Here is a 115,343-nt window from a genome sequence, read left to right on the forward strand (position 1 = left end):
AGCGCAGAGTTGGTTCGCAGGCTCCTGGACCAGGGCGCCGAAGTGCGCGTGGTCATGACCCGTGGTGGCAGTGAGTTCATCACCCCGCTGACCATGCAAGCGTTGTCCGGCCACCCGGTTCACCTCGACCTGCTGGACCCGGCCGCAGAAGCCGCCATGGGCCATATCGAACTGGCCAAATGGGCCGACCTGGTGCTGATAGCCCCGGCCACTGCCGACCTGATCGCCCGCCTGGCCCAGGGCATTGCCGATGACCTGCTCACCACCCTGGTATTGGCCACCGACGCCACCGTCGCTATCGCACCGGCCATGAACCAGGCCATGTGGCGCGATCCGGCCACCCAGGCCAATACCCAACTCCTGCAAACCCGCGGCCTCAAGGTGTTCGGCCCGGCTTCCGGCAGCCAGGCCTGCGGCGACGTCGGCCTGGGCCGCATGCTCGAAGCCACCGACCTGGCGCAGTGCGCAGCCGAGTGCTTCCAGCATCTGGCCCTGACCGGCAAGCACGTGCTGATCACCGCCGGCCCGACCCAGGAAAACATCGACCCGGTGCGCTACATCACCAACCATAGCTCAGGAAAAATGGGCTTCGCGTTGGCAGAAGCTGCGGTCGAGGCAGGCGCACGGGTCACACTGATAACCGGCCCGGTACATTTGCCGACCCCTGATCGCGTTACGCGTATCGACGTAGTCAGCGCCCGGGACATGTTGGCGGCCTGCGAAGCCGCCATTCCCTGCGACCTGTTTATCGCCTCGGCAGCGGTTGCGGATTACCGACCCGAGGTCGTGGCCCCGCAGAAGCTCAAGAAAGACCCTACGAGCGGCGACGGCCTGCTCCTGCAAATGGTGCGTAACCCGGACATCCTGGCCACCATCGCTACCCGTCCGGACCGTCCGTTCAGCGTCGGCTTCGCAGCCGAGACCGAGCACCTGCTGGACTACGCCGCACGCAAACTGAAAGACAAAAACCTCGACCTGATCGTTGCCAATGATGTCGCCAACCCGAGCATCGGCTTCAACAGCGAGGAAAATGCGTGCAGCGTGATCGACCGTGAATTGCACGCCACCCTTTTCGCCCAGACCAGCAAGGGCAAGATTGCCCGCCAACTGATCTCTTTTATCGCCCAACGGCTGAACCAGGTTTAATGTCCATGCATGCTTTACAAGCCAAGATCCTCGACCCACGCCTCGGCAACGACTTTCCCCTGCCGGCCTACGCCACGCCGGGCTCCGCCGGCCTGGACCTGCGCGCCATGCTCAAGCAAGACACCGTCCTTGAGCCGGGCCAGACCATCCTGATTCCCACGGGCTTGTCGATCTATGTCGGCGATCCTGGCCTGGCGGCGCTGATCCTGCCGCGCTCCGGCTTGGGCCATAAACATGGCATCGTGCTAGGCAACCTGGTCGGCCTGATCGATTCCGACTACCAGGGCGAGTTGATGGTGTCGTGCTGGAACCGTGGCCAGACTGCTTTCAACATCGCCGTCGGCGAGCGCATCGCCCAACTGGTACTGGTGCCGGTGGTGCAGGCGCATTTCGAATTGGTGCAGGAATTCGACGAAACCCAACGTGGTGCAGGCGGTTTTGGGCATTCCGGCAGTCACTGACTAAGCTGAACGTGGCCGGGCGCAATCGACCGGCCACACACCGCCGCCCGGCCTTTCAGGATAAAGAATGCGCGGAAATGATCATCGAGATTTCTATAATGAAATCAAAGGATTAGGTAAAAATAATGCCGAGGCCGAAGCGCCGATGGCATTTTTACACCACGAACTCTCTGCCGAAAACGCCGTCATACCCTTCAGTTTGAGCCTGCCGGCCAGCCACATCAGGCCCGCCTTGCCCCCTTTCAGATGGAGTTTCCCCCGCGATGAGTACCGCAGCCCGCGTAGCCCCGACCTTTCCCGACAGCATTTTTCGCGCCTATGACATCCGTGGTGTGGTCCCCAAGACCCTGACCGCCGAAACCGCCTACTGGATCGGCCGCGCCATCGGCTCCCAGAGCCTGGCCCAAGGCGAACCCAACGTCTCGGTAGGCCGTGACGGCCGCTTGTCCGGCCCGGAGTTGGTCGAGCAACTCATCCAGGGCCTGGCTGACAGCGGCTGCCATGTCAGCGACGTCGGCCTGGTGCCAACCCCCGCGCTGTACTACGCCGCCAACGTACTGGCGGGCAAATCCGGGGTCATGCTCACCGGCAGCCACAATCCGTCGGATTACAACGGCTTCAAGATCGTCATCGCTGGCGACACCCTCGCCAATGAACAGATCCAGGCTCTGCACACCCGCCTGAAGACCAACGACTTGACCAGCGGCACCGGCAGCATCACCAAGGTCGATATCCTCCAGCGCTACTCCGATGAAATCACTCGCGACGTCAAGCTCGCCCGCCGCTTGAAAGTCGTGGTGGACTGCGGCAACGGCGCAGCGGGTGTGATTGCCCCGCAATTGCTCGAAGCCCTGAACTGCGAAGTGATCCCACTGTTCTGCGAAGTAGACGGCAACTTCCCCAACCATCACCCGGACCCAGGCAAGCCGGAAAACCTGGTAGACCTGATTGCCAAGGTCAAGGAAGTGGGCGCCGACGTCGGCTTGGCCTTCGATGGCGACGGCGACCGTGTGGGCGTGGTGACCGAAACCGGCGAGATCGTGTTCCCGGACCGCCTGTTGATGCTGTTTGCTAGAGACGTGGTTGCGCGCAATGCCAACGCCGAGATCATCTTCGATGTGAAATGCACTCGTCGCCTGACGCCATTGATCAAGGAATACGGTGGTCGCCCGCTAATGTGGAAGACCGGTCACTCGTTGATCAAAAAGAAAATGAAGGAAACCGGCGCGCTGTTGGCCGGTGAAATGAGCGGCCACGTCTTCTTCAAGGAGCGCTGGTTCGGGTTTGACGACGGTATTTACAGCGCCGCTCGTCTGCTGGAGATCCTCAGCAAGGAGAAATCCACGGCGCAAGAGCTGTTTCAGACCTTCCCGAATGATATTTCTACGCCTGAGATCAATATCCATGTGACCGAGGAGAGCAAATTCAGCATCATTGACGCATTGCACGATGCGCAATGGGGTGAAGGCGCCAACCTGACCACCATTGATGGTGTGCGAGTCGATTACGCCAAAGGCTGGGGCCTGGTTCGCGCGTCCAACACCACACCGGTGCTGGTCCTGCGTTTCGAGGCGGATACCGAAGCGGAGTTGCAGCGCATCAAGGACGTGTTCCACGCCCAGTTGAAACGTGTTGCCCCTGATCTCCAATTACCGTTCTGATTTTTGCCCGGAGCCCTGAATGACCCTCGAACGCGAAGCCGCTGCCAACACCGCCAAGGTCCTGTCCGAAGCGTTGCCTTATATTCGACGCTACGTCGGCAAGACGCTGGTGATCAAGTACGGCGGCAATGCCATGGAAAGCGATGAGCTGAAAACCGGCTTTGCCCGCGACATCGTGCTGATGAAGGCTGTGGGGATCAACCCCGTGGTCGTCCACGGCGGCGGCCCGCAAATTGGCGACCTGCTCAAGCGTTTGTCGATCGAGAGTCACTTCATCGATGGCATGCGTGTCACTGACGCGCAAACCATGGACGTGGTGGAAATGGTCCTCGGCGGCCAGGTCAACAAAGACATCGTCAACCTGATCAACCGCCACGGCGGCAGCGCCATCGGACTGACCGGCAAGGATGCGGAACTGATCCGCGCCAAGAAACTGACCGTGACCCGCAAGACGCCGGAGATGACCCAGCCGGAAATCATCGACATCGGCCAGGTGGGCGAAGTCATCGGCATCAACACCGATTTGCTCAACCTGCTGGTCAAGGGCGACTTCATCCCGGTAATTGCGCCGATCGGCGTGGGTGCTAATGGCGAGTCCTATAACATCAACGCCGATCTGGTAGCCGGTAAGGTGGCGGAAGCACTGAAGGCTGAAAAACTGATGCTGCTGACCAACATCGCCGGCTTGATGGACAAGGAAGGCAAGGTACTGACCGGCTTGACTACCCAGCAGGTAGACGACCTGATCGCCGACGGCACCATCTACGGCGGCATGTTGCCGAAGATCCGTTGCGCACTGGAAGCCGTGCAGGGCGGCGTCGGCAGCTCGCTGATCCTGGATGGCCGCGTGCCAAATGCAATACTGTTGGAAATCTTCACCGATACCGGTGTCGGTACGTTGATCAGTAACCGCAAGCGCCCTTGATCGCTGCAAAGCAAAAGGCCCCGCTCAATTGAATTGAGCGGGGCCTTTGTTTGTACACAGTTCAAATGTGGGAGCTGGCTTGCCTGCGATGACGACAGTACATGCAAAAATGCACCGCCTGACACACCGCTATCGCGGGCAAGCCCGCTCCCACAGGATTCAGTGTCAGACGCCGAACTGCTCGCGGTATGCACGCACAGCCGGCAAATGTTGCTTGAGCTGCGGGTCGTCTTCCAGGAACTGCAATACCTGGTTCAACGACACGATGCTCACCACCGGAATGCCGAAGTCACGCTCCACTTCCTGGATCGCCGACAATTCACCGTTGCCACGCTCCTGGCGGTTCAAGGCGATCAGCACACCGGCAGCCTTGGCGCCGTCCTGGGAAGCGATGATCTGCATCACTTCACGGATAGCAGTACCCGCGGTGATCACGTCATCGATGATCAGCACATCGCCGGTCAATGGCGCGCCTACCAGGCTGCCACCTTCACCATGGGCCTTGGCTTCCTTACGGTTGAAACACCACGGCAAGTCCTGCCCGTGATGCTCCGCCAGGGCTATCGCCGTCGCCGCTGCCAGGGGAATACCCTTGTAGGCCGGGCCAAAGAGTACGTCGAAGGAAATACCGCTCTCAACGATGGCTGCCGCATAGAAACGGCCCAGCTGAGCCAGGGCCGAACCTGAGTTGAACAGGCCCGCATTGAAGAAGTACGGGCTGGTGCGCCCGGACTTGAGGGTGAACTCACCGAAGCGTAAAACGCCGCGATCGATGGCAAAACGAATGAAATCGCGCTGATACGCCTGCATGAAAAAAGCCTCAGATACCACGGATTTAGCTAATTGGGTGGACGGCGTGTATCATACACGCACGCGATTTTTGGGGCCATTTATGCGGATCATCAGTGTGAACGTTAATGGTATTCAGGCTGCAGTCGAGCGTGGTTTGCTCAGTTGGCTGCAAGCACAGAATGCCGACGTCATCTGCCTGCAGGACACCCGTGCCTCCGCCTTTGAACTGGACGACCCAGCCTTCCAACTGGATGGCTACTTCCTTTATGCCTGCGATGCCGAAGTGCCCACCCAAGGTGGCGTGGCTTTGTACTCGCGGTTGCAACCCAAGGCGGTCATCAGCGGCCTCGGCTTCGAGACAGCCGACCGCTACGGGCGTTACCTGCAAGCCGATTTCGACAAGGTCAGCATCGCGACCTTGCTGCTACCTTCCGGGCAGAACGGCGATGAAGACTTGAACCAGAAATTCAAGCTAATGGACGATTTCGCCCGTTACCTGGATAAGCAGCGACGCAAACGTCGCGAGTACATTTATTGTGGCTCGCTGTACGTGGCGCAACAGAAACTGGATATCAAGAACTGGCGCGACAGCCAGCAATCCCCGGGCTTCCTGGCGCCAGAACGCGCCTGGATGGACGAGATTGTCGGCAACATGGGCTATGTCGATGCCCTGCGTGAAGTCAGCCGCGAAGGCGACCAGTACAGCTGGTGGCCAGATAACGAACAGGCTGAGATGCTCAACCTGGGCTGGCGTTTCGACTACCAGCTGCTGACCCCAGGTCTGCGCCGGTTCGTACGCAGTGCACGCCTGCCGCGCCAGCCGCGCTTCTCGCAGCACGCGCCGCTGATCGTGGACTACGACTGGACATTGACCATCTGAGGTCTTTTTTCAGGCACAAAAAAACCGACAGTGATGTCGGTTTTTTTGTGGCCGCCCGGTTACTTGACCAGGCGCCAGGTCCACGGATAGCGATAGGCAATGCCTTTGTTGGCCTTGATACCGGCGATGATCGTCAGTATCAACGCACCAATCACCAGCACGGTCATCAGCAAGAAGCCAACGACCACGAAGCCCAGCAACAGGCACACCAGCCAGGCGATCGCCACGGTGATCTGGAAATTCAGCGCCTCCTTGCCCTGGTCATCGATGAGCGGGTCCATGTCCTTCTTGAACTGCCACAGGATCAACGGCCCCAGCAAGCTGCCGAAGGGGAATACCAACCCCAGGAATGCCGCAAAATGACACAACATTGCCCACTGGCGTACTTCCTTGGACGGTGCCGGAACCGGCAACTGGCTGTCATTCATGGCGTTTCTCCTTGGGCCGGCTCAGTCAGCCAGCGCGGCGTTCTGCAATTCAAAGATTTCGGTCATGCCTTTCTGGGCCAAGGCCAGCATGGCGTTCAGCTCAGCCGGCTGGAATGGCGCGCCTTCGGCAGTGCCCTGCACTTCGATGAAACCACCGGTGCTGGTCATGACCACGTTGAGGTCGGTCTCGGCGGCCGAGTCTTCCAGGTAGTCCAGGTCCAGCACAGGCTCGCCCTGGTACATGCCAACAGACACAGCGGCGATCATCTGCTTGAGCGGGTCACCCGCTTTCAGGCCGCCACGCTTCTTGATGACTTTCAAAGCGTCGACCAGGGCCACCATGGCGCCGGTGATGGACGCCGTGCGGGTACCGCCGTCAGCCTGGATCACGTCGCAGTCGACGTAGAGGGTGACGTCACCCAGCTTGGACATATCCAGGGCGGCACGCAGGGAGCGGCCGATCAGGCGCTGGATTTCCAGGGTACGCCCGCCTTGCTTGCCACGGCTGGCTTCACGCTGGTTACGCTCGCCAGTGGCGCGCGGCAGCATGCCGTATTCAGCGGTCAACCAACCCTGGCCCTGGCCCTTGAGGAAGCGCGGCACGCCGTTTTCGACGCTGACAGTGCAGATGACCTTGGTATCGCCAAACTCGACCAGTACGGATCCCTCGGCGTGTTTGGTGTAGTTGCGGGTGATGCGGATCGAGCGGAGCTGATCGGCAGCGCGACCACTTGGACGTTTCATAGGGGATACCTGTACTGAGGACGAAAAACTGCCGAGCATTATAGAGCCGCAAGCCGGTTCGAGGCACTTCTAAAAAATTCGGTTACGAATGGTCAGGCGATCGGCCATTGTTTTGGCGCACCCGCCCCACTGCGCTACACTCCTGCGCCTTCGCAGCCTGTCGGCTTCAATTTACCCATCAGCCCGTATTTGCGGGACTGCATCGCGAGGTACCTCCATGGTGCACAGCATGACCGCCTTCGCCCGTGTCGAAAAAGCCGGGGCCCAAGGCACCCTCAGCTGGGAACTGCGCTCGGTCAACAGCCGTTACCTGGAGCCGCACCTGCGCCTGCCGGAGTCGTTCCGCGACCTTGAAGGCGCGGTTCGTGAAGCGCTGCGCCAGGGCATCTCCCGCGGCAAGCTGGAATGCACTCTGCGCTTTACCGAAGAAACCACCGGCAAGCCGCTGCAGGTCGACCGAGACCGCGCCGCCCAACTGGTGGCCGCGGCCGAAACCATCGCCGGCCTGATCAAACAGCCAGCCGCATTGAACCCTCTGGAAGTATTGGCCTGGCCCGGCGTGCTGGTGGCCGACGCGGCAGACCCACAGGCCTTGAATGCCGAAGCCCTCGCCCTGTTCAACCAGGGCCTGAAGGAGCTCAAGGCCGGCCGTGAACGCGAAGGCGCCGAACTGGCGCGCCTGATCAACGAGCGGCTGACATCGATCGAAGCCGACGTAGTGACCCTGCGCGAATTGGTACCGCAGATGCTCGCCACCCAGCGCCAGAAGGTCCTCGACCGCTTCACCGACATGAAGGCCGACCTCGATCCGACGCGCCTGGAACAGGAAATGGTCCTGCTCGCGCAGAAGAGCGACGTGGCCGAAGAACTCGACCGCCTGAGCACCCATATCCTTGAAGTGCGCCGCGTACTCAAGTCCGGCGGTGCCGCCGGTCGGCGCCTGGACTTCCTGATGCAGGAACTCAACCGCGAAGCCAATACACTGGGCTCCAAAGCGTTCGACCCGCGCAGCACCACGGCGGCGGTCAACCTCAAAGTGTTGATCGAGCAAATGCGCGAACAAGTACAGAATATTGAGTAAGGCACCCTCCATGACCCACAGCACCGGCACCCTTTACATCATTTCCGCCCCTTCGGGCGCGGGCAAGAGCAGCCTGGTCAAGGCCTTGACCGACGCTGACGAGCAGATCCGCATTTCGGTCTCGCACACCACCCGCGCCATGCGCCCGGGCGAAGTGGACGGCGTGCACTATCACTTCGTCGAGCGTACCGAGTTCGTCAAGATGATCGAACACGGTGACTTCCTGGAGCGCGCCGAAGTGTTCGGCAACCTCTACGGCACCTCGCAGAGCCACCTGCAACAGACCCTGGACGAAGGCCACGACCTGATTCTGGAGATCGACTGGCAGGGCGCCGAACAAGTGCGCCAACTGATGCCCAAGGCGCGCTCCATCTTCATCCTGCCGCCCTCGCTCCAAGCCCTGCACCAACGCCTGACTAACCGCGGCCAGGACAGCGATGAAATTATCGAAGGTCGCATGCGTGAGGCCGTCAGCGAAATGAGCCACTACGTCGACTACGACTACCTGATCATCAATGACGACTTTACCCACGCATTGGATGATTTGAAGGCGATTTTCCGCGCCAACCAACTGCAGCAAAAGCGCCAACAGCAGCGTTTCGGCAAATTACTCGCCGAATTGCTCGGTTGATTGGCGCTTCCCAAAACAGCTGCAAGGGCCTTACATTGGCACTTGTAGCGGTTTTGCGAAGGCCTGCGAAAAATCAGCGCTTCCCTAAACGCTGGTGATTTTTTAAACTGCTCAGTCCGCTCGCCCAACCGGGCAGCGCGCATCTTGCATTCGCTCCGAGGAATACCATGGCCCGCGTAACCGTTGAAGACTGCCTAGAACACGTGGATAACCGCTTTGAGCTGGTCATGCTCTCTACCAAGCGTGCCCGTCAACTGGCCACTGGCGGCAAAGAGCCTCTGGTCCAGTGGGAAAACGACAAGCCTACCGTTGTAGCCCTGCGTGAAATCGCTGAAGGCCTGATGAGCTACGAGTTCATCGCCAACGCCGAAATCGTTGAAGACGAACCGCTGTTTGCAGCGTTCGAAGGCGAGTCCAACGAGGACGTCTAAGCCTATGCCTGGTCGACGTAGCACGGCGCGGGGTCACAGCCATCGGCAGGAGTTCACACTTTGCCGAGCATAGACGCCCTCGCCGATCGCTTATCGGCCTACCTCGGCGCAGACCAGGTCAACCTGGTTCGCCGAGCGTATTTCTACGCCGAACAAGCCCACGACGGCCAACGCCGACGTAGCGGCGAGGCGTATGTCACCCATCCTCTTGCGGTGGCCAATATTCTTGCCGACATGCACATGGACCATCAGAGCCTGATGGCCGCGATGCTGCATGACGTGATCGAAGACACCGGCATTGCCAAGGAAGCGCTCAGTGCGCAATTTGGCGAAACCGTGGCCGAACTGGTCGACGGGGTCAGCAAGCTGACCCAGATGAACTTCGAGACCAAGGCCGAAGCCCAGGCGGAAAACTTCCAGAAGATGGCCATGGCCATGGCCCGAGACATTCGGGTGATCCTGGTCAAGCTGGCCGACCGGCTGCACAACATGCGCACGCTGGAAGTGCTGTCTGGCGAAAAGCGCCGGCGCATCGCCAAGGAAACCCTGGAAATCTATGCGCCCATCGCCAACCGGCTGGGCATGCACGCCATTCGTATCGAATTCGAAGACCTGGGCTTTAAAGCCATGCACCCCATGCGTTCGGCGCGCATCTACCAGGCGGTCAAGCGCGCACGGGGCAACCGCAAGGAAATCGTCAACAAGATCGAAGAGTCCCTGAGCCATTGCCTGGCGATTGACGAAATCGAGGGCGAGGTCAGCGGCCGGCAGAAGCACATCTACGGCATCTACAAAAAGATGCGCGGCAAGCGTCGGGCCTTCAACGAGATCATGGACGTCTATGCGTTCCGGATCATCGTCGACAAGGTCGATACCTGCTACCGCGTACTGGGAGCTGTACATAATTTGTACAAGCCCCTGCCGGGCCGCTTCAAGGACTACATCGCAATTCCCAAGGCCAACGGCTACCAGTCGCTGCATACCACCCTGTTTGGCATGCACGGCGTGCCGATCGAGATCCAGATCCGCACCCGCGAAATGGAAGAAATGGCCAACAACGGCATTGCCGCCCACTGGCTGTACAAGTCCAGCGGCGACGAGCAGCCCAAAGGCACCCATGCCCGTGCGCGCCAATGGGTCAAGGGCGTGCTGGAAATGCAGCAACGTGCCGGCAACTCCCTGGAATTTATCGAAAGCGTGAAGATCGACCTGTTCCCGGACGAGGTCTACGTGTTCACGCCCAAAGGCCGGATCATGGAGCTGCCCAAAGGCTCCACGGCGGTCGACTTTGCCTACGCGGTGCACACCGATGTCGGCAACAGCTGCATCGCCTGTCGCATCAACCGGCGCCTTGCCCCGTTGTCCGAACCGCTGCAAAGCGGTTCCACGGTGGAGATCGTCAGCGCACCGGGCGCTCGCCCGAACCCGGCCTGGCTCAACTTTGTGGTCACCGGCAAGGCCCGTACGCATATTCGCCACGCGCTGAAATTGCAGCGCCGCTCCGAATCCATCAGCCTGGGCGAACGCCTGCTGAACAAGGTGCTCAACGGCTTCGACAGCGCCCTGGACAAGATTCCGCAAGAGCGCGTGCAAGCGATGCTCCACGAGTACCGACAGGAAACCATCGAAGACCTGCTGGAAGACATCGGCCTGGGCAACCGCATGGCCTACGTGGTTGCGCGCCGCCTGCTGGGCGAAGGCGAACAGTTGCCGAGCCCTGAAGGCCCACTGGCGATTCGCGGCACCGAGGGCCTGGTGCTCAGCTACGCCAAATGTTGCACGCCGATCCCGGGCGACCCGATTGTCGGCCACTTGTCCGCCGGCAAAGGCATGGTGGTGCACCTGGACAACTGCCGCAACATCACCGAAATCCGCCACAACCCGGAAAAATGCATCCAGCTCTCGTGGGCCAAAGATGTCACCGGCGAATTCAACGTCGAACTGCGAGTTGAGCTGGAACACCAGCGCGGCCTCATCGCCCTGCTGGCCAGCAGTGTCAACGCAGCCGACGGCAATATCGAGAAAATCAGCATGGACGAACGCGATGGTCGCATCAGCGTGGTCCAACTGGTGGTCAGCGTGCACGACCGCGTGCACCTGGCCCGCGTGATCAAAAAGTTGCGCGCCTTGACCGGTGTGATCCGCATCACCCGCATGCGTGCATAACCGATCCATTACAAGGAGTCATTCATGACCAAGACAGTTATCACCAGCGATAAAGCTCCAGCCGCCATCGGCACTTATTCCCAGGCGATCAAGGCGGGCAACACCGTCTACATGTCCGGCCAGATCCCGCTGGACCCAAAGACCATGGAACTGGTTGAAGGCTTCGAAGCCCAGACCGTGCAGGTCTTTGAAAACCTCAAGTCCGTGGCTGAAGCTGCCGGTGGTTCGTTCAAGGACATCGTCAAGCTGAACATCTTCCTCACCGACCTCAGCCACTTTGCCAAGGTCAACGAGATCATGGGCAAGTACTTCGAACAACCTTACCCAGCCCGCGCCGCCATCGGCGTTGCCGCCCTGCCAAAGGGTGCACAGGTTGAGATGGACGCCATTCTGGTCATCGAGTAAAACACCCGGCGCAGCCCAAACAGGCTGCGCCGACTTCGTTTCAGAAGGATTTCGTAATGCGCAAAGCGCTTGTAGCCTCCTCGTTGCTCGCCCTGTTGCTCGGCGGCTGTGCCAGCAACCCCGCCGACCTGGATGTAAGCGGTACCTGGATCAACCAGGCCGCCATCGACGCGGCAGCCAAGGGCGGCCCTTTGCGTGAAGCCCTGCAGTCCTATGGCCCCAACCTCGAGTGGGAGGTCAACACCAAGGCTTTGCAGGCGCGCTACTACAACGGTTTTGAAGTGGCGGAAGGCAAGTTGTCGGGTGAAAAGCCCGGCGCATGGAACGTGGATTTCTATGGCAGCTCTGCCACCGAACTCAAACGCAAAGGCAAACAACTGCTGCAAGTGGCCAACGACAACGAGCCCGAGCAGCTGTTTGCCCGCGCCAAAGACCCGGCCCCAGAAGGCGCGCCACTGGGCGCCAACTTCGAACGCACGCTGTACGCGGCCTATATGGGCGGCGACTGGAAGATCAGCGACGGCACCGGCAGCGGCGCCACGGTGCAGTTCCAGGCAGACGGCAAGGTCGCCGGCCTGCCGGGGGTTGATCGTTATTCACTCTGCCTGGCAGGCGATTGCGCCTCCATGAGCGGCGGCTATGACAGCATCTGGCTGCAACTGAACGGCCAGGGCAACCCATGGATCTTCACGCGCAAGGGTAAGCAACTGGAGATCTTCCAGGCGATCAATACCGCGCAGGCCGATGAAGTGCCTTCGTTTACGCCAGGCCCTCGCCAATGGTTGCTTGAAAAGTAATAAAAGCCTCGCCCAAATCCAAATGTGGGAGCTGGCTTGCCTGCGATGACGGTATTACATCCAACAAAGATGTGATTGATATACCGCTATCGCAGGCAAGCCAGCTCCCACATTTTTTGCCGCGCTTCAGCCTTTCAGAATCGCCGCATAGCCTTCCCGGTAAGTCGGGTATGTCGGCGTCCAGCCGAGCGCCTTCATACGTGCATTACTGCACTGCTTGCTCCCCGCACGCCGCACACTGGCGTCCTCGGCCCATTCGGTCACACCCAGGTACTCGCGCAACCACGCCACCACCTCGGCCAGTGGTGCCGGCGCATCGTCAACGCCGATATAGAACTTGTCCAGCGAACCGCCTTTTTCCACATGCCGCAGCAAAAACGCGAGCAGGCCCGCGGCATCATCAGCATGAATTCGGTTGCCATATAAAGGCGGGTCAACCGCTACACGATAGCCTTGGCGAACCTGAGTCAGCAGCCATTCCCGACCCGGACCGTAAATTCCGGTCAGCCGCACAACGGTGGCCGGGATGCCGCTATTGAGCGCCAATTGCTCAGCTTCCAGCATCACCTGCCCGGAATAGCCCTTCGCTTGCGTCTCGGACGTTTCGTCGACCCACTCGCCGTTCTGCTGTCCGTAAACACTGCTGCTGGAGACAAACAGCAGATGTTTCGGCTCCTGGCCGTAATCGCCCAGCCACTCCAACACATGCTGCAACCCTTGCACGTAGGCGGCGCGATAGCCGGCTTCGTCGTGGTCAGTGGCAGCGGCGCAATACACCAGATAATCCACCCCGCCGATCGGCCAGGTGTCCGGGCAGTCCTTTTTGAACAGATCGCCGGCAATGCCGATCACACCGTCGGGCAAGCGTGAAATATCGCGGCGCAGGCCGTGGACCTCCCATTCCGAGGCCAGCAATTGGCTAGCCAGCCGACTACCCACATCACCGCAACCGGCAATCACAACAGAAGGCGCAGACATCATAAAACTCCATTCTCAAAGGCGCAGATTAGCCGCGCGAGTGGATCAACGGCCAGTAAAAAGCGAAATAAAGTAACAGTGCCACTTTAGTTAACAAGAATTACTTGCAATAATAACCGCCCATTTGTCCTCGACCCTAAATGGTCTGGAAGGACGATCACCCATTTTTTCTCTCAGGTCCGGCCAGCATGACACGTCATACAACCCCCGCTTCGCCAACCAAGCTTCACAGCCCCTCCCGCGCCTGGCGTGCGATTGCTGCGATGCTGTTCAGCGTACTGCTGGCACCGACCGCCGCATTCGCTGACGCCACTGCCCCAGCCGCTCCGGCAGCTGCCGAGCAAAATGCCGCTACTGCGGCAACGCCTGCCGTCGCGCCAGTGGCCACCGACCCGGCCCAGGCCGCCGGCGCCGCCGCACCTGCCGACGAAACCGGCGTGGTGCTGGAAGAAGACAACACCCTGGGCATGGCCCACGACTTGTCGCCATGGGGCATGTACCAGAATGCTGACGTGGTGGTGAAAGCCGTAATGATCGGCCTGGCCATTGCCTCGATCATCACCTGGACCATCTGGATTGCCAAAGGCTTCGAGCTGTTGGGCGCCAAGCGTCGTCTGCGCGCTGAAATCGTCCACCTGAAAAAAGCCACCACCCTCAAGGAAGCGAGCGAAACCGCGACCAAGAAGGGCACCCTGGCCAACCTGCTGGTGCACGACGCACTCGAAGAAATGCGCCTGTCGGCCAACACCCGCGAAAAAGAAGGCATCAAGGAGCGCGTCAGCTTCCGCCTGGAGCGCCTGGTTGCCGCCTGCGGCCGTAACATGAGCAGCGGCACCGGCGTACTCGCTACCATCGGCTCCACCGCACCCTTCGTCGGCCTGTTCGGTACCGTGTGGGGCATCATGAACAGCTTCATCGGTATCGCCAAAACCCAGACCACCAACCTCGCCGTCGTTGCCCCCGGCATCGCCGAAGCCCTGCTGGCTACCGCCCTGGGCCTGGTTGCCGCGATTCCTGCGGTGGTGATCTACAACGTCTTCGCCCGTTCGATTGCCGGCTACAAGGCTCAGGTATCGGATGCATCGGCTGAAGTCCTGTTGCTGGTCAGCCGTGACCTCGATCACCTGCCTACCGAGCGCAGCTCGCAACCGCACATGGTGAAAGTGGGGTAATCGGCCATGGGCCTGCATTTGAATCAAGGCGACGACGAACTCGTCGAGAACCACGAAATCAACGTCACGCCGTTTATCGACGTGATGCTGGTACTGCTGATCATCTTCATGGTGGCGGCACCGCTGGCGACCGTGGACATCAAGGTGGACCTGCCCGCGTCCAGCGCCAAGCCGGCGCCGCGGCCAGAGAAACCGATCTTCCTCAGCGTCAAGGCGGACCAACGCCTGTTCCTGGGCGAAGAAGAGGTCAAAGCCGAAACCCTGGGCCCGGTGCTGGATGCCAAGACCCAAGGCAAGAAAGACACGACCATCTTCTTCCAGGCCGACAAAGGCGTGGACTATGGCGACCTGATGAGCGTGATGGATGCCCTGCGGGCAGCCGGCTACCTCAAGGTAGGCCTGGTCGGACTTGAGACGGCAGCCAAGAAATGATCACGACGCGCCACAAACTGACGCGTTATGGCACCAGCCTCGCCGTCGTGCTGGGCGTGCATGCCGTCGCGATCATCATCGCGCTCCAATGGTCCGCGCCGCAGGCGATCCAGCTGCCACCCGCCGCCATGGTCATCGACCTGGCGCCGCTGCCAGCACCGCCGCCGCCTCCAGCACCGCCCAAGGTCGTTGCGCCGCCGCCGCCACCGGTCGAAGAGCTGCCCCTGCCGAAGCTGGCCGAGGCGCCCAAGCCAACGATCCAGGTGCCCAAGCCGGTCAAGCCCAAGCCCAAGCCACAACCGCCAAAACCGGTGGAGAAGAAGCCCGAGCCGCCCAAGGAGAAACCTTCCGAGGAGCCGCCGAGCGAAACGCCGCCGAGCAACGCACCTGCGCAGAAGTCCGCCCAGCCTACACCGGGCCCGTCGGCACAGCAGCTGGCCGCCCAGGCATCCTGGCAAAGCACGTTGCTGGCGCATCTGCAGAAGTACAAGAAGTACCCGCCCGGCGCCCAACGCAGTGGCAAGGAAGGTATGAACCGCTTGCGCTTCGTGGTCGATGGCGAAGGCAATGTGCTGTCCTACGAACTGGAAGGCCGCTCCGGCAACGCCGACCTGGACCGTGCAACCCTTGAGATGATCCGCAAGGCTCAGCCGCTACCCAAGCCACCGGCAGACCTGTTGAAAAACGGCAGCGTCGAACTGGTCGCGCCGTTCGTCTACAACATCGACAAGCGTCGCCGCTGAGAGAGCACTGTGGGAGGGGCTTGCTCCCTCCCACATTCGCTTTAATACCTCAGTAAAATTCCGATATTCCCCACTCAATCCCCAGCAAAGTTCTGATAACGTGCGTCTATCGATTGCAGCCGGTATGCTTGGCCCGCAACCTCATGGACGCCCGCTATGACTCTCACAGAATTACGCTACATCGTGACCCTCGCCCAAGAACAGCACTTCGGCCATGCCGCCGAGCGTTGCCACGTCAGCCAGCCGACGCTGTCGGTGGGTGTGAAAAAGCTTGAAGACGAACTCGGTGTGCTGATTTTCGAGCGCAGCAAGAGCGCCGTGCGCCTCACCCCGGTGGGCGAAGGCATCGTTGCCCAGGCGCAGAAGGTCCTGGAGCAGGCGCAAAGCATTCGCGAACTGGCCCAGGCCGGCAAGAACCAGCTGACCGCGCCGCTCAAGGTCGGCGCGATCTACACGGTCGGCCCCTACCTGTTCCCGCACCTGATCCCGCAACTGCATCGCGTCGCACCGCAGATGCCGCTGTATATCGAAGAAAACTTCACCCACGTGCTGCGCGACAAACTGCGCAACGGCGAGCTGGACGCGATCATCATCGCCCTGCCCTTCAACGAAGCGGACGTGCTGACCCTGCCGCTCTACGACGAGCCGTTCTACGTGCTGATGCCGGCCTCCCACCCGTGGACCAAGAAGGACACCATCGACGCCGGCCTGCTCAACGACAAGAGCCTGCTGCTGCTCGGTGAAGGCCACTGCTTCCGCGATCAGGTGCTGGAAGCCTGCCCGACCCTGACCAAGGGCAACGACGGCGCCAAGCACACCACGGTGGAATCCAGCTCCCTGGAAACCATTCGCCATATGGTCGCTTCCGGCCTGGGTATCTCGATCCTGCCGCTGTCTGCGGTAGACAGCCATCACTACGCCCAGGGCGTGATCGAAGTGCGCCCACTCACGCCGCCGGTGCCGTTCCGTACCGTAGCGATTGCCTGGCGCGCCAGCTTCCCGCGCCCCAAAGCGATTGAGATCCTCGCGGACTCGATCCGTCTGTGTTCGGTGGCCAAGCCGCCCGTTGCGAGCTAAGCCACGGTATGACTGAGCTGTCGCAGGTGTCGGTGACGGCACTCAAGGGTGTCGGTGAGGCCATGGCCGAGAAGCTGGCCAAGGTCGGCCTGGAGAACCTTCAGGACGTGCTGTTCCACCTGCCCCTGCGCTACCAGGACCGCACCCGCGTGGTGCCCATCGGCCATTTGCGCCCTGGGCAAGACGCGGTGATCGAAGGCACCGTCAGTGGCGCCGACGTGGTGATGGGCAAGCGCCGCAGCCTGGTGGTGCGCCTGCAGGACGGTACCGGCGGCTTGAGCCTGCGCTTCTACCACTTCAGCAACGCGCAGAAGGAAGGCCTCAAGCGTGGCACCCGCGTGCGCTGCTACGGCGAGGCACGCCCTGGCGCATCGGGCCTGGAAATCTACCACCCGGAATACCGCGCCATTACCGGCGACGAGCCGCCACCGGTGGACACCACGCTCACGCCGATCTACCCGCTGACCGAGGGCCTGACCCAGCAACGCCTGCGCCAGTTGTGCATGCAAACCCTGACGATGCTTGGCCCGCAAAGTCTGCCCGATTGGCTGCCCCTGGAGCTGGCCCGCGATTATCAGTTGGCGCCCCTGGCCGATGCGATTCGGTATTTGCATCACCCGCCCGCCGATGCCGATGTGGACGAACTCGCCCTCGGTCATCATTGGGCCCAACATCGCCTGGCCTTTGAAGAACTGCTCACGCACCAGCTGTCCCAGCAACGCCTGCGCGAAAGCATGCGTTCCCTGCGCGCCCCGGCGATGCCCAGAGCCACGCGGCTGCCTGCGCAATACCTGGCCAACCTCGGCTTTGCGCCCACCGGCGCGCAACAGCGCGTGGGCAATGAAATCGCCTACGACCTCAGCCAGCAAGAACCGATGCTGCGGTTGATCCAGGGTGACGTAGGGGCAGGCAAAACCGTGGTCGCTGCCCTGGCCGCCCTGCAAGCCCTGGAAGCTGGCTATCAAGTGGCGCTGATGGCACCGACGGAAATTCTCGCCGAACAACACTTCATCACCTTCAAGCGCTGGCTCGAACCGCTGGGCCTGGAGGTGGCGTGGCTGGCTGGCAAGCTCAAAGGCAAGAACCGCGTGGCCGCCCTGGAGCAGATCGCCGCCGGCGCACCGATGGTGGTGGGCACCCATGCGCTGTTCCAGGACGAAGTGCAGTTCAAGAACCTTGCGCTAGTGATCATCGACGAACAGCACCGATTTGGCGTGCAACAGCGCCTGGCCCTGCGCCAGAAAGGCGTGGGCGGGCGCATGAACCCGCACCAGTTGATCATGACCGCCACGCCGATCCCACGCACCCTGGCCATGAGCGCCTACGCCGACCTCGACACCTCGATCCTCGACGAGCTGCCGCCGGGGCGTACGCCGGTCAACACCGTGCTGGTCACCGACACCCGGCGCGTCGAAGTGATCGAGCGCGTGCGCGGTGCCTGCGCCGAAGGCCGCCAGGCGTACTGGGTATGCACCCTGATCGAAGAGTCCGAAGAACTGACCTGCCAGGCCGCCGAAACCACTTATGAAGACCTCACCAGTGCCTTGGGTGAGCTCAAGGTGGGGTTGATCCATGGCCGTATGAAACCGGCGGAAAAAGCCGCGGTAATGGCCGAGTTCAAGGCCGGCAACCTGCAATTACTGGTGGCTACCACCGTGATTGAAGTGGGCGTGGACGTCCCCAACGCCAGTCTGATGATCATCGAAAACCCCGAACGCCTGGGCCTGGCGCAACTGCACCAATTGCGCGGGCGGGTTGGCCGGGGCAGTGCCGCCAGCCACTGCGTGCTGCTCTATCATCCGCCACTGTCGCAGATCGGTCGCCAGCGCTTGGGCATCATGCGCGAAACCAACGACGGTTTTGTCATTGCCGAAAAAGACCTCGAACTGCGCGGCCCCGGTGAAATGCTCGGCACGCGCCAGACCGGCCTGCTGCAATTCAAGGTCGCCGACCTGATGCGCGATGCCGACCTGCTGCCCGCCGTGCGCGATGCTGCGCAAGCATTGCTCGAGCGTTGGCCCGATCACGTCAGCCCCTTGCTCAACCGCTGGCTGCGCCACGGCCAGCAATACGGCCAGGTTTGACCTCTTCCCTGTAGGAGCGAGCTTGCTCGCGAAAAACGCCAACGATGACGGCGCCGCCAGGAAGGTCTTCGCGAGCAAGCTCGCTCCTACAGGGTAATCAGCACACCGCCAACCTCATCACAAACGCCACTTATCCGACCAACACCCGTATCAAGCTGGTTATACTCCAATGAATGTAAGAAATTGGATCAGGCCATGTCAGAAGTTGCCCTCGCCACAGCCCCACTGACCGCCCCGCCGGTCATTCGGGCGCTGCTCGCAAAGCTCGCCATCCCCTACACGGAAGTCATCGAACAGCCTGGCCTGAACCCTGCCCGAAAGGTCCAGGCGGTGTTGCTTGAAGATGCGGTTGGCGCGCTCATGGTGCTGTTCCCCCAAAGCCAGTTGCTGGACCTCAACCGCCTCGCCGAACTCACCGGTCGCCGCCTCACGGCTGTCGCCCCCGAGCGGGTCGAGCGCATGCTGGGCAAGCATGACCTGAGCCTGCTGCCGGGCTTGCCGCCACTGACCAGTTCGCCGTGCCTGTACGAAGGCCGCTTGCTCAATGAGCCGAGCCTGCTGGTGCATTCGGGCGAAGCCGGGCTGTTGCTGGAAATCCCCACCGACGCTTTCAAGAGCCTGCTCACCAAGGCCAGCGCCGCGCAGTTCGGTGAGCCCTTGAGCAACATCCGTCCGAACCTCGACCGCCCCAATGATGACCGCGAGGAAATCACCCAGGCGATGCAAGCCTTCACCGCTCGCCGTATCCAGCAACGCCTGGAAGCGACCATCGAAATTCCGCCGCTGGCCGACACGGCGCAGAAGATCATCAAGCTGCGCGTGGATCCCAACGCCACCATCGACGACATTACTGGCGTGGTGGAAACCGACCCGGCCCTTGCCGCCCAGGTCGTAAGCTGGGCCGCGTCGCCCTACTACGCCTCGCCGGGCAAGATCCGCTCAGTCGAAGACGCCATCGTGCGCGTGCTGGGCTTTGATCTTGTGATCAACCTGGCGCTGGGCCTGGCCCTGGGCAAAACCCTGAGCCTGCCCAAGGACCGCCCGCACCTGTCCACGCCGTACTGGCACCAGTCGATCTACACCGCCGCCGTGATCGAGGGCCTGACCCGCGCCATGCCCCGCGCCCAACGCCCGGAAGCCGGCCTGACCTACCTGGCAGGTTTGCTGCACAACTTCGGCTACCTGCTGCTGGCCCACGTGTTTCCGCCGCACTTCTCGCTGATCTGCCGCCACCTGGAGGTCAACCCGCACCTGTGCCACAGCTACGTCGAGCAACATTTGCTGGGCATCAGCCGCGAACAGATCGGCGCCTGGCTGATGCGCTACTGGGACATGCCGGACGAACTGTGCACCGCCCTGCGCTTCCAGCACGATCCCACGTATGACGGGCAATACGCCGAGTATCCGAACCTGGTGTGCCTGGCGGTGCGCCTGTTGCGCAGCCGGGGGATTGGCTCCGGGCCGGATGAATCCATTCCCGACGCGTTGCTTGAGCGCCTGGGCCTGAGCCGCGAGAAGGCCGAGGACGTGGTGGGTAAAGTGCTGGATGCCGAAGTGCTGTTGCGCGAATTGGCTTCGCAGTTCAGCCAGGGGTAAGCCCACCGCCTGTTAAACCGCTATCGCAGGCAAGCCAGCTCCCACAGTTGACCGTATTTCCAAGTTGGAACGCGGTCACTGTGGGAGCTGGCTTGCCTGCGATGAATTCAACTCGGACTACCTGACCACCTACTTCTTTTTCTTCGGCTTCAAATACTTGGTCAGACCCTGGAACCAGATCACCAGTGCCGGGTTGCCCTTGATCTGGATCGACTTGTCCTGAATCCCCGTCATGAACGCCAGTTGCTTGTTCTTCGCCTGCATCGTGGCGAAGCCGTAGGCGGCATCCTTGAAGGCAATCGCGAAGGCCGGCGCCGGGTGGACACCTGAGCGGCTGGTGATGCGCTGGTCTTTGACGATGAAGTGACGGGCAACCTTGCCGTCGAGGGTCTGCAGCTGGAAGGCCAGGTCTTTGTCACCCAGTTGCTGCTGGAAGGCGGGGTTGGTGCGGCTGGCTTTGCCCATCATCAGGCCCAGCACCCACAGGAGAAGACGAAATTTCATGCACACGGCCTCGGTGTATTTATTGGAGTGGCCGCAGCAGTGTAACGATTTGCAAAAGGAACGCCACCGATCTCGCGCTTTAGGCGCAGATCGGTTGGCGTTTAACGCTTATAGCAACAAGTACTTAAACGTTAGGGCAAGGCACTGGCGCCCAGTCGGCCAGGTTTGGATTGCGGCAGGTTGCTTCGATCTGGGTCTTGCCCGCACTGGCGACCTGCTTGCTTTCAGCTTGCTTGGCCTGCACGGTCTGGATGCTACGTTCGGTGGTGACCGCTTCTTTCGGCACTGTCGGCAGAACCGGCTTCTTGGCTGGCTTGACGGCTTTCTTGCCCTTGGCCGGAGCGACCACTGGCGTGGTATCGGCGGTGGCCACGGTCACCACATCGCTGCGCTGTACGCCGACCTGTTGCAGGTCTTTCTCGTAGGCCTGGGTGTAGTTGTTCAGGTCTTCGCTGGCTTTGCCGTTGACCGTCACGATCAGGTCATTGGACTCCTTCAGGCCCGCGACGATTTCCGCCAGGCGCTTGCGGCCTTCGGTGTCGTTGACGGTCTTGGCCTTGCGATCAGCCACCAGCTTGGTGAATGCGCTCTGGTAGCACTGCTGCGACGCCTTGGCATAGGCGGTGCTGCGGTCGATGTCCGAGGCGCTTTTGTTGAAGTCGGTGGAGTAGGACGCGATGCGCTGGTTGTCATCGGTGATCTGTTTCTGGCGCTCGGTGTAGTAACCCGCCGCACCGCCAGCCAGGGCGCCGCCTGCGGCACCGATCGCGGCATTGCGGCCACGGCTGTCCTTGTCGCCGGTCAGCGCGCCCAGCAGGGCACCGCCGGCCGCGCCGATCGCGGCACCGGTGACGACCGACTTGGTCATGTCCGAATCGGTGGCGCGCAGGTGCTGCACCGGCTCGTAGCAGTTGGGGTAGTACTCGACCTTGGTGCTCGACGCCACCTTGGACGCAGGCGACGTAGCGCAACCAGTCAACACGGTGCTGAAACCAGCTGCGATCAGCAGCAGGTGACGCTTGGAAACCGCCTTACGGGAAAAAAGCATAGATGTGATCTCTGTTAAGTTTGACTTGCCCAGCACGGCCCACCGCCGCCTGAGTCCCTTCCAAGCTCGCTAGACAGCCAACGATCAAGACCGCTGACCGCTCGCTGCGAGCAATTCCTTCAAGATCGTTGCCGGGTCGGCCCGCTGTTGCTTGCGGTAGTTGCCAACATGGCGAACGAACAGTGTCGCGCGCGTCACCAGGCTCTTGCCGAGCACTGGCTTGCGATCCAACTCTTCCTTGATCCGTTGAAACTGCGCCTGGATCACCGCATCGGTGTAGCGCGTGCCGGTGGCCAGGTTGTCGATGTAAATCGCCACCGCGCCGTCCAACGCGCTGCGTCCATTGGTGATGGCCATGTCGAACAGCTGCGTGCTGGCCTCGTCCTTGCTGTCCACCGCCTGCTGGCGACTCTTCTGCAGGTTGGCCAGGCGGATGTTGTAGTTGCTGATGGTCTCGGCCACCAACGCCGCCGACTGGATCAAATTGCCCGCCGCTTCTTCGCGTTGCTGGGCGATCAGCGACACGTTGCGCTTGAGCTCTTCGTTGACCAGGCCCAGTTCGGCTTGCAGCTTGGGATCGACACTGGCGGCGATGATGCTGTCCAGGCGTTTGGTCGGGTCCTGGGCGTCGTCGATGGCATCGGTCAGCGCGGCCAGGCGGCCTTCCTTCTGCCACTGGGCGAACAGCTCCTTGTAGCGCGAGCGCGGCGCCGACAACGCGCCAATCGCCACGCGAAAACCGGTGGTCTCGTTGCTTTGCTCGGTGCCATCAGCGGCAAACAGCGGGTATTCGCGGCGCATGCCGGTGAACAACGTGCCCTCGCCTTCCAGGTAGTTGCCGCCCTTGACCACAAAGCCGCCGTAGGTGCCCTGGCGGCGGCCAGCGTGTACCAGTTGGAAGGATTCCTGGACCATTTCCGCGGCGTTGCCGATCACGTCGAACATGCCGATGGGGTTAGGCAATTTGGTGCCGATGGGCATCAACCGCGCCGCCTGGCCGGTGCCGCCAGCCACTTGGTTGAACACCGCGTAATCGGCCAGCGGGCCATCGCTTTCACTGCCCTCGGCGCGCCGTGGATACAGCCGGCCTTCCAGGTCCTGGCGGCTCACCGCCTGGCCGCCGCGTGCGGCGTACTCCCACTCCACTTCGGTGGGCAGGCGCACAAAACCCAGGCCACCGTCTTCGGCCGACGCACCGCGCCCGCTCACCGGCAGCAGTTCGCGGTGGTATTTCATCAGCCAGGCGCTGTACACCGCCGAAAAACGCTCGGCTTCAAAGCGCGACAGTTTCACCTTGGGCAAACGTCCGGCCATACCGGTGGGCGCCTCACACGCCGGCGCCGGTTCGCCGCTGGCCAGGGACTGCGCCTGGGCCATCACCTGGGCGTATTGGCGAGCAGTCACTTCGTATTTGCCAATGAAGTACAGCATGGGCTTGAGCGGGGTCTTGGCGTCGGTCTTCGGCATCTGCGGCGCGATGACCTTGCTCCAGTCCTTGGGCAAGTCCTTGAGGGTGAACTGGCCGTTGATGAAGTCGCGGCGGTAACCGGAAATAAACGACTGCTGATAACCCGCCTCGCCTTCGGCAAAGGGGTAGCCCAGGCTGATTTCACGGTCATCCAGGGTGCCCTGGGCCAGAATGTAGGCGTAGCGGAATACCATGTTGCCTTCGCAGGGCAGCGGCAGGCTCACGTCGTCCGGCAACGGCTTGGGGTTGTCGAGCTTGTCACTTGCTTCATCAGCCCAGGCCAGCGAGGCCAGGCTCAGCGCCACGCAGGCGCCCAGTAATTTATACATCTCTGATTCCTTCAGAAGCCTGGATACGGGCCACCCGCCAACCACCACAGGCGGCCGCCACGGCACTGACGCCGAGCACCGCCACTAGGGCCAGGCCGTAATGGCGCGCCAACAGATGGCTGGCGTACTCGCCTGGCACCTGCACAAAAAGCTTGTTCAACGCCGCCTCAGCCAGGCCATACAGCCCAACGCTGAGCACAGCGGCAAAACCCGCGCTGTATAGCGCTTGCAGCAGCACAAACAGCAACAACGCGGCGGTGGAAAACCCCAGCAGGCGCAACACCGAGAGTTCACGGTGCTTACGCGCCACCGCCGCCAGGGTGCCCGCGAAAATCGCCGCAAACGCCCCGGCCAACGCCAACCCGGCGATGATCCAGAACACAATCGACAGGTTGCGGCTCAACGATTGCACTTGAGCGATGGTGTGCGCCTGGGTTGAAACCAACAGGTTCTGCTCGGCGAAATACACCCGCAACGGTTCCACATCATTGAGGCTGCGCGCATACAGGCGAAACGCCGGGTAGATACGCTGTTCACTCACGCTCGCCGCTTCACCGGCCCAACCCAACGCCGGCACCGCACGGCCATCGCGGTAATCTTCCGCTGCCTCCAGCAACGCCAGATCGGCAAACAGGCCCTCGCGAGCGAAGGCCTCCAGCGGCAACACCGCCAGCACCTGCAACCGCGTGCGCTGGGCCTCGACGCGCCCCGCCACTTGCCGCGCAAAGCTGGTTTCCAGCCAATCACCGGGCCTTGCCGCGAGCTTTTCGGCGGCGGTATGGCTGAGCACGATCTGGTCCAGGCCGTGGGGCATCGGCAAGCCTGCCAACAACGGGTCGCCTGCGGCAGTCGGCAGCATTTCCAGGGTCAAGGTGCCCACCTGCGCCGTGGCCGCAATCTGCCGTGTGCGCGGCACAGCAAACGCGACATCGCTGCGCTCACCCAGCTGCGCGATAAACGCCGCGCTGAATCGACCACCGCCCAACGGGATGATTTCACGGCTGGCGGGGTCGGTCTCCAAGCGTTCGGTCAAACTGCTAACCAGTCCAAATTTCAGCCCGAATAACACCAGCAATGGCGCGATAACCGCCACCAATGCCAACACCGAACAGGCCGACAGCCACCCATCGTTGCGGTAGTCCTGCCACGCAAGCGAAGCAACCAGGCCGATGCGCATCAGCACGCCTCCCCGAGGGTTGCGGTGACGCCGCCGTCTGGGTCGCGCTGGCAACTGATACGCCGCACCTGCAAGCCACTGGCGCGGGCCAGCGGTTCGTCATGGGTGGCGATCACACAGGCCGTACGGTGTTCGCGGGCCTGGGCCAGCAGCGCCTGCATCACGCGCTCGGCGTTGAGCGGGTCCAGGGACGCCGTCGGCTCATCAGCCAGCACCAGTTGCGGCCCATGGGCCAGAGCCCGCGCACAGCTGACCCGCTGGCGTTGGCCCACCGACAACGCCGCCGGGCGCTTGGCCAACTGATCGCTGATCTGCAACTGCTCAGCCAGGCGCGCCACGCGGCCGTCGTCCTGCAAGCCCAGCAGTTGGCGCGACAGCGCGATATTGCCGCGCACGTCCAGAAACCCCAGCAACCCCCCGGTCTGCGGCACATAGCCCAAGTGCTGGCTGCGTAACGCGGCCAGCGCCGATTGCCGGTCGGCACGCCACAGCGCGCCGACGTCGTGTTGGTTGAATGCAAACTGCCCCACCTGATCCGGCGCCAACACCAGCGCCAGCAGGTCGAGCAAGGTGCTCTTGCCGCAACCACTGGGGCCGACAATTGCCAGTTGTTCACCCGCGCCCAGCTGCAACGCAGGGATCGCCAGGCTGTAGCGCTGGCTACCGACGCCCCGGCTCTTGTGCACCGCGCTCAGGTTCAACATTACGGCAGCGTCGACAGCGGCACGCGATACAACGCATCGCCCGGTTCGGCATCGCCGAAACGGACCCAGTTGGCCACGTCGTTATGGAAGGTTTCATACAGGCGGATTTTCGAATCCAGCTCGTCGATAAAGTCTTCCTGCTCGGCCACGCTCAATGACAACCACAGGTCCTGGGTCATGTTCAGCGACTTGCTGCGGTACGGTAGGCCCTCCAGGTATTCACCGAGCAGGCCGCCGTCAGCCAGGTTGCCGCCCTTGCGCAGGGCCTGCGGGTCGCGGCTCATATAGGCCGAGGCGCTGGCGATCTCCTGGAAGAAATCCTTGGGCGAGCTTTGTGTTTTGCGCGCTGCATCCACGATCAACTTCAACGATTGTTGCAGGTCGTTGAGTTGCAGCTTGGTCAACATCACGCACACCTGGAACGCTGGCAGCGCCGGGTTGGTTAGGTCACGATCAGCGGTCCAGGCGCTGACCAATTGCGGTGCCTGGCTCGCGGTCTTGCGCCCGAGAAAGTCCATGTGCATGGCATAGCCGACGGCGGCGGACTTGTCCGCCAGGCTCGGCGCGGCACTGAGCAACGGCACGGGCTGCGGCGTGTTGCTGCGCACCTGATGCACCAGGTTGGCGAACACCGTGCCGATCTCATCGACGCGCTCACCCAGCTTGCGCACATCGCCCCCTGGCACCGGCGTGTACAGGTCGCCGATCTGCGGGTTGGCGTCGGCGGTGAGGACGCGATACTGGCTCTCGGCGCCGGCATGGGTTTTCTTGCCGGCATCGGTGCGCAGGTGCAGCGCGTAGATCTTGATCTGCTTGCCCAGCGCCGCCTGGCGCACTTCCGCTTCGTTCATCTGGGTGGCGGCGAACGGGTCGTTCTTGCGCAGCGCGCCGGCATCGGAAACCAGCAGGATGATGCGCCCGCCGTAGCCGGACCAATCCATGCCGTCCACTGCCTGCATCACCCCGGCAAACGCATCTTCGTTGAACGAGTGGCTGGACACCGTCGACGCTTTGACCTGGCGCGCCATATCCAGGAAGCGCTGCGGGTCGCGACCTTGGTCGAGGCTGATCAGGGTCTTGGCGACATACTCAAGGCCCGGGGTTTTCTGGATGCTGCTGCGAAAGCCGACCATGCCGAAGCTGACGCTGTCCAACTCGCCGCGCTCGGCAATGCGGGTTTGTAGCTCATGCACCACGTCGCGAATCTGGTCGATGTAGGGCTGCATCGACACGGTGGTGTCCACCACCAGCACCACCGCCGTGCGGAATGCGTCGGCATTCGCGCTGAGCGTCGGGCTGGCCGGTCTGGCAGCGGCGCGGCTGCCTGGGTCGATGGAGGCCACGTTGAGCAACTGCACCGGCTGGCCGTTGTCGTCGAAGCTCTCTTTGGAATCGAAGATCGGCAACAGGTAGAACTGGTTCTGCGGCACCGCGCTGGCGGTGGGTTCCAGGGCCAGGACTTGCTGGTTGTCTTCTCGGTTGTTCTGCGCCTTGGCCAAGGCGCTTTTCGCTGCAGCAGGGTCAGCCAGTAGTTTTTCCACCTCACCGGGCTGGCGCAGGAACATCACGGGCGCCCGGCCTGAGCGCTCGGTGAACTTGAGCACCAGGCTTTGTTTCCAGTCGCTGACCTGGGAGGCCGGCAGCCAACCGTCGCTGCGACCATCGGTAGCGGCGCCGACGCGCACCCACGGGCTGCCATCGACTTCTTTGCGCTGATACACGTAGAGCACGGAAAACGCCGGCAGCGCTCTACCCGGCGGGCTCCCAGCGTCCACTGAAAGCTGGGCGCCGGGTTTGCTGAGTACACGCTGGAACAAGGTTTTCTTGCCTGCCATCAGCAACGGGCGCTGACCGCCATCCACTTCAGCGACAGCCACGGGCGGCGTCACCTTGGGCGCCACGGCGGCTGGCGGCTTGGCCGGTTCATCGCCGCCGTTCAACCACCAGTAGCTGGCGCCGCCAATGGCCAACGCGACGGCGACCGCCACAGCGGCCAAGGCCAATACCGGCCCACGGCGCTGCTCGGACGGAGCATTGTGCTGCGTCGGCGTGACCACCGGTTGACGCACTATTGGCTGCGGTTGCGGTTTATCCGTCGGAATGTCGATGGTGACAGGCGTGATGCCCGCCAGATCAACGCTCAATGGAATCGGCAGCGGCCGTACCAGCGTGGCATCCGATTCATCAGCAGGCAGTTGATCCAGCGCCAACAACAACGCTGCCGCATCCGGATAACGCTCCGCCGGGTCCTTGGCCAACAACTTGCGCAGCACACCCTGGTAGCGCCCGTGATGCACCGGCAATTCCGGCAAGGGTTCAGTCAAGTGCGCCAGAGCGGTGGAAAGCGCATCGGTGCCGTTGTAAGGCAGCTTGCCGACGAGGATTTCATACAGCACCACGCCCAGCGCGTAGAGGTCGGCGCGGCCATCGATCTCCTGACCCCGCGCCTGCTCGGGGCTCATGTAGCTCGGCGTGCCCACGGCAAACCCGGCCTGGGTGAATTGGGTGCGATCGTCCAGCGACTTGGCAATCCCGAAGTCCGACAACACCGCCGTGCCATCGGCCCGGAACAGAATGTTCGCCGGCTTGACGTCGCGGTGCACCAGCCCTTGGGCATGGGCATAGCCCAGGGCCGAGGCAATCTGGCGGATGAGCGTCACGCCCTGCTCCGGGGTCAGCCCAGCAGCAATGCGCTCCTTGAGCGTGCCATTGGGCAAGTATTCCATGGCCATGTAATACAGCTCACCGACGTTGCCGATGTCATGGATGGTCACCGTGTGCGGGTGTGACAAACGCGCCAGCGTCTTGCCCTCGCGCAGGAAGCGTTCGCAGAAACTCGGGTCGGCCGCCAGCGCTGCCGCCATCACCTTCAACGCCACCTTGCGCTCCAGCGAGCGCTGGGTCGCCAAGTACACGCTGGCCATGGCGCCTTCGCCAATCTCACCTTCGATGTCATAACCCGGGATGACGATGTTCATGACGAGACCTTCACGACGAGGGTGGTGATGTTGTCTGGTGCGCCGCGATTGAGCCCCAAGTGCACCAGGCTGCGCACGATTTCATCCGGCGCGTCATGGCTGAGCACGTCGCGGATTTCATGGTCTTCGACGGTCTTGTTGAGGCCATCACTGCACAGCAAATAGCTGTCGCCGGGAGCGATCAACAGGTCCACCGAGGCGACGTTCAACTGGGCCTCAACGCCAATGGCGCGGGTGACGATATTGGAGCGCGGGTGGGTGCGGGCGTCGGCTTCGCTGAGCAGGCCGCTGTCTTGCAGGTCTTGTACGTAGCTGTGGTCGCGGGAAATGCTTTCCAGCACGCCGTCGCGCAAGCGGTACAGGCGACTGTCGCCGGCCCACAGGCACACCCCGCGCAAGCCGCGTGCGGCGAACACCACCACGGTGCTGCCCATCATGGTCACGCCACGGTTGGCGGTTTCTTCGCGCACGGCCGCGTTGATGCGCAGCAGGTCATTGCGCAGCGCCGCCGAGTATTCGTCCAGGGAGCGGCCCAGCGGCACATGGCGCAGGCTATCGACGATCAGGCTGCTGACATAGTCCCCCGCCGCGTGCCCGCCCATACCATCGGCCACCACCCACAAGCGGTTTTCCGGCAGGTCCAGAAAGGCATCTTCGTTGACTTGGCGAACCATGCCCACATGGCTTTTGCTCGCGGATTCGTACGTCACGCCCATCTACACCACACCTTCTTGTCCGAGCAAAAACTGCGCAAAATCGCTGGCGGCAGGCAGGCCCTGGCACCGTAATAAACCGGGGGAGATACGCTGCGAACCTCGCCCCCACCACAGGCTTGCGCCCTCGCACGCCTGTTCGGCCAGTGCGGTCATACGCTGGTGCGGCACGGTGGCTGCCACCCTTTGCAGGCCGGCGAAACGGCTGTCCACCGCCCGCGGCTCGCTGGCCGGCACGCCCAACTCGTCGAGCCCGGCGTTGAAGCTTTCGAAGGTCGCGCCGCTGTCGAGGGTGCTGAGCAACAAGGTTTCAGCCTGCTCGAACCAGGCGTCCGAACCGCCCACCAGCGACGCCGGGTTGGTGTCGTGATCCAGCAAGGTCACCACCGCCAGCGGAAAATACCGCCCGACCCGGTCAATGCTCGGCATCACCACGCCCGCCGCCGCATCCGGCCCGCACACGCCCGGCGCCAGCACAAAGCGCCACAACGGGCTGACCAGGTACGCATTCAGCCAGTCAGCGCCGAGGCTGTTCTGGCTGGCGAGCAAACCCGCTGCCAGCCAGCTGTCCCACGGGCCTATAAAGCTCTGGGGCAAGGCGCGGCTGACGAAGTCCCCGCGGCTGGCCAACTTGCCGTAGAAACCCAGGGCCGTCATAGCCGCTCCGGCAGGCTGAAGCCGCTGAGCACGCGGCTCTTGAACGGGTTGAACGCACTGTTGGCGCGCAACTCGTAGGCGATGCTCGCGCCATCGACCCGCAGGCGCAGGTTGAAACGGTCCGGCGAGTTGCCTGCGGTGAGGTCTGATTGCTCCAGCAGACGGAACCAGGCCCACGGGCCGTCCAGGGTGATGCCGGAGCGACCACTGGCCGACGGCGGCATGATAGAAATACGCACCACGCCAATGCTGCCGGGGTTCGGCCATTGCATCGCTACCGGGCGGCTCGGGCCGTGGTCGTAGCTCAATTGCTGGCCGTCCAGGTCAAGCAGGAACTGAGTGATGGTAGGGTCCATCGACACCGGCTTGAGTTCGAAACGCACGATGGGTTGGGTGCCACCGGAGCGGAAGAACGCGTCCCGAATCGACGCCGCACGCTGGAAGGTTTGCAGCACGCCAGGAGCAATCCCCAGCTTCTGCGCCGCCCCAGGTTGCCAGCGCCAGGTCTGTGCCGATGTGTCCACATAGGGCTGCAGGTATTTGCGGAAGTAGTTGTCCATCACCCCGCCCACGCCGAAGAACTGGCCGAAGTCATCCAGGGTGGCGTCCCGCGCACTGCCCGGCGACATCGGGTAACGCCCGGCCAACGACTGGCGATACACGTTGACCACCTCACTGACCCAGGCCGCGTTCAGCTGGTTACGCACCCCGCCCATCATGCTGTTGGTGGTGGAATTGACCACTGACTTGACCATGCCCTGCACCAGCGGCGGCTGACGCTCGGCGTTCAGGCTAACCCGCGTGGCGGCAGCCGCCGCCTGGTTCTTGGCCTCACCGAGCAAGGCATCGCCGCTGGCACCGACCATGGCGCTGACCTGCACATACAGTGCATTCATGTCCGACAGCAGGCCGTCGATGGCCGCCGGTTCACCTTCGTTTTTGCTGACGATGCTGTTGAGTTCGGCAAAGTGCGCGGTCACCGGATCATCCGCCGGTGCCGGTGCATTCGCCGTCGGTTGCGCATCGCCCAGCAAACTGCCGAGGCGTTCCTTGAGCTTGTCCACGCCGCCTTCCACCGGCACGCCTTTGGCGGCCAGTTGGCGTTCTTCGGCTTGCAAGTCGGTTTCCCTGGCAACCGCCACCAGCAGCTTTTTCAGCGGCGAGGTGGGACCGGAAATCACCCGCAGCACATCGGCGGCCTGGGCCACGCTGGTGATCGGCACAAAGTCGATGTCGGCGAGCAACGCGTCCCACTGGCGCTGGTAATCCTGGAAGTACAAGCGGCGCACGTCGGCGGCCAGGCTCACCACGTTCTGCTGGTCGGCCTGTTCATGGCCCAGCACCCATTGCTCTTCGGCCAGGGTGCCGGTCTGGTTCAAGCTGCTGAGCAAGAACGCCTGGCGATAGCCCTTGGCGGTAAAGAAACCACTCAACGGCTCACCCAACGGCTTGCCGCTCTTGCGGCTGAACACTAGCGCGGCATCGCGACCGGCGGCTTCGTTGAGGCGAAAGTCCGGGATACCTTCGGGCAGTTTCTGGCGCTTGACGCGGTCGTACACGCGCTGGGCTACCGGCAATTGCTGCAACTGCCGACGCAAATCGTCGATCAGCCGTGGGTCCAGGCGTGCGCTCGGCGGGTGGCGTTCGAACAGCGCCTGCAAGTGCCCGGCCAGGGCCTGACGCTGGTCGGCCGGCAGGTCGCGGGGCAGGTTGCGGTCCCAGTCCAGGGCGATCCAGGCCTTGATGAAGTCGGGGTCGTAATGCTCGGTGTCGGCGAGCATCAGGTAAGCCTTGAGGCCCTCGTAGAGAAAGTCCGAGTTACCGCCGCCGTGCAGTTGCTCTTCGATACGCGTCACCAGGCGTGGCGCGAACACGGCGATCAACAGTTTGCGGTACACGCTGGCGGACTCGGCTTCGAGCATATCGCCCTGGTACAGCCCCAGCCCTTCGGACCAGCTCGGCGAATCCCCCGCCAGGTTCTTCACCGCATTGAGCAACGGCAGCACGGCGAGCACTTCCCGTTGTGCCGGACTCAGGTTCTGTACGGTCTGGCCCAGGGGCGCGACCTTCTGATCGACCTGGGCGATATACGCCTGGTTGGCGCGATAGCTCACCCACCACAGGCTGCTGACCACCACCACCAGCGCGACGGTGGCCGCCAGCACTCCACGCGCAATCCACTTGCGACGCCGTTCGACCTTCGGGTTCACACCCACCAAACCACGCTCGGCAAAGGCCACGGCGGTGAAGAGTTTTTCGATGAAGTAACTGCGCCCGGTACCGCTCTGGCGCGCCAGGTGCTGGCGGTCCAGGTTCATACTCTGGGCCATGGCACCGATCAGGCGGTCAATCGGGCTGCCTTCCTGGGTGCCGCTGGTGAAGTACACGCCACGCAGCAACACGCGCTCTTCAAAAGCGTTGGGTTTGAACACGCCTTCGAGGAAGCTTTGCAGGCAATCTTTCAGCGCGCCGAACTGCTGCGGGAAGCCGTAGATCAGGTCGCGTCGTGCCGGGTCGCGTTCCTGCTGCAAGCGCTCGACCAGGCGTTCGTTGAGACGCTGCTCCAAGCCCGCGAACTCGCTTTGCAGGTGCGCCAGCGGGCTGTCGCTGTTTTTGCCGTCGTCCAGGGCAAAGGTCATGCCCCACACCTGGGCGCGCTCTTCCTTGCTCAGGTTGTCGAAGAACTCCATGAAGCCCGGCACCAGGTCGAGCTTGGTGAGCATCAGGTAGATGGGGAAACGCACGCCCAGCTGCGTATACAACTCCTGGATGCGCAGGCGAATCGCGGCGGCATGGGCTGCGCGCTCGGCGTCGGTGCCCAGCAGCAGATCCGAGAGGCTGATGGCGATAAACGCCCCGTCGATCGGCCGGCGCGAACGCTGCTTTTTCAGCAAGTCGAGAAAGCCCAGCCAGGCGGCTTTGTCCACCGTGGAGTTGCTGTCCTGGGTGGTATAGCGGCCAGCGGTGTCGAGCAATACGGCCTGGTCGGTAAACCACCAGTCGCAGTTGCGCGTACCACCCACGCCCCGCACCGCACCGGCACCCAATTGCGCCGCCAGCGGGAAATGCAGCCCGGAATTGACCAGCGCGGTAGTCTTGCCCGAGCCCGGCGGGCCGATGATCACGTACCACGGCAACTCGTAGAGGTTGCGGCGCTCATCGCCGCCCAGCTTGGCCTTTTTCAGCAGTGCCAGGGCTTCGTCCATGCGCTGGCGCAGCGTGGACAGCTCTTCGGCGGTCGCAACGCTGTTGGGGTCGACCGGGGTTTCTGCGGCCAGGCTGCGCATCACTTCGGCGGCTTGGCGACGGGCCTGGATAATGCGGAACACGCGGTAGGCCACCCACAGCGCAAACACCAGCACGATCAGCGCCCAACGGCGCCCTTCGGGCACCAGCACGTCCAGCAGCGGGCCAACAAACCAGATGATCAGGCTCAGGGCAATCAGGCCCAGCACGGGGATCACCCAGCGAATCATGAAACTGAAAAACGCCTTCACTCGACGCCCTCCGCCAATACGGTGATTTCAACCCGACGATTGCGGGCACGGCCTTCGGCAGTACTGTTGGTGGCCAACGGCTCCGTGTCGCTGCGGCCTTCGGCACTGAAGCGCTCGGCCTGGCCGGTCTTGGCCGCGAGAATCTCCAGCACCGACTTGGCCCGGGCTTCGGACAACGCCCAGTTGGACGGGAAGCGCAACGTGGCAATCGGGCGGTTGTCGCTGTGCCCGGTGACACGCACCTGGCCCTTGACCTTGCGAATGGCGTCAGCGATGCGCAGCATCAGCGGCTGGTAGTCATCGACGATGCTGGAGCTGGCCGAGGCGAACAGCTCATCGCCACGAATGGTCACCACAGAGCGGTCAACCTTGTCTTCCACCGCCACGCGGCCGGCCTTGATGTCATCGGCCAGGAACCCGGCCAGGCGTGGGCGCTCAATCACTTTGGGCTGCGCCACCGGACGGTCGATGGCCTGCACCGGGATCTCGCCCAGGGCATGAATATTCTTGAACACCGGCTCGGCGTCCGAGGCCAGCTTCAGGCGCAGGCCGAACAGCAACGCCAACAGCAGCGCCAAGCCAATCGCCACGGCAATCCATGGCGGCATGAATTGCGCCAGGCGATCACGGGCCACGGTCACACCGCGCCAGTGCGGCGACAGCTCACGCTCGTGCTCGCCACGGGCGCTGCGTATCGCTGCGGCGGTGCGTTCGCGCAAGGCTTCCAGCTGGCTGCGCCCGTCGGTCATCACCCGGTAACGCCCTTCAAAACCCAGGCACATGCACAGGTACAACAGCTCCAGCAGGTACAGGCGTTCCCGTGGGCTTTGCAGACAGTGGTCAAGCAACTGGAAAACCTTTTCGCCCCCCCAGGCTTCGTTGTGCACGGTGATCAGCAGGCTCTGCTTACCCCAGTCACTGGTGCTGCCCCACGGCGTGCTCAGCACCGCTTCATCCAAGGCAGTGCACAGCGCGTAACGGGCCAACAGCACTTCATTGCGTGCCACACCGGCGGCTTCGGCGCGTTCTTCGAACTGGCGCAGGTACGCCAGCAACTGCGCGCGCAGGCTGGCCGGCGCGGGATGGGCGATGGTGTTGCGCAACCGCGTCAACAACGCCAGCAACGGGCCGGCGGCACTTTCCAGCGGGTTGAGGCCCTGGCTCTTGCCGGTGAGGATCGGCGCAGCCGGCATCGACAGCGGCGCAGGTTCGGCACGCGCGGGGGCAGGTTCTCGGCCACCCGGGCGCGGCATGAACTGGGTGCGGTCATCATCATTGGGATGCATCGCCAATTATCCTCGGATCGCCCAGAAGGCCAGGTTCAAGCCCGGGAACTGCCCGGCGATATGGAAGGCGAAACCGCCGGAATTATTCAGCTGCTGCCAGTGCTCGCTGCCACGGTCCAGCTCGTAGTAGGTGCTGCCGGCGTGGTAAGGCAATTGGCGCGGCGCCACCGGCAACGGCTGCAGGCCGATGCCCGGCAGTTGCAGGTTGACCATGTCGCGGATGTGCTCCACCGAGCCGACCTTGCTCTGCTGGCCGAAACGCGCACGCAGGGTTTCGCCGGGCACATCGGCGCGTACCACGAGGATGAAACTGGCGTTGTCGAGCAGGGTCTTGTCGGCCAACATCGCCACATGGATGCCGTAGGCTTTCTCCACAATCGGGATCGGCGTGGCCTTGCTGTCGATGAGCATCGACAGCGCCTCACGCAAGGCCGCCATCACCGGCATGAAGCTCAGGGCCAAGTCATCGTGCTGGTACTGCGGGTATTCCTGGGGGCGACGGCTGGAGGTTGAGAAGGTGGAAAACTCACCGGCCAGGCTGACCAGTTCGCTGAAGAAGCGCTCCGGGTGCAACGGGCTCAACTGGCTGAAGTGCTGGATCAGCGGCTGGGCGCGGTTGACCAGTTGCAGCAGCATGAAGTCGGCGATCTCCGAGGCACCACCGGCGCCCGAGGCCACCACGCGGCCGGCCAGGGCTTCGCCACGCTGGTGCAACAGGCCCAGCAGTTCACTGCGAAAGGCCGTCAGCGGTTTGCTCGCGGCCACGTCCAGCACGGGCGGGATGTAAGTGTCATCGAGCACCAACGCACGGTCGGCACGCTTTTCCTTGATGCGTACCAGGCCGATGGCCGCGTAGTCGCTGATGCCGTCCTGCGCCGTCAGCAGGCGCAACGCCCGCGACCCCACGGCCACCGGTGCACGGTTTTCGAACGGGGCGTTGTCGTCGCGCACTTCACGCACCTGGCTCACGTAGCGCGCGGCTTCCAGGGCCTCGCCCTCGTCCACCGTGTCACGGGCGCCGGCACGCTTGAGCGGCAGGGCCAGGTAAACCAGGCCGTCGCGCAGGTTGTCGTCGATATTCAACGGGCTCGGCGCCAGGTCGTCCTGGGGAATATTGAACGGCGTGCCATCGGGCAACAGGCCGCAGGCCGACACGATCGCCAGCTTGCCCTGGGCCAGCAGGCCCTGGTCGATCAGCAGCTCGGAGAATCCCCAGGCACCCGCCGACAACGGGCGGCTGCGGGCGTCGATCAGGTTTTCCAGGTAACGGTCATGCTGCTGGAAGTGCTGCGTTCCGATGAACATGCCTTCCGACCAGACCACGCGATTGTTCCAGGACATGGGGGCTCCGATTGCTTGTTATTGGGCTGGGCTGGATGGGGAAGCCACGACGTCGGCGCGCACGGCATGCACGTCGAGGCTGATCTGGTATTCGCTGTATTGGCGCGGCGGCACGTTGATGACCGTGCGCCATTGCGCACGGTCCAACTCGCGGTAGCCCACCAGCAAGCCGATCTGGCGCGTGGACGGGTCGAGATCGCGCTGCAGGCTCAGTTGTTGGCCGGGCTGCACCATCACTTCGTCCTGGTCCAGCAGGTCGAGGCCGAGGGTGGATTGCGCACGGTCAGCCAGGGCGAAGTAATCGGAGCGTGAAAAGGTCGCGGCGTTTTTCAATTCGAAAATGCGCACCCGCACCGGCGCGGCCTGGCCGTTGGCACCAGGGTTAAGCCCGGCAATCGCGTGAAAATGCAGCTCAACGGCGGCCGTGTCAGCTTCAGCCTCGGCAGCCGCCTGGGGTTTGGCAGTGTCGTTGGCACACGCCGTCAGCAGCAGCGCGGTGGCGGCTGCGAGTAAAAACCTGGGAATCATCCTGCGTCCTCAATGACGTATTTAGCTATCCGTTTTATCCATTGGTGCGAGGCGTTTTCAGCGTCGCTGTCGTGCACTGTGTTCTTCGTAGGCCCGGCTGAATTCACGACCGAACAAGTCCTGGAAATCGTCCTGGGCCTCGCGGGAAATGTTGCTGTAGAGCTCGGTGAACTGCTGCCAGTACTGGGCCTGGCGCGAACCATTAAAGAGACTGGAGAGGCCGCCGGGTTTGCCCATGCGCTCCTCCAACTGCGCCGGTTCAAAGCGCGTGAGCAGGTGCTTGATCGCCGCTTCCACGCCAGCCATCACGGCCAACTGGTGGGCGCGCAGGTCGTCGAAACTGTCACGTACGGCGAGGTCCGGCGCCATGAACGCCTGGTTGCCATGACGCAGCAACAGCAGTAACGCTTCATCGGCATTCGGGGCGAATTTCAATGGGTTGTTTTCGGCGGGGCGGATCATTGTCTGCTGCATGCGGAACTCGCCCTTGAGGCTGGCACGGGCGCGCAATACGTCGATCAGGCCCTCGACCATCAGCCGGTAGCTGCGGCCGATGCTTTCCATCTGCGCGCAGGCGTCGGCTTTGTCCAGGCGCAACTGGTCCAGGCCCGCACCGCGCAGGAAGGCTTGCAGGAGGTCCGGTGGTGGCTCGGCATTGGCCACGGGGAGCGCAACAGGCTCGACCACGGGCGGCGGCGGGAGGATCGGTGCTGGGGCGGGCGCAGCATTGACGACGGGTGCGGGCGCGTCGCTGAACAGGTCCCAGTCTTCGGGAATCACCGAGCCTTGCACCAATGGCTTTTCGGGCGCCGGTACGGCCACTGGAGCCGGGGGGCGAAAATCGTGTTGCTCGGACGGCACATGGTCCGCCACGGTGGGCGGCGGCACGGCGGTGGGGCTGAGGAAGTCGAACAGGTCTGGCAAGGTTTCCATAGCCGAGGCGCCCTGGAACTGCGGCGCGATCATCGGTGTGGGCGCAGGTTGGCTCGCCACGGCGCCCATCAGCGCTTCAAAGCTGTTGGGTGAGTCACCGGCAAATGGCTGGCTGTCGATGGCCTGCACGTTGAAGTCGATACGCGCCTGGATTTCGTAATCGCCGATGCGGATCAACTCACCATCTTGCAACGGCTCGCTGTTACCCCGACGCATACGAATACCCGCCTTGACCAACTCCACACCATTGGTGCTGTTATCGGTCAAGTAATAACGGCCATCTTTGTATTGAATAACGCAATGTTGCGAAGAGACGAGACGCTCAGGGTCGGGCAATACCCAGTCATTGTCAGAACTGCGGCCAATAGCCATCACGCCCTGATCCATGGACTTTTCGGGGCATTGCCCAGGGGTGATCTTGTGATAACTAGTGATAGTCAAACACAGCGACATCTTGCCTCCTTGCTGATACATCGCGCGCAGTCTACCCAGGAGGCAGCACCGCCCTGGAGAGTCCCGTCCTGTCGTACAAACGACCGCCAAAATCTGCTTTTACCAGCATGATCGCTGATCTTAACTGGCTTCCATGACAAAAATCCGCTCTGGGCGCGCCTTTCGACTCGCCAGTCGCGCAGGTTGTTAAACACCGCACATCTGTCACAGAGGGCGAATAGCTTACCTTGACAAGCCATAAGTACTACACCAAAAATGCACAACTTCTTGAACATCAGTGATGGCACGGTAGTGGCGCGCTGAGTGTATGACCAAGAAAACATGCAAAGTTCATTACGCAACTAGTGCATGAATTGCCCGCCATCCAGCGGGCCGATAAGGAGATCGAATTCAGTGGATGTGCCGTTGCTGCTCACCGCCGTTTCCGCGACGTCGCCTTGTGGCGAGGACATGGAATATGACGCGCAATTTCTGCAATTGGAACGTGATGCCAAGGGCCAACCCGAACGCAGCATGGGCGACTCGATCCTGCCCGCTGAGCCGCCCGAGTGGCGCAGCATCCAGCAGCAAAGCCTCGACCTGTTGCAGCGCAGCAAAGACCTGCGCATCACCCACTTTCTGCTGCAAAGCACCCTCGCCCTCCAGGGTGTGGCCGGGCTGGCCGAAGTCCTCACGCTGATCAACGCCTTGCTGCGCCAATACTGGGCCGATCTGCACCCGCGCCTGGATGCCGACGATGACAACGACCCCACCGTGCGCATCAACGCCCTTACCGGCCTGACCTGCGAAACCAATATTCGGCTGCTGCGCGAAAGCATCCTGACACGCTCGCGCACCTTCGGGCTCGTGAGCCTGCGCGCCGCGCTCAACGCCAGCGGCCTGCAGAGTTTTGCCGATGAGCAGTTGGGCAACCAGCAACTCAACGCCGCGTTCCTGGACAGCGACCCCGAACAACTGCAAGCCACCCGCGACGCCTTGAGCGCGGCGCGCACGGCGTGCGAGGCCATTGAGCAACAGGTCAATGACCAAGTCGGTTCCGCCCAGGGCGTGGACCTCAGCGCCTTGAAGCAGCCGCTCAAACAGGCCCTGCAACTTCTCAATCAAGCGGTGCCAGGCACCGACAGCAGCAGCGATCCCGAGGCCGTCAGTGAAGACAATGCCCCCTCGGTCGACGCCGCCGCGCCCGCAGCCCCTCGCCCGACGGGCGACATCGCCACCCGCGACGATGTGCTGCGCAGCCTCGACAAAATCCTTGCGTACTACACCCGCCACGAGCCTTCGAGCCCGCTGCCGGTGCTGTTGAACCGAGCCAAGAATCTGGTACATGCCGACTTTGCGGCCATCGTTCGCAATCTGATTCCCGATGGCATGTCCCAATTTGAAAACCTGCGCGGCCCCGACAGCGAGTAAGCCGCCGGACCGTGCAGTAACAACACCGTCGCTCAAGCGACCAGGAGCAGCAACGTGGCGAAGCAAAGTTCTCAGAAATTCATCGCGCGCAACCGTGCGCCTCGAGTGCAGATCGAGTACGACGTCGAGCTTTACGGCGCCGAGAAAAAGGTCCAGCTGCCCTTCGTGATGGGCGTGATGGCCGACCTCGCCGGCAAGCCTGCCGAGCCGCTGGCACCCGTGGCCGACCGCAAGTTCCTTGAGGTGGACGTCGACAACTTCGACTCACGCCTCAAGGCCATGCAGCCACGCGTCGCGTTCCACGTACCCAATGAGCTGACAGGCGAAGGCAACCTGAGCCTGGACATCACCTTCGAAAGCATGGACGACTTCAGCCCGGCCGCCGTGGCCCGCAAGGTCGACTCGCTGAACCAGCTGCTCGAAGCCCGCACCCAATTGGCCAACCTGCTGACCTACATGGACGGCAAGACTGGCGCTGAAGAAATCATCATGAAGGCGATCAAGGACCCGGCATTGCTTCAGGCACTTGCCAGCGCGCCCAAGCCTGCAGGGGAGCAGTAATCATGACGGACAATACCGCCCGCGAAGGCAGCCAGATCCTGGGTACCACCGAAGAAGCCAGCGAGTTCGCGAACCTGCTGCTGCAAGAATTCAAGCCCAAGACCGAGCGTGCCCGCGAAGCCGTTGAAACCGCGGTGCGCACCCTGGCTGAACAGGCCCTGGCGCAAACCGACCTGGTGTCCAACGACGCGATCAAGTCGATCGAATCGATCATCGCCGCCATCGACGCCAAGCTCACCGCCCAGGTCAACCAGATCATCCACCACCAGGATTTCCAACAACTGGAAAGCGCCTGGCGTGGCCTGCATTATCTGGTCAATAACACCGAGAGCGATGAGCAACTGAAGATTCGCGTGCTCAACATCTCCAAGCCAGACCTGCACAAGACCCTGAAGAAATTCAAGGGCACTGCGTGGGACCAGAGCCCGATCTTCAAGAAGATGTACGAAGAAGAATACGGCCAGTTCGGTGGCGAACCTTACGGCTGCCTGGTGGGTGACTACTACTTCGACCAGTCGCCGCCCGACGTGGAACTGCTGGGCGAGCTGTCGAAAGTCTGCGCCGCCATGCACTCGCCTTTCATCGCTGCGGCCTCGCCGACCGTGATGGGCATGGGTTCGTGGCAGGAACTGTCGAACCCACGCGACCTGACCAAGATCTTCACCACCCCGGAATACGCCGGCTGGCGCTCGCTGCGTGAATCGGAAGACTCGCGCTACATCGGCCTGACCATGCCGCGCTTCCTGGCACGCCTGCCGTACGGCGCCAAGACCGACCCGGTGGAAGCCTTCGCTTTCGAAGAAAACACCGACGGCGCCGACAGTTCCAAGTACACCTGGGCCAACGCCGCCTACGCCATGGCAGTGAACATCAACCGTTCGTTCAAGCACTACGGCTGGTGCTCGCGCATCCGCGGCATCGAGTCTGGTGGTGAAGTGGAAAACCTGCCGGCCCACACGTTCCCTACCGATGACGGTGGCGTGGACATGAAGTGCCCGACCGAAATCGCCATCAGTGACCGCCGTGAAGCGGAACTGGCGAAGAACGGTTTCATGCCGCTGCTGCACAAGAAAAACACCGACTTCGCCGCGTTCATTGGCGCCCAGTCGCTGCAGAAACCTGCCGAATACGACGACCCGGACGCCACCGCCAACGCCAACCTGGCCGCACGCCTGCCGTACCTGTTCGCCACCTGCCGTTTCGCCCACTACTTGAAGTGCATCGTGCGCGACAAGGTCGGCTCCTTCAAAGAGAAGGACGAAATGCAGCGCTGGTTGCAGGACTGGATCCTCAACTACGTCGACGGCGACCCGGCGCACTCCACCGAAACCACCAAGGCCCAGCACCCGTTGGCGGCGGCCGAAGTGATCGTGGAAGAAGTCGAAGGCAACCCGGGGTATTACAACTCCAAGTTCTACCTGCGCCCGCACTATCAGCTTGAAGGGCTGACGGTGTCGTTGCGCCTGGTATCGAAACTGCCTTCGGCAAAAAGCGCATAAGTAACGGTTGAGCTAGCTCGTTCCCACGCTCCGCGTGGGAATGCCGCCCGGGACGCTCTGCGTCCCGGTGACGCGTAGCGTCACAGGATGCGTTACCACGCAGAGCGTGGGAACGATCACCCAATCAAGTGGCATGGGCCACACAGGGAGAAAACATGGCTGTTGATATTTTCATCAAGATCGGCGACATCAAGGGCGAGTCCATGGACAAGGCCCACAAGGACGAAATCGATGTGTTGAACTGGAGCTGGGGCATGTCCCAGTCCGGCAACATGCACGTCGGCGGCGGCGGCGGCGCGGGCAAGGTGAATATCCAGGACCTGTCGTTGACCAAGTACGTCGACAAGGCTTCGCCCAACCTGATGATGCACTGCGCCAGCGGCAAGCACATCGACAAGGTCAAGCTGACCGTGCGCAAGGCCGGTGGCGAGAGCCAGGTCGAGTACATGGTGATCAACCTGGAAGAAGTGCTGGTCACCTCCTTGAGCACCGGCGGTTCGGGCAGCGATGATCGCCTGACCGAAAACGTCACCCTGAACTTTGCCCAAGTGATGGTCGACTACCAGCCGCAGAAAGCCGACGGCACCAAAGACGGCGGCGCCATCAAGTTTGGCTGGAACATCCGTTCCAACACCAAACGCTGATAGCCCTTGTGGCCGTGGCCCGGTGCCACGGCCATTGTGTCCCTCTCGCACCCGTCCGTGGAGCTGCTTTGGTGGTAACTGAAATCGCTTCCCGCGACCGTCTGCAACCGTCCCTGCTGGACCGGTTGACCGACGACGACCCGACCAACCCCAAGGAAAGCGCCGACAAACGCGTGCTGTCCCTGACCCAATTGAAGGCCTCGGTGCTGCGTGACCTGGCGTGGTTGCTTAACACCACCTCGTTACTCGATACCGATGCCACGCTGCACACCCCGGCCGGCACTTCGGTGGTCAATTACGGCCTGCCGGCACTGGCGGGCAACAGCGCTTCGGGCGTCGATATCAAAGCCCTGGAAGCCTTGATTTACCAGGCCATCGCCACTTTCGAGCCGCGTATTTTGCGCCACACATTACGAGTCAAGGCGCGCATGGGCCATGGCGAGATGAATCACAACGCCCTGAGTTTCGAAATTGAAGGCGACCTGTGGGCACAGCCGGTGCCGTTGCGTTTGCTGTTGCAGACCGACGTGGACCTGGAGTCCGGCCATGTGCGCGTGCTCAATGCCGACCAGCGGAGACGCCCATGAACCCGCGCCTGCTGGAGCTGTACAACCAGGAATTGCACCACGTGCGCGAAAGCGCCGCCGAGTTCGCCAAGGAATACCCGAAGATCGCCAGTCGGCTGACCCTGTCCGGTATGGACTGCGCCGACCCGTACGTCGAACGCTTGCTTGAAGGCTTCGCCTATCTCACGGCCCGCGTGCAGCTCAAGCTCGACGCCGAGTACCCGACCTTCACCCACAACTTGCTGGAAATCGCCTACCCGCACTACCTGGCACCGACGCCGTCGATGACCGTAGTGCAATTGCAGACCGACCCCGATGAAGGCTCCCTGGCCGGCGGTTTCCCGCTACCCCGTGACACGGTGCTGCGTGCCGCCCTGGGTCGTGAAACCCAGACCTGCTGCGAGTACCGCACCGCGCACCCGGTGACGCTGTGGCCGTTGCAGGTCAGCAACGCCGAATATTTCGGCAATCCCGCCGCCGTGCTCGGGCGCCTGGCCGCCAGCGAACCGAAAGCCAAGGCCGGCCTGCGCCTGACCCTGCGCACCGGTGCCGAGCTGCCGTTCAACAGCCTCGACCTGGATACCTTGCCGCTGTACCTGAGCGGCGCTGATGAACAACCGTTTCGCCTCTACGAACAACTGCTGGGCAATGCCTGCGCGGTGTTTGCACGCCAGCCCGGTGGCGATTGGGTCGAGCGCCTGCCCCAGGGCGCGTTGCGCTCGCGGGGGTTCGATGATGCCGATGCGGCCATGCCGGTGGTGGCGCGGGCGTTCCAGGGCTATCGCCTGTTGCAGGAATACTTTGCCCTGCCCCATCGCTTCCTGTTCGTTGAGTTCGCCGAGTTGAGCCGTGCGGTCAAACGGTGTGACGGCCAGGAGCTGGAACTGATCGTGCTGTTCGACCGCCACGAACCGAGCCTGGAAGGCAGTGTCGGCGCGGCGCAGTTCTTGCCGTTCTGCACGCCCGCCATCAACCTGTTCCCCAAGCGCGTGGACCGCATCCATTTGTCCGACCGGGTCAATGAACATCACGTGATCGCCGACCGTACGCGGCCGATGGATTTCGAGATTCACTCCTTGAGCGGCATTACTGGCCATGGCACCGGACCGGAGCAGCCGTTCTTGCCGTTCTATGCGGTGCGCGATCCGTCGCGCTATGGCCGCGACCAAGCGTATTACAGCGTGCGCCGCGAGCCGCGTGTGCTGTCCAGCGATCAGCGCCGCAATGGCCCGCGCTCCACTTATGTGGGCAGTGAAACCTTCGTCAGCCTGGTGGACAGCCGCCAGGCGCCGTATCGCCATGACCTGCGCCAGTTGGGCGTGACGGCACTGTGCACCAACCGGGACCTGCCGCTGTTCATGAGCGTGGGCAACGGCAAGACCGACTTCACCCTGGCCGACAGTGCACCGGTACTGGCCGTGCGGTGCGTCGCCGGGCCAAGCCGCCCGCGTGCCAGCCATGCGCATGACGCCAAGGCCTGGCGCCTGATCAGCCAGTTGTCGCTCAACTACCTGTCCTTGAGCGAAGAGGGCCAGGGCGCCGGCGCCTTGCGCGAACTGCTGCGCCTGTACGGCGACAGCAATGACGCCGCCCTGCAATTGCAGATCGAAGGCCTGCGCGAAGTCAGCAGCAAGGCGGTGACTCGACGCCTGCCGATGCCTGGCCCGATTGTGTTTGGCCGCGGCCTGGAAATCACCTTGGAGTTCGATGAAAACGCGTTTCGCGGCACCGGCGTGTTCCTGCTCGGTGCAGTGCTGGAGCGCTTCCTGGCACGCTACGTGTCGATCAACAGCTTTACCGAGACGGTAATCCGTACCACCGAACGCGGCGAGATCATGCGATGGAAAGCCAAGCCCGGACGGCGTCCGACCCTGTGAGAACCCTGGACGCGATGCACCAGGAGCCCTGGGAATATGACTTCTTCCAGGCATTGCGGCGCATCGAGTGCGAAACGCCCGAGCTGCCACGCCTGGGCCATTCCCTACGCCTGGCCGATGACCCGCTGCGCCTGGGGCAGCAGGCCGATTGCACCTTCGCACCCGCCACCCTCGCCTCGGTCGACCCCGGTGGCGACGGCAAGCCGGCGCGGTTGGAGCAGTTCTTTTTCGGCCTCGGCGGCCCCAACGGGCCGCTGCCGCTGCACATCACCGAGTACGTGCGCGAGCGCCAACGCAACAACGCCGACAGCACCAGCAAGCAGTTCCTGGATGTGTTCCACCATCGCTTGCTGACCCTGTTCTATCGGGCCTGGGCCGAGGCGCGGCCAACGGTCAGCCATGACCGCCCGGACGATGACTACTGGTCCGCCCGCCTCGCCGCCCTGAGTGGCCGCGGGATGCCGAGCCTGCTCAATCAAGGGCTGATCCCCGATACCGCGAAGCTGCATTACAGCGGCCATCTGTCGGCGCAAACCCGTTACCCGGATGGCTTGAAAGCGATCCTCAGCGAGTACTTCGGCCTGCCGGTAGAGATCGAGGAATACGTCGGCCAATGGCTGGAACTGCCCGAACGCAGCCGCGTGGGGGTCAGCGCCAACCAGTTGGGCGTGGACTTCTGCCTGGGTAGCCACGTGTGGGACCGCCAGCACAAATTCCGCATCCGCCTGGGCCCGCTCACGCTGGATGACTACATGGGCATGCTGCCCGGCCAACAGCCGTTCAACGAGCTGGTGGCGTGGGTGGCCGAGTACCTGGGCCATGAAATGGACTGGGACTTGAACCTGGTTTTGCAACAACCCGAAGTTCCGGCGCTGCAACTCAACGGCCAGTTCCGCCTGGGCTTCAACACCTGGCTCGGCCAACCTGCGCATGACGCCAACGACCTAATCCTGGCCCGGCATTACGCCGACCACGCCACCACCTCAAGGAATCCAGAGCATGGGTGAAATCAGTCGCGCCGCACTGTTCGGCAAACTCAACAGCGTGGCCTACAAAGCCATCGAAGCCGCCACCGTGTTCTGCAAGTTGCGGGGCAATCCGTATGTGGAACTGGCCCACTGGTTTCACCAGTTGCTGCAACTGCAGGACTCGGACCTGCACCGCATCATCCGCCAGTTCAACGTGGAGCCGGCGCGCCTGGCCCGTGACCTCACCGAAGCCCTGGATCGCCTGCCGCGTGGCTCGACGTCGATCACCGACCTGTCGTCCCACGTGGAAGAAGCCGTGGAACGCGGCTGGGTGTATGGCAGCCTGATGTTCGGTGAAAGCCAGGTTCGCACCGGTTATCTGGTGCTGGGCATCTTGAAGACACCGAGCCTGCGCCATGCGCTGCTGGGTTTGTCCGGCGAGTTCGACAAGATCAAGGCCGAGGCCCTGAGCGAGCGCTTTGATGAATACGTCGGTGACTCGCCAGAAAATGCCTTGAGCGCCAGCGATGGCTTCAATGCCGGCGTCCCTGGCGAGGCCAGCGGTGCCATGGCGCCCAGCGCGATGGGCAAGCAGGAAGCGCTCAAGCGCTTCACTGTGGACCTGACCGAACAGGCCCGCAGCGGCAAGCTCGACCCAATCGTGGGCCGTGACGAGGAGATTCGCCAACTGGTGGATATCCTCATGCGTCGGCGCCAGAACAACCCGATCCTCACTGGTGAGGCCGGGGTGGGCAAGACCGCCGTGGTCGAAGGTTTCGCCCTGCGTATCGTCGCCGGTGACGTACCGCCTGCGCTCAAGGACGTGGAACTGCGCAGCCTCGACGTGGGCCTGTTGCAAGCCGGCGCCAGCATGAAAGGCGAGTTCGAACAGCGCCTGCGCCAGGTCATCGAAGACGTGCAGGCTTCACCCAAGCCGATCATCCTGTTTATCGACGAAGCCCATACCCTGGTAGGTGCCGGTGGCGCCGCCGGCACCGGTGACGCGGCCAACCTGCTCAAGCCTGCCCTGGCCCGTGGCACCTTGCGTACCGTGGCTGCCACCACGTGGGCCGAGTACAAAAAGCACATAGAGAAAGACCCGGCCCTGACCCGCCGTTTCCAGGTGGTACAGGTTGCCGAGCCGTCGGAAGACAAGGCCCTGCTGATGATGCGCGGCGTGGCTTCCACAATGGAAAAACACCACCAGGTGCAGATCCTCGACGAAGCTCTGGAAGCCTCGGTGAAGCTCTCCCACCGCTACATTCCGGCGCGCCAGTTGCCGGACAAGTCCGTGAGCCTGCTGGACACCGCCTGCGCCCGCGTCGCCATCAGCCTGCACGCGGTCCCCGCGGAAGTGGACGACAGCCGTCGCCGTATCGAAGCCCTGGAAACCGAGCTGCAAATCATCGCCCGTGAGCATGCGATCGGCATTGCCATTGGAGCGCGTCAAACCCATAGCGAAGCGCTGCTGACCGCCGAACGTGAGCGTCTGACCACGCTGGAAAGCCGTTGGGCCGAAGAGAAAACCCTGGTGGATGAGCTGCTCGCCACCCGCGCAACCCTGCGCGAGAAGGCCGGGGTTGTGGACAGCGGCAACGATGAACTGCGTGCAAAACTGGTCGATCTGCAACAGCGCCTCACCGCCCTGCAAGGCGAGACCCCGTTGATCCTGCCGACCGTGGATTACCAGGCCGTGGCCTCGGTGGTCGCCGACTGGACCGGCATCCCGGTGGGCCGCATGGCCCGCAACGAACTGGAAACCGTGCTCAACCTCGACCAGCACCTGAAGAAACGCATCATCGGCCAGGACCATGCCCTGCAAATGATCGCCAAGCGCATCCAGACCTCCCGCGCCGGTCTCGACAACCCGAGCAAGCCGATTGGCGTGTTCATGCTGGCCGGTACCTCGGGTGTGGGCAAGACCGAAACTGCCCTGGCCCTGGCCGAAGCCATGTACGGCGGCGAGCAGAACGTCATCACCATCAACATGAGCGAGTTCCAGGAAGCCCACACCGTGTCCACACTCAAGGGCGCGCCACCGGGCTATATCGGCTACGGCGAAGGCGGTGTGCTGACCGAAGCGGTACGGCGCAAACCCTACAGCGTGGTGCTGCTCGATGAGGTGGAGAAAGCTCACCCGGACGTGCACGAGATTTTCTTCCAGGTGTTCGACAAGGGCGTGATGGAAGACGGCGAAGGCCGGGTGATCGACTTCAAGAACACCCTGATCCTGCTGACCACCAATGCCGGTACCGAACTGATTTCCCACGTCTGCAAGGACCCGGCGAACACCCCCGAGCCCGAGGAAATCGCCAAGGCCCTGCGCCAGCCGTTGCTGGAGATTTTCCCACCGGCCTTGCTCGGTCGCCTGGTGACCATCCCGTACTACCCGCTGAGCGACGAGATGCTCAAGGCGATCACACGCCTGCAACTGAACCGCATCAAGAAGCGTGTGGAGAACACCCATAAAGTCGCGTTCGAGTATGACGACGCAGTGGTCGACCTGATCGTCTCGCGCTGCACCGAAACCGAAAGTGGCGGGCGCATGATCGATACCATCCTCACCAACAGCCTGCTGCCGGACATGAGCCGCGAATTCCTCACGCGCATGTTGGAAGGCAAGGCACTGGCGGGGGTGCGGATCAGCAGTCGGGATAATGAATTGCACTACGACTTCAGCGACACCGAATAACTATTGTTGGAATACGGTCAGTGTGGGAGCTGGCTTGCCTGCGATAGCGGTCTGACATTCAGCATTGATGTTGACTGATCCACCGCTATCGCAGGCAAGCCAGCTCCCACAGTTGATCCGGTTCCGTCAGTGATGACGGTATTTACGGGACTACCGATGCTATTCAACCAAGCCTCACGCCTGGCCAAGATCAACAGCCCCCTCGGGCCGGATGTGCTGCTGCTCAACGAAATGGGCGGCGGTGAAGAGCTGGGCCGGCTGTTCAACTATGAGCTGCAACTGACGTCCCTGGACGCCAACATCGACCTCAACCAATTGCTGGGTAAACCGATGAGCGTCGGCCTGCAACTGGCGGACGGCGGCGAGCGGCATTTCCACGGGATCGTTGCGCGGTGCAGCCAGAACATCGACAAAGGCCAGTTCGCCAGTTACCAAGTCACCCTGCGCCCTTGGCTGTGGTTGCTCAGCCGGACCTCCGACTGCCGTATCTTCCAGAACCTGAGCATCCCGCAGATCATCAAGCAGGTGTTCCGTGACCTGGGTTTTTCCGACTTCGAAGACGCGCTCAGCCGGCCGTATCGCGAGTGGGAGTACTGCGTGCAGTACCGCGAGACCAGCTTCGATTTCGTCAGCCGGCTGATGGAACAGGAAGGCATCTACTACTTCTTCCGCCATGAACAGGACCGCCATGTGCTGGTGCTGGCCGACGCCTATGGCGCCCACACCAGCGTGCCCGGCTACGCGTCGATCCCCTACTACCCCAAGGACGAGCAGCAGCGCGAACGCGACCATATGCACAATTGGCACTTGGCGCAGGAGGTGCAGCCGGGCTCGCTGGAGCTCAACGACTACGACTTCCAGCGCCCCAGCGCGAGCATCGACGTGCGCTCGGCCATGCCGCGCCCGCACACCGCCGGCGACTACCCACTGTACGACTACCCCGGCACCTACGTGCAAAGCGCCGACGGCGAACACTATGCGCGCACCCGCATTGAGGCCCTGCAAACCCTGCATGAACAGATCGAGTTCAGCGGCAATGCGCGCGGCCTGGGCTCGGGCCATCTGTTCAGCCTCACCGGCTTCAGCCGCCAGGACCAGAACCGCGAGTACCTGATCGTCGGTTGCCGTTACTTCGTCGTGCAAGAAAGCCTGGAAAGCGGTGGCGGTTCAGGCTCCGCGCAGTTCGAAAGCAGCCTGACCTGCATCGACGCCCAACAGAGTTTCCGCCCGCTGGCCAACACCCACCGTCCTATCGTCAAAGGCCCGCAGACCGCGCTGGTGGTAGGCCCCAAGGGCGAGGAAATCTGGACCGACCAGTACGGCCGCGTGAAGGTGCATTTCTACTGGGACCGCCACGACCAATCCAACGAGAACAGCTCGTGCTGGATTCGTGTGTCGCAATCCTGGGCCGGCAAGAACTGGGGCTCGATGCAGATTCCACGCATCGGCCAAGAGGTGATCGTCAGCTTCCTCGAAGGCGACCCCGACCGACCGATCATCACCGGGCGGGTGTACAACGCTGAGCAGACGGTGCCCTACGACTTGCCGGAGAACGCCACCCAAAGCGGCATGAAAAGCCGCTCCAGCAAGGGCGGAACGCCGGCCAACTTCAATGAAATCCGCATGGAGGACAAGAAGGGGTTGGAGCAGTTGTATATCCATGCCGAGCGTAACCAGGACATCGTGGTGGAGGTGGATGAAAGCCACTCGGTGGGGCATGACCGGAATAAGAGCATTGGGCATAACGAGACGGTGACCATCGGCAGCAATCGCCTGCGGGTTGTGCGCAACAACGACACGGTGATCGTGGGCGGTGCCAAGTCCGACAGCGCCGCCACGCACTACACCATCGAGGCCGGCGAGAGTCTTCGCCTGGTGTGCGGCGACAGCGTGATCGAGCTCAAGGCAGGCGGGGACATCAACCTGACCTGCGGCTCGTTCAACCTGTTTTCCAGCGGCAGCAGCAAGATCCAGACAAAGGGCAAATTGGACATCAACCTGGGCAGTGACAAGGGCACATCGCCCGGTGCCCAAGGCGTGCAAAGCACGATCAAGTCCGCCGTCGAGTCAAAATTCCCCGGTAAGCCCGGTGCTGGTCAATAACGAGATTTCGCCACCATGAACTACCTGATCAACGAAGCCCAATTCACCCTGCCCGATGCCGAGGTACAGGACACCTCGATCAATATCCTCAAGTTCGCCAAGCTGAGCACTACCCTGGTGGTGAGCCGCAGCCCCTTGGCCGATGGCGAGAGCCTGCAAAGCAATTTCGAAGGCCAGTTGAAAAAACTCGAACAGCAGGTCCAGGACCTTCGCTATTCCCCGGCGCAAGCGGTCAAGGTCGGTCCAGCGCAGGACATCGACGCGTTTGAAGTGCAGAACCACTTCAGCAAAGGCAGCGACAACATTTACCAATATCAGCTGGCCATGCAGATACCGGGCACACGTCGCTTGATCGCCCTCAGTTACGTCAAGGCCCAGCCCCTGGGCCCGGCCGAGGCGGCGCACTGGGCAACGCTGAAAAGCACACTCAACTTCCTTGCCACGCCTTGAGTCGAGCCTGAGCAATGAGTGAGGACCTTTGGGCCGCCCGCGAAGGCGACGCACTGCTGCACACCTCGGTGATGGCCGACATTCTCGGCGGTGTGCTGGAAGTGGCCGCCTATGCGGCGATCACTACCGTGGGCTGCCTGGCCGTTGCCGGGGCAGTGTTCCTCGCGACCGGTGCGACCATCGCCACCGGCGGTGTGGCCCTGGTGTTGGTGGTGGGCGCGGTCGTCGGCATCACCGCTGGGCTCACGGGGGCTGACTTGAAAATATCCAGTTGGTGCGAGTCCGCCGCCAACTGGGTGTTCCCGCCAGTAATCGATGCGTTCATCACCAGCGGCTCGCACAATGTGTTTATCAATGGCAAAAAGGCCGCCCGCGCAGCCGGTAAGATGACCGCTGTACCGGTCGCGCCCAGCGAGCCGCCGGCACCAAGCTTCCTGGATATGGCCGGGGAGTTTTTCTCGCAGATGTGGCGCCCGACCGTCGCCTCGCCTACCCCCGGCACCGAGCCTTGCCCGCTGGATACCGTGGCGTGCAACAAGCACCCGCCCATGCCCCTGCAATTCATTGCCGAGGGTTCCAGCTCAGTGTTCATCAATGGGCAGCCTGCGGCACGCAGCGGGGATCGCAGTACCTGTGACGCCAAGATTGGCACGGCCAAGGGCTTGATTTCGCCGGACGTGCGCATTGGTGGCGAGACCATTGTGGTACAGGAGATTCGTAGCGGGAAAACGCCGGGGGTGGGGCTTGCCATTGCCGTGGTGATGGCGTTACGGGGCAATGTGAAGTGTTTCTGGACCAAGCTGCCGTGTCTGGTCGGTGGTTTGCTGGTGGGGGGCGCCGTCTCTTACGCAACCAGCAAGGTCACCTCCGCGCTCAAGAGCGCCATGAATGGCTCGCCCAATCCAGTGCACAGCGCGACGGGCGCCAAGATCCTGGGCGGGGATGAGGAACTGGACTTCACATTGCAGGGATTGCTCCCGATAGATTGGCAGCGCTTTTACAGCAGCCTCGACACACGCCGGGACGGCCTATTTGGCGCTGGCTGGAGCGTCGCGTATGAGGTGTCGATCGAGATAGAAGCGGACGAAAACCTAATCTACATCGACGAGCAAGGACGCCGCCTGGAGATCGGTTACATCCCGTTGTCCGGCGGAGCGTTCGATCCGGGCCAAGGCCTTGCAGTCAGGCGCAGTGGCGACGGCGCGGTATTGATCGAGAGCATCGACGGCCTGTATCGCCTGTTCGAGCCCGACCCGCTGAATAACTCGCGGATGCGCTTGCATCTGCTGGGTGATCGCAATGAGGGGCGGATTTTCCTCGACTACGACAGTCAGGGCCGACTGTATCGCCTGCGCGACACCCACGACTTGATGCATGTAGAACTGAACTACTCGGCTGAACACCCTAGGCGTGTGAGCTACATCGAGCGGCGCTACCTGCGCCAGGACCATTTCGATGCGCGCAGCGATGTACTCGTCAGTTATCGCTACGACAGCGTGGGCGATCTGGCTGAAGTGCTGGACGAGCAAGGTACAACCCTTCGACGCTTTGCCTACGACAATGACCGGCGAATGGTCGAACACCAATTGCCGAGTGGCCTGCGCTGCTTCTACCAGTGGGCTGAAGTACCTGGGCCAGGCGGCCCGGAATGGCGCGTCAGCCGCCACTGGACAGATGCGCGTGATGAATACAGCTTCCATTACGACCTGGACGCCGGCATTACCCGCGTGACCGACGGCCTGATGCGGGTCAGCACCCGGCATTGGAACCCGCAGTTCCAGATCACTCGCTACGTCGATAACCTGGGTCATGCGTGGCAGTTTGAGTGGAACGATGATCGCCAGTTGCTCGGTGCGATTGATCCGCAAAAAGGCCAGTGGCGTTTCAACTATGACGCGTCCGGCAACCTGAGCGCCGTCATCGATCCGCTGTCCAGAACCAGTAGCACGCAATGGCTGGCGCACTGGGCATTGCCCCAAGTGGAAACCGATCCGGCAGGCAACAGTTGGCATTATCGGTACGACCAGCGTGGCAATTGCGTCGAGGAAATCGACCCACTGGGAAACCGTACGCGCTATGTGTATGACGGGTTCGGGCAGCCGGTGCAAATCATCGACGCCACTGAAAAAACCAAGACACTGCATTGGGACGAATGGAACCAGTTGGTCGAGGCGGTAGATTGCTCGGGTTACCCCACCCGTTATCAATACGATGCGTTCGGCAATCTGGTGGTGCAGACCAATGCGGAAGGCGAGTCGGTGCGCTACCGGTACGGACCTCGAGGGCTATTGCTGGAATGCCAGCTTCCGGATGGTCGCGTGGAACAGTTCCAGCGCAGCGCCACTGGTTATCTGCTTGCTCACATCGATCCCGGCGGCGCCGTCACACGCTATGCCTATAATAGTCGCGGCTTGGTCAACCAACGGTGGGATGCGCATAACCGCAGCGTGATGTTCGACCATGACGACTATGGGCGACTGCGCAAACTGACCAATGAGAACGGAGAGAGCTATCACTTTGAATGGGACGCAGCGGACCGCATGGTACAGCAGCAGGATCTTGACCAGAGCCGGCGCCGCTACACCTATGATCCGCTGGCTGATGTCGTCGCCGTGGATTACCTGCCGGGGACGGAAGGCGAACCCGTAGCCCCATTGTCGCACCAGTTTCAGCGAGATCCGGTTGGACGCCTGGTCAGCAAAATAACTGCGGACGGTACTACCAGCTACGTCCACGACCTGAGCGACCAACTGATCGGTGTCACTTTCACAGCGCCTGATGGGAGTGAGCAATCACTCGGTTTCAGCTATGACGCCATGGGGCAGCTCCTAGAGGAACAAAGCTCGGCCGGTTCTGTGCAGCATCGTTACGACGAACTGGGAAACCTGATTCAAACCGGCTTGCCCGATGGTCGGTGGCTCAATCGCTTGTACTACGGCAGTGGCCACCTGCATCAGTTGAATCTCGATGGTAAGGTCATTAGCGACTTCGAGCGGGATCGTTTGCACCGCGAAGTGCAACGCACTCAGGGCCAACTCAAAACGAGTACCGCCTATGATCGAAGTGGACGGGTTCGCTCGCGACAGCGTCGTATTATTGACCAACCGTGGCAATTGCCACCGTTGGTTGAGACTGAATACTGCTACGACCCAAGCGATAACCTGATCGGGCGTCGTCGTACTGACCGTCAAGAGCTTCTGGGCTACGACAGTACGGGACGTATCCTCGTCAACCACCAAGCAGGACGCAGCGAAACCTACGCCTATGATGCTGCCGCCAATTTGCTCGACGGCCCGGCCCAAGGCGGCCTGGTAAGGCATAACCGCCTGCTCACCTATCAAGACAAACGTTACAAGTACGACACCCTTGGACGGATGATCGAGAAAAGCAGCACGTCGCGCGGGTTGCAACGGTTTACTTACAATGCCGAGCATCGCCTGATCAAAGTGCATAGCCAGAAAGGCGCGCTGAACACGATTGTGAGGATGGTGTACGACCCTCTGGGGCGGCGTGTTGGCAAAACCGAACACGATGCCAATGGGCTCTGCCTGGGAGAAACACGCTTCGACTGGGATGGCTTGCGTCTTTTACAGGAACATCGGCATAGCCAGACCAGCCTCTATCTATATGACAATTACAGCTATGACCCGCTAGCTCGAGTGGACGGTACGGGGAAACACCAGTGCGTACGGTATTACCACAATGACCTGAACGGACTGCCAGAGTACCTCACTGAGACTGATGGGCTCATAGTTTGGCAAGCGCGCTACGAAGCATGGGGCGCGCCCCTTGAAGAAGTGCGAGAAGCGTACTTCATCGAGGAGCAAAACCTGCGATTCCAGGGTCAGTATCTTGATCGAGAAACCGGGTTGCATTTCAATACCTTGCGGTATTACGACCCCGACGTTGGCCGTTTTACGACACCTGACCCTATAGGTCTGGCAGGTGGTTTGAATCTTTACGCTTATGCCTCGAACCCACTGACTTGGATCGATCCTCTTGGACTGAACCCAGCGCTCCTGGAGGCGCTTGGCTCGGATGCAAAATCAGTCGGTGTTTATCGATTTACTGACAAAAATGGCAAACTCTACGTAGGTTCCACTACTGATCAAACCTTCGGCTCAAGACTGAGTCAGCATGTCGCTTCTGGAAAACTGCCGGCTGACAAAATCAGCTCGGTACAGTTACACAGTATGAACGGGGCCACCGCCCAGGAAATCTACAAGGTCGAAGCCAGTGAAATTGTGCGAAATGGCGGCAGGAGCGTAGACGGCGGAAAAACCTCCAACCTTCGAGCGCCTGCCGGTACACGTGAGCTATTCAAAAACCCCAACTGGGTCGCAACAGAAAAATCTAAACCATCACGTTTCGGAAAATGTGGCTAAGGAGTCAAAAATGGGCGCCTGGAATTACAACCCTTGGGAAAACGATGAAGCCGCGGACTGGTTTCAGGAGTTCTGGAAGCAACAAAATTTTGCGGTCTTGATCAACGAAATCAGCCAGTTTGATCCCGCTGAAGAACGTTATGACGCCTTTAGGGCTGCCTGTTATCTATTACAAACCCTAGGCAACCCCTATATATGGCCAGCTGAATATCTGGCACAACTCAAACCCCTGATCGAGCAGGCTATTTCAATACTGACCCAACTGATTGATCCGCCCAATGACGAATGGGGGTTTCTTGATATGTGGGGCGACAGTGCCGATGTTATCAACGCAGTGGAGGAACAAATCGACGCTCTGAAAATGCGATTAGGCGAGCTGGCTTAATCTGGCATACGCATCAGCACCCAACAAAAAATGGGCACCCGACCCAGTCGGCGTGCCCATCTTCTTTACCGCCCCGCCTCCCTTCGAGACGGTACCGCTTAACTTACGGGTTGACGCTGTCTTTGAGCGACTTGCCCGGCTTGAACGCTACGGTGTTGCTCGCCTTGATTTTCACTGGCTCACCGGTTTGCGGGTTTTTGCCGGTGCGGGCGCCGCGGTGGCGTTGCAGGAAAGTGCCGAAGCCGACCAGGGTGACGCTGTCCTTGCGGTGCAGGGCGCCGGTGATTTCTTCGAGGACGGCGTTGAGGACGCGGTTGGCCTGTTCTTTGGTGAGATCGGCTTTTTCAGCGATAGCGGCTGCGAGATCTGGTTTACGCATATGTGAAGCCTCTTTGACGGTTTTTTGTTGTTATGTCCGTGCTGCTCTCTGGTGGAGCAGCGCCAAGGCGCCGCAGGCTCTACTCTGCGGCAGACGGGAGTGAGGATGGCATGCCCTCGGGCGCCGCGCCAGTCTCGCGGCGGCCTTTCTCGGGGTATGAACGTGATGTTTGCGACAGAACGGGTGGTATTTACGCCAGTAACGGCGGAAGTTCTTTGTTCAGCGCCAGTTTTTCCATGACAGCGCTGCCAGTCAGTGCGTAACCCAGCAGGCGGCCGCTGGCATCGCGGCACAGGGCCTTGATGTCGGCACCCTGCCCTTCGACACTCCAGACGCCTTCAGTGCCTCGTGGCGCAGGTGATACCACCAGCGGGCACACCGGGGTTTTCACGGTGATGGGCATCGGTCCATAGCTCACCGCCGTGGCATTGCCGGCCAGGGTTTGCGCCAGGGCACGGGCGCAGCTCATCAGCGGCATCACGTACAACAGGTTCAGGCCATCCACCTCGGCGCAGTCGCCCAGGGCATAGATATTGGCGTGGGAGGTCTTGAGGTGGCGGTCCACCATGATCCCGCGGTTGATTTGCAGGCCGGCCGCTGCGGCCAGGTCTACACGCGGGCGCAGGCCAATGGCAGACACCACCAGGTCACAGTGGATCACTTCACCGTCCGACAGGTGCGCTTCAAGGCCATCAGCCGTGCGTTGCAGGCGATTGAGCACCGGGCCCAGGTGGAAACGCGCGCCGATGCCTTCCAGCCCGGCTTGCACCGCTGCGGCTGCCGCCGGGTGCAGCAGGGTCGGCATGACTTGCTCACACGGCGCGACCAGGTCGATTTCATAGCCGCCCAGGATCAGATCATTGGCAAACTCACAGCCGATCAGGCCAGCGCCAAGCAGCAGCACGCGCCGTTTGCCGGCAGCAGCGGCACGAAAGCGCGCGTAGTCTTCCAGGTCGTTGATCGGGAAAATCAGCTCAGCCGCATCGCCTTCGACCGGTACGCGCACGGTTTCTGCGCCCCAGGCCAGGACCAGGTCGCGGTAGCTCACCGCTTCCTCGCCGATCCACAGGCGCTTGTGGCCTGGGTCGATGCCGCTGATGCGCGTATGGGTGCGCACCTGGGCCTTGAGTTGCTCGGCCATGGCGCCAGGTTCGGCCATGCTCAGGCCATCGGCTTCCTTGTTCTTGCCAAAGCCGGTGGAGAGCATGGGCTTGGAGTAGGAGCGTCCGTCATCGGCAGTGATCAGCAGCAACGGGGTCTCGCTGTCGAGCTTGCGAAACTCCCGGGCGACGTTGTAACCGGCCAATCCTGTGCCGATGATCACGACAGGTGCGTTCATTCCTTTCTCCTTGTAGTACGTTTCTTAAATTCGGGATTACGCGATTTCGATCATTTCGAAGTCCGACTTACCCACGCCGCAGTCCGGGCACAGCCAGTCTTCCGGGACGTCCTGCCACAGAGTGCCTGGTGCAATACCGTCATCCGGCCAGCCGTCCGCTTCGTTATAGATAAGGCCACAGACGATACATTGCCACTTCTTCATTACATGCTTCCTCAGGTTCAGGCGTGTTGGCCGGCGGTCGATGGATCCAGCGTTGCCGCGCGGCTCAGGGCGTTTTGTACTGATCGGGGCCGGCAGATGCAAGCACGTTCGACGCAAACGACGGGTTTGGCACGGCAAAAGCCCAGGGTGCCATGGTAAGCTCGCCGCCTCTTTTGCTGCCAATACTGACTCACCGTGCCGCACTCAATCGCCCTTCCCGATGCTTGCCAATGGCTGACCCAGAGCCTTCTGAGCCCCTTGCCCACGCCCTTGACCCTCAACTGGCTGTTTGACGAAGGCTCGCTGACGCGACGGCTGACGTGGCTGTCCAACGAGGGTTTCAGCGTGACGCCGCTGTTCGAAGGCTGGCAACCGTTGCGCGACGACGAATGCGCCGCCCTGGACCTGCCGCCGGCCAGTATCGGTTGGGTACGCGAGGTGTATTTGCGCGGGCACGGCCAGCCTTGGGTATTCGCCCGCAGCGTGGCGGCCCGCAGTGCCTTGCAGGGCGATGGGCTGCACATGGACGAGCTGGGCAGCCGCTCGCTGGGCGAGTTGCTGTTCTGCGACCGCGCCTTTACCCGCCAGGCCATCGAAGTGTGTCACTACCCTCGTGCCTGGCTGCCGACAGCGGACCAGGCCGATAATCTGTGGGCGCGCCGCTCGCGCTTCGACCGCGGGGCGCTGAGCGTGCTGGTGGCGGAAGTCTTCCTGCCCAGTTTCTGGCACGCGCTGCATGATCATCCGGAGAACTGCTGATGTACCAACGTCTGCTCAAGTCCTTGAACCGCCTGAACCCCAGGGCCTGGGATTTCATTCAGTTGACGCGCATGGACAAGCCCATCGGCATCTACCTGCTGCTGTGGCCGACACTGTGGGCCCTGTGGATCGCCGGCAAGGGTTCGCCGTCGCTGATCAATATCGTGATTTTCGTGCTGGGCGTGGTACTCACCCGGGCCGGCGGCTGCGTGATCAATGACTGGGCCGACCGCAAGGTCGATGGCCATGTGAAACGCACCGAGCAACGCCCGCTGGTGAGCGGCAAGATCAGTTCGAAAGAAGCGCTGGTGTTTTTTGCCGTGCTGATGGGCATCAGTTTCCTGCTGGTACTGCTGACCAATGCCAGCACCATCCTGCTGTCCCTGGGCGGCCTCGCACTGGCGGCAAGCTACCCGTTCATGAAGCGCTACACCTATTACCCCCAAGTGGTGCTGGGCGCAGCGTTTTCCTGGGGCATGCCGATGGCGTTTACCGCCGAGACCGGCCATTTGCCTGCCACCGCGTGGCTGCTGTACATCGCCAACCTGTTGTGGACGGTGGGCTACGACACCTATTACGCCATGACCGACCGCGATGACGATTTGAAGATCGGGGTGAAATCCACCGCCATTCTGTTCGGTGACGCTGACCGCGTGATCATCCTCACCCTGCAAGGCCTGGCGCTGGCGTGCCTGTTGCTGGCCGGCGCACGGTTCGAGCTGGGCGGGTGGTTCCACCTCGGGTTGCTGGCGGCAGCGGGCTGTTTTGTCTGGGAGTTCTGGTACACACGGGACAGGGACCGCATGAAGTGCTTCAAGGCGTTCTTGCATAATCACTGGGCGGGGTTGGCGATTTTTGTCGGGATCGTGGTGGATTACGCGGTTCGCTGAGGATTCTGTGGTGACTGTTGGGACGCCATCGCGGGCAAGCCCGCACACATTTGACTGTATTCGCAATCAAAAGTGGGAGCGGGCTTGCTCGCGAACGCCTCCAAGCCGCCGCTTAGTCAGGGCTTGATGATGTGCCAGACGCTACCTTTGCCATCACCGGTCTTGTCACCGGCTTTCTTGTCGTCCTTGTAGGTGTAGACAGGCTTGCCTTTGTAGGCCCACTGGCTGGTCTGGTCGTCGCGGGTGATCACCGTCCAATCGCCGGTCTTGGTGTCGGTGGACTCTGCCTTCAGCGGTGGCCAGTTGGTCGCGCACTGGTCCTTGCACACTGATTTGCCATCAGCGTCCTTGTCGAAGGTGTAGAGCGTCATGCCCTTGTGGTCCACCAACATCCCATCTTTAGTCATCGCCGGCTCTGCCGCAAACGCCAACCCTGGCAGCGTCAACACCGCAGATACCAGCAGGGTTTTCCAGGAAACAGTGCTGTAAGTCATCGGAACCTTCCTTTTGTGGTTGTCAGGATTCGGACCCAAAGGGTAGTTCAGAGTGCCGTTAATTGCCCAAGCGACTAAATTACTGTCACACGACTGCAATAATTCCGTTATCTAATGCGGCGCAAGACAGTTAAATGACAAGAGGATTGAGCATGGTTGGCAGGAGCATTCTGATCGTTGACGACGAAGCGCCCATTCGCGAAATGATCGCCGTCGCGTTGGAAATGGCCGGCTATGACTGCCTGGAGGCGGAGAACTCCCAGCAGGCCCACGCCATTATCGTCGACCGCAAGCCGGACCTGATCCTGCTCGACTGGATGCTGCCCGGCACCTCGGGCATCGAATTGGCCCGCCGTCTCAAGCGTGACGAGCTGACCGGGGATATCCCGATCATCATGCTCACCGCCAAGGGCGAAGAGGACAACAAGATCCAGGGCCTGGAAGTGGGCGCCGATGACTACATCACCAAGCCGTTTTCCCCACGGGAACTGGTGGCGCGCCTCAAAGCCGTGCTGCGCCGCGCCGGCCCGACCGATGGCGAAGCGCCTATCGAAGTCGACGGCTTGATCCTGGACCCGATCAGCCACCGAGTGACCATCGACGGCAAGCCTGCGGAGATGGGGCCGACCGAATACCGCTTGCTGCAATTCTTCATGACTCACCAGGAGCGCGCCTACACCCGCGGCCAACTGCTCGACCAGGTATGGGGGGGCAACGTCTATGTGGAAGAGCGCACTGTGGACGTGCATATCCGCCGCCTGCGCAAAGCCTTGGGCGACGCGTACGAGAATCTGGTACAAACCGTGCGCGGTACCGGCTATCGGTTTTCTACCAAAGGTTGAGCAATCAGCCACAAGCCGCAAGTTAAAAGCGGGACTGCTTAAGCTTGGAGCTTGCAGCTTGAAACTTGAAACTGCTCCGAAGGACGCACCTTGAACCAGAACTGGCATGGCACCCTGATCCGCCACATGCTTCTGTTGATCACTGCCTGCCTGCTGGTCGGGCTGATCAGTGGCTATTACGGCTGGAGCCTGGCCGCCGGCATCGCGTTGTACCTGGGCTGGACCCTCAAACAATTGCTGCGCCTGCATGAATGGCTGCGCCAGCACAAACCCGATGAGGCCCCCCCCGATGGCTATGGCCTGTGGGGCGAGGTGTTCGACAGCATCTACCACCTGCAGCGCCGCGACCAACGGGTACGCGGGCGCCTGCAAGCGGTGATCGACCGGGTGCAGGAGTCCACCGCCGCGCTCAAGGACGCGGTGATCATGCTCGACAGCGACGGCAACCTGGAATGGTGGAACCGTGCCGCCGAGACTCTGCTGGGCCTCAAGACGCCCCAGGACAGCGGCCAGCCGGTGACCAACCTGGTGCGTCACCCGCGCTTCAAGGAATACTTCGAACAGGACAACTACGAAGAAGCCTTGGAAATCCCCTCGCCCACCAACGACCGCGTGCGCATCCAGCTGTACCTGACTCGCTACGGCAACAACGAGCACTTGATGCTGGTACGTGATGTGACCCGTATTCACCAGCTGGAACAGATGCGCAAAGACTTCGTCGCCAACGTTTCCCATGAGCTGCGTACGCCCTTGACGGTGATTTGCGGCTACCTGGAGACGTTGCTGGACAATGTCGATGAGATCAACCCGCGCTGGAGCCGCGCCCTGCAGCAGATGCAAGTGCAAGGCTCGCGCATGCAAACCCTGCTTAACGACCTGCTGTTGCTGGCCAAGCTTGAAGCCACGGACTACCCCTCGGACAACCACCCCGTGGCGGTGCAGAGCCTGTTGCAGACGATCAAGAACGATGCCCAGGCCCTCTCGGGCGAACGCGGGCAGCAGATCACGCTGGAGGCCGACCCAACCGTATTGCTCAAGGGCAGTGAAGGCGAATTGCGCAGTGCATTCTCCAACCTGGTGTTCAACGCGGTGAAGTACACCCAGGACAAGGGCAATATCCGCATTCGCTGGTGGGCCGACGAGCACGGCGCGCACCTGAGTGTGCAGGACTCGGGTATCGGTATCGACGCCAAGCACCTGCCGCGCCTGACCGAGCGCTTCTACCGTGTCGACTCCAGCCGCAACTCCAACACCGGCGGCACCGGGCTGGGCCTGGCCATCGTCAAGCATGTGCTGCTGCGCCATCGGGCCCGCCTGGAAATAAGCAGCGTGCTGGGGCGTGGCAGTACCTTTACCTGTCATTTTCCGCCGGCGCAGGTAAACCGTTCGCGAGCGGTCGAGGCCGATGATTAAGCGGAAGTGAGCACGGCCCACTGTGGGAGCTGGCTTGCCTGCGATGACGGCGGGTCAGCCAAATTATCGGTAGCAGGCAGACCGCCATCGCAGGCAAGCCAGCTCCCACACGGGTTCTGCGACACGACTTTGCAGCCCCGCCCGGCAGCGGGCACTAGGCAAGCGCCCCGTCAGCCGCTACATTGGCCGACTTGCGCCTGCCTTTCAGGCCTACCTGTCACCCCTTATTGAACACACGGAACCTGCAAAACCCCATCATGGACCCTTCCCCTGGCATTACCCTCGCTACACTCTTCGCCGATTTCGGCATGATTCTTTTTGCACTGATCCTGGTACTGCTCAACGGTTTCTTCGTTGCGGCGGAATTTGCCATGGTCAAACTGCGCGCCACCCGCGTCGAGGCCATCGCCCATAAGAACGGCTGGCGCGGGCAGATCCTGCGTACCGTGCACAGCCAGCTCGACGCCTACCTCTCGGCTTGCCAGTTGGGTATCACCCTGGCGTCCCTGGGCCTGGGCTGGGTCGGTGAACCGGCTTTTGCGCACATTCTCGAGCCGATGCTGGGCGCGGTCGGCGTGCAGTCGCCGGAAGTGATCAAGGGCGTGTCGTTCTTTGCCGCCTTCTTCGTGATTTCCTACCTGCACATCGTGGTCGGTGAGTTGGCCCCAAAATCCTGGGCGATTCGCAAACCCGAGTTGCTGTCACTGTGGACGGCCGTGCCGCTGTACCTGTTCTACTGGGCGATGTACCCGGCCATTTACCTGCTCAACGCCAGTGCCAACGCCATCCTCCGTATCGCGGGCCAAGGCGAGCCTGGCCCGCACCATGAGCACCATTACAGCCGCGAAGAACTCAAGCTGATCCTGCACTCCAGCCGTGGCCAGGACCCCAGCGACCAAGGCATGCGCGTACTGGCCTCCGCCGTGGAAATGGGCGAGCTGGAAGTAGTGGACTGGGCCAACTCCCGGGAAGACCTGGTGACCCTGGACTTCAACGCCCCGCTCAAGGAAATTCTCGCGCTGTTCCGTCGCCATAAATTCAGCCGCTACCCAGTGTATGACGCGGTGCGCAACGAGTTTGTCGGCTTGCTGCACATCAAGGATTTGCTCCTGGAACTGGCTGCCCTGGACCATATCCCCGAATCGTTCAACCTGGCCGAATTGACCCGCCCACTGGAACGCGTATCGCGGCATATGCCGTTGTCGCAACTGCTGGAGCAGTTCCGCAAAGGCGGCGCGCACTTCGCCCTGGTGGAAGAAGCCGACGGCAAGATCATCGGCTACTTGACCATGGAAGACGTGCTGGAAGTGCTGGTGGGCGATATCCAGGACGAACACCGCAAGGCCGAGCGCGGCATCCTCGCCTACCAGCCCGGCAAACTGCTGGTGCGTGGCGACACGCCGTTGTTCAAGGTGGAACGCCTGTTGGGCGTCGACCTGGACCACATCGAAGCCGAAACCCTGGCCGGCCTGATCTACGACACGCTCAAGCGCGTGCCGGAAGAAGAAGAAGTGCTGGAAGTTGAAGGCTTGCGGATCATCATCAAGAAGATGAAAGGGCCGAAGATCGTGTTGGCCAAGGTGCTGTTGCTGGACTGACTGTAAACCAGTCGCCCTCTGTAGGAGCGAGCTTGCTCGCGAAAAACTCACAGGCGCCGCGTTTATTCAGGAAGCACGCGTTATCGTTGGCGTTTTTCGCGAGCAAGCTCGCTCCTACAGGGGATAGGCGTCGCGGTGCTTCACGCACCCGGCACGAAATGCTTCTGCGCCGTGCCACGGGCGATCAGGCGGGATATGTAGTCCAGCTTCTGCGCATCCTGGTCGATAAAGCGGAAAGTCAGTTGCAACCAGTCGCTGTCGGGCTTGGGCTCGTAGGCGACGATGGCGTGCAGGTAGCCGTTGAGCCGTGCGACTTCGGCGTTGTCGCCCTGTTCAAGGTCGAGCACGGCGCTTTCCAGTACTTGTGGCAGGACCTCGCCACGCTTTACCACCAGCAACGCTTCCTTGATGCTCAGGGCCTTGATCACGCATTGCTGGGTGCCGCTTGCGAGGCGCAACTGGCCCTGACCGCGACTGCCCGTCGGCGCCGCTGCTGCGGGGGCCTTGGCTGGCGGTGTATTGAGCAGACCTTTGCTGGGCGCCGCCACCGGGGCCGGCTTGACCGCTTCGGGTTTGCCGCCGGTCAGGGCGCTCAGGGAGTCGTTGCCAAAGGCTGAGTTCATCTTGGTCGGCGCGCTGGCAATCAGCGCATCGAGGCGACCGATCTTGTGCAGGGCCTGCTTGACCTTGTTCAGCAACTGCTCGTTGGTGAACGGCTTGCTGACGTAGCCGGAAACCCCCGCCTGAATCGCCTGCACCACGTTTTCCTTGTCGCCACGGCTGGTCACCATCACGAACGGCATGGCCTTCAGGTGCGCTTGCTCGCGGCACCAGGTCAACAACTCAATGCCAGACATTTCCGGCATTTCCCAGTCACACAGCACCAGGTCGAAGGTTTCGCGCATGAGGATGGATTGCGCCTTTTTGCCGTTCACCGCATCTTCGATCTTGATCCCGGGGAAGTAATTACGCAGGCACTTCTTCACCAGGTCGCGAATAAACGAGGCGTCATCCACCACCAACACACTGACTTTACTCATCGACCCTTCATCCTATAAAAACGTCTGCAAAACGCCTGACTGATGGCATTTTGCCAAAACTCGCGGGTCACAGAAGGACTTTATGGCGCCTGCTGTGCAAAAAATTCAGATGCCGCAAACAAAAACGCCCGGCCAGAGGCCGGGCGTTAATTTCTCGGGCAACCTTACTTATCGTCAGATTCGCCCGGAACATTAGGGATTAGATCAGCAGTGCCTTCAACTTCGGCCTTCATGCGCTTGAGGCCCATGTGCCGGACGTCGGTGCCGCGCACCAGATAAATCACCAATTCCGAGATATTGCGCGCGTGGTCGCCGATACGCTCCAGGGAGCGCAGCACCCAGATAATGTTCAAGACCCGCGAGATCGAACGCGGGTCTTCCATCATGTAGGTGGCCAACTCGCGCAGCGCGGTCTTGTATTCGCGGTCGATGATCTTGTCGTACTGAGCCACCGACAACGCCAGTTCGGCGTCAAAGCGGGCGAAAGCGTCGAGGGCATCGCGCACCATGTTGCGCACCTGATCGCCGATATGGCGCACTTCCACGTAGCCACGGGGCGCCTCACCCTCTTCGCACAGCTGGATGGCGCGGCGGGCAATCTTGGTGGCTTCATCGCCAATGCGCTCCAGGTCGATCACCGACTTGGAAATGCTGATGATCAAACGCAGGTCCGAGGCCGCTGGCTGGCGGCGGGCAAGAATGCGCAGGCACTCTTCGTCGATATTGCGTTCCATCTGGTTGATCTGCTCGTCAATCTCACGCACCTGCTGAGCCAGGCCCGAGTCGGCCTCGATCAGCGCGGTGACCGCATCATTGACTTGCTTCTCCACCAGCCCGCCCATCGCCAGGAGGTGGCTGCGCACTTCCTCAAGCTCGGCATTGAACTGCGCGGAGATGTGGTGGGTAAGGCCTTCTTTGCTAATCATGGGGTTGCTCCGCAAAAGCTGTAAGCCGCAAGCTACAAGCTGCAAGCTGATGTGTGTCGTTCCGTTGAACTGCTCTTACTTGCCGCTTGAAACTTGCGGCTTGCAGCTGCTCCAACTAGCCGTAGCGACCGGTGATGTAGTCTTCGGTCTGCTTCTTCGCCGGATTGGTGAACAGGGTGTCGGTATCGCCGAACTCCACCAGCTTGCCCATGTACATGAACGCGGTGTAGTCGGAAACCCGCGCCGCCTGTTGCATGTTGTGGGTCACGATGACGATGGTGAACTTGGACTTGAGCTCGTAGATCAGCTCTTCGACTTTCAAGGTGGAGATCGGGTCGAGCGCCGAGCACGGTTCGTCGAGCAGCAACACTTCCGGCTCTACGGCGATGGTACGGGCGATCACCAGGCGCTGCTGCTGGCCGCCGGACAAGCCGAGTGCCGATTCGTGCAGGCGGTCCTTGACCTCGTCCCACAATGCCGCGCCCTTGAGCGCCCACTCAACCGCTTCGTCGAGGATGCGTTTCTTGTTGATGCCCTGGATACGCAGGCCGTAGACCACGTTTTCGTAGATGGTCTTGGGGAACGGGTTAGGCTTCTGGAACACCATGCCCACGCGGCGACGCAGTTCGGCCACGTCTTCGCCCTTGCGGTAGATATTGGTGCCGTAGAGGTTGATTGCACCTTCTACACGGCAACCGTCCACCAGGTCATTCATGCGGTTGAAGGTACGCAACAACGTGGACTTGCCGCAGCCCGACGGGCCGATGAAGGCGGTCACGCGTTGCTTGGGGATGTTCATGCTGACATCGAACAGCGCCTGCTTGTCGCCGTAGTACAGGCTCAGGCCGGGGACTTCGATGGCCACGGTTTCCTGGGCCAGGCTCAGGCTCTGCTTGTCGCGACCCAGGGCAGACATGTTGATGCCGTGGGATTGGGTTTCGTGTTGCATGGGATGCTCCCTGTGCTACCAATTCATTTCGTTGAACCGCCGGGGCGGCTTACTCAAATTCTGTGCCTGACACCGAGCCCTGTGGGAGCTGGCTTGCCTGCGATACGGGCGGCGCGGTATTGCAGTAAAACCGCGGTGATGCTATCGCAGGCAAGCCAGCTCCCACATTGGATCGCATTAGCTGTCCAGCGCTTTGTATTTTTCGCGCAGGTGGTTACGAATCCACACTGCCGACAGGTTGAGCGTGGCGATCACCAGTACCAGCAGCAAGGCGGTGGCGTACACCAACGGCCGTGCGGCTTCGACGTTGGGGCTCTGGAAGCCGACGTCATAAATATGGAAGCCCAGGTGCATGATCTTCTGGTCCAGGTGCAAGTACGGGTAGTTGCCATCCAGCGGCAGCGACGGCGCCAGCTTCACTACACCCACCAGCATCAGCGGTGCCACCTCACCCGCGGCACGGGCCACGGCGAGGATCATGCCGGTCATCATCGCCGGGCTGGCCATTGGCAGCACGATCTTCCACAACGTTTCCGCCTTGGTCGCGCCGAGCGCCAGGGAGCCTTCACGCACGGTGCGAGGAATCCGCGCCAAGCCTTCTTCGGTGGCCACGATCACCACGGGCACCGCCAGCAGCGCCAGGGTCAGCGAAGCCCAGAGCAACCCCGGCGTACCGAAGGTCGGCGCAGGCAGCGCTTCAGCGAAGAACAGACGGTCGACCGAGCCCCCCAATACATACACGAAGAAGCCCAGGCCGAACACGCCGTAGACGATAGCCGGTACGCCGGCCAGGTTGTTCACGGCGATGCGGATGATGCGCGTCAACGTGTTCTGCTTGGCGTACTCACGCAGGTACACCGCAGCCAGTACGCCAAACGGGGTCACGATCATTGCCATGATCAGGGTCATCATCACGGTGCCGAAGATGGCCGGGAAGATCCCGCCTTCGGTGTTGGCTTCCCGTGGGTCATCGCTGAGGAATTCCCAGACCTTGCTGAAGTAGAAGCCGATCTTGGTCATCGTGCCCATGGCGTTCGGCTGATAGGCGTGCACCACTTTGCCGATGCCGATTTCCACTTCCTTGCCGTTGCCGTCACGCGCCGTCAGGGCGTCGCGGTTGAACTGGGCATGCAGGTCGGCCAGGCGCGCTTCGATGTCCTGGTAGCGGGCGTTCAGCTCGGCGCGGTCGGCGTCCATGTCGGCCTGGGCGGCAGCGTCGAGCTTGCCTTCCAGTTCCAGTTTGCGACCGTGCAGGCGGATGCGCTCCAGCCCTGCGTTGATCGCGCCAATATCGGTTTTTTCCAGGCTCTTGAGCTGAGCGGCCAGCTTGTTCACGCGGTCCACGCGGGCTTGCAGCTCAGGCCACGCGGCCTCGCCTTCGGCAATCACCTTGCCGTCCTGCTTGACGTTGACCAGGGTGCCGTAGAAGTTGCCCCACTCACGACGCTCGATGGCCATCAGGTTCGCAGGCTTGGTCTGGTCCTTCAGCCACTCACCGACAATCCAGGTGAAGTCGTTACCGTTCAGGTCGCGGTTGCCGACCTTGATCAGCTCACGGGTCATGAATTCCGGGCCTTGGTCCGGCACCGGCAGGCCCGCGCTTTTCAGGCGCTCACGCGGCACTTCTTCTTTCTGCACCACTTCGCCGATCACGATGTGGTTGGCCTGGCCTGGCACGTTGTAGTTGGCCTGGATCAGGTCGGCCGGCCAGAAATGGCCCAGGCCCCGCACCGCAATCACAGCCAGCAAACCAATGGTCATGATGACCGCGATGGACACCGCGCCACCGCTGATCCAGACGCCAGGGGCGCCGCTCTTGAACCATCCATTCAGGGAGTTCTGTTTCACAGACTTCTACCTTTCTTAAAGCGACGAGTATTTCTTGCGCAGACGCTGACGAATCAGCTCGGCGAGGGTGTTCATGATGAAGGTGAACAACAGCAGCACCAGCGCCGAGAGGAACAGCACGCGGTAATGACTGCCGCCCACTTCCGACTCGGGCATCTCCACCGCAACGTTGGCCGCCAGGGTGCGCAGGCCCTCGAACAGGTTCATCTCCATCACCGGGGTGTTACCGGTAGCCATCAGTACGATCATGGTCTCGCCCACGGCGCGACCCATGCCGATCATCAGCGCCGAGAAGATGCCTGGGCTGGCGGTGAGGATGACCACGCGGGTCATGGTCTGCCACGGCGTGGCGCCCAGGGCCAGGGAGCCCAGAGTCAGGCCGCGTGGCACGCTGAACACGGCGTCTTCGGCGATGGAGTAGATGTTCGGGATCACCGCAAAACCCATGGCCAGGCCGACCACCAGCGCGTTGCGCTGGTCGTAGGTAATGCCCAGATCGTGGGAGATCCACATGCGCATGTCACCGCCGAAGAACCAGGTTTCCAGGTACGGGCTCATGTACAGCGAGAGCCAGCCCACCAACAGGATCACCGGAATCAGGATCGCGCTTTCCCAACCATCGGGAACGCGCAGGCGGATCGACTCAGGCAAGCGGCTGAAGACAAAGCCGGCGACCAGGATGCCAATCGGCAACAGCATCAACAGGCTGAAAATGCCCGGCAGGTGCCCTTCCACATACGGCGCCAGGAACAGGCCGGCGAAGAATCCGAGGATCACCGTCGGCATGGCTTCCATCAGCTCGATCACCGGCTTGACCTTGCGGCGCAGGCTCGGCGCCATGAAGTAAGCGGTGTAGATCGCTGCAGCAACCGCCAGTGGCGCCGCCAGCAACATGGCGTAGAACGCGGCCTTCAAGGTACCGAAGGTCAGCGGGGCCAGGCTCATCTTGGGTTCGAAGTCAGTGTTGGCGGCCGTGGATTGCCAGACGTATTTAGGCTCGTCGTAGTTCTCGTACCAGACCTTGCTCCACAACGCGCTCCACGACACTTCCGGGTGCGGGTTGTCGAGCAACAACGGTTGCAGCTTGCCACCCGCCTCGACAATCACACGGTTGGCCCGTGGCGACATGCCGAACAGACCCTGGCCGTCGACCACCGGGTCCACCAGCAAGGTGCGGTGGGCAGTGCTGTGGAACACGCCGAACTGGCCAGCAGCATCCAGGGCGGTGAAGCCTTTGCGGCGCTCTTCAGCGCTGATTTCGACGATGGGCGCGGTGCCCATCTGGAAGGTGCGGATCTGCTTCAGGCGCTGTTCGCCATCGGGGTCGCGGGCCATGAACCACTGGGCCAGGCCGCCTTTGGAGTTACCCAGGATCAGCGAGATACCGCCGACCAACTGGGTGCTGGCGGTGATTTCCGTGTCGGCGTCTTCCAGCAGTTTGTAGCGACCGTTGAGGCTCTTGTCGCGCAGGCTGAACACGTCGGCCAGGGCACGACCGTTGATCACATACAACCACTGCTGGCGTGGGTCGATGAAGATCGCCTTCACCGGCTCGGTCATCTGCGGCAGCTCGACGCGCTTCTGCTCGCTGGTGACCTCACCGGTCATCATGTTTTCTTCACGGCTCAGGGTCAGCACGTTCAAGTGCGAACCGGCGGAACCTGCCACCACCAGGGAGGTATCGGTGGCGTTGAGCGCAACGTGTTCCAGGGGGCGACCGGTGTCATCCAGCACGATCGGCGTTTCGCCGTAGGGGTACTCGATAGCTGGGGTGATGGTTTTCTTGCCGTCCGGGTACGACACCTTATAGGTGTGGCGGAACACCAAAGACTGGCCATTGGACAAGCCGAGAATCACCAGCGGGCTGCCCGGCTGATCTTCACCAATGGAAGCAACGCTGGTACCGGCCGGAATCGGCAGGTCGACACGCTTGAGCTCGGCACCGGTGTCCACGGCAAAGAACAGCGCCTGGCCCTTGTCGGAAACCCGCATGGCGACCTGGTTCTGTTCTTCGAGGGAGATCATCAACGGCTTGCCGGCGTCCTGCATCCAGGCGGGCGTCAACGCGTCTTCCTTGCTCAACGAGGCGCCCTGGAACAACGGCGCAACCACATAGGCGAGGAAGAAGAAGATCAGGGTAATGGCGGCCAGCACGGCGAGGCCGCCGACCAGTACATACCAACGGGTGAAGCGATCCTTGAGCGCCCGGATGCGGCGCTTGCGTTGCAGCTCAGGCGTATTGAAATCAATGCGCTTGGGAGGGGAAGTCGTTGTCATGGTGGAATTGGCCAGATCATTCATGCGCACACCCTAGCGATCCTGTATGACAGAAAGATGACAGTGCAGTGACGCAACAAATCCGCCGCGAAGCAGGGCTGGCAGCGGATAAAAAATTAGGGATGCAGACTGCTTATGTGGGAGCGGGCTTGCCCGCGATGGCATCAACACGATTTCAACGCTAAACCGCGTCGCCAGCATCGCGGGCAAGCCCGCTCCCACAGAAAAGCATGCGTCTACATCAGGTATCGCAGGCTTAGTTGCCTTCTTTCAGACCCAGGTCGGCCAGGGCCTTGGCGGCGACTTTGGCTGGCAGTGGGATGTAGCCGTCTTTGACCACTACTTCCTGGCCCTGCTTGGACAGCACCAGTTTCACGAACTCAGCTTCCAGCGGCGCCAGCGGCTTGTTCGGGGCTTTGTTGACATACACGTAGAGGAAACGCGACAGCGGATACTTGCCGTTCAGGGCGTTTTCTTCGGAGTCTTCGATGTAGTCAGTGCTGCCTTTCTTGGCCAATGGCACGGTCTTCACGCTGGCGGTCTTGTAGCCGATGCCCGAGTAACCGATGCCGTTCAGCGAGGAGCTGATCGACTGCACCACCGAAGCCGAGCCCGGTTGTTCGTTCACGTTTGGCTTGTAGTCGCCTTTGCACAGGGCTTCTTCCTTGAAGTAGCCGTAGGTGCCAGATACCGAGTTACGCCCGAACAGTTGCACTGGCTTGTTGGCCAGGTCGCCGGTCACGCCCAGGTCACCCCAGGTTTTCACATCGGCTTTGGCGCCGCACAGACGCGTCGACGAGAAGATCGCATCGACCTGTTCCATGGTCAGGTGCTGGATCGGGTTGTCCTTGTGCACAAATACCGCCAGGGCATCCACGGCAACCGGGATTGCCGTTGGCTTGTAGCCGTACTTCTGCTCGAAGGCAGCCAGTTCGGTGTCCTTCATCTTGCGGCTCATCGGGCCCAGGTTGGAGGTGCCTTCAGTCAACGCAGGTGGCGCAGTGGCAGAGCCGGCAGCTTGAATCTGGATGTTGACGTTCGGGTATTCCTTTTTATAACCCTCGGCCCACAGGGTCATCAGGTTCGCCAGGGTATCGGAACCGACGCTGGACAGGTTGCCCGACACACCAGTGGTCTTGACGTAAGCCGGGATTGCCGGATCAACACCAGCGGCCACCGCGTTGGCGGTCGCAACGCCAGCAGCGACAAAAGTCATTGCCGCCATCAAACGTTTCAGTTTCATGCCTTGCTCCTAGCAGATAGGGATAATTGGATCGGGGCCAAGTATCGGCAGGCCGTGTGAACACTCTATGTCTGAAATATGACAATTAGATGAAAGGCCACTATCTGAATGTGCAGGCTTCAGCGGCCGCGCTTCCACAGATACCCGCCCACCAGCATCCCCATCACACACAGGACGGCCACATAGTAAGCCGGGCCCATCGGGCTCTCCTTCATCAGCAGCGACACCGCCAATGGCGTCAACCCGCCGAACACGGCATAAGCAACGTTGTAGGAGAACGACAGACCGCTGAAGCGCACCACCGGCGGGAAGGCTTTGACCATCACGTAGGGCACCACGCCGATGGTGCCGACAAACAGACCCGTCAAGGCATACAACGGGAACAGCCAGTCGGGGTGGGCCATCAGGCTGTGATACAGCGTCCAGGAAGTCGCCAGCAGCAGTGCGCAACCTGTGACCAGCACGCGACCGGCGCCAAAACGGTCGGCCAGCGCACCCGAGGCGATGCAACCCAGGCTCAGGGTCACGATGGCCAGACTATTGGCTTGCAGCGCCACCGTAGGGCTGAAGTGGTAGATGGTTTGCAGCACGGTCGGGGTCATCAGGATGACTACCACCACGCCGGCCGACAATAGCCAGGTCAGCAGCATCGACAGCACAATCGCGCCACGGTGATCGCGCAACACGGCGCGCAAGGGCAGTTCAGCGGCCAGGCTCTTGCGTTGCTGCATCTCGGCGAAGATCGGGGTTTCATGCAGCCAACGACGCAGATACACCGACAGCAGGCCGAATACGCCGCCGAGCAGGAAAGGAATCCGCCAGGCGTAATCAGAGACCTGTTCCGGTGTATAGGCGCTATTGATGGCGGTAGCCACCAACGAGCCCAGCAGAATACCGGCGGTGAGGCCGCTGGTCAGGGTGCCGCAGGCGTAGCCGATGTGGCGCGGCGGGACGTGCTCGGAGACGAACACCCAGGCGCCCGGCACTTCGCCGCCAATCGCCGCGCCCTGGATGATGCGCATCAGCAGCAACAGGACCGGCGCCCACAGGCCGATCTGCGCATAGGTGGGCAGCAGACCCATGATCAGGGTGGGTACGGCCATCATGAAGATGCTCAGGGTGAACATCTTCTTGCGCCCCAGCAGGTCACCGAAGTGCGCCATGATGATGCCGCCCAAGGGGCGCGCCAGGTAGCCGGCGGCGAAGATGCCGAAGGTCTGCATCATGCGCAGCCATTCGGGCATGTCGACAGGGAAGAACAGTTTCCCGACCACGGTGGCGAAAAACACAAAGATGATGAAGTCGTAGAACTCCAGCGCTCCACCCAGGGCAGACAGCGACAGGGTTTTGTAGTCGTTGCGGGTCAGCGGGCGCGAGGGTTGCGCACTGCTTGCGGGCACGGAGGACATGGCAAGGCTTCTCTTATAGTAATCATCGTAAAGGACTGCACGCCCGTGACTTGCGGCGGGTTTGGCAAGATAGCAAATCGCCCGAAAAAGCACAGCGCCAGGAGCACAGTTGCGCGCAAAAGCCCCGATACAGCGTCTATTTACCGACCAAATGAGCGTCGGGAGGTCGTCGTGGCGCCAGGGTCTCGATATACTCGCCGGTGCAAGCGCCAGACCCGCTGTCTTGAGGGGCTGCTGTGCCAAAACGTTGTTGGGTGCCATCCAGCCGATTTGGCAGAGTTTCCCTTTAGTTCGCCTTACGAGAAACGCATCGAGCGGTGTATGTTGGTGCTGAAACGTTTTTCTGAGAAGACGGCTATCCACTTGAAATACCCATGAAGCGTCACGGGTCAGAGGCACCCTCGGCATGATCGAACTCGAACAAGAAGATCCTATCCCGCAAGGCGATCTCGCCCTGCAAATCACCGCGCTCCCGCGTGAAACCAACGGTTTTGGCGATATCTTCGGCGGCTGGCTGGTCGCGCAGATGGACCTCGCCGGCACGGCAATGGCCAGCAAGGTCGCCGGTGGGCGCGTGGCCACCGTGGCCATTGATCGCATGGCGTTTCTGGTGCCAGTGGCCGTGGGTGCGCAGCTTTCCTTCTATACCCAGGCCCTGGAAATCGGCCGCAGTTCGATCCAGATGATGGTCGAAGTGTGGAGCGACGATCCGTTGTCCAGCGAATGGCGCAAGGTGACCGAAGCCGTATTCGTGTTCGTCGCCATCGATGGCAGCGGCCGCACGCGCTCGGTACCGTCACGGGCGCGTTAAACCTCGCCGCGTTTTAGCGGTCAATTGCCCCATTGCCTGCCACTAAGAGAGCTTTGTCATGCCTACGCCCCACGTTGAGACGGTAAAAATCGACGAGCTGGACTGCTGGCGCATCCGCCACAACGGCGCCGAGCTGATGGTGGCCCAACAGGGTGCGCATATCTTCAGTTACCAGCGCGAGGGCGAACAGCCGCTGATCTGGCCGAACCCTGAGGCAGCGTTCAAGCAGGGCAAAGGCATTCGTACTGGCGTACCGGTGTGCTGGCCGTGGTTCGGGGTGTTCGACCGCAACCCGCAAAGCGTCAAAGCCATGCGCCAGAGTGATCAGCCTGCCGGCGCCCACGGTTTTGTGCGCACCGCCCGCTGGGAACTGGCCACCACCGAACTCGACGGCCAGACGCTGCGAGTGGACCTGGTATTGCCGGTGCCGGCTGGCGGCTTTCCAGGCTGGCCCCATCAGGTAGACCTGACGCTGAGCCTGCTGTTGGATGACCAACTGCACATCCGCCTGACCAGCCACAACCGCGGCGCCGACGCCGTGACCCTCAGCCAGGCATTGCACACCTACTTCGCCGTGAGCGATGTGCGCAAAGTGCAGGTCAAGGGGCTGGATGGCGTGGCCTACATCGATACCGCCGACGGGTGGACCGAGAAACAGCAAGCCGGGCTGCTGCACTTCAGCGCCGAAACAGACCGCATTTACCTGAATACGCCGGCCCAGTTGAACATCGTCGATAGCGATTGGCAGCGCCGTATCCAGCTCACCAGCGAAGGCTCGAAATCCACCGTGGTCTGGAACCCCTGGACCGAACGCGCCAAGGCTTTCGACGATATGGCCGATGACGGCTGGCAGGGTATGTTGTGCATCGAGACGGCCAACGTGCTGGACGATGTTGTGAACCTGGCGCCCGGCGAAAGCCACACTCTAGGCGTGAGCATCACGGCACTGGCCTTGTAAACCCAATCAAATGTGGGAGCTGGCTTGCCTGCGATGCAGGCAACTGGGTGTATCAGGAACACCGAGGCGTTGCTATCGCAGGCAAGCCAGCTCCCACAGATTATGCTCTGAGCTTTAGAGATCAGACTCCTTCACCACCCGCACCTTCCCCGCCTCCAGCGCATACGCGGCATCTGCCAAGTCGTTATTGACCTTCTCCACCTTCAGCGTGCCCGTGACCCACAGCGGCGTGTAGATATCATCCAGCTTCAACCCCTTGGGATAGCGCACCAGCACCAGTTGATTAGGCGGCGGTGGCGGCACGTGTATGCAGGCGCCCGGGTAAGGCACGAGGAAGAACAATGTGCTGCGGCCCTTGGCGTCCGTTTCAAGCGGCACCGGATAGCCGCCAATGCGGATATTCTTGCCGTTCATGGCCGCTACGGTCTTGGTGGAATACATCACCGCAGGCAGGCCCTTGCTCTGCTTCAAGCCACCCTTTTCGGTGAACGTGCCTTGAGCTTCGGGGGAGTTGTGGTCGATCTCGGGCATGGCTTCGAGAGCTTTCTGATCCGACAGCGGCATCAGGTCGAGCCAGTCGGTTTCCGGCAGTTCGCCAGCGTGCGCCAGGCCAGAGCCCAGCAGAAGAAGCGTTAACAGAAGACGGCGCATGGAGAGGCTCGGCAAATACAAGTGCCGAGCATTCTAGCCCTCTGCGCCTGCGCAGCGCAGAGGACTTTGTCGGCTGATTACTTCTTTTTGATCAGGCCGTAGATCACCAGCAACACGATGGCACCCACCAGCGCGCCGATGAAACCTGCGCCCTGGCCTGCCTGGTAGATCCCCAGGGCCTGACCGCCGTAGGTCGCGGCCAGGGAACCGGCGATACCCAGCAGGATGGTCATGATCCAGCCCATGCTGTCGTCGCCAGGCTTGAGGAAGCGCGCCAGCAGGCCGACGATCAAGCCGATAAAGATGGTTCCGATGATACCCATGGCATTTCCCTCTGATTGGTATGAGTCATGCCAAAGCCTAGTCAGGCTTTGGCATCCTGCAATCAGAGAGACGCAGAACCCCAATGGTTCCCGCCGTGGCCAGGCTTATTGTTCGGCGATCAGTGCTTCAACCTTGAGGATCTGCGCCTGCAGCGTCGCACGGTCCTTGCAACGCAGGTTGGCGTGGCCGACCTTGCGCCCGGCCTTGAAGGCCTTGCCGTAGTGATGCACGTGACAATCGTCGATCGCCATCACACGCTCCACCGGCGGTACAGAGCCGATGAAGTTGAGCATGGCGCTCTCGCCGACCTTGGCCGTGGAGCCCAACGGCAAGCCCGCCACCGCCCGCAGGTGGTTTTCGAACTGGCTGCACTCGGCGCCTTCGGTGGTCCAGTGCCCGGAGTTGTGCACACGCGGGGCGATTTCGTTGGCCTTGAGGCCGCCGTCGACTTCAAAGAACTCGAACGCCATTACACCAACGTAATCCAGCTGCTTGAGCACACGGCTGGAATAGTCTTCGGCCAGGGCCTGCAACGGGTGGTCCGTACTGGCTACCGACACTTTCAGGATGCCGTTGACGTGGGTGTTGTGCACCAACGGGTAAAAGCGGGTTTCGCCATCACGGGCACGTACGGCAATCAGCGAGACTTCGCCGGTGAACGGCACGAAGCCTTCCAGCAGGCAGGCAACGCTGCCCAGCTCGGCAAAAGTGCCGACCACATCGGCCGCGGTGCGCAGGACTTTCTGGCCCTTGCCGTCGTAGCCCAGGGTGCGGGTTTTCAACACCGCCGGCAGGCCGATGCTGGCGACCGCCGCGTCCAGGTCCGCCTGGGACTGGATATCGGCGAAGGCCGGGGTCGGAATGCCCAGGTCCTTGAACATGCTCTTTTCGAACCAGCGGTCGCGAGCGATGCGCAAGGCTTCGGCGCTCGGGTACACCGGCACGAACTGCGACAGGAAGGCCACGGTTTCGGCCGGGACGCTTTCGAATTCGAAGGTCACAAGGTCAACTTCATCGGCCAGTTGGCGCAGGTGGTCCGGGTCGCTGTAGTCAGCGCGCAGGTGTTCACCCAGGGCCGCAGCGCAGGCGTCCGGCGCCGGGTCCAGGAAAGCGAAGTTCATCCCCAGCGGCGTACCCGCCAAAGCCAGCATGCGGCCCAGTTGGCCGCCACCGATTACACCGATTTTCATCGTCAACAACCTCAGGCGATGCGTGGGTCTGGATTGTCCAGCACGCTGTCTGTCTGCTCAGCACGGAATTTTTTCAGCACCGCATGAAACTGCGGGTGCTTGGCGCCCAGGATGCTGGCGGACAGCAAGGCTGCGTTGATCGCACCGGCCTTGCCGATCGCCAGGGTTGCCACCGGAATGCCAGCCGGCATCTGCACAATGGACAACAGCGAATCCACGCCCGAGAGCATCGACGACTGCACCGGCACGCCAAGCACGGGCAGGTGAGTCTTGGCCGCACACATGCCAGGCAAGTGCGCCGCGCCGCCGGCACCGGCGATGATCACCTCGATGCCACGGGATTCTGCTTCATCGGCATACTGGAACAGCAAATCCGGGGTGCGGTGGGCGGAGACCACCTTCACTTCGTACGGAATGCCGAGTTTTTCCAGCATATCGGCGGTGTGGCTAAGGGTGGACCAATCGGACTTGGAGCCCATGATCACGCCAACCAATGCACTCATCGTCGTGCCTCTTCTCTCTGGGCGCCCGCAGGCGCGTCAAAAAACAACAAGCCACGCGGGAAATCCAGCGTGGCTTGGTGTACGAATTAAGGCCGGTTTGGACCGGCCGAAGGCCGCGCAGTATACCGTAATAATCCAGATAAACAGCCCCTGGGATGACCATCTGTCTAGCGGCGCAAAGTGGCGGTTTTATTGACTTAAGAGTCAGCGAATACACCACGAAATCCTGTGGGAGCTGGCTTGCCTGCGATAGCAGTGGATCAGAGCCAAATAGGTTGGCTGACACACCGCTATCGCAGGCAAGCCAGCTCCCACATGTGTTCTGCGCTGGGCTCAAGCGCTTTGCGCTGCCCCACCTTCCAGCTTCCTCCACAACAACCGCACATTCGCCTTGCGCACCAACGCGCAGCGATACAAGCGAATCTCCAGCGGCACATGCCATTGCGGCCCGCCGCACACCACCAGTTCGCCACGTGCCAACTCTGCACGTACGCTCAACTGCGGCACCCAGGCGATCCCCAAGCCTTCGAGCGCCATGCTCTTGAGGCTGTCGGCCATGGCGGTTTCATAGATGGTGGTAAAGCGCAGAGCCCTCTGGCGCAGCAGCAAATTCACCGAGCGGCCCAGGAATGCGCCGGCGCTGTAGGCCAGCAGCGGCACGCTGCCCTCGCCCTCCAGGTCGAACAGCGGCTTGCCCTCGGCATCGGCGGCGCACACCGGGAGCATTTCGGTGTTGCCCAGATGCAGCGACGGGAAAATCTCGGCGTCCATTTGCATAGCCGCGTCGGGGTCGTAGAACGCCAGCATCAGGTCGCAACCGCCTTCGCGCAGGGCGTGCACGGCGTCGCCGACGTTGGTGGCGACCAGCCGCGTGGCGATATTCAAGCCCTCGTTGCGCAACTGCGCGATCCACCGCGGGAAGAACCCCAAGGCCAGGGAGTGGGCGGCCGCCACTTGCATGACTTCGCCCTGCCCGCCTTCCAGGTGATGCAAATGGCGCAGTACTTCACCGAGCTGTTCGACCACGGTGCGCGCCGTCACCAGAAACAACTGCCCGGCCGCCGTCAGCTCCACCGGCGTACGTGAACGGTTGACCAGCGTCAGCCCCAGCGCGGCTTCCAGGCTGCGGATACGCCGACTGAACGCCGGCTGGGTGACAAAGCGCCGCTCAGCCGCCTGGGAAAAACTACGCGTCGCCGCCAGGGCGCTGAAGTCTTCCAACCACTTGCTCTCAAGGTTCATCACTGCCTCCCACGGAATGCACCATTTTGGCACACACGCCCGCCAAGATAACCGGGTCACATCCACATTATGCCGTTTGTGCATAGGCCAGTGTTTAACAGCATTGGCCCAAAAAGTTCTACAAGCCTAGCATTCGCAGCGTTCCGGCCAGTTCCGGGTCCATATTGAGATGATTTCCGTCATGTCCTCTGCTGCATCATTCCGTACCGAAAAAGACCTGCTTGGCGTACTCGAAGTACCGGCTCAAGCGTATTACGGCATCCAGACCCTGCGAGCGGTGAATAACTTCCGCCTCTCGGGCGTTCCGATTTCGCATTACCCGAAATTGGTGGTCGGTCTGGCAATGGTCAAGCAAGCGGCCGCTGACGCCAACCGCGAGTTGGGCCAGCTCAGCGAAGCCAAGCACGCTGCCGTCAGCGAAGCCTGTGCTCGTCTGATCCGCGGCGATTTCCACGAAGAGTTCGTGGTGGACATGATTCAAGGCGGCGCCGGCACTTCAACCAACATGAATGCCAACGAAGTCATCGCCAACATCGCGCTGGAGGCCATGGGTCACCAGAAGGGCGAATACCAGTACCTGCACCCCAACAACGACGTGAACATGGCGCAGTCGACCAACGACGCCTACCCGACCGCGATCCGCCTGGGTCTGCTGTTGGGCCATGACGCGCTGCTGGCCAGCCTCGACAGCCTGATCCAGGCGTTCGCCGCCAAAGGCGCCGAGTTCAGCCATGTGCTGAAAATGGGCCGCACCCAGTTACAAGACGCCGTGCCGATGACCCTCGGCCAGGAATTCCGCGCTTTCGCCACTACCCTGGGCGAAGACCTGGCGCGCCTGAAGACCCTGGCACCGGAGCTGCTCACCGAAGTGAACCTGGGCGGCACCGCCATCGGCACCGGCATCAACGCCGACCCACGTTACCAGGCCCTGGCCGTACAACGCCTGGCCACCATCAGCGGCCAGCCGCTGGTACCGGCGGCCGACTTGATCGAAGCCACCTCCGACATGGGCGCCTTTGTACTGTTCTCCGGCATGCTCAAGCGTACCGCCGTGAAGCTGTCCAAGATCTGCAACGACTTGCGCCTGCTGTCCAGCGGCCCACGCACCGGCATCAACGAGATCAACCTGCCGGCACGCCAGCCAGGCAGCTCGATCATGCCCGGCAAGGTCAACCCGGTGATTCCGGAAGCGGTTAACCAGGTGGCATTCCAGGTGATCGGTAACGACCTGGCCCTGACCATGGCAGCCGAAGGCGGACAATTGCAGTTGAACGTGATGGAGCCGCTGATCGCCTTCAAGATCTTCGACTCGATCCGCCTGCTGCAACGCGCCATGGACATGCTGCGCGAGCACTGCATCGTCGGCATCACCGCCAACGAAGCACGCTGCCGCGAACTGGTGGAGCATTCCATCGGCCTGGTCACCGCGCTGAACCCGTACATCGGCTATGAAAACGCCACCCGCATTGCGCGTATCGCTCTTGAAAGCGGGCGCGGCGTGCTGGAACTGGTGCGTGAAGAAGGCTTGCTCGACGACGCCATGCTCGACGACATCCTGCGCCCGGAAAACATGATCGCTCCACGCTTGGTCCCGCTGAAGGCCTAAGCGTTTGTTGCACCGCTCACCAGGTTGAGGGACTAGACACCTCTCACCTTTTGAGGGCCTGAAGGCTCGTTCTTCAGGCCCTTTTTTTTGCCTTGAGGTTGCTCCATGACGCCCATAAAAAATCTAATATCGCACCGCAAACCTTCCTCCCCTTCCGCGACCGCGCTGAAACCTTTAATCGCCCCGTGCAGACGGATCACGCTCGCCTAGGTATAGTGCCGCCCCTCTTCGCGTCTGCGGCTGTCGGTAACGAGGCCCGGGAACCACGCGAAAGCGCATGAATAACAACACCCGCAAAAGGATGGGGATCGAGCGTCGTGCACTGCCTGGTGCCGAGCGATGCGTCGGACCGTCCTGCGTTTGCCATTAGAAAAATCAGCGAGGAACACTCCATGCTCGAAGTCATCAACGACTTCCTCTCAGGGAAAGTACTGATCGTGCTCATAGTCGGGCTCGGCGGTTATTTCACGATCCGCTCGCGTTTCGTGCAGTTGCGTCACTTTTTCCACATGTTCTCGGTGTTTAAAGACAGCCTCAAGAGCAGCGCCGGCCAACTCAGCTCGTTCCAGGCGCTGATGCTCAGCCTGGCCGGCCGCGTGGGTGCCGGTAACATCGCCGGTGTCGGCATTGCCGTGACGTTGGGTGGCCCGGGTGCCGTGTTCTGGATGTGGGTCACCGCGCTGGTGGGCATGTCTTCGAGCTTTATCGAGTGCTCCCTCGGCCAGTTGTACAAGCGCACCGACGCTGAAGGCACCTACCGTGGCGGCCCGGCGTATTACATCCAGCACGGCCTGCACAAGCGCTGGCTGGGGATGGTCATGGCGTTCCTGCTGCTGGTGACCTTCGGCTTTGCCTTCAACGGCCTGCAAGCACACGCTGTCACCCACTCGCTGAACAACGCCTTCGGGCTCGACACCACCTACACGGGCCTTGCGCTGGCGGTGTTGCTGGGCCTGGTGTTCATCGGCGGGATCAAGCGTATCGCCTCGATCGCCGACCTGCTGGTGCCGGTCAAGACCCTGGTCTACATCGCCGTGACCCTGTACGTGATCGTGCTGCAATTCGACCACGTACCGGCCATGCTCGCGACCATCGTCAAGAGCGCGTTCGGCCTCGACCAAGCCTTCGGTGGCCTGGTGGGCAGCGCGATCATCATGGGTGTAAAGCGCGGCGTGTTCGCCAACGAAGCAGGCTTGGGCAGTGCGCCTAACGTGGCGGCAGTGGCGTCGGTAGAACACCCTATCGCCCAAGGCGTGGTGCAAGCGTTCAGCGTGTTCCTCGACACCTTCGTGATCTGCACCTGTACTGCGTTGCTGATCCTGCTGTCGGGTTTCTACACCCCAGGCTTTGAAGGCGACGGCATTGCCCTGACCCAGAACTCCCTGGCGGCAGTAGTGGGTGACTGGGGCCGCATGTTCATCTCGGTGGCCCTGGCGTTGTTCGTGTTCACGTCGATCATGTACAACTACTACTTGGGCGAGAGCAACCTGCGCTTCCTGGTCGGCAACAACCGCAAGGTGCTGATGGGTTATCGCGCTTTGGTGCTGGTGCTGATTTTCTGGGGCTCCATCGAGAACTTGAGCACGGTGTTTGCCTTCGCCGACATCACCATGACCATGCTCGCGTTCGTCAACCTGTTCGCCCTGGCGTTCCTGTTCAAGATTGCCATGCGCATCCTCAACGACTACGACAACCAGCGCGCGGCGGGTATCAAGACCCCGGTGTTCGATTCCAGCCAGTTCCCCGACCTGGACCTGGACCGCAAGGCCTGGCCGGCCAACCCGGTGAAAACCGAAGCGGCCCCGGCAGTTGAACTGAGCGCTCAAGCGCAACGTTAATCACGGCTAGATGACACGCCGCCCGGCCTTGGGCATGCTCTGGGCCCGGCGGCGTTTTTCGTTCAGGAGATTTTCGATGCAATCAGCTAATAACGTGATGGTGCTCTATACCGGCGGCACCATTGGCATGCAGGCCAGCGCCAATGGCCTGGCACCCGCGTCTGGTTTTGAAGTACGCATGCGTGAACAGTTCGCCGACGCAGACCTGCCCGCGTGGCGCTTCCGGGAAATGTCACCACTGATCGACAGCGCCAACATGAACCCCGCTTACTGGCAGCGCCTGCGCAGCGCCGTGGTCGAGGCGGTAGACGCCGGCTGCGATGCCGTGCTGATCCTGCACGGCACCGACACCCTGGCCTACAGCGCGGCGGCCATGAGCTTCCAACTGCTGGGCCTGCCGGCACCGGTGGTGTTCACCGGTTCGATGCTGCCCGCCGGTGTGCCCGACAGCGATGCCTGGGAAAACGTCAGCGGTGCGTTGACAGCCTTGGCCGAAGGGTTGGAGCCGGGTGTGCACCTGTACTTCCACGGCGCGCTGATGGCACCGACCCGCTGCGCGAAGATTCGCAGTTTTGGGCGCAATCCGTTTGCGGCCTTGCAACGCAAGGATGACTTCGCCCGTGCCGAAACCCTGCCGGCAGCGCTGGATTACCGTCAGCCCAAAGCCTTGGCGAACGTCGGCGTACTGCCGCTGATACCCGGTTTCGACGCTGCACAGCTAGACGCAATCATCAGCAGCGGCATTCAGGGCTTGGTGCTGGAGTGCTTCGGCAGCGGCACCGGGCCGAGCGATAATCCGCAGTTCCTCGCCAGCTTGCAGCGTGCGCAAGATCAAGGTGTGGTGGTGGTCGCCATCACTCAGTGCCATGAAGGCGGTGTAGAGCTGGATGTCTACGAGGCCGGCAGCCGCTTGCGGGGCGCCGGCGTGTTGTCCGGCGCAGGCATGACCCGCGAAGCCGCGTTCGGCAAGTTGCACGCCCTGCTCGGTGCCGGCCTTGCCGTCGAGGAAGTGCGGCGCCTGGTAGAGTTGGACCTGCGTACCAACCCAGCTTGAACGCCCAAGACAGCCCTACATAAGCACTGCTATTCCCTGCTTGCTGATACCTAACATGGAAAACCCGAGCCTGCTCTCGGCTTTTTCCATTGATCGGCAAGACAGGGATGCCCGCATGACAACCTCCAGCTCCACACCCTCGCAGCAAACGCCTCCAGACACTGAAACACACAAACTGGCCACTCAACTGTCCGTCGGACCTTCGTTCCGTGAAGCCGCTCGCGAACTGCTGCGCCAGTCTTTACTGGAGAAATACCCAGACCTGGACATCGACCCGGCCATGACACTGATGGGCACTCCTACCTGGGAGCTCATCGATGACCAGATCGTGCCAGGGCCAACACGCTATGAAACCTTGAGCAGCATCCTGGCCCGGCAGGCCATCCTCAAGGTGCCGACGCTGTGCGTCGAGGGCAATCACTTCCTGAACCTGAAGCCGTTGACCACCCCCCCGCTTCATTTACCCGTGCGTATTGTCGAAATCGCCAATCTTATCAATACCCTGGCGCCGGTGGTCTACCGGGCCTTTCAGGAACAGTTGGTAACGTTCTGGAACCAGAGCAACGGCAACGGTCCTCGCTGGCAAACACTCACCCAGAGCCTGCGCGGGGCCTGGAATGTGCAACACGTCGATGCCTGGACCGACGAAGACTGCACGATGGCCCGAACGCTGTTTCATGCACCCACCCGCTCCGCTCGCCAAGACAATAACCCTTATGGCAGCCGCGCTTATCTGATTGATGCCGACCTGGTAAAAGGTTCCAAGACGCAGCACACCGACCAAGTATTCATGACCGTGCTCGAGGGCAAATCCGAAGACAAAACCCTGATCCTCTGTTACTCACCCTTCAAGGGATACGAGAAATACGACACCTACCAACAGCTAGGCGATTCGTTGAAGGATCACCTGGAGCAACCGGAGGCTTTTGATCGCCTGGAGTGGCGCCTTTATGAACCTGACGGCGATTTTTTCGAGCACGCTGCCTGCAAGCTGATCGCCCTGCAACTTGAGACTGTGGAAAACCTCAAAACCGGGGATTACAAACAGCCCAGCGCGAAACACCCGCCCCTGCAAACACTCCCGATGCCTGCCGAAAAAGCCATCGCCAAAGGGCCGGGCCCAGGCTGGTATCAAACCCAACTGCCGGACTGGCTGACCGATGCCTCTGCCAGCGATCAGTCGCTTTATTCACGCCACCTCAAGGACTTGGCCTCGCTCAATAGCCTGAATGCCGGCAAGACCTACGATGACGGTATTCCCAGCATTCATCAGTTCGCCTTGGACCAGTTGAAAATCGAGCTGCTCAAGGACCACCCGACGCTGCATTACCTGAAGCTCGACAAGCTGAAAATCCAGGTCAAGAGCCTGGTGGTATGGGGCCTTTTCACCGTGCCCGGGCAGTTCGAAACCACCACGTTCAGCCTTGCCGAACTGGCCCTGCAAAACCTGATTGCACTGCCCACCGGTAATAAAACGTTGCTGAGCGACATCCGCCAATCCATACCGGATCGGATAACCGTGGCTTACCTCGAAACACTGATCAGCCGCTGTAATATCGGTGTCACGTACCCTGCATTGATCCGCAGCAAACTGCTGGATGACCCGGCCGAGGCGTCACGTCGCAAAAAACTGTACCGCGATCACCTGCGAGTCCAATTGCCGATGCTGGCCTTACAGCACAAGATTCGCCGCATGGGCGGGATTGACGAGCGCGGCTACCGCTACGTTGTGGCTGTGATGCAGCCTGAAAGCGGCGACCATTACGTCGACGGCAAAGCCATCATGGTGCGACGCCTGAGCTTCAACCCCAAGCGCCGGCTCATCAACGGCAACGATGACGTCACCAATATGTACATCATCGGCCCAGAAAATGCTCAAGACGGCCCTTGCCTGCTATACCGCCCGTTGTTTGAACCCGCGTTGCTGCAATACCCATCACCGGCAAACTTGCTGTATGCCATCAGCCAGCCGCGCACGTTGCGCGATTCGGTGATTAGCTGGCTACCGGACGCGGTGCGTAACCACTACGCCAATTATGTCTTTACCAGTCATTGGCCGTCGCCGTGGGTCATCGCCGACTTTCTGGTAAACCCCATCGAGCTATGGACCTATAGCGGTCCCGTGAGTCTTGGTGAGGAGAGCCTCAACGGGGATATGTTCAAGACGCTGTTCGAGAGCAACGCCAAAGCGCTGATTGAACTGGCGGACCGCCAATCGGTATCGAATGCCGAAAGCCGCTGGGACACGCTGAAGCAGGCCGGTTGGGTGCTCTTCAATGCCGCACTGCCCTTTATGGGGCGCGTCGCAAGCACTAGCGCGTGGATCTGGCAAATCGTCGAACAGCTGGAAACTTTTGCCCAGGCCCATGAGGAGGGCGACAAGCCTGCACAATGGTCTGCGCTGACCGATGTGCTGCTTAACCTGGGTATGGCGATCACCTTACACAGCGCACAGCGCAGCAGACCTAAGTTCGAGCCGGCCAGGATCGAGCCCACCAAAGTCAAGACGACCGAGCTTGCGCCTGAAACGCCGGGCCCCTCCAGCACGATAAGCTTCACCGTCGAGCAACTGCCTGAGCGAACCTCGCTGGCCCCGCCTCCCGATCACGAGATCGCACTGAACACGAGCGGCGCAATCAACCGCACGCCAGCGCTGGAAACCTCGATGCTTGAAAGCTTTAAAACAGAAAAGCCCGCTGACCTCGGCGTCGTCATAGACCAGCCGGCTGCTGACCGCTACCTGTATCAGTCAGGAGAGCAGCACTACGCTCCCGTCGGCGAAAACTGGTTCATGGTGAAAGTGGACGACGATAAAAACATTGTTGTCATTGACCCCAACCAGGCCAACCGCATCGGCCCCATACTGATTCACAACGCTCAGGGCGAATGGTCCGTCGACCACCGGGTGCGCCTGCGCAAACCCAGTACCGATCGGTTGAAAAATACCGCCAAGGACCTTGCGATCACCGAAGCCGACGCATCGCGCAGTAAATTGAAAGCGTTTGAAAGCGCGAAGAAAACCCAGCAGCGCCTACTGCAAGAAACCCGCAAAGCAATGGACGAGGCCCCCAGTACCAGTGCCCAAGCCAAACGCCAGGCCTACCTGGACACGCTCGATGGCCAATCGGAAGACTACGAACAAGCACGGCAACACCTGATGACCATCGCCGTCTTCACCTCGGAGCCTGAATTCCAAGTAAAAGCCATTGGCTATCTACAGGCCCAACTGGCGCTCAATGAAGCAGGGGTAAACGAAGAACTCGTCCCCTTTACTTCAAAACTTTCGCCCGTTCTGGAACAGCTCCCAATCCATGCACCGCCACCTCATACCAGCGATATCGCGGACTACCAACAGATCGTCGAGATGAGCGACAGCATGATCAAGCGCCTGGATTACGCTCAGTCACGCTTCACCGAACTACGCAAATTCGGCCCGGCCGGATTCGACGTGATCAGGGAGAGCAAACGCAAACTGCCCCGCTATATGAGCGACGATCTCAGGGCCCTGCAGGTGACGTTGGCGCGTCACTTGTGCCTGGCCCCTGAATCCCTCGCAACCGAACCCCATGCCTGGGAGATGCTCAACGACACGCTCGACAGTGCCGACGTCGCGGTACAGACCCTGCGTGACACCCTGGATGAGCGAAGCGAATATCGCCTGGACGAGCGTATCGATGCCTTGAGCAATCTAGTGGAGCAGTTCAAGTTCATCGATGAGCGCTTGAAGGACTTTTCTCAAGAGTTCTCCGAACAGATCCAGGCCCAACCCCTGGAGCGCCTGAGTCGATCGCTGCAAGGGTTCGCCAACCGCGCCAAGGCGGCACTTGTCCCTCTGCACGAAGAACAGAAACTGACGCGAATCAGGCCCACCCCTCCCCCTGCGCTACCCAGGCCGCTGAAAAAATTTATCCAGACACGCTACAACGGCGTGTTGATTGGCGAACCCCGCTTGGACCCCATAGGGACCGTATCAAGGTTCGTTGATATCAAGACCCCGATAACCGGCCAGGTCCTGGCCACCTTTCATGAGAAGACTCCGGGTATGTGGGTCGAACACATCGAAACGCCCACGGCACAGGCCACATCCACAACGCTCACGCTCCACGACGCCACCACCGCGGGCGAGAAACTACTCGCCCAATTGCCGAAGTTTCAAGAACGCGCCAGCCAACAAGCCAACGATACCTCGCGCACGGCCATCGGCATCGAGTACATGTTTCACCAGCACGCCTGGTTGCTCGAGCGCAGCGAGCAAGATATTGACGAGGCATTGATCAAAGCCAAAGTCACGGCACAAACCAAGCAATCCAGCGCAGACCTGCGCAAACGACTCAAGGCTGCCACAAAAGCACTTTACGCACGAGCCACTGAAACCGTGGCAAAGCTGATCAAGCAACAGCCGCCGACCATTGCCCATGTCGACTGGCTCATTAACCACCGCGAAATTGCGATCAAAAAGGTCACGACCCGCCAGCCCCTCAAGGGCGCCACTTGGAGCTATCAAGATGAGTATGCCGTCATTGATCTGTCTACCAGCAAACCCCTCTGGTATGCACATTTCCAATACTCGAGCGCCCACGCTTCACTTAACAGATTTCTCCATGCACGGTTGAAAACACCAGCAGAACAACAGCTCAAAGAGGTGGCTGACACGATCACCGACTTGAACGCAGAGGAACAACTCAACTACTACCGCAGCTCCATCAACCTGACGCAAGCCCAGCGCTTGTTTTTCCCGCCAGAGGTCTATTGACCATCCCCTCGCGCAACGGCACATAACTTGCTCCAGCCTGGCAAACCCAGGCTGGAATCGATCATGCTGCATTCACACCTGACCACCCTCAATGCGGTCTCGCTGATACTGGAGACGTTCAAGCCTGACGGCATACCCAGCCAAACCCTGCTGGCCGGCAGTGGCATCAGCAGCGCCGACCTGGGCCGCGCCGATACGCGTATTACCACTCATCAGGAAATGCGCGTATGCGCCAACGCCGTGGCGTTGCGCCGGGGTATCGGCTTGGAACTGGGCCAGCGCATGCATGTGTCATCCTACGGCATGCTCGGTTATGCACTGCTCACCAGTGCCACCTTCGGTGACGCTTTGCGCCTGGCCCTGCGCTACCCGGCGCTGTTGGGAACACTTTTTGAACTGAGCCTGGAGGAGGACGGCCAGCGTGTCTGGTTCAGCGCCAGTGACTATCGCGAAGACCCAGCCCTGCACGCCTTCAATGTCGAGTTCTGCCTGCTCTCGCTGAAAGTCATCGGCGACGATCTGCTCGGCCAACCACTGCCATTACTCGGCGCGCGCTTTGAATACCCAGCGCCCGACTATCGAGCACGCTACGCCGAACGCTTCGACTGCCCGCTGCAATTTGGCGCCGCCAGCAATGCCTTTGCGTTCGACCGTGACTGGCTCGATCAACCCCTGCCGCTGGCCGACGCCGTCACCCACTGCGCCATGGTGGAACGCTGCCGGCGGCAGAATGCCGAGTTCACCGGTCGCCAGGCCTGGCTGGGGCGTGTGCGCCTGTTACTGGCCGCGCAACTGAATACCGCTCCGGGCCTGGAGGGACTGGCAGGGCAGATGAACTGTTCAGCACGTACCCTGCGCCGGCATTTGCATGATTTGGGGTGCAGCTATCAGGAGTTGCTCGACGAACTACGCTTCGAACGCGCCAAACAGTTGCTGGGGGAGGATGAACTGCCGATCTACCGGATCGCCGAGCAACTGGGCTTCAGCGAGACCGCGAGCTTCAGGCATGCGTTCGTGCGCTGGAGCGGTGTGGCACCGAGTCAGTTCAGGCCTTAGCAAGGGGCGAATAGCGGACAGACACATTGGCCATATCGATCCCCTTTTGGCCGCTCCTGCCGTTCTCCAAAACCCGGCGTCTGGCAACACTGCAAGGCATACCCCAGAGCCTTCGGAGAACAACAACATGCTGACGATCTACTCGGACGATCATCATTTGCACCATGGCCGCTGTGAACTGATGGACGGGCAACTGATGCCCTGCTTCGAAATGCCCTCGCGCGCCGACCATGTGCTGCAACGGGTCAAGGCGCGGGAGCTGGGGCCCGTGCAAGCACCGCTGGACTTCGGCCTGGCACCGCTGCAACGTATCCACAGCCGCGACTACCTCGACTTCTTCAAAGGCGCCTGGCAGCGCTGGACCGAATACGACCAGGACGGCGATCTGTTGCCCTACACCTGGCCTGCGCGCACGTTGCGCCGCGTGATGCCCACCAGCCTGCACGGCCAGTTGGGCTATTACAGCTTCGACGGTGGTGCGCCGATTACAGCCGGCACCTGGCAAGCGGCCTACAGCGCAGCACAAGTTGCCCTCACCGCCCAGGCCGCTATCGCCCAAGGCGCCCACAGTGCCTTCGCGCTGTGCCGCCCGCCGGGGCATCACGCCGCCAGCGATTTGATGGGCGGTTATTGCTACCTCAACAACGCGGCCATCGCAGCCCAGGCATTCCTTGATCAGGGCTGCAAAAAGATCGCGATCCTCGATGTGGACTACCACCACGGTAACGGCACGCAGTCCATTTTTTACGCGCGCAGCGACGTGCTGTTCACCTCGATTCACGGCCATCCGGAGGCAGAGTTTCCGTTCTTCCTCGGTTATGCCGATGAGCATGGCGAAGGCGAAGGCGCGGGTTTCAATTTCAACTATCCGTTGCCGGCCGGGTCCGGCTGGCAGGCCTGGAGCGCCGCGCTGGAACAGGCCTGCGCCGAAATCGAGTGCTACGCCGCCGACATCATCGTGGTGTCCCTGGGCGTGGACACGTTCAAGGACGACCCTATCTCGCAGTTCAAGCTCGACAGCCCGGACTACCTGACCATGGGCGCACGCATTGCCCGCCTGGGCAAACCCACGCTGTTCGTGATGGAGGGCGGCTACGCGGTGGAAGAAATCGGCATCAACGCCGTCAACGTGCTGGAAGGTTTCGAGGAAGCAGCCCAATGAACATACTCAAGTCGCTCGCCCTGTGCGCCGTGGTTGTCAGCGGCGCAGCCCAGGCCGAAGAAAAAACCCTGAAGGTCTACAACTGGTTCGACTACATCACGCCCAAGGCGCTGGAAGACTTCAAGGCCCAGCACCCGTCGATCAAGCTGGTGTACGACATCTTCGACACCAACGAAGCCCTGGAAGCCAAACTGCTCACCGGCAACTCCGGCTATGACGTGGTGGTACCGTCCAACGTTTTCCTGGCCAAACAGATCGAAGCCGGCGTGTTCCAGCCCTTGGACCGCAGCCAGTTGCCGAACTGGAACCATCTTGACCCCAAACTGATGAAGCTGATCGAAGCCAACGACCCCGGCAATCAATACGCCGTGCCCTACATGTACGGCACCATCCTGATCGGCTTCAACCCAGCCAAGGTCAAGGCGGCCCTGGGCGACAACGCCCCCGTGGACAGCTGGGACCTGATCTTCAAGGAAGAGAACATCAGCAAGCTCAAGCAATGCGGCGTCGCACTGCTGGACTCGCCCTCGGAGATCCTGCCCCTGGCGTTGCAGCACTTGGGCCTGGACCCCAACAGCAGCAACCCCAAGGACTACGACAAGGCCGAAGCGCTGTTGATGAAGATCCGCCCGTACATCACTTACTTTCACTCGTCCAAGTACATGGCCGACATCGCCAATGGCGACATCTGTGTCGCGGTGGGTTATTCCGGCAGTTTCTCCCAGGCCGCCAACCGTGCCAAAGAGGCAAAAAACGGCGTCTCCGTGGACATGCGCCTGCCCAAAGAGGGCGCGCCGATCTGGTTCGACATGCTCGCCATCCCCAAGGGCGCGCAAAACCCACAGGACGCCTATACCTTTATCAACTACTTGCTACAGCCCGAGGTTATTGCGCCCATCAGCGATTTTGTCGGTTATCCCAACCCTAACAAGGACGCGACCGAACGAGTCGATCCGACCATTCGCAACAACCCCAACCTCTACCCGACCGAAGCGGCGATGGCGACGTTGTATACGTTAAAGCCTCTGGGGCGTGATGCGGAGCGCGCCAGGACCAGAGCCTGGACCAAGATCAAATCCGGCACGTGAAACACTGGCGGGCGTAGATGCGCCTCGACGTATCTACCGCCCTCGACGCAACGCAGCTCGCTACTTTGCTCATTTGCGAAGCCCGTCCGGGCCATCGAATGCAGAGGAGCTGCACATGCCCAATGACACCGCTAATAATCACCGCCCGCCCAGTACCTATGAACTGCTTACCCAGTTAACCACCGGCCCCACCGCCCGGGAAGTTGCCGCCGCCACACTGCGCTCTGCACTCAAAGAGCTGTATCCCAACCTGAATATCGACCCCGATCTGGCCGTGGTAGTCAGCCCTCAATGGGAGGTGGTCGGTAACGCCGTCGAGCGCGCGCCCGCTACTGTGGAATCACTCACCTCGGTGCTTGCTCATCAGGCACTGTCCAGCGACAGGGTGACCTACCTCGACGGTCAACACTTCCTCACGCTACAACCCAACGCTACGGCTCCCGTACACCTCGCGGTGAAAATCGATGCCATTGCACGTCTGATCAACGAGTTATCAGACCTGCTGTTCGCCGCGTTCCAGGAGCAGCAGCTGGACTTCTGGAACGCGTCCAATGGCGCAGCCGGCCCACGCTGGCAGGCCTTCTCCAGCGCGTTGAGAAACGTGTGGAACATCACCGAAGAGCAAGGTCTGGATGAGCACGAATGCGCCATGGCCCGCACGGTTTTTCATGAGCCCGACCGAGCCAGGCGCTCGCTGAAAGACCCCTATAAAACCCATGCCTACCTGGTTGACGTGGATATTCTTGAAGATGGCCAGTCTACCCACCTCTACTTCCTGGACCTTACCGTATTGGTGGGCGAACACGAGAACCGCCCGATGGTGCTGACGCACTCGCTTGTGAGCGGGTATGAGACGTTCGAGTCATTGGCCCAGTTCGGTGCTTCGCTGCCGGCAAGGCTGAATGCACCAGAGCAGGACGCTACCTTGCAATGGCGCTTGTACGAGCCTGATGGCAACTTCTTCGATGCGCTGGCCTGCACGCTGATCTCGCTGCAAATCCAGGTCATTGGCAGCCTCGGCGGGGCCGGCCTGCAGGATCAGCCGCCCGCCCCAACTGTCGCCCGGATCGTGCCGAGCATCGAAGAGATGAGCGATCACCAGTTGTCGAATATTCGCCAGATTCACCAACAACTCCCGGACTGGCTGACCTCGGCGACGGACTCCGATACCGCCGCCTACAGCCGCTATATGATCGACCTGGCCCAACTGCACACCCATTACCACGGCGAAACATTCCAGGACGGCATTCCGTCTATTCGTGACTATGCCCGGACTCAGTTGCACAGCCATATCCGCGTCCCGGAAAAGGGCGTGAGTCTGAATCTGGATAAGGTCGAGGTTGTGATTGAAAGCCCGGTTCTGTGGGGCACATTTGTCATTCCGGGTGCCGTCGACATCACTCGTCGTGACCTGATCGACCTGGCCCTGGAAAACCTTACCGGCTTGCCTACCGGCAACGCGACCGTGCACTACAACGGCAAGGACAACGGTGTACCCACCTGGCTGACTTACCGCTTTCTGAAAGACGTCATAGAAGACATTGATATAGGCCAGAACTACCCAGCCCTGGTCAAACAAAAACTGCTCGATGATCCGCTGCAATCGCGCCATCGACAGCAGATCTACACCCGCCACCTTCAGGTGCAACTGCCACTGCTGGCCTTGCAGATGAAAATCCGCGGCCAGGGCGGCGTCGATGAACGCGGTTACCGCTACATCGCCGCGGTGATGCACAACGAAGAACAGGAGCGCAAAGTAGATGGGCAGCCCATTGTCATTCGCTGCCTGGCCTTTGTGCCCACCTTGCGCCCCGGCCATGAGCAAGACGTGGTCGCCAATATGTTCGTGATCGGCCCGAGGCATTCCGACGCCGGCCCCTGCGTGCTTTATCGGCCCCTGCTCGAACCGACGCTGATGCAATTTGCATCGCGGCAAAACCTGCTGTACGCCATCAAACATGACCGTACCTTGCGCGAGTCAGTGCTGGCCTGGCTGCCCGACGCGCAACGCTTCAACTATGCACAATATGTGTTCCCCGACACCCTTCCCTCGCCCTGGACCGTGGTGCGCGCACTGGTCGAGCCGCTTACCGTGCTGTACATGAGCGGCCCCGTGACGCTGACCAACGAAGAAATAGGCAATGACGCGTTAGCGACGCTGTTCAAGGCCAATGCCAATGCCATGGTCGAATTGGCAACACGCCAGTCGGTATCCAACGTACAGAAACGGTGGGCGACCTTTCGACATGCAGGTTGGCAAATATTCAGTGCCGCGCTGCCGTTCATGGGCCGCACCCTGGGAGTCGCCGCCTGGATCTGGCAAATCATGGACGACCTGCAAGCTGCCGAGGAGGCCGTGAACAAGGATGACCACTCAACGGCCTGGACTGCGTTGGTGGATGTATTCCTCAACCTGGGAATGGCGCTGACTCTGCATATAGCCCTGCGCCATCCGCGACCTCGAAAGCAGTTCGATGCGGCCAGGATTGAGCCTGAATCCGAACAAACGACAATCGAAACGGTGAGCAAACCGCCGGTTGCCGAGAAAAAATATACCTGCGTGCAGCAACCGGATATTCCCGACAATCAACTACCTGCCAAGCATGAAGGTGCCGTACACACGCGCGGCGCCCTGAGCCATAGTCGCCTGGGACTGGCCAGAACACTCGACAGTTTTAATGTTGCCAAACCCGATAAGCTTGGCGAGCAAAATAAAACCCCCGGCCGCCACCTCAATCTCTATCCACTCGCGGATCGGTGGTTTGCACCCGTTGGTGAGCGCTGGTTCGAAGTCATCGTGGATGACAACGACAGTGTCATTATCATCGACTCCAAATCTCCCTTGCGTACAGGCCCGCCGCTGATCGGCAACCTGGCGGGCCAGTGGTTTGTCGACATCCGCCTGCGACTGCGCGGCGGCGGTCTTAGAAACCGCCGGCGGGCGGTCAAGGTCGATCAGCCTGCGCGCATTGCAGCACTCAAGAGGCAGCTCAACGCCTTTGACGCCGTCGCCGCCAGTCAACAACTGGACGTGCTTGAATCAAAGCCCGCGCTGGACGCTACCCCGGGGCCGTCCACGGACCTGCAGCGTACAGCGTTCATCGACAAGGTCGACAGGCGGCTGGCGGCGTACGACGAAGCGATCAGCCAGCTGAAGTCCTTGAGCATCATCGACACCGTACCCACCTACCAGAGCAACATGAGCGGTTACCTGAAACAACAGGTGCAACTGACACAAATAGCCATGGAGCAACAGGTGAAGAGCTACAAGAAAGCCTTGAAGGCGTCGTTGCCGGTTCTTGATGCCGAGGTAGACATTGACTATAAAAACCAGGCAAAAATCGCAAAAACCCTGTCCACTCAGAACCTTGGCATCATCAGGCGGCTGGAATTCATCAACGACCGCTTCAACGAACTTAAAACCCTGGGAGATGAAGGCGCGGCTATCATTCGTAAAACCATGCGAGAGTTGCCGCAGCTCACGCTCATTGAACTCAAATCTCTCGAGATTGGCTTGGGCCGTTACTTGTGTATCGATGAGACGCAAAGCCAGGTTCCAGCCACCGTGCGTGAGCGAATGGGCCAGATCGTCGATTCAGCCGAAATCAACGTTGAAAGTTTCAGTGAGATTATTGAACGCGGTAATGGCGCCTCGCTGGATAATCGTATCGAGGTGCTCAACAGCCTCGTTGAGCAATTTTCCAGCGCCGACCAACGCCTGCTGGATCTGCATGCCGATTACCCGCAGCACTTGCTCAAACCCCGCCTCGAACGTTTTCGCCTGCAAATAAGCGAGTTCAGCCAACGGGCCATCCACGACCTGGCCTACCTGCTGCGAGAGAAAAAAGCCCAGCAGCCCAAGCCCGGCAGCTCCAGGGCCGAGCCCGCCCCAAGGCGTAAAGTGATCAAGACACGTCATCACGGCTTGGTGATGGGTGAGCCCCGCGAAGCAGACAGTTCGTTGGTCGACGTCAAGGCACACATGACCGGCAAGGTGCTCGCCACGTTTCATGAGAAGGCACCGGGAGTCTGGGTTAAACGGCAGAAAGCCCCATCGCAGCCAAGCGCACCGGTAGCTGTGGATCTGGACACCAGCATCAACACGGGGCAAGCGCTATTGGATGGCGAACAAGCTGAAACCCGTAAATACCAGGGTTTCTCCAGGAAACCCTGGCATGCGCCGCAGGATATTCAAGACATGTTCGATGATCATGCAAAGGCGCTGGAAAAAGCCTCAAACGATATCGAAGAAGCCCTGACCCAGCGCAATCTTACTGAAAGCGATCACGCTTCTGCCGCCTCAACCAAGCGCCAGCTCAACGACGCGGCGCAACGCCTCTATCGGCTTGGTAAAAAACACTACATCGACATGATCAAGCATCAAGCGCCAACCGCCGAACGGGTTGACTGGCTCAACAGCCAAGGGTTGATCCGCATCGTCAAGGTCATCAGCCGCCGCCCCCTCAAGGGGCCCAAAAAGGACTATCTGGACGAGTACGAGATTCGCGACAAAGAAAACGGCACTGTGCTGTGGTACGCGCACTTTCACTATGAAACAAAAGATGCCGCGCTGGAAAACTTCACCAAGGATCACCTCAAGACCCGCGAGCAACAACGTCTAGGCGGTGCCTATCAGCGCACCGGCCCCAGTGACTGGGACATGATTGAAATCCATCGCAGCAGCATCGGCGCCCAACTGGCCCAGTCGCTGTTCTTCAACACCTGATCGGCTTATGGCAGCCAAGCCAGACGCAAACGCTCCAGCGCCTGCGCAATGCCCGACTCAGGCACGGCAGCAAACCCCAGCACCAGGCCGGCGCGTTGATCCGGCGGTGTGCTGGAGTCTGGCAGCCAATAGGTGCTCAAGCCGTTGATCTCTACACCGACTGCATGAGCTTGCTTTAGCAATTGTTGCTCGCGGGACACGCTGTCGACACGCACCGTCAAGTGCAGTCCCGCTGCAACGTTGGGCAATGGGCCAACACCGGGTAATGCCTCTGGCCATTCAGCCAACAAGGCATTGCGTCGGCTCAACGCAGCACGGCGCATCCGGCGAATGTGGCGCTGGAAATGCCCCGCCGCCATGAACTCGGCCATCACCGCCTGGGTGCTGACTTCGGAGTGACGCACGTCCACCGCGCGGCGCCGGGTGAAGGCTTGCACCAGGCCCGGTGGCAACACCAGGTAACCCAGGCGCAACGCCGGGAACGCCACCTTGCCGAAGGTGCCCACGTACAGCACGCGGCCACTGCGATCCAGCGCGGCCAATGGTGACAGCGGCGCGCCGCTGTAGCGGTACTCGCCGTCGTAATCGTCCTCCACGATCCAGCCGCCTGAACGCTCGGCCCAGGCCAGCAACTCCAGGCGGCGTGCCAGGCTCATCACCACGCCCAGCGGATACTGATGGGAAGGCGTGACATACGCCACGCGGCAATCATTGAGGGCACTGAGCACCTGGCAATCCATGCCCTCACCGTCCACCGGCACGCCGTGCAGTCGCCCCCCGGCCAAAGCGAATGCATGGCCGGCCGCGCGATAGCCAGGGTTTTCCACCGCCACGCCATCCCCAGGCTCCACCAGCAACTGTGCACAAAGGCTGATGGCCTGCTGTGCGCCGCTGGTGATCACAATTTGTTCAGCCGTGCATTGCATGCCACGCGAGCTGCGCAGGTACGCGGCGATCAAACCGCGCAGGCGGCGATCACCTGCCGGGTCGCCATAGCACAGCTGTTCCAGGTCGGGTTTGCGCCAGAACGCCCCATTCAGCTTGGCCCATACCTCAAACGGGAACAGATCGAAGGCGGGTACGCCCACGCGAAATGCCCGAGGCGGCCCCGAAGGCGGCTGAGGCAGGTGGTGGTCTTTTACCCGCGCCAACCCGGCACTGTGGATAACTTCGTCATCCAAATCCTCGGGTAAATTTGCCCATTTTGTGGATAACCCTGGGGATAAGCCTGTTGACAACCCTGTGGATACTTTTGTGGATAGTTTTTGGGGCATCGGCAATTGGGCAACATAGGTGCCATCACCCACCCGGCTCTCGATAAACCCTTCGGCATACAACTGGTCGTAGGCGCGCACCACGCTGTTGCGGGAAATCGACAAGGCTGTCGCCAAATCTCGGGTTGCGGGCAACCGCGTGCCGCTGACCAATCGCCCATCCAATACCCGCTGGCGCAGGGCCTCATAAAGCTGGCGCGTGAGGCCCTGGCGGCGGTCCAGCTCGATACCGGCGGGGTTGAAGGACAGCGGTGGCGAAACAGGCGGCATATTGGACCTATGAAAATAGCGCGAGATGGCTCTTACAACGAACCAATAGCCTGCCTAGGATGCAGGCATTCGCCAAGGAATATCTCCATGTACACACCCCGAGCCTTTGCTCTCGATGACTTGCCCGAAATCCAGCAACTGATCCAGCACACCCGTCTGGCGCAGTTGGTAACCGTGGGTGAAAACGGCCTGCAAGCCAGCCACTTGCCTTTGCTGCTCAACCCCGATGAAGGGCCCAATGGCACGCTGTACGGTCACCTGGCCAAGGCCAACCCGCAATGGCGCGAGCTGCAAAATGGCGGTGAAGCGCTGGTGATCTTCGCCGGTGCCGACGCCTATATCAGCCCGGCGTTTTACCCCGCCAAGGCCGAGCACGGCAAAGTGGTCCCGACCTGGAACTACATCGCCGTGCACGCCTATGGCACGCCTGCGGTATTCAGCGACGCCGAGCGCTTGCTCAAGGTGGTCACCGCCCTCACCGACCGCCATGAAAGCGCCCGCGCCCAACCCTGGCGTGTCAGCGACGCACCGGCGGACTACATCGACGGCATGCTCAAGGCCATTGTCGGCTTTGCCCTGCCGATCGAACGCCTGGTGGGCAAACGCAAACTCAGCCAGAACCGCAGCGCCGCCGACATGGCCGGTGTCCGTGACGGCCTGGCCGCCAGTGCCGATGTACGTGACCAGACCCTCGCCCGCTTTATTCCCCAAGGAGTTTCAGAATGAGCTTGATCGACATTCGCCAGGTCACAGCCGCCGACCAAGCCGCCTGGCTGCCGCTATGGCAGGCCTACTTGGCGTTCTACAACACCGAATTGCCGGACGCCGTCAGCCAAAGCACCTGGCAACGCCTGATCGACCCCAGCGAGCCGACCCATTCGGCACTGGCCTGGGAGGACGGCAAGGCGGTGGGCATGGTCAACTTCATCTACCATCGCTCCAACTGGAGCATCGAGAACTCCTGCTACCTGCAGGACTTGCTGGTTGACCCAGCCCAACGTGGCACAGGCGTCGGTCGCAAGCTGATCGAATTCGTCTACGCCACCGCCAAGGCCGATGGCTGCTGCAAGGTGCACTGGTTGACCCATGAGACCAACGCCACGGCGATCCAGCTCTATGAGCGCATCGCCGAACGCCCAGGCTTCATCCAATTTCGCAAAGGTCTTTAAGGAGCACTGCATGATCAATTCCCTCGCTGATTGGAAAGGCGTCCCGGCGCCGACTGCGCAACTGCTTGAAGGGCGTTTTATCCACCTGGAAAAGCTCGACCCGGCGCGCCATGCCGATCAACTGTGGCAAGCCCTTGACGGCCCAGGGGCCGATCCGAAGCTGTGGGATTACTTGCCCTACGGCCCGTTCACCGAGCGCAGTGCCTTCGACGCCTGGTTGAACAATCACGCAGCCCACAGCGACCCGTACTTTTTCAGCGTGATCGACCGTGCGACGGGCCAGGTTCAGGGCATCCTCAGCCTGATGTCCATCGTCCCGGCGCAAGGCCGTATCGAAATCGGCCACGTCACCTTCGGCGCACCCATGCAGCGCTCGCCGAAAAGCACCGAAGCGGTGTACCTGCTGGCCAAGTATGCGTTCGAGCAGGGCTACCGTCGGCTGGAGTGGAAGTGCAACAACGGCAACGCGCGGTCCAAGTACGCAGCCGAGCGCTTGGGGTTCAGTTTTGAAGGGGTGTTCCGCCAGCACATGGTGGTCAAGGGGCAGAACCGCGATACGGCGTGGTATTCGATCCTGGATTCGGAATGGCCGAAGGTCGGTGCCGGGTTTGAGGCGTGGTTGTCGCAGGCGAACCAGAGTAGTTCGGGCCAGTTGAAGACACTCACAGAGTGTCGGGATTAATACTCACATGTGTGGGAGCTGGCTTGCCTGCGATACAGACACCTCGGTGTATCAGGCAAACCAGTTGATGCCATCGCAGGCAAGCCAGCTCCCACATTGGAGGGTGGCGACTCTCGGAACTTAGGCTCAGCCAGCCAACTTCTGGGCCAGCACCGCAATATGCTCGGGTCCGATGCCGCAGCACCCACCCAAATGGCTAGCGCCGCGCGCTTGCCAATCGGCCGCCCATTGCAAGTAGCCGGGCGGGTCGAGGTCGTCGCGCAACGGGTCCAGACCATCGTTGGCCGTGGCTTCCTTGGGTTGCGGTGGGAAAGCGTTGGCGTAGGCGCCGATCTGAATCGCTACACCCAATCGTTCGAAAGTTGCCCGCGCCGCATCAATGGCCGCGCCGATCACTTCCGGCTGGCTGCAGTTGAACAGCAATACCTGCACGCCCAGTTGCGCCGCCGCCTCGGCTGCGTCCGCCACCGGTTCGCCGGAGCGCAAGCGCGGCACCTCGTCGGTGTCTTCGTCTTTCAAGGTAAACGACAGCCAGAACGGCTTGCCATCTTTCGGCAACCCGGCATGGATCGCACGCGCTTCAGCGATTGAGCTCTGGGTTTCCGCCAGCCACAGATCGACATGCGGCGCCAGGCCGTTCATCAAGGGGGTGAGCAACTCACTGACGCGCTCGGCCTGGAACAGATCTGGGCGATAAGAGCCAAACAGCGGTGGCAGTGAGCCGGCTACCTGCACGGCTTTACCGGAGGCCTGCACCGCCCGTCGCGCCAACTCACCGGCCAGGGCGGCGAGCGCCTGCCCTTCTTGGGCAAACCGCGCTTCGCCAATGTGGAACGGCACCACCGCGTAACTGTTGCTGGTGATCACATTAGCACCACTGTCGATGTAGGCCGCGTGCACCGCCTCCACCGCTTGCGGCGCTTCGCTCAAGGCCAGTGCCGACCATTCCGGCTGACGGAACGGCGCGCCACGGCGTTGCAGTTCACGGCCCATGCCACCATCGAGAATTACTGTGCTTACTGCGCCCATATGCTTTTTACTCATATGCTTATGAAAATAACTCACTATGAGAGTCGTTCTTATAACTATTTAATGCGTACCGTTCGGTTAATAACAACCTCTTTTTTATTCAGGTGTTCGATTTTGAAATTCAGACCGCTGTTGGCCCTGGGCCTGACGATGTTGGCTGCTTCAACCCAAGCCTTTGGCGGTGCCACGCTGGATCGTGTCGAGCAGAAGAAAGAGCTGGTCGGCGTGCTGATGGAAAGCTATCCACCGTTTTCATTTCTCAATGACCAGAATCAGCTCGACGGTTTCGACGTGGACGTGGCCAAGGCCGTGGCGCAAAAACTGGGCGTGAAGTTGCGCCTGGAAACCCCATCCTGGGACGTGATCGCCGCCGGCCGCTGGAGCGGGCGCTACGACATTTGCATTTGCTCCATGACCCCAAGCAAGGCACGCGCCGAGGTGTTCGACTTCCCGGTGGAGTACTACGCCTCACCCGCCGTGATCGTGGTCAATGCCAAGGACGATCGCATCCACGAAGCGAAGGACCTGAGCGGCAAGAAAGTCGGCCTCACCAGCGCCTCGAGCTACGAAAGCTACCTGAACAAGAACCTGGTGATCGAAGGCGCCGAAGACACGCAGTTGCAGTACCCGTTCGAGGAGGTGCAGATCGCCCCGTACGACACCGACAACGTGGCGTTCCAGGATCTGGGCCTGGGCGCTGGCGTGCGCCTGGATGCGATCCTCACCAACCTGGTCACCGCGCAGCCGCGCCTGACCCAGGACAAGCGTTTCAAGCTCGCCGGTGCGCCGCTGTACTCGGAGCCCAACTCGGTGGCCATCGAGAAAGACGACCCGCAGTGGGACAGCAAAGTGCGTGAGGTCTTCGCCCAGCTCAAGCAGGACGGCACCTTGAGCGCGCTGTCGCAAAAATGGATCGGCGCCGATATAAGCCGATGAGTTTTCGCCTACGGCTTTACCTGACCTGGGCGGCGCTGTTCGCGCTGTTTGCGAGTTTCTTCCTTAGCTTTGACCTGAAGTTCTCGATCATCCTCGACAAGCTGCCCAACCTGGTCGGCCTGCACCTTGCGCCCAACGGCTTCCTGCAAGGCGCGGCGCTGACGCTGTTCTTGTGCCTGTGCGCCATTGTCGCGTCGTCGGTGCTGGGCTTTATCACCGCGTTGGGGCGCCTGTCCAAAAGTGCCGTGGCGTTCGGCATTGCCAGTTTCTACGCCTCGTTCTTTCGCGGCACGCCGCTACTGATCCAGATCCTGTTGATCTACCTGGGCCTGCCGCAATTGGGGCTGGTGCCAGGCGCCATCGTCGCCGGGATCATCGCGTTGTCACTGAATTACGGCGCCTACCTGAGCGAGATTTTCCGCGCTGGCATCCTCGGCGTGCCCCATGGTCAACGCGAGGCTGCGCTGGCCCTGGGCATGCGCGACAGGGCGATCTTCTGGCACGTGACCCTCCCCCAGGCCATGCGCACCATCATCCCGCCGGCCACTAACCAGTTCATCTCAATGCTCAAGGATTCGTCGCTGATCTCCGTGATGGGCGTGTGGGAAGTGATGTTTCTGGCGCAGTCCTATGGCCGCTCAAGCTACCGCTATATCGAGATGCTCACGACGGCGGCGATCATTTATTGGGTGATGTCCCTGGGGCTCGAATTGATCCAGGCGCGGATGGAGCGGCATTTCGGCAAGGGCTACGTGCGGCGCGGTTGACGTGCAGAATGTGCAATATATTGCAGCGCTCAGGCTGAATAGGCTCAAGGATCTGCAATAGATTGCATATTCATTGTCGTCATCTTTTCGACACATTCCTGCAACTCCCCTCCGCTATACAGGTCGACTCGCTTGCCATAACAAGGTCGCCCAGCATGCCCCCGTCTCCTCAACGCCTCGCGCTCGCCATCACCCTGTTGGCCAGCGGTGGTTTCATCGAAGCAGCCGCAGCCAAAACCCTGCAGATCGACACGCCTACCACCCAGGGGCAAACCTTGGGGGACAGTGATACGTTGACCACGTCGGCGCCTGGCAGCATTACAACCTCTGGGGTGGCGGTGACGCTCAAGGACGGCACCCGCGGTGCGGGGGTGGTGGTGACTAACGCGGGCAAGCTGGTCTCCAGTGGCGGTCGGGGTATCGACAGTTCAGGAAGTGTCAGCGGGGAGCGCAGGTACGGCATTTACAACCTTGCCGGCGGGGTGATCCAAGGCGCCAATGATGCGTTGCGCATCAACAGTAACTTTGCCAGCGGCAGCGTGCTGATCGACAACAGCGGCACCATTCGCTCGGCCACCGGCCAAGGGCTGGACCTGGATGCGCTGCGCAGCAGCAACGTCACCACCACCATCATCAACCGTGCCGGTGGCTTGATTCGCGGGGAGGCCAGCGACGGCATGAAGACCGGCGCCAACGCCACTATCACTAACTACGGCGAGATTTCCACCGGCAACACCTTCTCCCGCGATGACAAGTTCGATGGCGTGGACATCGACTCCGCCAGCGGCGTAACGGTCACCAATTACGGCCTGATTTCCGGTGGCCGCCATGGCATCACCACGGACGAGGGCGCCACGCTGACCAACTACGGCACGGTGATCGGCCGCAACGGCTCGGGCTTTGGTTCCGATGGCGACGGCACTGTGATCAACCACGGCACCATCACCGGCGCGTTCTCCGGGCTGCAACCGGATGGCGACGGTGACGGCGTGGACATCGACAAGATCGCCCATATCGAAAACTACGGCGTCATCCAGGGTGTCGGCGCCGGGGGTGTCGACAAGAACGGCTTTGCCAACGGCAGCGACGGGATCGCCCTGGGCGGCGGCGCTATCTACAACGCCCAGGGCGCGCTGATCAGTGGTGCCAACAATGCCATCCTGGTGGACGACGGCAGCGACGGGCCCGGGCTTGCGACTACCACCCTGGAGAACCACGGCACGATTCAAGGCCTGGATGGCTTTGGTGTGAAGTTCGTCGGCAATTACGCCGACACAGTCATCAATAGCGGCACGATCAGTGCCAGCAATGGCCTGGCCCTGGACTTGGGCGGCGGTGACGACCACGTGATCTTGCGCAATGGCAGCCGCTTTATCGGCACAGTGGACGGCGGCAGCGGTTACGACCGACTGACCCTGGACGACGTCGCAGGGGGCAGTTTTGGCGACAGCCGCAACCTTGAATGGCTGGAGGTCAAGCAAGGCATCTGGACGTTGACCGGCCAGGGTGATTTCAGCGACGGCGGCGAGATTTCCAGCGGTGCCAAGCTGGTCAACCAAGGCGGCATTGCCGGTAATGTGACGGTCGATGCAGGCGGTGTGTATGCCGGCGGCGGCTCGGTGGGCAGCCTGCTGATGAACGGCACCCTGCAGACCAACACCGCATTGGGTACCGCCAGCATCAGCCGTGACTTGCGCATGGGCAGCGGCTCGACCCTCGCCTATGGCGTCAACGCCGACGGCAGTAGCGCACCGATCAAGGTCGGCGGCACCGCTTACCTTAATGGCGCGACCCTGGCGGTCAACCCCGGCGAAGGCACCTACCCGTGGCAAAGCCATTACAGCGTGCTGCAAGCCGGCAGCATCAACGGCACGTTTGGCAAGGTCACCAGCGACTACGCCTTCCTGACCCCAACCCTGGATTACAGCGCCACTCAGGTCGGCCTCACGTACACACGTAACGACATCGCCTTCAACCAGTTCGCCAGCACCGCCAACGGTGCCAGCGCCGCCAGCAGCCTGGCGGGCCTGGGCACGAACAATCCGCTGTACAACGCCCTGCTCAATACCACCACCGCCACAGCCGGTGCAGCCATCGAGCAACTGGCGGGCAGCAGCACTGCCAGCCTCACCAGCGCCACCCTCAATGCCAGTGCTCAAGTTGGCAACAGCATGCTCGCCGCCATGCACCAGGTGGGCGGCGGTGCGGGACTGCTGGTGGGGCTGGACGGCAAAGACACACCCGCACTGGCGGCCACCGGCGTACCCGCCGAGGTGCGCAACCTCAATGACCCGAACGCCCGCGGCCGCCTGTGGCTGCAAGGTATCGGCAGCTACGGCAAGCTCGACGGCGAGCACGGCAGTGACGGTTTGACCCAACGCACCAAGGGCACAGTGCTCGGTGCCGATTGGGCGCTGGACGGCGACTGGCGCCTGGGTGTGCTGGGGGGTTATTCCAAGACCGACCTGGACACCGCCGGTGTGGACGGCAGCGTCGACAGCTGGCACGCCGGCGTCTATGCCCTGCGCCAGAGTGGCCCACTGGCCTTGCGCCTGGGTGCTGCCTACAGCGGGCACCAAGGCGACAGTAAACGCACGGTGGCCTTCAACGGTTTTAACGACCGCCCCAAAGGCGACTATGACGCCAACAGCCAGCAGGCTTTTGCTGAACTGGGCTACGCCCTTGGCACAGGTCGCTTGAGCGCAGAGCCGTTCGCCAACCTCGGCTACCAGCGCTACCAGCGCGACGGCTATAAAGAAAAAGGCGGCGCCGCTGCGTTACACGTCAAGGGCCAGACCCAGGACAACTTCAGCAGCACCTTCGGCCTGCGCCTGGCGCACCTGAGCCAGCTGGACAACGGCGTCAGCCTCACACCCCGCGCCAGCGTTGGCTGGAAGCACACCTATGGCGATGTCGACAGCACCACCGGCCAGGCTTTCCTGGCGGGGGGCACGGCGTTCAATGTGCAAGGCAGCGCCCTGGATCGGGACAGCCTGTTGCTGGAAGCGGGCCTGGACCTGGGCTTATCCGCCCGCCATCGCCTGGGCCTGGGCTATACAGGCGAAGTGGGCGGCAACAGCCGCAACCATGCACTGACCGGCCAATGGCAGATGAGTTTTTAATCGCACCGTACTAGAGACAACTCCCGCAAATCAGGGGTCGATGGCCTGACAGTTATCCCCCCCTCACCTCGCCTAAATTCCCGGCCTCATTAATCAAGAGGTTGGGACTGCATGCCATTCACCTTACAGCGACTCGTGCTCGTCATGTCCTTCGGGCTGGCCGCCAGCAGCATTCAATTTGCCCAAGCGCAGGGAAGCGTGGAACACGTGTTCGATCGGTCCGGGATCACAGAACTGACCGGGTCAATCAATCGTGACGGCGTCTTGCATCGCCTTTCGACAGACGCCCCCGTCGATTTTTACCTGGCCGAACACACAAACACTCGCAACGGCCAGCGCCTGGCGCTGGCCGTGGACGCGGCGGTCAAATCGCTACTTGAATCAGACAAACTCACCCCCTGGGACAGGTACGAACTGGGCAATATCGGCGAATACCTCAATAACCTCGCACCGGGGAAGGTCGCTCAGGCCCTCGAACAACTCGCGGGCAGCCAGAATGCCAACCTTGCCGCAGCCACCCAAATGAGCACGCAACAGGTCAGCGACACGCTGCTCTCGGTCCTGCGCGACCTGCCAGCAAACGTCGCAGACGATGCCGATGGCCGCATCTGGGTAAAAGGCCTCAGCCACAACGGCAAACTTGACGGCCAATATGGCAGCGTCGGGTTGCAGCAAAGCACCAAGGGCGTTGTTCTGGGCGCCGACTGGGCAGTCGATCACGCTTGGCGTGCCGGTGTGGTGGGAGGCAAATCCGAAAGCGAGTTTGAGCACAAGCGTTTCAAAGCAGCGCTCGACAGCTGGCATCTGGGCGCATACGCCGTACGCCAGGACGGCCCGCTGGCTCTGCGCCTGGGTGCCATCTACAGCAACCATGACGGGCAAAACAAACGCGGTGTCGATATCGACTTCTTGGGTTATCGCGAGCAACTCAAAGGCAAATACACGGCCCAAAGCCAAACCGTGTTTGGCGAAATGGGCTACCAGCTGGGCAAGGATACGTTAAGCGTCGAGCCGTTCGCAGGCTTGGGGTACCAGCGCTACCATCGTGAAGGCTTCAAGGAAAAAGGCGGCTTTGCGGCGTTGAATGTCGGTGCGCAAACCCAGCAAAACCTCAGCAGCACCCTGGGGCTTCGCTTGGGCAGCCTTTATCGTTTTGATAACAACATGAGCCTGTCCCCGCATTTGAGCACCCACTGGAAGCACCTCTACGGCGACGTGCAAAGCAGCGTGAAGCAATCTTCCCGACTGATTGACCTGACCGGAGAAAAGAGTGATTTCACCGTCGATGGCGTCTCGCTGAACCGCGACAGCCTGGCCCTGCGCACGGGGTTGAACATAGGCCTTTCTGCTCATCAGGCACTGAGCGTCGCGTACACCGCTGAGGTCGGCAGTAACAGCCGTAACCATGGGCTGGTAGGCGAATGGAAGATGGGGTTTTAAGACAGCAACTGAGGAAACTTCACGCTCAAGCCGGTTACAACGCCTGACATTAAGCCGGTGATTGTGCTCGCTACACTCCGGCCTCCTACACCGAAGAGGCCGGAAACCATGATCTCGCCATTCTCGTTTATCCCTTCCATGGGCATGCTGTTTGCCCATGGCACCCAGTCCCTCGCCGCTGCCGTCACCCCGGCCACACCAGCAGAGCCCCCTGCACACCCGCCAGCGATGTCTGGCGAGCTCAAGACTGCCCATAGCCAACCGTCCAATGGCTTGCTCAATACCCATACCATCAAACTCATGACTACCCCAGGCTCAGCGAGCAGTCACGGTATGAATATCGACCACTTGGCCAAACTGACCCAAAGCGACGCCAATCTGGCTAACCCCCACCTCATGACAGCCGTTGAAATCGTCAACAGCCCGGATGTACAGATCAAGGCGCCTGTTCATGGCTTGGTCAGCTCCGGGCTCACCTCCGTCTGGCTGGATAACCGAGGGGTCATCACCGGTGCAACAGGCACGGGTGTGAAGCTGGACGGAAATAAAGCCGATGAAGTGACCAATCAGGGCGTTATCACCGGCGGCAACGGCGTAGCCCTCGACATGGGAGGCGGTGACGATCTGTTGATTATCAAGAAAGGCAGCCGTTTCAACGGCGAAGTGGATGGGGGCAGTGGCACCAATCAGGTGATTCTCGACGACGCTGAAGGAGGGACTTTTGAAGGGGCGACAAGAATGCAGCATCTGTGGGTCGGCAAAGGCTCCTGGGAGCTGACCGGTGCACTGCACGCCAACCGACAAGGCAAGGTGTACAGCGACGCGACGTTGATCAACCGTAGTGGGATCAAGGGCACAATGGATATCGAGCCGGGCGCGAGCTATTCCGGCGGTAACGTCGACAATCTTAACGTAGCCGGCACCCTGCTGCTCGACCCCGCGATTACGGCGCGGACAAGGATCACCAACGATCTGAATCTGAAACCAGGATCGAGCGTGAATTTCAAAATCGGCGTGGATCAACAGCACTCCGTGCTGAACGTCGGCAACACATTAACGTTGGGGAACCCCACCCTGCACCTTGACGTACAGCCAGAGAGCGACGAGTTGCTCAAGCGCCAGCTACCCATCGCCAAAGCGACCACCATTGATGGGAGGTTCGGCGCCATCAGCAGTAACCTGACCACCCTGGAACCTGAATTGATCTACACCCCGAAGGGCATTTTTGTCGAATTCAAACGCAAGGAGAGCCCGGCAATCACCGCCTGATGGTCAAAAAATCAGCAAAAAAAAGGGGGCACATGCCCCCCCGAGGTTAAAGCGGTAGTTGGAAGGCTGAGTAATCAGCCTTCGATCTCGATCAGGATTTCCCCAGGGTTCACCCGGTCGCCCTTGGCCACATGAACAGCGGCGACCTTGCCGGCAATCGCTGCCTGCACTTCGGTCTCCATCTTCATGGCTTCGGTAATCAACACGGCCTGGCCGGCCTTGACCACGTCGCCGACCTTGACCAGCACATCGACGATATTGCCCGGCATCGCCGTGCTGACATGGCCCGGTTCGGTCGCGTGCTTGCGCTTGCTGCCGCCGCTGCTGACAAATTCGTTTAGCGGCTCGAACACCACTTCTTCCGGCATGCCGTCGATGGACAGGTAGAAGTGACGCTTGCCTTCGGCCTTTACACCGACACCGGTGATATCCACACGGTAGCTTTCGCCGTGCACGTCGATAACGAATTCGGTCGGTACACCTTCACCGCCAGCACGGGCCACGCCGCCCGCTTCCGGGATCGGCAACAACACTTCAGGGGCCAGGGTGCCGGCGTCGCGTTCTTCGAGGAACTTGCGCCCGATGTCCGGGAACATGGCGTAGGTCAGCACGTCTTCTTCGGACTTGGCCAATGCGCCGATTTCGCCGCGCAGCTTGGTCATTTCCGGCTTGAGCAAATCCGCCGGGCGCACGTCGATCACGTCTTCGCTGCCGATGGCCTGGCGGCGCAGTTTTTCGTTCACCGTGCCCGGCGCCTTGCCGTAACCGCCTTGCAGGTAGAGCTTCACTTCGTTGGTGATGGTTTTGTAGCGCTCGCCGGCCAATACGTTGAAGAACGCCTGGGTGCCAACGATCTGCGAGGTCGGCGTTACCAGTGGCGGGAAGCCGAGGTCTTCACGCACTCGTGGAATCTCGGCCAGCACTTCGCTCATGCGGTTCAGGGCGCCCTGCTCTTTGAGCTGGTTGGCCAGGTTGGAGATCATCCCGCCCGGCACCTGGTTGACTTGCACACGGGTGTCGACGGCGGTGAATTCGCTCTCGAACTGGTGGTACTTCTTGCGCACGGCGTAGAAGTACAGGCCGATCTCTTGCAGCAGTTCCAGGTCGAGGCCGGTGTCGAACTCGCTGCCTTTAAGGGCTGCGACCATCGACTCGGTGCCCGGATGGCTGGTGCCCCAGGCAAAGCTGGAGATGGCCGTATCGATGTGGTCGGCACCGTTTTCGATGGCCTTGAGTTGGCACATCGCGGCCAGGCCGGCGGTGTCGTGGGAGTGGATAAAGATCGGCAGGTTCTGCTCGGCTTTCAGCGCCTTGACCAGCTCGCCAGTGGCGTAGGGCGTGAGCAGGCCGGCCATGTCCTTGATCGCGATGGAGTCGCAGCCCATGGCTTCCAGTTGCTTGGCCTGGGCCACGAACGCTTCCACGGTATGCACTGGGCTGGTGGTGTAGGCGATAGTGCCTTGTGCATGTTTGCCAGCGGCTTTCACCGCTTCAATGGCCACGCGCAGGTTACGCACGTCGTTCATTGCATCGAAAATGCGGAACACGTCGATACCGTTGACCGCCGCCTTGGCCACGAAGGCTTTGACCACGTCGTCGCTGTAATGGCGGTAGCCCAGCAGGTTCTGGCCGCGCAGCAGCATTTGCAGGCGCGTATTGGGCAGTGCGGCACGCAGTTGGCGCAGGCGCTCCCACGGGTCCTCCTTGAGGAAGCGCACACAGGCGTCGAAGGTCGCGCCGCCCCAGACTTCCAGGGACCAGTAGCCGACTTTGTCGAGCTTGTCGCAGATCGGCAGCATGTCGTCGGTGCGCATGCGGGTGGCCAGCAACGATTGGTGGGCGTCGCGCAGGATGGTGTCGGTTACGAAGATCTTCTTGCTCATATTCGGGACTCCTCATAGCTACGAGCTTCAAGCTACAAGCTGCAAGAAAAAGCCAATCTGCTTTTACTTGTAGCTTGCCGCTTGGAACTTGCAGCTGCATGTTTATATGCCCGCGTGGGCGGCGATGGCGGCGGCGATGGCCAGGGCCAGCTCTTCGGGTTTGCGCTTGATCGAGTAGTTGGTCAGCTCAGGGTGGCTTTCCACAAAGCTTGTATTGAACTGGCCGCTACGGAATTCCGGGTTGCGCAGGATTTCCTGATAATAGGCGGCAGTGGTCTTCACGCCTTGCAGGCGCATGTCGTCCAGGGCACGCAGGCCGCGGTCCATGGCTTCTTCCCAGGTCAACGCCCACACCACCAGTTTCAGGCACATGGAGTCATAGAACGGCGGGATGGTGTAGCCGGTGTAGATCGCCGTGTCGGTACGCACGCCGGGGCCGCCAGGGGCGTAGTAACGGGTGATCTTGCCGAAGCTTGGGAGGAAGTTGTTCTTCGGGTCTTCAGCGTTGATACGAAACTGCAACGCGAAACCACGGTGCTGGATATCTTCCTGCTTGACCGACAACGGCAGGCCGGAGGCGATGCGGATTTGCTCGCGAACGATATCGATGCCGGTGATTTCTTCGGTGATGGTGTGTTCCACCTGCACCCGCGTGTTCATCTCCATGAAGTACACCTCGCCCTCGGCGAGCAGGAACTCCACGGTGCCGGCGTTCTCGTAGCCCACGGCCTTGGCGGCGCGCACCGACAGGTCACCGATGTAGGCGCGCTGTTCCGGGGTCAGTTGCGGGCTGGGGGCGATTTCGATCAGCTTCTGGTTGCGACGCTGGATCGAGCAATCACGCTCGAACAGGTGCACCACGTTGCCAAAGCTGTCACCGAGGATCTGCGCCTCGATGTGCTTGGGATTGACGATGCATTTTTCCAGGAACACTTCCGCCGAACCGAAGGCCTTGGTGGCTTCGGAAATCACGCGGGGAAAGGCTTGTTCAAGTTCTTCGCGACTGTTGCAACGACGAATGCCACGGCCGCCACCACCGGAGGTGGCCTTGAGCATCACCGGGTAACCGATACGGTCGCCTTCAGTGAGGGCTTCGTGGATGTCGGCAACGTTGCCTTCGGTGCCCGGCGTGACCGGCACACCGGCCTTGATCATGCTGCGGCGCGCTTCGGTCTTGTCGCCCATGCGGCGAATCACTTCTGCCGAGGGGCCGATGAACTTGATGCCGCGCTCGGCACAGATATCTGCCAATTCGGCGTTTTCCGACAGGAAGCCGTAGCCGGGGTGCAGCGCATCGCAGCCGGTTTCCACCGCCAGGTTCACCAGCTTGCGCGGGTTCAAGTAACCGGCCAGTGGCTCGGCACCGATGCTGTGGGCTTCGTCGGCACGCTTGACGTGCAACGCATGGCGGTCGGCGTCCGAATAAACCGCGACCGAGCGAATGCCCATCTCGGCGCAGGCACGCACGATTCGTACGGCAATTTCACCACGGTTGGCGATCAGGATCTTTTTTATCACTTGGAAATTCCCTTGAGCCGATTTGCGTGCTTCGACCCGTTGCAGCCGGGCCGGCGCGTGACCAAATGTTTCATGACAGTCGCGAGACACACACTATGCGCACAGGAGAATTAACAAAAATCAATAATTATTGGGTTGTGTATAAGTAAAGACTTATAGTTGGCCGGAACACCAAGGGGCCGAGGCTTTATAAAATGCGTAAGTCATTGATGCGTATGACATTGCGTCAATTGCAGATCTTCAATGAAGTGTGTGATTTGCGTTCCTACAGCCGTGCTGCCGAGGAAATGTCCCTCACCCAACCGGCGGTCAGCCTGCAAATTCGCCAGCTGGAAGAACTGATCGGCCAGCCGCTGTTCGACTATGTCGGCAAAAAACTCTACATGACCGAGGCCGCCGAAGCTTTGCAACGGGCCAGCCGCGACATCTTCGGGCGCCTGGAAAACCTCGATATGCAGCTGTCGGACATGCAGGGCTCACTGCAAGGCCAACTGAAACTGGCGGTGGAGTCCAGCGCCAAGTATTTCGTGCCGCACCTGTTCGCCGCCTTCAAGCGCCAGCATCCGGAAGTGCAATTGCAGCTCACGGTGGTCAACCGTGCCCAGGTGATCCGCCGGCTCTCGGACAACCGCGACGACCTGGTGATCATGTCCATGGTGCCCCAGGACATGGGCCTGGAATTCCTGCCGTTTCTCAACAATCCGATTGTCGCCGTGGCGCTGCCAGATCATCCGTTGAGCCTGCAAGGGCCACTGCGCTTGCAGGACCTGGAGCCTTATACCCTGCTCATCCGCGAGCCGGGCTCTGGCACGCGACTGGCCTGCGAGGAATACTTCAAGGAAAAACGCGTGCACTTCACCCAGACGGTGGAAGTGGCCTCGGCCGAGGCGCAGCGTGAATGTGTGAGTGCAGGGTTGGGCGTGGCATTGCTGACGCGCCACGCCTTGAACCTGGAGCTGGCCACCGGCGGGCTCAAGGAGCTGCCGGTGGAAGAACTGCCGCTGTACCGCAGTTGGTGCCTGGTGCAGGCCAAGGCTAAACGCCTGTCACCGGTGGCCCATGCGTTCCTGGGCTTTATTCGCAGCGAACGGGTGCAGATCAGCGCGCTGGCTGAGCGTTTCGCTGGGCAGCCACGGATGCCTGCCAATGCAGTTCCGGGTAGTCACTGATGCTCTGGAGCAACTGGCGCTCCTCGCAACGGTCTTCGATGGCGCGACGGAACGCCATGCGGCGCTGGTCTTCCTGCTGACGACGGGTCTTGACGGTGCTGTTGCTGTCTTCGTAGGGCCGGGTCATTTGGAGTCTCCCAATGCGAGTACGGGGAGTACAGGATGGGCGTGGGGGATGACGGTTTGGCGGCGCGGGGATTACAGGATGATGAATCTTGCGAAATTGACGCAAACTCCCTGTGGGAGCTGGTTCGCTGTGGCGAGCAAGCTTGCTTGCGCTGGGGTGCGAAGCGCCCCCAAAAAGCCGGAGACTGCTGCGCAGTCAGCGGGAGCAAGCTCCCTCGCCACAGCAAGCCAGCTCCCACACTTTGACCGAGTATGGCCTGGGCTTAGTCGTCGAGGGCTTTGACGGATTTTGGCGAGAGGCGAAGGCTACGCAAGCTGCGCTTCACGCTCTTGAGGTGGTTGACCAGGCTCGGGCCACGGGCCATGGCCACGCCCATCGCCAACACGTCGATGACCACCAGGTGGGCAATGCGCGAGGTCAGCGGCGTATAGATTTCGGTGTCTTCATGCACGTCGATCGCCAGGTTCACCGTGGACAACTCCGCCAATGGCGTCTGGCTCGGGCACAGGGTAATCAACGACGCGCCGCTCTCACGCACCAGGTTGGCGGTGATCAGCAGGTCTTTGGAACGACCTGATTGGGAAATGCAGATGGCCACGTCAGTGGGCTTCAAGGTCACCGCCGACATCGCCTGCATGTGCGGGTCGCTGTAGGCCGCGGCGGTCAGCAGCAGGCGGAAGAACTTGTGCTGGGCATCGGCCGCCACCGCGCCGGACGCACCGAAGCCGTAGAACTCGACGCGCTGGGCCTGGGACATTGCGGTCACGGCCTTTTGCAGCTCCACCGGGTCGAGCTTCTCACGCACTTCCATCAAGGTGTGCAAGGTGGTGTCGAAGATTTTCAGGCTGTAGTCGGCAACGGAGTCGTCTTCATGGATTGCAAACTGGCCGAAGCTCGCCCCGGCAGCCAGGCTTTGCGCCAGCTTGAGCTTGAGGTCCTGAAAGCCGGAGCAACCAATGGCGCGGCAGAAGCGCACGATGGTCGGCTCGCTGATGCCCACGCTGTGGGCCAGGTCGGCCATGGAACTGTGCATCACAGCCGCAGGGTCAAGCAGCACATGATCGGCAACCTTGAGTTCCGATTTGCGTAACAGGTGGCGCGACTGGGCGATATGTTGCAACAGGTTCAAAGGGCAGGACTCTTGTTATTGGCAGGCGCCAGGGATGTAGCAAGCTTGTAGTTATACTACAAGAATTGTCGTTTTGCCCGTTAGATGCATCACTAAATCGCCCTGCTCCCCTCTGATTCAGCGGGCAGCCGCTATGTAGCCATAAAGGCGGCCTACGCTGCGTTAAGAAAAATCTGCGTTTTTGCGTAACAAATCCGCCAGCCCTTCGGCCCTCATGGGCGGGCTGATCAGGTAACCCTGTACCTCGTCACACTGCTCACCGCGCAGGAAATCCAGCTGCTGCTGATCCTCCACTCCTTCGGCCACTACCTTGAGCGCCAACCCGTGGGCCATGGCGATGATCGCACGGGTGATGGCCGCATCCTCGCGCCCCTGGCCAAGCCCCCGGATAAAGGCCTGGTCGATTTTTACGTAGTCCACCGGGATACGCTTGAGGTAGCTGAGGGACGAATAACCGGTGCCAAAGTCGTCGATGGCCAGCTTCACCCCCAGGTCGCGCAATTGCTGGAAGGTGGCGATGATGTGTTCAACGCTGTCGAGCAACTGGCTTTCGGTCAGTTCCAGCTCCAGGTACTGCGGGTCCAGTGCGGTTTCCTCCAGCACTTGGCGCACCAGGCTGACCAGCTTGCCCTGGCGCAGCTGATGCACCGACAGGTTGACCGACACGCGAATCGGCGCCAGCCCCTGACGCTGCCATTCGCAGGCCTGCCAGCAGGCCTGGCGCAGCACAAATTCGCCCAACGGCACGATCAAGCCGGTTTCTTCCGCCAAACCGATAAAGTCACTCGGCGGCACCATGCCCCATTGCGGATGCTCCCAGCGGACCAACGCCTCGGCAGCCTTCAGCTTGCCAGTGACCAGGCACAGCTTGGGTTGGTAAAACACCGTGAGCTGACGCTCGTCGATGGCTTTGCGCAGGTGGTTTTCCAGCTGCAAACGCTCCAGGGTGCTGGCTTGCAGGCTGTCGGTGAAGAACTGGAAATTATTCCCGCCCAAATGCTTGGCGTGCTGCATCGCCATATTCGCCTGGCTGACCAGTGCAGAAATCTCCCGTGCGTTATCAGGCAGCAGGCTGACGCCCATAGAGGCGCTTACCACCAGCTCATGGCCCTCCACGTTCACCGGCACGCGCAGCTTCGCCAGCAACCGGGTCGCCACCCGCGCCAGGCTGGATAAGTTGCCATAGGCGTCAAACAGTACG

General features: G+C 61.2%; 93 protein-coding genes and 1 pseudogene (2 of these 94 running past the window's edge). 54 read left to right on the forward strand and 40 right to left on the reverse strand.

The window, feature by feature from the left end; genetic code table 11:
• The 5 genes and pseudogenes from coaBC to argB form a co-directional block, all read left to right on the forward strand.
• Window positions 1–1,146, forward strand: partial view of a bifunctional phosphopantothenoylcysteine decarboxylase/phosphopantothenate--cysteine ligase CoaBC gene (gene coaBC, locus GIW79_RS02870; protein ID WP_003195481.1) — the 3' portion only. The gene continues 63 nt to the left of window position 1, outside the view; 1,146 of the gene's 1,209 nt are visible here — the last part of the coding sequence; its start codon lies off the left edge, out of view; it ends in the stop codon at window positions 1,144–1,146.
• Between the two features lie 5 nt (window positions 1,147–1,151).
• Entirely contained in the window at window positions 1,152–1,607 is a 456-nt protein-coding gene (dut, locus tag GIW79_RS02875) for a dUTP diphosphatase (protein WP_054919777.1), read from the forward strand.
• A gap of 67 nt (window positions 1,608–1,674) precedes the next feature.
• The gene (locus GIW79_RS02880; protein ID WP_125919836.1) at window positions 1,675–1,929 is read left to right on the forward strand and encodes a hypothetical protein; all 255 of its coding nucleotides are present in this window, start codon (window positions 1,675–1,677) and stop codon (window positions 1,927–1,929) included.
• Window positions 1,862–3,268 (forward strand): annotated as a pseudogene (locus GIW79_RS02885) (phosphomannomutase/phosphoglucomutase); the annotation flags it as partial. The gene GIW79_RS02880 and the pseudogene GIW79_RS02885, both read left to right, overlap by 68 nt.
• A 19-nt stretch (window positions 3,269–3,287) precedes the next feature.
• Window positions 3,288–4,193 (forward strand): acetylglutamate kinase, encoded by a 906-nt coding sequence (gene argB, locus GIW79_RS02890; RefSeq protein WP_003213275.1) that lies wholly within the window; start codon window positions 3,288–3,290, stop codon window positions 4,191–4,193.
• Window positions 4,194–4,358: 165 nt separating this feature from the next.
• On the opposite strand, the gene pyrE is transcribed toward argB, so the two are convergent.
• Entirely contained in the window at window positions 4,359–5,003 is a 645-nt protein-coding gene (gene pyrE / locus GIW79_RS02895; RefSeq protein WP_034129093.1) for an orotate phosphoribosyltransferase, read from the reverse strand.
• A gap of 82 nt (window positions 5,004–5,085) precedes the next feature.
• Between pyrE and GIW79_RS02900 the strand changes: the two genes are divergently transcribed.
• Entirely contained in the window at window positions 5,086–5,865 is a 780-nt protein-coding gene (locus GIW79_RS02900; RefSeq protein WP_003195493.1) for an exodeoxyribonuclease III, read from the forward strand.
• A 59-nt stretch (window positions 5,866–5,924) separates the two neighbouring features.
• Here GIW79_RS02900 and GIW79_RS02905 read toward each other — a convergent pair whose 3' ends face one another.
• Window positions 5,925–6,293 (reverse strand): DUF4870 domain-containing protein, encoded by a 369-nt coding sequence (locus tag GIW79_RS02905; RefSeq protein ID WP_003195495.1) that lies wholly within the window; start codon window positions 6,291–6,293, stop codon window positions 5,925–5,927.
• Between the two features lie 21 nt (window positions 6,294–6,314).
• Window positions 6,315–7,037: a ribonuclease PH gene (rph, locus tag GIW79_RS02910; RefSeq protein WP_003195497.1), complete on the reverse strand. Its 723-nt coding sequence runs from the start codon at window positions 7,035–7,037 to the stop codon at window positions 6,315–6,317.
• A 217-nt stretch (window positions 7,038–7,254) separates the two neighbouring features.
• On the opposite strand from rph, the gene GIW79_RS02915 reads away from it, so the two are divergent.
• The 6 genes from GIW79_RS02915 to GIW79_RS02940 all read left to right on the forward strand — a co-directional run bounded on the left by GIW79_RS02915 (window position 7,255) and on the right by GIW79_RS02940 (window position 12,548).
• The gene (locus tag GIW79_RS02915) at window positions 7,255–8,118 is read left to right on the forward strand and encodes a YicC/YloC family endoribonuclease (RefSeq protein WP_003195504.1); all 864 of its coding nucleotides are present in this window, start codon (window positions 7,255–7,257) and stop codon (window positions 8,116–8,118) included.
• Window positions 8,119–8,128: 10 nt separating this feature from the next.
• A complete protein-coding gene (gene gmk / locus GIW79_RS02920) occupies window positions 8,129–8,749 on the forward strand; it encodes a guanylate kinase (protein ID WP_019818119.1) in 621 nt (206 codons plus the stop codon).
• A 167-nt stretch (window positions 8,750–8,916) separates the two neighbouring features.
• Window positions 8,917–9,180 carry a DNA-directed RNA polymerase subunit omega gene (gene rpoZ, locus GIW79_RS02925; RefSeq protein ID WP_003195508.1) on the forward strand — a complete coding sequence of 88 codons (264 nt, stop codon included), beginning with the start codon at window positions 8,917–8,919 and terminating at the stop codon, window positions 9,178–9,180.
• Between the two features lie 60 nt (window positions 9,181–9,240).
• On the forward strand, window positions 9,241–11,346 hold the full coding sequence (gene spoT, locus GIW79_RS02930; RefSeq protein WP_003195510.1) for a bifunctional GTP diphosphokinase/guanosine-3',5'-bis pyrophosphate 3'-pyrophosphohydrolase: 2,106 nt from the start codon (window positions 9,241–9,243) through the stop codon (window positions 11,344–11,346).
• Window positions 11,347–11,370: 24 nt separating this feature from the next.
• Window positions 11,371–11,751 (forward strand): RidA family protein, encoded by a 381-nt coding sequence (locus GIW79_RS02935; protein WP_003176922.1) that lies wholly within the window; start codon window positions 11,371–11,373, stop codon window positions 11,749–11,751.
• A gap of 56 nt (window positions 11,752–11,807) precedes the next feature.
• Entirely contained in the window at window positions 11,808–12,548 is a 741-nt protein-coding gene (locus tag GIW79_RS02940) for a hypothetical protein (RefSeq protein WP_054896042.1), read from the forward strand.
• A gap of 126 nt (window positions 12,549–12,674) precedes the next feature.
• Here the strand turns inward: GIW79_RS02940 and GIW79_RS02945 are convergent, their stop codons facing one another.
• Window positions 12,675–13,526 (reverse strand): SDR family oxidoreductase, encoded by an 852-nt coding sequence (locus GIW79_RS02945; RefSeq protein WP_236452622.1) that lies wholly within the window; start codon window positions 13,524–13,526, stop codon window positions 12,675–12,677.
• 188 nt (window positions 13,527–13,714) lie between these two features.
• On the opposite strand from GIW79_RS02945, the gene exbB reads away from it, so the two are divergent.
• From exbB to GIW79_RS02975, 6 genes are all read left to right on the forward strand, one after another.
• Window positions 13,715–14,698, forward strand: coding sequence for a tonB-system energizer ExbB (gene exbB / locus GIW79_RS02950; protein WP_034129097.1), 984 nt, complete (start codon window positions 13,715–13,717; stop codon window positions 14,696–14,698).
• 6 nt (window positions 14,699–14,704) lie between these two features.
• Window positions 14,705–15,130 carry a TonB system transport protein ExbD gene (gene exbD, locus GIW79_RS02955; RefSeq protein WP_003195519.1) on the forward strand — a complete coding sequence of 142 codons (426 nt, stop codon included), beginning with the start codon at window positions 14,705–14,707 and terminating at the stop codon, window positions 15,128–15,130.
• Window positions 15,127–15,873, forward strand: a complete 747-nt coding sequence (locus tag GIW79_RS02960; protein ID WP_003195521.1) for an energy transducer TonB family protein — start codon at window positions 15,127–15,129, stop codon at window positions 15,871–15,873. The genes exbD and GIW79_RS02960 overlap by 4 nt, the downstream gene beginning before the upstream one ends.
• A gap of 156 nt (window positions 15,874–16,029) precedes the next feature.
• Window positions 16,030–16,950 carry a hydrogen peroxide-inducible genes activator gene (locus tag GIW79_RS02965; protein WP_003195523.1) on the forward strand — a complete coding sequence of 307 codons (921 nt, stop codon included), beginning with the start codon at window positions 16,030–16,032 and terminating at the stop codon, window positions 16,948–16,950.
• 8 nt (window positions 16,951–16,958) lie between these two features.
• Window positions 16,959–19,034, forward strand: a complete 2,076-nt coding sequence (recG, locus tag GIW79_RS02970; protein WP_034129255.1) for an ATP-dependent DNA helicase RecG — start codon at window positions 16,959–16,961, stop codon at window positions 19,032–19,034.
• 195 nt (window positions 19,035–19,229) lie between these two features.
• Window positions 19,230–20,630, forward strand: a complete 1,401-nt coding sequence (locus tag GIW79_RS02975) for an aminoacyl-tRNA deacylase and HDOD domain-containing protein (RefSeq protein WP_032894530.1) — start codon at window positions 19,230–19,232, stop codon at window positions 20,628–20,630.
• A gap of 129 nt (window positions 20,631–20,759) precedes the next feature.
• Here GIW79_RS02975 and GIW79_RS02980 read toward each other — a convergent pair whose 3' ends face one another.
• The 13 genes from GIW79_RS02980 to tagH all read right to left on the reverse strand — a co-directional run bounded on the left by GIW79_RS02980 (window position 20,760) and on the right by tagH (window position 38,246).
• Entirely contained in the window at window positions 20,760–21,134 is a 375-nt protein-coding gene (locus GIW79_RS02980; RefSeq protein ID WP_003195530.1) for a hypothetical protein, read from the reverse strand.
• A 124-nt stretch (window positions 21,135–21,258) separates the two neighbouring features.
• Window positions 21,259–22,182 carry a type VI secretion system-associated lipoprotein TagQ gene (tagQ, locus tag GIW79_RS02985; RefSeq protein ID WP_003195532.1) on the reverse strand — a complete coding sequence of 308 codons (924 nt, stop codon included), beginning with the start codon at window positions 22,180–22,182 and terminating at the stop codon, window positions 21,259–21,261.
• An 84-nt stretch (window positions 22,183–22,266) separates the two neighbouring features.
• Entirely contained in the window at window positions 22,267–23,979 is a 1,713-nt protein-coding gene (locus GIW79_RS02990; protein WP_181124479.1) for a formylglycine-generating enzyme family protein, read from the reverse strand.
• Window positions 23,972–25,156 carry an FtsX-like permease family protein gene (locus tag GIW79_RS02995; protein ID WP_236452623.1) on the reverse strand — a complete coding sequence of 395 codons (1,185 nt, stop codon included), beginning with the start codon at window positions 25,154–25,156 and terminating at the stop codon, window positions 23,972–23,974. The genes GIW79_RS02990 and GIW79_RS02995 overlap by 8 nt, the downstream gene beginning before the upstream one ends.
• Entirely contained in the window at window positions 25,156–25,860 is a 705-nt protein-coding gene (locus tag GIW79_RS03000; RefSeq protein WP_034129102.1) for an ABC transporter ATP-binding protein, read from the reverse strand. The genes GIW79_RS02995 and GIW79_RS03000 overlap by 1 nt, the downstream gene beginning before the upstream one ends.
• Window positions 25,860–28,838 carry a serine/threonine-protein kinase gene (locus tag GIW79_RS03005; RefSeq protein ID WP_236452625.1) on the reverse strand — a complete coding sequence of 993 codons (2,979 nt, stop codon included), beginning with the start codon at window positions 28,836–28,838 and terminating at the stop codon, window positions 25,860–25,862. Before GIW79_RS03005 ends, GIW79_RS03000 begins: the two co-directional genes overlap by 1 nt.
• Complete coding sequence (locus tag GIW79_RS03010; protein ID WP_054919746.1) at window positions 28,835–29,554, reverse strand: PP2C family protein-serine/threonine phosphatase; 720 nt, start codon at window positions 29,552–29,554, stop codon at window positions 28,835–28,837. The genes GIW79_RS03005 and GIW79_RS03010 overlap by 4 nt, the downstream gene beginning before the upstream one ends.
• Window positions 29,555–30,208: a type VI secretion system-associated protein TagF gene (gene tagF, locus GIW79_RS03015; protein ID WP_014720494.1), complete on the reverse strand. Its 654-nt coding sequence runs from the start codon at window positions 30,206–30,208 to the stop codon at window positions 29,555–29,557.
• Window positions 30,205–33,705, reverse strand: coding sequence for a type VI secretion system membrane subunit TssM (tssM, locus tag GIW79_RS03020; protein ID WP_096144018.1), 3,501 nt, complete (start codon window positions 33,703–33,705; stop codon window positions 30,205–30,207). Before tssM ends, tagF begins: the two co-directional genes overlap by 4 nt.
• Window positions 33,702–34,991: a DotU family type VI secretion system protein gene (locus GIW79_RS03025; protein ID WP_056790884.1), complete on the reverse strand. Its 1,290-nt coding sequence runs from the start codon at window positions 34,989–34,991 to the stop codon at window positions 33,702–33,704. The genes tssM and GIW79_RS03025 overlap by 4 nt, the downstream gene beginning before the upstream one ends.
• Window positions 34,992–34,997: 6 nt before the next feature.
• Window positions 34,998–36,332 carry a type VI secretion system baseplate subunit TssK gene (tssK, locus tag GIW79_RS03030; protein WP_236452629.1) on the reverse strand — a complete coding sequence of 445 codons (1,335 nt, stop codon included), beginning with the start codon at window positions 36,330–36,332 and terminating at the stop codon, window positions 34,998–35,000.
• 18 nt (window positions 36,333–36,350) lie between these two features.
• Window positions 36,351–36,860 (reverse strand): type VI secretion system lipoprotein TssJ, encoded by a 510-nt coding sequence (gene tssJ, locus GIW79_RS03035; protein WP_019818127.1) that lies wholly within the window; start codon window positions 36,858–36,860, stop codon window positions 36,351–36,353.
• Between the two features lie 57 nt (window positions 36,861–36,917).
• Window positions 36,918–38,246: a type VI secretion system-associated FHA domain protein TagH gene (gene tagH, locus GIW79_RS03040; protein WP_054919755.1), complete on the reverse strand. Its 1,329-nt coding sequence runs from the start codon at window positions 38,244–38,246 to the stop codon at window positions 36,918–36,920.
• Window positions 38,247–38,639: 393 nt separating this feature from the next.
• Here tagH and tssA point away from each other — a divergent pair, with 393 nt between their 5' ends.
• The 12 genes from tssA to GIW79_RS03100 all read left to right on the forward strand — a co-directional run bounded on the left by tssA (window position 38,640) and on the right by GIW79_RS03100 (window position 55,786).
• Window positions 38,640–39,656: a type VI secretion system protein TssA gene (tssA, locus tag GIW79_RS03045; protein WP_236452631.1), complete on the forward strand. Its 1,017-nt coding sequence runs from the start codon at window positions 38,640–38,642 to the stop codon at window positions 39,654–39,656.
• Between the two features lie 54 nt (window positions 39,657–39,710).
• Window positions 39,711–40,217, forward strand: a complete 507-nt coding sequence (gene tssB, locus GIW79_RS03050) for a type VI secretion system contractile sheath small subunit (RefSeq protein ID WP_003195557.1) — start codon at window positions 39,711–39,713, stop codon at window positions 40,215–40,217.
• 2 nt (window positions 40,218–40,219) lie between these two features.
• On the forward strand, window positions 40,220–41,716 hold the full coding sequence (gene tssC, locus GIW79_RS03055) for a type VI secretion system contractile sheath large subunit (RefSeq protein WP_003195559.1): 1,497 nt from the start codon (window positions 40,220–40,222) through the stop codon (window positions 41,714–41,716).
• Window positions 41,717–41,871: 155 nt separating this feature from the next.
• Window positions 41,872–42,360 (forward strand): Hcp family type VI secretion system effector, encoded by a 489-nt coding sequence (locus tag GIW79_RS03060; RefSeq protein ID WP_003195562.1) that lies wholly within the window; start codon window positions 41,872–41,874, stop codon window positions 42,358–42,360.
• 71 nt (window positions 42,361–42,431) lie between these two features.
• The gene (gene tssE, locus GIW79_RS03065) at window positions 42,432–42,947 is read left to right on the forward strand and encodes a type VI secretion system baseplate subunit TssE (protein WP_072445715.1); all 516 of its coding nucleotides are present in this window, start codon (window positions 42,432–42,434) and stop codon (window positions 42,945–42,947) included.
• The gene (gene tssF, locus GIW79_RS03070; RefSeq protein ID WP_054919759.1) at window positions 42,944–44,803 is read left to right on the forward strand and encodes a type VI secretion system baseplate subunit TssF; all 1,860 of its coding nucleotides are present in this window, start codon (window positions 42,944–42,946) and stop codon (window positions 44,801–44,803) included. The genes tssE and tssF overlap by 4 nt, the downstream gene beginning before the upstream one ends.
• The gene (tssG, locus tag GIW79_RS03075) at window positions 44,767–45,810 is read left to right on the forward strand and encodes a type VI secretion system baseplate subunit TssG (protein ID WP_054919762.1); all 1,044 of its coding nucleotides are present in this window, start codon (window positions 44,767–44,769) and stop codon (window positions 45,808–45,810) included. The genes tssF and tssG overlap by 37 nt, the downstream gene beginning before the upstream one ends.
• Entirely contained in the window at window positions 45,803–48,463 is a 2,661-nt protein-coding gene (gene tssH / locus GIW79_RS03080) for a type VI secretion system ATPase TssH (RefSeq protein WP_072445651.1), read from the forward strand. Before tssG ends, tssH begins: the two co-directional genes overlap by 8 nt.
• A gap of 156 nt (window positions 48,464–48,619) precedes the next feature.
• Window positions 48,620–50,566, forward strand: coding sequence for a type VI secretion system Vgr family protein (locus GIW79_RS03085; RefSeq protein ID WP_198715875.1), 1,947 nt, complete (start codon window positions 48,620–48,622; stop codon window positions 50,564–50,566).
• A gap of 15 nt (window positions 50,567–50,581) precedes the next feature.
• Window positions 50,582–51,016 carry a DcrB-related protein gene (locus tag GIW79_RS03090; protein WP_054896056.1) on the forward strand — a complete coding sequence of 145 codons (435 nt, stop codon included), beginning with the start codon at window positions 50,582–50,584 and terminating at the stop codon, window positions 51,014–51,016.
• 14 nt (window positions 51,017–51,030) lie between these two features.
• Entirely contained in the window at window positions 51,031–55,401 is a 4,371-nt protein-coding gene (locus GIW79_RS03095; RefSeq protein WP_236452634.1) for an RHS repeat-associated core domain-containing protein, read from the forward strand.
• A gap of 10 nt (window positions 55,402–55,411) precedes the next feature.
• Window positions 55,412–55,786, forward strand: coding sequence for a DUF4259 domain-containing protein (locus GIW79_RS03100; protein WP_044269929.1), 375 nt, complete (start codon window positions 55,412–55,414; stop codon window positions 55,784–55,786).
• A 103-nt stretch (window positions 55,787–55,889) separates the two neighbouring features.
• On the opposite strand, the gene GIW79_RS03105 is transcribed toward GIW79_RS03100, so the two are convergent.
• From GIW79_RS03105 to GIW79_RS03115, 3 genes are all read right to left on the reverse strand, one after another.
• The gene (locus tag GIW79_RS03105; protein ID WP_003195589.1) at window positions 55,890–56,165 is read right to left on the reverse strand and encodes an HU family DNA-binding protein; all 276 of its coding nucleotides are present in this window, start codon (window positions 56,163–56,165) and stop codon (window positions 55,890–55,892) included.
• Window positions 56,166–56,355: 190 nt separating this feature from the next.
• Entirely contained in the window at window positions 56,356–57,504 is a 1,149-nt protein-coding gene (locus tag GIW79_RS03110; protein WP_054896057.1) for an NAD(P)/FAD-dependent oxidoreductase, read from the reverse strand.
• Window positions 57,505–57,540: 36 nt separating this feature from the next.
• A complete protein-coding gene (locus GIW79_RS03115; protein ID WP_014720509.1) occupies window positions 57,541–57,708 on the reverse strand; it encodes a rubredoxin in 168 nt (55 codons plus the stop codon).
• 195 nt (window positions 57,709–57,903) lie between these two features.
• Between GIW79_RS03115 and GIW79_RS03120 the strand changes: the two genes are divergently transcribed.
• Entirely contained in the window at window positions 57,904–58,467 is a 564-nt protein-coding gene (locus GIW79_RS03120; RefSeq protein ID WP_003195610.1) for a chorismate--pyruvate lyase family protein, read from the forward strand.
• Entirely contained in the window at window positions 58,467–59,357 is an 891-nt protein-coding gene (gene ubiA, locus GIW79_RS03125; protein ID WP_014720511.1) for a 4-hydroxybenzoate octaprenyltransferase, read from the forward strand. Before GIW79_RS03120 ends, ubiA begins: the two co-directional genes overlap by 1 nt.
• A gap of 116 nt (window positions 59,358–59,473) precedes the next feature.
• On the opposite strand, the gene GIW79_RS03130 is transcribed toward ubiA, so the two are convergent.
• Entirely contained in the window at window positions 59,474–59,851 is a 378-nt protein-coding gene (locus GIW79_RS03130; protein ID WP_054896059.1) for a COG4315 family predicted lipoprotein, read from the reverse strand.
• 152 nt (window positions 59,852–60,003) lie between these two features.
• Between GIW79_RS03130 and phoB the strand changes: the two genes are divergently transcribed.
• The 3 genes from phoB to GIW79_RS03145 all read left to right on the forward strand — a co-directional run bounded on the left by phoB (window position 60,004) and on the right by GIW79_RS03145 (window position 63,704).
• Window positions 60,004–60,693, forward strand: a complete 690-nt coding sequence (phoB, locus tag GIW79_RS03135) for a phosphate regulon transcriptional regulator PhoB (RefSeq protein WP_003195617.1) — start codon at window positions 60,004–60,006, stop codon at window positions 60,691–60,693.
• 126 nt (window positions 60,694–60,819) lie between these two features.
• Window positions 60,820–62,106 carry a phosphate regulon sensor histidine kinase PhoR gene (gene phoR, locus GIW79_RS03140; protein ID WP_236452661.1) on the forward strand — a complete coding sequence of 429 codons (1,287 nt, stop codon included), beginning with the start codon at window positions 60,820–60,822 and terminating at the stop codon, window positions 62,104–62,106.
• 257 nt (window positions 62,107–62,363) lie between these two features.
• Window positions 62,364–63,704: a hemolysin family protein gene (locus GIW79_RS03145; protein WP_003195620.1), complete on the forward strand. Its 1,341-nt coding sequence runs from the start codon at window positions 62,364–62,366 to the stop codon at window positions 63,702–63,704.
• A 140-nt stretch (window positions 63,705–63,844) separates the two neighbouring features.
• On the opposite strand, the gene GIW79_RS03150 is transcribed toward GIW79_RS03145, so the two are convergent.
• From GIW79_RS03150 to GIW79_RS03180, 7 genes are all read right to left on the reverse strand, one after another.
• A complete protein-coding gene (locus GIW79_RS03150) occupies window positions 63,845–64,744 on the reverse strand; it encodes a response regulator (protein ID WP_034129124.1) in 900 nt (299 codons plus the stop codon).
• A gap of 164 nt (window positions 64,745–64,908) precedes the next feature.
• Window positions 64,909–65,670, reverse strand: a complete 762-nt coding sequence (gene phoU / locus GIW79_RS03155; RefSeq protein ID WP_034129125.1) for a phosphate signaling complex protein PhoU — start codon at window positions 65,668–65,670, stop codon at window positions 64,909–64,911.
• Between the two features lie 115 nt (window positions 65,671–65,785).
• Entirely contained in the window at window positions 65,786–66,619 is an 834-nt protein-coding gene (gene pstB / locus GIW79_RS03160) for a phosphate ABC transporter ATP-binding protein PstB (RefSeq protein ID WP_003195626.1), read from the reverse strand.
• Between the two features lie 177 nt (window positions 66,620–66,796).
• Window positions 66,797–68,467, reverse strand: coding sequence for a phosphate ABC transporter permease PstA (gene pstA, locus GIW79_RS03165; protein WP_034129126.1), 1,671 nt, complete (start codon window positions 68,465–68,467; stop codon window positions 66,797–66,799).
• A gap of 15 nt (window positions 68,468–68,482) precedes the next feature.
• Window positions 68,483–70,516, reverse strand: a complete 2,034-nt coding sequence (locus tag GIW79_RS03170; RefSeq protein WP_169918798.1) for an ABC transporter permease subunit — start codon at window positions 70,514–70,516, stop codon at window positions 68,483–68,485.
• Window positions 70,517–71,000: 484 nt separating this feature from the next.
• Window positions 71,001–71,987 (reverse strand): phosphate ABC transporter substrate-binding protein PstS, encoded by a 987-nt coding sequence (locus GIW79_RS03175; protein WP_003195633.1) that lies wholly within the window; start codon window positions 71,985–71,987, stop codon window positions 71,001–71,003.
• A 119-nt stretch (window positions 71,988–72,106) separates the two neighbouring features.
• Complete coding sequence (locus GIW79_RS03180; RefSeq protein ID WP_034129128.1) at window positions 72,107–73,396, reverse strand: MFS transporter; 1,290 nt, start codon at window positions 73,394–73,396, stop codon at window positions 72,107–72,109.
• Between the two features lie 406 nt (window positions 73,397–73,802).
• Here GIW79_RS03180 and GIW79_RS03185 point away from each other — a divergent pair, with 406 nt between their 5' ends.
• Window positions 73,803–74,207 (forward strand): acyl-CoA thioesterase, encoded by a 405-nt coding sequence (locus tag GIW79_RS03185; protein ID WP_003176975.1) that lies wholly within the window; start codon window positions 73,803–73,805, stop codon window positions 74,205–74,207.
• Window positions 74,208–74,265: 58 nt separating this feature from the next.
• Window positions 74,266–75,165, forward strand: a complete 900-nt coding sequence (locus tag GIW79_RS03190) for a D-hexose-6-phosphate mutarotase (RefSeq protein ID WP_236452635.1) — start codon at window positions 74,266–74,268, stop codon at window positions 75,163–75,165.
• A gap of 114 nt (window positions 75,166–75,279) precedes the next feature.
• Here GIW79_RS03190 and GIW79_RS03195 read toward each other — a convergent pair whose 3' ends face one another.
• From GIW79_RS03195 to GIW79_RS03215, 5 genes are all read right to left on the reverse strand, one after another.
• A complete protein-coding gene (locus GIW79_RS03195) occupies window positions 75,280–75,816 on the reverse strand; it encodes a DUF3299 domain-containing protein (protein ID WP_003195640.1) in 537 nt (178 codons plus the stop codon).
• Window positions 75,817–75,893: 77 nt separating this feature from the next.
• Window positions 75,894–76,139: a GlsB/YeaQ/YmgE family stress response membrane protein gene (locus GIW79_RS03200; RefSeq protein WP_005792540.1), complete on the reverse strand. Its 246-nt coding sequence runs from the start codon at window positions 76,137–76,139 to the stop codon at window positions 75,894–75,896.
• 105 nt (window positions 76,140–76,244) lie between these two features.
• Window positions 76,245–77,330 (reverse strand): 5-(carboxyamino)imidazole ribonucleotide synthase, encoded by a 1,086-nt coding sequence (locus GIW79_RS03205; protein ID WP_020302828.1) that lies wholly within the window; start codon window positions 77,328–77,330, stop codon window positions 76,245–76,247.
• Between the two features lie 11 nt (window positions 77,331–77,341).
• Window positions 77,342–77,833 (reverse strand): 5-(carboxyamino)imidazole ribonucleotide mutase, encoded by a 492-nt coding sequence (gene purE, locus GIW79_RS03210; RefSeq protein ID WP_003195648.1) that lies wholly within the window; start codon window positions 77,831–77,833, stop codon window positions 77,342–77,344.
• Window positions 77,834–78,166: 333 nt separating this feature from the next.
• The gene (locus GIW79_RS03215) at window positions 78,167–79,075 is read right to left on the reverse strand and encodes a LysR substrate-binding domain-containing protein (RefSeq protein WP_019818139.1); all 909 of its coding nucleotides are present in this window, start codon (window positions 79,073–79,075) and stop codon (window positions 78,167–78,169) included.
• A gap of 181 nt (window positions 79,076–79,256) precedes the next feature.
• Here GIW79_RS03215 and aspA point away from each other — a divergent pair, with 181 nt between their 5' ends.
• From aspA to GIW79_RS03255, 8 genes are all read left to right on the forward strand, one after another.
• A complete protein-coding gene (gene aspA / locus GIW79_RS03220) occupies window positions 79,257–80,681 on the forward strand; it encodes an aspartate ammonia-lyase (protein WP_236452639.1) in 1,425 nt (474 codons plus the stop codon).
• Between the two features lie 392 nt (window positions 80,682–81,073).
• The gene (locus tag GIW79_RS03225) at window positions 81,074–82,519 is read left to right on the forward strand and encodes an alanine/glycine:cation symporter family protein (protein ID WP_054916993.1); all 1,446 of its coding nucleotides are present in this window, start codon (window positions 81,074–81,076) and stop codon (window positions 82,517–82,519) included.
• Window positions 82,520–82,595: 76 nt separating this feature from the next.
• Window positions 82,596–83,573 (forward strand): asparaginase, encoded by a 978-nt coding sequence (locus tag GIW79_RS03230; protein ID WP_072445656.1) that lies wholly within the window; start codon window positions 82,596–82,598, stop codon window positions 83,571–83,573.
• Between the two features lie 115 nt (window positions 83,574–83,688).
• The gene (locus tag GIW79_RS03235; RefSeq protein WP_236452642.1) at window positions 83,689–88,326 is read left to right on the forward strand and encodes a hypothetical protein; all 4,638 of its coding nucleotides are present in this window, start codon (window positions 83,689–83,691) and stop codon (window positions 88,324–88,326) included.
• 63 nt (window positions 88,327–88,389) lie between these two features.
• Complete coding sequence (locus tag GIW79_RS03240) at window positions 88,390–89,382, forward strand: AraC family transcriptional regulator (RefSeq protein WP_236452644.1); 993 nt, start codon at window positions 88,390–88,392, stop codon at window positions 89,380–89,382.
• Window positions 89,383–89,509: 127 nt separating this feature from the next.
• Complete coding sequence (locus tag GIW79_RS03245; protein ID WP_054916930.1) at window positions 89,510–90,544, forward strand: histone deacetylase family protein; 1,035 nt, start codon at window positions 89,510–89,512, stop codon at window positions 90,542–90,544.
• Window positions 90,541–91,632 carry a polyamine ABC transporter substrate-binding protein gene (locus tag GIW79_RS03250; protein WP_054896069.1) on the forward strand — a complete coding sequence of 364 codons (1,092 nt, stop codon included), beginning with the start codon at window positions 90,541–90,543 and terminating at the stop codon, window positions 91,630–91,632. Before GIW79_RS03245 ends, GIW79_RS03250 begins: the two co-directional genes overlap by 4 nt.
• Before the next feature lie 115 nt (window positions 91,633–91,747).
• Window positions 91,748–96,358, forward strand: coding sequence for a dermonecrotic toxin domain-containing protein (locus GIW79_RS03255; RefSeq protein WP_057975233.1), 4,611 nt, complete (start codon window positions 91,748–91,750; stop codon window positions 96,356–96,358).
• Between the two features lie 5 nt (window positions 96,359–96,363).
• On the opposite strand, the gene pdxR is transcribed toward GIW79_RS03255, so the two are convergent.
• Entirely contained in the window at window positions 96,364–97,902 is a 1,539-nt protein-coding gene (gene pdxR, locus GIW79_RS03260) for a MocR-like pyridoxine biosynthesis transcription factor PdxR (protein WP_236452648.1), read from the reverse strand.
• A gap of 87 nt (window positions 97,903–97,989) precedes the next feature.
• On the opposite strand from pdxR, the gene GIW79_RS03265 reads away from it, so the two are divergent.
• The 3 genes from GIW79_RS03265 to GIW79_RS03275 are packed head-to-tail and all read left to right on the forward strand — an operon-like array spanning window position 97,990 to window position 99,753.
• Window positions 97,990–98,628: an FMN-binding negative transcriptional regulator gene (locus GIW79_RS03265; RefSeq protein ID WP_034129141.1), complete on the forward strand. Its 639-nt coding sequence runs from the start codon at window positions 97,990–97,992 to the stop codon at window positions 98,626–98,628.
• Window positions 98,625–99,071, forward strand: a complete 447-nt coding sequence (locus GIW79_RS03270; RefSeq protein WP_057975231.1) for a GNAT family N-acetyltransferase — start codon at window positions 98,625–98,627, stop codon at window positions 99,069–99,071. Before GIW79_RS03265 ends, GIW79_RS03270 begins: the two co-directional genes overlap by 4 nt.
• A gap of 10 nt (window positions 99,072–99,081) precedes the next feature.
• Window positions 99,082–99,753 carry a GNAT family N-acetyltransferase gene (locus tag GIW79_RS03275; protein WP_236452649.1) on the forward strand — a complete coding sequence of 224 codons (672 nt, stop codon included), beginning with the start codon at window positions 99,082–99,084 and terminating at the stop codon, window positions 99,751–99,753.
• Window positions 99,754–99,879: 126 nt separating this feature from the next.
• Here GIW79_RS03275 and GIW79_RS03280 read toward each other — a convergent pair whose 3' ends face one another.
• Window positions 99,880–100,782, reverse strand: coding sequence for a homocysteine S-methyltransferase family protein (locus GIW79_RS03280; RefSeq protein ID WP_236452651.1), 903 nt, complete (start codon window positions 100,780–100,782; stop codon window positions 99,880–99,882).
• A 114-nt stretch (window positions 100,783–100,896) separates the two neighbouring features.
• On the opposite strand from GIW79_RS03280, the gene GIW79_RS03285 reads away from it, so the two are divergent.
• The 5 genes from GIW79_RS03285 to GIW79_RS03305 all read left to right on the forward strand — a co-directional run bounded on the left by GIW79_RS03285 (window position 100,897) and on the right by GIW79_RS03305 (window position 108,316).
• Window positions 100,897–101,718, forward strand: a complete 822-nt coding sequence (locus GIW79_RS03285) for an ABC transporter substrate-binding protein (RefSeq protein ID WP_236452652.1) — start codon at window positions 100,897–100,899, stop codon at window positions 101,716–101,718.
• Window positions 101,715–102,485: an amino acid ABC transporter permease gene (locus GIW79_RS03290; protein ID WP_014720547.1), complete on the forward strand. Its 771-nt coding sequence runs from the start codon at window positions 101,715–101,717 to the stop codon at window positions 102,483–102,485. Before GIW79_RS03285 ends, GIW79_RS03290 begins: the two co-directional genes overlap by 4 nt.
• 155 nt (window positions 102,486–102,640) lie before the next feature.
• Window positions 102,641–105,607 carry an autotransporter outer membrane beta-barrel domain-containing protein gene (locus tag GIW79_RS03295; protein WP_236452658.1) on the forward strand — a complete coding sequence of 989 codons (2,967 nt, stop codon included), beginning with the start codon at window positions 102,641–102,643 and terminating at the stop codon, window positions 105,605–105,607.
• Window positions 105,608–105,718: 111 nt separating this feature from the next.
• Window positions 105,719–107,047 carry an autotransporter outer membrane beta-barrel domain-containing protein gene (locus GIW79_RS03300; protein ID WP_236452659.1) on the forward strand — a complete coding sequence of 443 codons (1,329 nt, stop codon included), beginning with the start codon at window positions 105,719–105,721 and terminating at the stop codon, window positions 107,045–107,047.
• 333 nt (window positions 107,048–107,380) lie between these two features.
• Window positions 107,381–108,316, forward strand: coding sequence for a hypothetical protein (locus tag GIW79_RS03305; protein WP_197900104.1), 936 nt, complete (start codon window positions 107,381–107,383; stop codon window positions 108,314–108,316).
• Between the two features lie 74 nt (window positions 108,317–108,390).
• On the opposite strand, the gene oadA is transcribed toward GIW79_RS03305, so the two are convergent.
• Together oadA and GIW79_RS03315 are read right to left on the reverse strand one after the other, a co-directional pair.
• Window positions 108,391–110,199, reverse strand: coding sequence for a sodium-extruding oxaloacetate decarboxylase subunit alpha (oadA, locus tag GIW79_RS03310; protein WP_034129149.1), 1,809 nt, complete (start codon window positions 110,197–110,199; stop codon window positions 108,391–108,393).
• 102 nt (window positions 110,200–110,301) lie between these two features.
• Window positions 110,302–111,717, reverse strand: a complete 1,416-nt coding sequence (locus tag GIW79_RS03315) for an acetyl-CoA carboxylase biotin carboxylase subunit (protein WP_034129150.1) — start codon at window positions 111,715–111,717, stop codon at window positions 110,302–110,304.
• A 194-nt stretch (window positions 111,718–111,911) separates the two neighbouring features.
• Here GIW79_RS03315 and GIW79_RS03320 point away from each other — a divergent pair, with 194 nt between their 5' ends.
• Window positions 111,912–112,886 carry a LysR family transcriptional regulator gene (locus tag GIW79_RS03320; RefSeq protein ID WP_057975225.1) on the forward strand — a complete coding sequence of 325 codons (975 nt, stop codon included), beginning with the start codon at window positions 111,912–111,914 and terminating at the stop codon, window positions 112,884–112,886.
• Here the strand turns inward: GIW79_RS03320 and GIW79_RS03325 are convergent.
• The 3 genes from GIW79_RS03325 to GIW79_RS03335 form a co-directional block, all read right to left on the reverse strand.
• Window positions 112,816–113,013 carry a PA3496 family putative envelope integrity protein gene (locus GIW79_RS03325; protein ID WP_072445664.1) on the reverse strand — a complete coding sequence of 66 codons (198 nt, stop codon included), beginning with the start codon at window positions 113,011–113,013 and terminating at the stop codon, window positions 112,816–112,818. The genes GIW79_RS03320 and GIW79_RS03325 overlap by 71 nt on opposite strands.
• A gap of 262 nt (window positions 113,014–113,275) precedes the next feature.
• The gene (gene hexR / locus GIW79_RS03330; RefSeq protein ID WP_003177007.1) at window positions 113,276–114,142 is read right to left on the reverse strand and encodes a transcriptional regulator HexR; all 867 of its coding nucleotides are present in this window, start codon (window positions 114,140–114,142) and stop codon (window positions 113,276–113,278) included.
• A gap of 162 nt (window positions 114,143–114,304) precedes the next feature.
• On the reverse strand, window positions 114,305–115,343 hold the 3' end of the coding sequence (locus GIW79_RS03335; protein WP_054896080.1) for a putative bifunctional diguanylate cyclase/phosphodiesterase. It continues 1,835 nt past the right edge of the window; 1,039 of the gene's 2,874 nt are visible here — the last part of the coding sequence; its start codon lies beyond the right edge, outside the window; the stop codon is at window positions 114,305–114,307.

Origin of the sequence: Pseudomonas sp. PA-7-1E, assembly GCF_021605325.1 — a bacterium.
Taxonomy (GTDB): Bacteria; Pseudomonadota; Gammaproteobacteria; order Pseudomonadales; family Pseudomonadaceae; genus Aquipseudomonas; species Aquipseudomonas fluorescens_BV.

What these genes read in the sequence shown, in the direction of transcription:
- dut (WP_054919777.1), top strand. Translation starts at nt 1,152, where the DNA reads ATGCATGCTTTACAAGCCAAGATCCTCGACCCACGCCTCGGCAACGAC.
- GIW79_RS02880 (WP_125919836.1), top strand. Translation starts at nt 1,675, where the DNA reads ATGCGCGGAAATGATCATCGAGATTTCTATAATGAAATCAAAGGATTA.
- argB (WP_003213275.1), top strand. Translation starts at nt 3,288, where the DNA reads ATGACCCTCGAACGCGAAGCCGCTGCCAACACCGCCAAGGTCCTGTCC.
- pyrE (WP_034129093.1), bottom strand. Translation starts at nt 5,003, where the DNA reads ATGCAGGCGTATCAGCGCGATTTCATTCGTTTTGCCATCGATCGCGGC.
- GIW79_RS02900 (WP_003195493.1), top strand. Translation starts at nt 5,086, where the DNA reads ATGCGGATCATCAGTGTGAACGTTAATGGTATTCAGGCTGCAGTCGAG.
- GIW79_RS02905 (WP_003195495.1), bottom strand. Translation starts at nt 6,293, where the DNA reads ATGAATGACAGCCAGTTGCCGGTTCCGGCACCGTCCAAGGAAGTACGC.
- rph (WP_003195497.1), bottom strand. Translation starts at nt 7,037, where the DNA reads ATGAAACGTCCAAGTGGTCGCGCTGCCGATCAGCTCCGCTCGATCCGC.
- GIW79_RS02915 (WP_003195504.1), top strand. Translation starts at nt 7,255, where the DNA reads ATGGTGCACAGCATGACCGCCTTCGCCCGTGTCGAAAAAGCCGGGGCC.
- gmk (WP_019818119.1), top strand. Translation starts at nt 8,129, where the DNA reads ATGACCCACAGCACCGGCACCCTTTACATCATTTCCGCCCCTTCGGGC.
- rpoZ (WP_003195508.1), top strand. Translation starts at nt 8,917, where the DNA reads ATGGCCCGCGTAACCGTTGAAGACTGCCTAGAACACGTGGATAACCGC.
- GIW79_RS02935 (WP_003176922.1), top strand. Translation starts at nt 11,371, where the DNA reads ATGACCAAGACAGTTATCACCAGCGATAAAGCTCCAGCCGCCATCGGC.
- GIW79_RS02940 (WP_054896042.1), top strand. Translation starts at nt 11,808, where the DNA reads ATGCGCAAAGCGCTTGTAGCCTCCTCGTTGCTCGCCCTGTTGCTCGGC.
- GIW79_RS02945 (WP_236452622.1), bottom strand. Translation starts at nt 13,526, where the DNA reads ATGTCTGCGCCTTCTGTTGTGATTGCCGGTTGCGGTGATGTGGGTAGT.
- exbB (WP_034129097.1), top strand. Translation starts at nt 13,715, where the DNA reads ATGACACGTCATACAACCCCCGCTTCGCCAACCAAGCTTCACAGCCCC.
- exbD (WP_003195519.1), top strand. Translation starts at nt 14,705, where the DNA reads ATGGGCCTGCATTTGAATCAAGGCGACGACGAACTCGTCGAGAACCAC.
- GIW79_RS02960 (WP_003195521.1), top strand. Translation starts at nt 15,127, where the DNA reads ATGATCACGACGCGCCACAAACTGACGCGTTATGGCACCAGCCTCGCC.
- GIW79_RS02965 (WP_003195523.1), top strand. Translation starts at nt 16,030, where the DNA reads ATGACTCTCACAGAATTACGCTACATCGTGACCCTCGCCCAAGAACAG.
- recG (WP_034129255.1), top strand. Translation starts at nt 16,959, where the DNA reads ATGACTGAGCTGTCGCAGGTGTCGGTGACGGCACTCAAGGGTGTCGGT.
- GIW79_RS02975 (WP_032894530.1), top strand. Translation starts at nt 19,230, where the DNA reads ATGTCAGAAGTTGCCCTCGCCACAGCCCCACTGACCGCCCCGCCGGTC.
- GIW79_RS02980 (WP_003195530.1), bottom strand. Translation starts at nt 21,134, where the DNA reads ATGAAATTTCGTCTTCTCCTGTGGGTGCTGGGCCTGATGATGGGCAAA.
- tagQ (WP_003195532.1), bottom strand. Translation starts at nt 22,182, where the DNA reads ATGCTTTTTTCCCGTAAGGCGGTTTCCAAGCGTCACCTGCTGCTGATC.
- GIW79_RS02990 (WP_181124479.1), bottom strand. Translation starts at nt 23,979, where the DNA reads ATGTATAAATTACTGGGCGCCTGCGTGGCGCTGAGCCTGGCCTCGCTG.
- GIW79_RS02995 (WP_236452623.1), bottom strand. Translation starts at nt 25,156, where the DNA reads ATGCGCATCGGCCTGGTTGCTTCGCTTGCGTGGCAGGACTACCGCAAC.
- GIW79_RS03000 (WP_034129102.1), bottom strand. Translation starts at nt 25,860, where the DNA reads ATGTTGAACCTGAGCGCGGTGCACAAGAGCCGGGGCGTCGGTAGCCAG.
- GIW79_RS03005 (WP_236452625.1), bottom strand. Translation starts at nt 28,838, where the DNA reads ATGAACATCGTCATCCCGGGTTATGACATCGAAGGTGAGATTGGCGAA.
- GIW79_RS03010 (WP_054919746.1), bottom strand. Translation starts at nt 29,554, where the DNA reads ATGGGCGTGACGTACGAATCCGCGAGCAAAAGCCATGTGGGCATGGTT.
- tagF (WP_014720494.1), bottom strand. Translation starts at nt 30,208, where the DNA reads ATGACGGCCCTGGGTTTCTACGGCAAGTTGGCCAGCCGCGGGGACTTC.
- GIW79_RS03025 (WP_056790884.1), bottom strand. Translation starts at nt 34,991, where the DNA reads ATGCATCCCAATGATGATGACCGCACCCAGTTCATGCCGCGCCCGGGT.
- tssK (WP_236452629.1), bottom strand. Translation starts at nt 36,332, where the DNA reads ATGTCCTGGAACAATCGCGTGGTCTGGTCGGAAGGCATGTTCATCGGA.
- tssJ (WP_019818127.1), bottom strand. Translation starts at nt 36,860, where the DNA reads ATGATTCCCAGGTTTTTACTCGCAGCCGCCACCGCGCTGCTGCTGACG.
- tagH (WP_054919755.1), bottom strand. Translation starts at nt 38,246, where the DNA reads ATGTCGCTGTGTTTGACTATCACTAGTTATCACAAGATCACCCCTGGG.
- tssC (WP_003195559.1), top strand. Translation starts at nt 40,220, where the DNA reads ATGACGGACAATACCGCCCGCGAAGGCAGCCAGATCCTGGGTACCACC.
- GIW79_RS03060 (WP_003195562.1), top strand. Translation starts at nt 41,872, where the DNA reads ATGGCTGTTGATATTTTCATCAAGATCGGCGACATCAAGGGCGAGTCC.
- tssF (WP_054919759.1), top strand. Translation starts at nt 42,944, where the DNA reads ATGAACCCGCGCCTGCTGGAGCTGTACAACCAGGAATTGCACCACGTG.
- tssG (WP_054919762.1), top strand. Translation starts at nt 44,767, where the DNA reads ATGGAAAGCCAAGCCCGGACGGCGTCCGACCCTGTGAGAACCCTGGAC.
- tssH (WP_072445651.1), top strand. Translation starts at nt 45,803, where the DNA reads ATGGGTGAAATCAGTCGCGCCGCACTGTTCGGCAAACTCAACAGCGTG.
- GIW79_RS03085 (WP_198715875.1), top strand. Translation starts at nt 48,620, where the DNA reads ATGCTATTCAACCAAGCCTCACGCCTGGCCAAGATCAACAGCCCCCTC.
- GIW79_RS03090 (WP_054896056.1), top strand. Translation starts at nt 50,582, where the DNA reads ATGAACTACCTGATCAACGAAGCCCAATTCACCCTGCCCGATGCCGAG.
- GIW79_RS03095 (WP_236452634.1), top strand. Translation starts at nt 51,031, where the DNA reads ATGAGTGAGGACCTTTGGGCCGCCCGCGAAGGCGACGCACTGCTGCAC.
- GIW79_RS03100 (WP_044269929.1), top strand. Translation starts at nt 55,412, where the DNA reads ATGGGCGCCTGGAATTACAACCCTTGGGAAAACGATGAAGCCGCGGAC.
- GIW79_RS03105 (WP_003195589.1), bottom strand. Translation starts at nt 56,165, where the DNA reads ATGCGTAAACCAGATCTCGCAGCCGCTATCGCTGAAAAAGCCGATCTC.
- GIW79_RS03110 (WP_054896057.1), bottom strand. Translation starts at nt 57,504, where the DNA reads ATGAACGCACCTGTCGTGATCATCGGCACAGGATTGGCCGGTTACAAC.
- GIW79_RS03115 (WP_014720509.1), bottom strand. Translation starts at nt 57,708, where the DNA reads ATGAAGAAGTGGCAATGTATCGTCTGTGGCCTTATCTATAACGAAGCG.
- ubiA (WP_014720511.1), top strand. Translation starts at nt 58,467, where the DNA reads ATGTACCAACGTCTGCTCAAGTCCTTGAACCGCCTGAACCCCAGGGCC.
- GIW79_RS03130 (WP_054896059.1), bottom strand. Translation starts at nt 59,851, where the DNA reads ATGACTTACAGCACTGTTTCCTGGAAAACCCTGCTGGTATCTGCGGTG.
- phoB (WP_003195617.1), top strand. Translation starts at nt 60,004, where the DNA reads ATGGTTGGCAGGAGCATTCTGATCGTTGACGACGAAGCGCCCATTCGC.
- phoR (WP_236452661.1), top strand. Translation starts at nt 60,820, where the DNA reads ATGCTTCTGTTGATCACTGCCTGCCTGCTGGTCGGGCTGATCAGTGGC.
- GIW79_RS03145 (WP_003195620.1), top strand. Translation starts at nt 62,364, where the DNA reads ATGGACCCTTCCCCTGGCATTACCCTCGCTACACTCTTCGCCGATTTC.
- GIW79_RS03150 (WP_034129124.1), bottom strand. Translation starts at nt 64,744, where the DNA reads ATGAGTAAAGTCAGTGTGTTGGTGGTGGATGACGCCTCGTTTATTCGC.
- phoU (WP_034129125.1), bottom strand. Translation starts at nt 65,670, where the DNA reads ATGATTAGCAAAGAAGGCCTTACCCACCACATCTCCGCGCAGTTCAAT.
- pstB (WP_003195626.1), bottom strand. Translation starts at nt 66,619, where the DNA reads ATGCAACACGAAACCCAATCCCACGGCATCAACATGTCTGCCCTGGGT.
- GIW79_RS03170 (WP_169918798.1), bottom strand. Translation starts at nt 70,516, where the DNA reads ATGCAGGACGCCGGCAAGCCGTTGATGATCTCCCTCGAAGAACAGAAC.
- GIW79_RS03175 (WP_003195633.1), bottom strand. Translation starts at nt 71,987, where the DNA reads ATGAAACTGAAACGTTTGATGGCGGCAATGACTTTTGTCGCTGCTGGC.
- GIW79_RS03180 (WP_034129128.1), bottom strand. Translation starts at nt 73,396, where the DNA reads ATGTCCTCCGTGCCCGCAAGCAGTGCGCAACCCTCGCGCCCGCTGACC.
- GIW79_RS03185 (WP_003176975.1), top strand. Translation starts at nt 73,803, where the DNA reads ATGATCGAACTCGAACAAGAAGATCCTATCCCGCAAGGCGATCTCGCC.
- GIW79_RS03190 (WP_236452635.1), top strand. Translation starts at nt 74,266, where the DNA reads ATGCCTACGCCCCACGTTGAGACGGTAAAAATCGACGAGCTGGACTGC.
- GIW79_RS03195 (WP_003195640.1), bottom strand. Translation starts at nt 75,816, where the DNA reads ATGCGCCGTCTTCTGTTAACGCTTCTTCTGCTGGGCTCTGGCCTGGCG.
- GIW79_RS03200 (WP_005792540.1), bottom strand. Translation starts at nt 76,139, where the DNA reads ATGGGTATCATCGGAACCATCTTTATCGGCTTGATCGTCGGCCTGCTG.
- GIW79_RS03205 (WP_020302828.1), bottom strand. Translation starts at nt 77,330, where the DNA reads ATGAAAATCGGTGTAATCGGTGGCGGCCAACTGGGCCGCATGCTGGCT.
- purE (WP_003195648.1), bottom strand. Translation starts at nt 77,833, where the DNA reads ATGAGTGCATTGGTTGGCGTGATCATGGGCTCCAAGTCCGATTGGTCC.
- GIW79_RS03215 (WP_019818139.1), bottom strand. Translation starts at nt 79,075, where the DNA reads ATGAACCTTGAGAGCAAGTGGTTGGAAGACTTCAGCGCCCTGGCGGCG.
- aspA (WP_236452639.1), top strand. Translation starts at nt 79,257, where the DNA reads ATGTCCTCTGCTGCATCATTCCGTACCGAAAAAGACCTGCTTGGCGTA.
- GIW79_RS03225 (WP_054916993.1), top strand. Translation starts at nt 81,074, where the DNA reads ATGCTCGAAGTCATCAACGACTTCCTCTCAGGGAAAGTACTGATCGTG.
- GIW79_RS03230 (WP_072445656.1), top strand. Translation starts at nt 82,596, where the DNA reads ATGCAATCAGCTAATAACGTGATGGTGCTCTATACCGGCGGCACCATT.
- GIW79_RS03235 (WP_236452642.1), top strand. Translation starts at nt 83,689, where the DNA reads ATGACAACCTCCAGCTCCACACCCTCGCAGCAAACGCCTCCAGACACT.
- GIW79_RS03240 (WP_236452644.1), top strand. Translation starts at nt 88,390, where the DNA reads ATGCTGCATTCACACCTGACCACCCTCAATGCGGTCTCGCTGATACTG.
- GIW79_RS03245 (WP_054916930.1), top strand. Translation starts at nt 89,510, where the DNA reads ATGCTGACGATCTACTCGGACGATCATCATTTGCACCATGGCCGCTGT.
- GIW79_RS03250 (WP_054896069.1), top strand. Translation starts at nt 90,541, where the DNA reads ATGAACATACTCAAGTCGCTCGCCCTGTGCGCCGTGGTTGTCAGCGGC.
- GIW79_RS03255 (WP_057975233.1), top strand. Translation starts at nt 91,748, where the DNA reads ATGCCCAATGACACCGCTAATAATCACCGCCCGCCCAGTACCTATGAA.
- pdxR (WP_236452648.1), bottom strand. Translation starts at nt 97,902, where the DNA reads ATGCCGCCTGTTTCGCCACCGCTGTCCTTCAACCCCGCCGGTATCGAG.
- GIW79_RS03265 (WP_034129141.1), top strand. Translation starts at nt 97,990, where the DNA reads ATGTACACACCCCGAGCCTTTGCTCTCGATGACTTGCCCGAAATCCAG.
- GIW79_RS03270 (WP_057975231.1), top strand. Translation starts at nt 98,625, where the DNA reads ATGAGCTTGATCGACATTCGCCAGGTCACAGCCGCCGACCAAGCCGCC.
- GIW79_RS03275 (WP_236452649.1), top strand. Translation starts at nt 99,082, where the DNA reads ATGATCAATTCCCTCGCTGATTGGAAAGGCGTCCCGGCGCCGACTGCG.
- GIW79_RS03280 (WP_236452651.1), bottom strand. Translation starts at nt 100,782, where the DNA reads ATGGGCGCAGTAAGCACAGTAATTCTCGATGGTGGCATGGGCCGTGAA.
- GIW79_RS03290 (WP_014720547.1), top strand. Translation starts at nt 101,715, where the DNA reads ATGAGTTTTCGCCTACGGCTTTACCTGACCTGGGCGGCGCTGTTCGCG.
- GIW79_RS03295 (WP_236452658.1), top strand. Translation starts at nt 102,641, where the DNA reads ATGCCCCCGTCTCCTCAACGCCTCGCGCTCGCCATCACCCTGTTGGCC.
- GIW79_RS03300 (WP_236452659.1), top strand. Translation starts at nt 105,719, where the DNA reads ATGCCATTCACCTTACAGCGACTCGTGCTCGTCATGTCCTTCGGGCTG.
- GIW79_RS03305 (WP_197900104.1), top strand. Translation starts at nt 107,381, where the DNA reads ATGAATATCGACCACTTGGCCAAACTGACCCAAAGCGACGCCAATCTG.
- oadA (WP_034129149.1), bottom strand. Translation starts at nt 110,199, where the DNA reads ATGAGCAAGAAGATCTTCGTAACCGACACCATCCTGCGCGACGCCCAC.
- GIW79_RS03320 (WP_057975225.1), top strand. Translation starts at nt 111,912, where the DNA reads ATGCGTAAGTCATTGATGCGTATGACATTGCGTCAATTGCAGATCTTC.
- GIW79_RS03325 (WP_072445664.1), bottom strand. Translation starts at nt 113,013, where the DNA reads ATGACCCGGCCCTACGAAGACAGCAACAGCACCGTCAAGACCCGTCGT.